Annotated in this window: 118 protein-coding genes and 2 pseudogenes (2 of these 120 cut by a window edge); 70 read left to right on the forward strand and 50 right to left on the reverse strand. The window is 70.4% G+C overall.

Annotated elements, in window-relative coordinates; all coding sequences use genetic code 11:
- The 6 genes from ASG96_RS19905 to ASG96_RS19930 form a co-directional block, all read right to left on the reverse strand.
- Positions 1-329 carry the 5' portion of a hypothetical protein gene (locus ASG96_RS19905; protein WP_057589078.1) on the reverse strand. The gene continues 265 nt to the left of window position 1, outside the view, so 329 of the gene's 594 nt are visible here — the first part of the coding sequence; its start codon is at positions 327-329; its stop codon lies off the left edge, out of view.
- 56 nt (positions 330-385) lie between these two features.
- Complete coding sequence (locus ASG96_RS19910) at positions 386-1,054, reverse strand: Type 1 glutamine amidotransferase-like domain-containing protein (RefSeq protein WP_057589079.1); 669 nt, start codon at positions 1,052-1,054, stop codon at positions 386-388.
- 19 nt (positions 1,055-1,073) lie between these two features.
- Complete coding sequence (locus tag ASG96_RS19915) at positions 1,074-1,466, reverse strand: YciI family protein (RefSeq protein ID WP_057589080.1); 393 nt, start codon at positions 1,464-1,466, stop codon at positions 1,074-1,076.
- Between the two features lie 91 nt (positions 1,467-1,557).
- Entirely contained in the window at positions 1,558-1,917 is a 360-nt protein-coding gene (locus ASG96_RS19920; RefSeq protein ID WP_057589081.1) for a YciI family protein, read from the reverse strand.
- A 131-nt stretch (positions 1,918-2,048) separates the two neighbouring features.
- On the reverse strand, positions 2,049-2,978 hold the full coding sequence (locus tag ASG96_RS19925; RefSeq protein ID WP_057589082.1) for a hypothetical protein: 930 nt from the start codon (positions 2,976-2,978) through the stop codon (positions 2,049-2,051).
- A gap of 112 nt (positions 2,979-3,090) precedes the next feature.
- Positions 3,091-3,858 (reverse strand): AAA family ATPase, encoded by a 768-nt coding sequence (locus ASG96_RS19930; RefSeq protein WP_235509238.1) that lies wholly within the window; start codon positions 3,856-3,858, stop codon positions 3,091-3,093.
- A 470-nt stretch (positions 3,859-4,328) separates the two neighbouring features.
- Between ASG96_RS19930 and ASG96_RS19935 the strand changes: the two genes are divergently transcribed.
- Positions 4,329-4,808 (forward strand): group II truncated hemoglobin, encoded by a 480-nt coding sequence (locus tag ASG96_RS19935; protein ID WP_057589241.1) that lies wholly within the window; start codon positions 4,329-4,331, stop codon positions 4,806-4,808.
- Positions 4,809-4,928: 120 nt separating this feature from the next.
- Here the strand turns inward: ASG96_RS19935 and ASG96_RS19940 are convergent, their stop codons facing one another.
- The 4 genes from ASG96_RS19940 to ASG96_RS19955 all read right to left on the reverse strand — a co-directional run bounded on the left by ASG96_RS19940 (position 4,929) and on the right by ASG96_RS19955 (position 8,763).
- Entirely contained in the window at positions 4,929-5,759 is an 831-nt protein-coding gene (locus ASG96_RS19940; RefSeq protein WP_057589083.1) for an anti-sigma factor domain-containing protein, read from the reverse strand.
- Complete coding sequence (sigK, locus tag ASG96_RS19945) at positions 5,756-6,367, reverse strand: ECF RNA polymerase sigma factor SigK (RefSeq protein WP_082591907.1); 612 nt, start codon at positions 6,365-6,367, stop codon at positions 5,756-5,758. The genes ASG96_RS19940 and sigK overlap by 4 nt, the downstream gene beginning before the upstream one ends.
- A 44-nt stretch (positions 6,368-6,411) precedes the next feature.
- A complete protein-coding gene (locus tag ASG96_RS19950; protein ID WP_057589084.1) occupies positions 6,412-7,074 on the reverse strand; it encodes a fasciclin domain-containing protein in 663 nt (220 codons plus the stop codon).
- 111 nt (positions 7,075-7,185) lie between these two features.
- Positions 7,186-8,763 (reverse strand): molybdopterin-dependent oxidoreductase, encoded by a 1,578-nt coding sequence (locus ASG96_RS19955; protein WP_057589085.1) that lies wholly within the window; start codon positions 8,761-8,763, stop codon positions 7,186-7,188.
- A gap of 261 nt (positions 8,764-9,024) precedes the next feature.
- Between ASG96_RS19955 and ASG96_RS19960 the strand changes: the two genes are divergently transcribed.
- Both ASG96_RS19960 and ASG96_RS19965 read left to right on the forward strand, forming a co-directional pair.
- Positions 9,025-9,717: a hypothetical protein gene (locus ASG96_RS19960; RefSeq protein ID WP_157611067.1), complete on the forward strand. Its 693-nt coding sequence runs from the start codon at positions 9,025-9,027 to the stop codon at positions 9,715-9,717.
- Positions 9,718-9,802: 85 nt separating this feature from the next.
- The gene (locus tag ASG96_RS19965) at positions 9,803-10,819 is read left to right on the forward strand and encodes an LLM class flavin-dependent oxidoreductase (protein WP_057589087.1); all 1,017 of its coding nucleotides are present in this window, start codon (positions 9,803-9,805) and stop codon (positions 10,817-10,819) included.
- Positions 10,820-10,844: 25 nt separating this feature from the next.
- On the opposite strand, the gene ASG96_RS19970 is transcribed toward ASG96_RS19965, so the two are convergent.
- The gene (locus tag ASG96_RS19970) at positions 10,845-11,288 is read right to left on the reverse strand and encodes an SRPBCC family protein (protein WP_057589088.1); all 444 of its coding nucleotides are present in this window, start codon (positions 11,286-11,288) and stop codon (positions 10,845-10,847) included.
- 227 nt (positions 11,289-11,515) lie between these two features.
- Between ASG96_RS19970 and ASG96_RS19975 the strand changes: the two genes are divergently transcribed.
- The 5 genes from ASG96_RS19975 (at position 11,516) to ASG96_RS19995 (ending at position 15,460) form a co-directional block, all read left to right on the forward strand.
- On the forward strand, positions 11,516-12,502 hold the full coding sequence (locus ASG96_RS19975; protein ID WP_057589089.1) for an ABC transporter ATP-binding protein: 987 nt from the start codon (positions 11,516-11,518) through the stop codon (positions 12,500-12,502).
- The gene (locus ASG96_RS19980; RefSeq protein WP_056754925.1) at positions 12,499-13,245 is read left to right on the forward strand and encodes an ABC transporter permease; all 747 of its coding nucleotides are present in this window, start codon (positions 12,499-12,501) and stop codon (positions 13,243-13,245) included. Before ASG96_RS19975 ends, ASG96_RS19980 begins: the two co-directional genes overlap by 4 nt.
- 32 nt (positions 13,246-13,277) lie before the next feature.
- Positions 13,278-14,378, forward strand: a complete 1,101-nt coding sequence (locus tag ASG96_RS19985; RefSeq protein WP_056754927.1) for a sensor histidine kinase — start codon at positions 13,278-13,280, stop codon at positions 14,376-14,378.
- A complete protein-coding gene (locus tag ASG96_RS19990; RefSeq protein ID WP_056754929.1) occupies positions 14,375-14,989 on the forward strand; it encodes a response regulator in 615 nt (204 codons plus the stop codon). The genes ASG96_RS19985 and ASG96_RS19990 overlap by 4 nt, the downstream gene beginning before the upstream one ends.
- Positions 14,990-15,091: 102 nt before the next feature.
- Positions 15,092-15,460 carry a YciI family protein gene (locus ASG96_RS19995; RefSeq protein WP_157611068.1) on the forward strand — a complete coding sequence of 123 codons (369 nt, stop codon included), beginning with the start codon at positions 15,092-15,094 and terminating at the stop codon, positions 15,458-15,460.
- An 83-nt stretch (positions 15,461-15,543) separates the two neighbouring features.
- Here the strand turns inward: ASG96_RS19995 and ASG96_RS20000 are convergent, their stop codons facing one another.
- Positions 15,544-16,224 carry an HdeD family acid-resistance protein gene (locus tag ASG96_RS20000; RefSeq protein ID WP_082591908.1) on the reverse strand — a complete coding sequence of 227 codons (681 nt, stop codon included), beginning with the start codon at positions 16,222-16,224 and terminating at the stop codon, positions 15,544-15,546.
- Positions 16,225-16,376: 152 nt separating this feature from the next.
- Between ASG96_RS20000 and ASG96_RS20005 the strand changes: the two genes are divergently transcribed.
- The 12 genes from ASG96_RS20005 to ASG96_RS20060 all read left to right on the forward strand — a co-directional run bounded on the left by ASG96_RS20005 (position 16,377) and on the right by ASG96_RS20060 (position 31,223).
- The gene (locus ASG96_RS20005) at positions 16,377-17,606 is read left to right on the forward strand and encodes an acetyl-CoA carboxylase biotin carboxylase subunit family protein (RefSeq protein WP_057589091.1); all 1,230 of its coding nucleotides are present in this window, start codon (positions 16,377-16,379) and stop codon (positions 17,604-17,606) included.
- On the forward strand, positions 17,607-18,554 hold the full coding sequence (locus ASG96_RS20010; protein WP_235509239.1) for a hypothetical protein: 948 nt from the start codon (positions 17,607-17,609) through the stop codon (positions 18,552-18,554).
- A gap of 5 nt (positions 18,555-18,559) precedes the next feature.
- The gene (locus tag ASG96_RS20015) at positions 18,560-19,702 is read left to right on the forward strand and encodes an alpha/beta hydrolase-fold protein (RefSeq protein WP_056754934.1); all 1,143 of its coding nucleotides are present in this window, start codon (positions 18,560-18,562) and stop codon (positions 19,700-19,702) included.
- A 25-nt stretch (positions 19,703-19,727) separates the two neighbouring features.
- The gene (locus ASG96_RS20020; RefSeq protein ID WP_056754936.1) at positions 19,728-20,453 is read left to right on the forward strand and encodes an esterase family protein; all 726 of its coding nucleotides are present in this window, start codon (positions 19,728-19,730) and stop codon (positions 20,451-20,453) included.
- A gap of 101 nt (positions 20,454-20,554) precedes the next feature.
- Positions 20,555-22,957 (forward strand): excinuclease ABC subunit UvrA, encoded by a 2,403-nt coding sequence (locus tag ASG96_RS20025; protein ID WP_057589092.1) that lies wholly within the window; start codon positions 20,555-20,557, stop codon positions 22,955-22,957.
- A 45-nt stretch (positions 22,958-23,002) separates the two neighbouring features.
- Complete coding sequence (locus ASG96_RS20030; RefSeq protein ID WP_057589246.1) at positions 23,003-24,007, forward strand: serine hydrolase; 1,005 nt, start codon at positions 23,003-23,005, stop codon at positions 24,005-24,007.
- A gap of 304 nt (positions 24,008-24,311) precedes the next feature.
- Positions 24,312-25,601, forward strand: a complete 1,290-nt coding sequence (locus ASG96_RS20035; protein WP_057589093.1) for a sugar ABC transporter substrate-binding protein — start codon at positions 24,312-24,314, stop codon at positions 25,599-25,601.
- Between the two features lie 11 nt (positions 25,602-25,612).
- Positions 25,613-26,635, forward strand: a complete 1,023-nt coding sequence (locus tag ASG96_RS20040; protein ID WP_235509240.1) for a carbohydrate ABC transporter permease — start codon at positions 25,613-25,615, stop codon at positions 26,633-26,635.
- Positions 26,628-27,500 carry a carbohydrate ABC transporter permease gene (locus ASG96_RS20045; protein ID WP_056754947.1) on the forward strand — a complete coding sequence of 291 codons (873 nt, stop codon included), beginning with the start codon at positions 26,628-26,630 and terminating at the stop codon, positions 27,498-27,500. The genes ASG96_RS20040 and ASG96_RS20045 overlap by 8 nt, the downstream gene beginning before the upstream one ends.
- Positions 27,501-27,541: 41 nt before the next feature.
- Positions 27,542-28,753: a Gfo/Idh/MocA family protein gene (locus tag ASG96_RS20050; RefSeq protein WP_057589094.1), complete on the forward strand. Its 1,212-nt coding sequence runs from the start codon at positions 27,542-27,544 to the stop codon at positions 28,751-28,753.
- Between the two features lie 114 nt (positions 28,754-28,867).
- Positions 28,868-29,281: a hypothetical protein gene (locus tag ASG96_RS20055; RefSeq protein ID WP_157611069.1), complete on the forward strand. Its 414-nt coding sequence runs from the start codon at positions 28,868-28,870 to the stop codon at positions 29,279-29,281.
- 118 nt (positions 29,282-29,399) lie between these two features.
- A complete protein-coding gene (locus ASG96_RS20060; protein ID WP_057589096.1) occupies positions 29,400-31,223 on the forward strand; it encodes an ABC transporter substrate-binding protein in 1,824 nt (607 codons plus the stop codon).
- Here ASG96_RS20060 and ASG96_RS20065 read toward each other — a convergent pair.
- Positions 31,216-32,403: an ROK family protein gene (locus ASG96_RS20065; protein ID WP_057589097.1), complete on the reverse strand. Its 1,188-nt coding sequence runs from the start codon at positions 32,401-32,403 to the stop codon at positions 31,216-31,218. The genes ASG96_RS20060 and ASG96_RS20065 overlap by 8 nt on opposite strands.
- A gap of 67 nt (positions 32,404-32,470) precedes the next feature.
- Here ASG96_RS20065 and xylA point away from each other — a divergent pair, with 67 nt between their 5' ends.
- Positions 32,471-33,649 carry a xylose isomerase gene (gene xylA, locus ASG96_RS20070; protein WP_057589098.1) on the forward strand — a complete coding sequence of 393 codons (1,179 nt, stop codon included), beginning with the start codon at positions 32,471-32,473 and terminating at the stop codon, positions 33,647-33,649.
- A gap of 4 nt (positions 33,650-33,653) precedes the next feature.
- Here the strand turns inward: xylA and ASG96_RS20075 are convergent, their stop codons facing one another.
- The gene (locus tag ASG96_RS20075) at positions 33,654-34,013 is read right to left on the reverse strand and encodes a VOC family protein (RefSeq protein WP_056754961.1); all 360 of its coding nucleotides are present in this window, start codon (positions 34,011-34,013) and stop codon (positions 33,654-33,656) included.
- A gap of 107 nt (positions 34,014-34,120) precedes the next feature.
- On the opposite strand from ASG96_RS20075, the gene ASG96_RS20080 reads away from it, so the two are divergent.
- Entirely contained in the window at positions 34,121-34,465 is a 345-nt protein-coding gene (locus ASG96_RS20080) for a DUF2200 domain-containing protein (protein WP_057589099.1), read from the forward strand.
- A gap of 136 nt (positions 34,466-34,601) precedes the next feature.
- Here ASG96_RS20080 and ASG96_RS20085 read toward each other — a convergent pair whose 3' ends face one another.
- The 3 genes from ASG96_RS20085 to ASG96_RS20095 all read right to left on the reverse strand — a co-directional run bounded on the left by ASG96_RS20085 (position 34,602) and on the right by ASG96_RS20095 (position 38,440).
- On the reverse strand, positions 34,602-35,351 hold the full coding sequence (locus ASG96_RS20085) for a DUF4386 domain-containing protein (protein ID WP_057589100.1): 750 nt from the start codon (positions 35,349-35,351) through the stop codon (positions 34,602-34,604).
- Between the two features lies 1 nt (position 35,352).
- Positions 35,353-35,631, reverse strand: a complete 279-nt coding sequence (locus ASG96_RS20090) for a hypothetical protein (protein WP_057589248.1) — start codon at positions 35,629-35,631, stop codon at positions 35,353-35,355.
- Positions 35,632-35,755: 124 nt separating this feature from the next.
- Positions 35,756-38,440, reverse strand: coding sequence for a LuxR C-terminal-related transcriptional regulator (locus tag ASG96_RS20095; protein ID WP_057589101.1), 2,685 nt, complete (start codon positions 38,438-38,440; stop codon positions 35,756-35,758).
- A 153-nt stretch (positions 38,441-38,593) separates the two neighbouring features.
- Between ASG96_RS20095 and ASG96_RS20100 the strand changes: the two genes are divergently transcribed.
- Complete coding sequence (locus ASG96_RS20100) at positions 38,594-39,178, forward strand: carboxymuconolactone decarboxylase family protein (protein ID WP_057589249.1); 585 nt, start codon at positions 38,594-38,596, stop codon at positions 39,176-39,178.
- Positions 39,175-40,053 (forward strand): RNA polymerase sigma-70 factor, encoded by an 879-nt coding sequence (locus ASG96_RS20105; RefSeq protein WP_057589102.1) that lies wholly within the window; start codon positions 39,175-39,177, stop codon positions 40,051-40,053. The genes ASG96_RS20100 and ASG96_RS20105 overlap by 4 nt, the downstream gene beginning before the upstream one ends.
- Before the next feature lie 22 nt (positions 40,054-40,075).
- Here the strand turns inward: ASG96_RS20105 and ASG96_RS20110 are convergent, their stop codons facing one another.
- Both ASG96_RS20110 and arr read right to left on the reverse strand, forming a co-directional pair.
- Positions 40,076-40,639: a hypothetical protein gene (locus tag ASG96_RS20110; protein WP_057589103.1), complete on the reverse strand. Its 564-nt coding sequence runs from the start codon at positions 40,637-40,639 to the stop codon at positions 40,076-40,078.
- A 20-nt stretch (positions 40,640-40,659) separates the two neighbouring features.
- Positions 40,660-41,613, reverse strand: coding sequence for an NAD(+)--rifampin ADP-ribosyltransferase (gene arr / locus ASG96_RS24735; RefSeq protein ID WP_057589104.1), 954 nt, complete (start codon positions 41,611-41,613; stop codon positions 40,660-40,662).
- A gap of 127 nt (positions 41,614-41,740) precedes the next feature.
- On the opposite strand from arr, the gene ASG96_RS20120 reads away from it, so the two are divergent.
- Positions 41,741-41,998: a DUF3303 domain-containing protein gene (locus ASG96_RS20120; protein WP_056754979.1), complete on the forward strand. Its 258-nt coding sequence runs from the start codon at positions 41,741-41,743 to the stop codon at positions 41,996-41,998.
- A 46-nt stretch (positions 41,999-42,044) separates the two neighbouring features.
- Here ASG96_RS20120 and ASG96_RS23425 read toward each other — a convergent pair whose 3' ends face one another.
- Positions 42,045-42,212 carry a hypothetical protein gene (locus ASG96_RS23425; protein WP_157611070.1) on the reverse strand — a complete coding sequence of 56 codons (168 nt, stop codon included), beginning with the start codon at positions 42,210-42,212 and terminating at the stop codon, positions 42,045-42,047.
- A 177-nt stretch (positions 42,213-42,389) separates the two neighbouring features.
- Positions 42,390-42,626, reverse strand: coding sequence for a hypothetical protein (locus tag ASG96_RS20125; protein ID WP_157611071.1), 237 nt, complete (start codon positions 42,624-42,626; stop codon positions 42,390-42,392).
- A 41-nt stretch (positions 42,627-42,667) separates the two neighbouring features.
- Here ASG96_RS20125 and ASG96_RS24500 point away from each other — a divergent pair, with 41 nt between their 5' ends.
- The gene (locus ASG96_RS24500) at positions 42,668-42,796 is read left to right on the forward strand and encodes a hypothetical protein (RefSeq protein ID WP_255359608.1); all 129 of its coding nucleotides are present in this window, start codon (positions 42,668-42,670) and stop codon (positions 42,794-42,796) included.
- A 144-nt stretch (positions 42,797-42,940) separates the two neighbouring features.
- Here ASG96_RS24500 and ASG96_RS20130 read toward each other — a convergent pair whose 3' ends face one another.
- Positions 42,941-43,501 carry a YdeI/OmpD-associated family protein gene (locus ASG96_RS20130; protein ID WP_057589105.1) on the reverse strand — a complete coding sequence of 187 codons (561 nt, stop codon included), beginning with the start codon at positions 43,499-43,501 and terminating at the stop codon, positions 42,941-42,943.
- A 215-nt stretch (positions 43,502-43,716) separates the two neighbouring features.
- On the opposite strand from ASG96_RS20130, the gene ASG96_RS20135 reads away from it, so the two are divergent.
- Positions 43,717-44,310, forward strand: a complete 594-nt coding sequence (locus ASG96_RS20135; protein WP_056754988.1) for a GNAT family N-acetyltransferase — start codon at positions 43,717-43,719, stop codon at positions 44,308-44,310.
- Positions 44,311-44,322: 12 nt separating this feature from the next.
- Here ASG96_RS20135 and ASG96_RS20140 read toward each other — a convergent pair whose 3' ends face one another.
- Both ASG96_RS20140 and ASG96_RS20145 read right to left on the reverse strand, forming a co-directional pair.
- Positions 44,323-45,000, reverse strand: coding sequence for a Type 1 glutamine amidotransferase-like domain-containing protein (locus ASG96_RS20140; protein ID WP_057589106.1), 678 nt, complete (start codon positions 44,998-45,000; stop codon positions 44,323-44,325).
- 139 nt (positions 45,001-45,139) lie between these two features.
- Entirely contained in the window at positions 45,140-45,475 is a 336-nt protein-coding gene (locus ASG96_RS20145; RefSeq protein WP_057589107.1) for a hypothetical protein, read from the reverse strand.
- A gap of 68 nt (positions 45,476-45,543) precedes the next feature.
- Here ASG96_RS20145 and ASG96_RS20150 point away from each other — a divergent pair, with 68 nt between their 5' ends.
- Positions 45,544-46,500 carry an NAD(P)-dependent alcohol dehydrogenase gene (locus ASG96_RS20150; RefSeq protein ID WP_057589250.1) on the forward strand — a complete coding sequence of 319 codons (957 nt, stop codon included), beginning with the start codon at positions 45,544-45,546 and terminating at the stop codon, positions 46,498-46,500.
- Positions 46,501-46,552: 52 nt separating this feature from the next.
- Complete coding sequence (locus ASG96_RS20155; RefSeq protein ID WP_057589108.1) at positions 46,553-46,981, forward strand: DUF1801 domain-containing protein; 429 nt, start codon at positions 46,553-46,555, stop codon at positions 46,979-46,981.
- Between the two features lie 78 nt (positions 46,982-47,059).
- Here the strand turns inward: ASG96_RS20155 and ASG96_RS20160 are convergent, their stop codons facing one another.
- From ASG96_RS20160 to ASG96_RS20175, 4 genes are all read right to left on the reverse strand, one after another.
- Complete coding sequence (locus ASG96_RS20160; RefSeq protein WP_057589109.1) at positions 47,060-47,842, reverse strand: ABC transporter permease; 783 nt, start codon at positions 47,840-47,842, stop codon at positions 47,060-47,062.
- Positions 47,839-48,858, reverse strand: a complete 1,020-nt coding sequence (locus ASG96_RS20165; RefSeq protein ID WP_057589110.1) for an ATP-binding cassette domain-containing protein — start codon at positions 48,856-48,858, stop codon at positions 47,839-47,841. Before ASG96_RS20165 ends, ASG96_RS20160 begins: the two co-directional genes overlap by 4 nt.
- A gap of 193 nt (positions 48,859-49,051) precedes the next feature.
- Positions 49,052-49,762, reverse strand: coding sequence for a PadR family transcriptional regulator (locus ASG96_RS20170; RefSeq protein ID WP_082588600.1), 711 nt, complete (start codon positions 49,760-49,762; stop codon positions 49,052-49,054).
- A gap of 134 nt (positions 49,763-49,896) precedes the next feature.
- The gene (locus ASG96_RS20175) at positions 49,897-50,754 is read right to left on the reverse strand and encodes a phosphotransferase family protein (protein WP_056755008.1); all 858 of its coding nucleotides are present in this window, start codon (positions 50,752-50,754) and stop codon (positions 49,897-49,899) included.
- A gap of 188 nt (positions 50,755-50,942) precedes the next feature.
- Between ASG96_RS20175 and ASG96_RS20180 the strand changes: the two genes are divergently transcribed.
- Positions 50,943-51,734: a CPBP family intramembrane glutamic endopeptidase gene (locus ASG96_RS20180; RefSeq protein ID WP_057589111.1), complete on the forward strand. Its 792-nt coding sequence runs from the start codon at positions 50,943-50,945 to the stop codon at positions 51,732-51,734.
- Between the two features lie 180 nt (positions 51,735-51,914).
- Here the strand turns inward: ASG96_RS20180 and ASG96_RS23430 are convergent, their stop codons facing one another.
- Positions 51,915-52,418, reverse strand: a complete 504-nt coding sequence (locus ASG96_RS23430; RefSeq protein WP_057589112.1) for a hypothetical protein — start codon at positions 52,416-52,418, stop codon at positions 51,915-51,917.
- A gap of 213 nt (positions 52,419-52,631) precedes the next feature.
- Here ASG96_RS23430 and ASG96_RS20190 point away from each other — a divergent pair, with 213 nt between their 5' ends.
- The 3 genes from ASG96_RS20190 (at position 52,632) to ASG96_RS20200 (ending at position 56,365) form a co-directional block, all read left to right on the forward strand.
- Positions 52,632-53,777: a sensor histidine kinase gene (locus ASG96_RS20190; protein WP_057589113.1), complete on the forward strand. Its 1,146-nt coding sequence runs from the start codon at positions 52,632-52,634 to the stop codon at positions 53,775-53,777.
- On the forward strand, positions 53,774-54,460 hold the full coding sequence (locus ASG96_RS20195; RefSeq protein WP_057589114.1) for a response regulator transcription factor: 687 nt from the start codon (positions 53,774-53,776) through the stop codon (positions 54,458-54,460). The genes ASG96_RS20190 and ASG96_RS20195 overlap by 4 nt, the downstream gene beginning before the upstream one ends.
- Before the next feature lie 918 nt (positions 54,461-55,378).
- Positions 55,379-56,365 carry an NAD(P)-dependent alcohol dehydrogenase gene (locus tag ASG96_RS20200; RefSeq protein ID WP_057589115.1) on the forward strand — a complete coding sequence of 329 codons (987 nt, stop codon included), beginning with the start codon at positions 55,379-55,381 and terminating at the stop codon, positions 56,363-56,365.
- 56 nt (positions 56,366-56,421) lie between these two features.
- On the opposite strand, the gene ASG96_RS20205 is transcribed toward ASG96_RS20200, so the two are convergent.
- Positions 56,422-57,228 (reverse strand): GTPase, encoded by an 807-nt coding sequence (locus tag ASG96_RS20205; protein ID WP_056755027.1) that lies wholly within the window; start codon positions 57,226-57,228, stop codon positions 56,422-56,424.
- A gap of 332 nt (positions 57,229-57,560) precedes the next feature.
- Between ASG96_RS20205 and ASG96_RS24350 the strand changes: the two genes are divergently transcribed.
- The 3 genes from ASG96_RS24350 to ASG96_RS20220 all read left to right on the forward strand — a co-directional run.
- On the forward strand, positions 57,561-59,270 hold a 1,710-nt coding region (locus ASG96_RS24350), incomplete at its 3' end, for a GAF domain-containing protein (RefSeq protein ID WP_235509241.1).
- An 8-nt stretch (positions 59,271-59,278) separates the two neighbouring features.
- Entirely contained in the window at positions 59,279-60,211 is a 933-nt protein-coding gene (locus tag ASG96_RS24355) for a response regulator (protein WP_235509249.1), read from the forward strand.
- Positions 60,208-60,597, forward strand: coding sequence for a response regulator (locus ASG96_RS20220; RefSeq protein ID WP_056755033.1), 390 nt, complete (start codon positions 60,208-60,210; stop codon positions 60,595-60,597). The genes ASG96_RS24355 and ASG96_RS20220 overlap by 4 nt, the downstream gene beginning before the upstream one ends.
- A 31-nt stretch (positions 60,598-60,628) precedes the next feature.
- Here the strand turns inward: ASG96_RS20220 and ASG96_RS24360 are convergent, their stop codons facing one another.
- The gene (locus ASG96_RS24360) at positions 60,629-61,066 is read right to left on the reverse strand and encodes a ribonuclease H (protein ID WP_056756306.1); all 438 of its coding nucleotides are present in this window, start codon (positions 61,064-61,066) and stop codon (positions 60,629-60,631) included.
- Positions 61,067-61,430: 364 nt separating this feature from the next.
- On the opposite strand from ASG96_RS24360, the gene ASG96_RS20230 reads away from it, so the two are divergent.
- Both ASG96_RS20230 and ASG96_RS20235 read left to right on the forward strand, forming a co-directional pair.
- Positions 61,431-61,676: a hypothetical protein gene (locus ASG96_RS20230; RefSeq protein WP_057589118.1), complete on the forward strand. Its 246-nt coding sequence runs from the start codon at positions 61,431-61,433 to the stop codon at positions 61,674-61,676.
- Between the two features lie 139 nt (positions 61,677-61,815).
- Positions 61,816-62,031, forward strand: a complete 216-nt coding sequence (locus ASG96_RS20235; RefSeq protein ID WP_056755038.1) for a hypothetical protein — start codon at positions 61,816-61,818, stop codon at positions 62,029-62,031.
- Positions 62,032-62,131: 100 nt separating this feature from the next.
- Here the strand turns inward: ASG96_RS20235 and ASG96_RS20240 are convergent, their stop codons facing one another.
- Entirely contained in the window at positions 62,132-62,980 is an 849-nt protein-coding gene (locus ASG96_RS20240) for an alpha/beta fold hydrolase (protein WP_082591911.1), read from the reverse strand.
- 68 nt (positions 62,981-63,048) lie between these two features.
- On the opposite strand from ASG96_RS20240, the gene ASG96_RS20245 reads away from it, so the two are divergent.
- The 7 genes and pseudogenes from ASG96_RS20245 (at position 63,049) to ASG96_RS20270 (ending at position 69,753) form a co-directional block, all read left to right on the forward strand.
- Positions 63,049-63,654: a TetR/AcrR family transcriptional regulator gene (locus ASG96_RS20245; RefSeq protein ID WP_082591912.1), complete on the forward strand. Its 606-nt coding sequence runs from the start codon at positions 63,049-63,051 to the stop codon at positions 63,652-63,654.
- A 101-nt stretch (positions 63,655-63,755) separates the two neighbouring features.
- Positions 63,756-64,655 carry an NAD(P)-dependent oxidoreductase gene (locus tag ASG96_RS20250; RefSeq protein WP_057589120.1) on the forward strand — a complete coding sequence of 300 codons (900 nt, stop codon included), beginning with the start codon at positions 63,756-63,758 and terminating at the stop codon, positions 64,653-64,655.
- Positions 64,652-65,710 carry a zinc-dependent alcohol dehydrogenase family protein gene (locus ASG96_RS20255; RefSeq protein ID WP_057589121.1) on the forward strand — a complete coding sequence of 353 codons (1,059 nt, stop codon included), beginning with the start codon at positions 64,652-64,654 and terminating at the stop codon, positions 65,708-65,710. Before ASG96_RS20250 ends, ASG96_RS20255 begins: the two co-directional genes overlap by 4 nt.
- A 55-nt stretch (positions 65,711-65,765) precedes the next feature.
- Positions 65,766-66,437 (forward strand): DUF72 domain-containing protein, encoded by a 672-nt coding sequence (locus ASG96_RS20260; RefSeq protein ID WP_235509250.1) that lies wholly within the window; start codon positions 65,766-65,768, stop codon positions 66,435-66,437.
- Positions 66,438-66,990: 553 nt separating this feature from the next.
- Positions 66,991-67,158, forward strand: a pseudogene (locus ASG96_RS24740) (AAA family ATPase); the annotation flags it as partial.
- Positions 67,159-67,302: 144 nt separating this feature from the next.
- Positions 67,303-68,631 carry a hypothetical protein gene (locus tag ASG96_RS22875; RefSeq protein WP_235509242.1) on the forward strand — a complete coding sequence of 443 codons (1,329 nt, stop codon included), beginning with the start codon at positions 67,303-67,305 and terminating at the stop codon, positions 68,629-68,631.
- A gap of 411 nt (positions 68,632-69,042) precedes the next feature.
- Positions 69,043-69,753, forward strand: coding sequence for a hypothetical protein (locus ASG96_RS20270; protein WP_200962727.1), 711 nt, complete (start codon positions 69,043-69,045; stop codon positions 69,751-69,753).
- 19 nt (positions 69,754-69,772) lie between these two features.
- On the opposite strand, the gene ASG96_RS23435 is transcribed toward ASG96_RS20270, so the two are convergent.
- Entirely contained in the window at positions 69,773-70,960 is a 1,188-nt protein-coding gene (locus ASG96_RS23435; protein WP_157611072.1) for a hypothetical protein, read from the reverse strand.
- A gap of 330 nt (positions 70,961-71,290) precedes the next feature.
- On the opposite strand from ASG96_RS23435, the gene ASG96_RS20275 reads away from it, so the two are divergent.
- Entirely contained in the window at positions 71,291-71,890 is a 600-nt protein-coding gene (locus tag ASG96_RS20275; protein ID WP_157611073.1) for a hypothetical protein, read from the forward strand.
- Between the two features lie 1,004 nt (positions 71,891-72,894).
- On the opposite strand, the gene ASG96_RS20280 is transcribed toward ASG96_RS20275, so the two are convergent.
- Together ASG96_RS20280 and ASG96_RS20285 are read right to left on the reverse strand one after the other, a co-directional pair.
- A complete protein-coding gene (locus tag ASG96_RS20280) occupies positions 72,895-73,293 on the reverse strand; it encodes a hypothetical protein (protein WP_157611074.1) in 399 nt (132 codons plus the stop codon).
- Between the two features lie 450 nt (positions 73,294-73,743).
- Positions 73,744-74,334 carry a hypothetical protein gene (locus tag ASG96_RS20285; protein ID WP_200962728.1) on the reverse strand — a complete coding sequence of 197 codons (591 nt, stop codon included), beginning with the start codon at positions 74,332-74,334 and terminating at the stop codon, positions 73,744-73,746.
- A gap of 367 nt (positions 74,335-74,701) precedes the next feature.
- Between ASG96_RS20285 and ASG96_RS20290 the strand changes: the two genes are divergently transcribed.
- Together ASG96_RS20290 and ASG96_RS20295 are read left to right on the forward strand one after the other, a co-directional pair.
- Positions 74,702-75,880 carry a hypothetical protein gene (locus ASG96_RS20290; protein ID WP_057589126.1) on the forward strand — a complete coding sequence of 393 codons (1,179 nt, stop codon included), beginning with the start codon at positions 74,702-74,704 and terminating at the stop codon, positions 75,878-75,880.
- The gene (locus ASG96_RS20295; protein WP_057589127.1) at positions 75,877-76,329 is read left to right on the forward strand and encodes a hypothetical protein; all 453 of its coding nucleotides are present in this window, start codon (positions 75,877-75,879) and stop codon (positions 76,327-76,329) included. Before ASG96_RS20290 ends, ASG96_RS20295 begins: the two co-directional genes overlap by 4 nt.
- Positions 76,330-76,471: 142 nt before the next feature.
- On the opposite strand, the gene ASG96_RS20300 is transcribed toward ASG96_RS20295, so the two are convergent.
- From ASG96_RS20300 to ASG96_RS20325, 6 genes are all read right to left on the reverse strand, one after another.
- A complete protein-coding gene (locus tag ASG96_RS20300) occupies positions 76,472-78,013 on the reverse strand; it encodes an alpha/beta hydrolase (protein WP_057589128.1) in 1,542 nt (513 codons plus the stop codon).
- Between the two features lie 26 nt (positions 78,014-78,039).
- A complete protein-coding gene (locus tag ASG96_RS20305; RefSeq protein ID WP_057589129.1) occupies positions 78,040-78,381 on the reverse strand; it encodes a hypothetical protein in 342 nt (113 codons plus the stop codon).
- A gap of 289 nt (positions 78,382-78,670) precedes the next feature.
- Complete coding sequence (locus ASG96_RS20310) at positions 78,671-79,246, reverse strand: hypothetical protein (protein ID WP_057589130.1); 576 nt, start codon at positions 79,244-79,246, stop codon at positions 78,671-78,673.
- Positions 79,236-79,730, reverse strand: a complete 495-nt coding sequence (locus ASG96_RS20315; RefSeq protein WP_057589131.1) for an RNA polymerase sigma factor — start codon at positions 79,728-79,730, stop codon at positions 79,236-79,238. The genes ASG96_RS20310 and ASG96_RS20315 overlap by 11 nt, the downstream gene beginning before the upstream one ends.
- Before the next feature lie 94 nt (positions 79,731-79,824).
- On the reverse strand, positions 79,825-80,493 hold the full coding sequence (locus tag ASG96_RS20320; RefSeq protein ID WP_157611076.1) for a hypothetical protein: 669 nt from the start codon (positions 80,491-80,493) through the stop codon (positions 79,825-79,827).
- A 475-nt stretch (positions 80,494-80,968) separates the two neighbouring features.
- A complete protein-coding gene (locus ASG96_RS20325) occupies positions 80,969-81,430 on the reverse strand; it encodes a hypothetical protein (protein WP_057589133.1) in 462 nt (153 codons plus the stop codon).
- A 382-nt stretch (positions 81,431-81,812) separates the two neighbouring features.
- Here ASG96_RS20325 and ASG96_RS23885 point away from each other — a divergent pair.
- From ASG96_RS23885 to ASG96_RS20365, 9 genes and pseudogenes are all read left to right on the forward strand, one after another.
- Positions 81,813-81,928: pseudogene (locus ASG96_RS23885) on the forward strand (IS21 family transposase); the annotation flags it as partial.
- A 349-nt stretch (positions 81,929-82,277) separates the two neighbouring features.
- Positions 82,278-83,498, forward strand: coding sequence for an IS110 family transposase (locus ASG96_RS20330; RefSeq protein WP_057589134.1), 1,221 nt, complete (start codon positions 82,278-82,280; stop codon positions 83,496-83,498).
- A 156-nt stretch (positions 83,499-83,654) separates the two neighbouring features.
- Entirely contained in the window at positions 83,655-84,155 is a 501-nt protein-coding gene (locus ASG96_RS20335; protein ID WP_157611078.1) for a pyridoxamine 5'-phosphate oxidase family protein, read from the forward strand.
- A 42-nt stretch (positions 84,156-84,197) separates the two neighbouring features.
- Positions 84,198-84,479 (forward strand): ASCH domain-containing protein, encoded by a 282-nt coding sequence (locus ASG96_RS20340; protein WP_056755061.1) that lies wholly within the window; start codon positions 84,198-84,200, stop codon positions 84,477-84,479.
- Positions 84,480-84,655: 176 nt separating this feature from the next.
- Positions 84,656-84,985, forward strand: coding sequence for a hypothetical protein (locus ASG96_RS23440; RefSeq protein WP_157611079.1), 330 nt, complete (start codon positions 84,656-84,658; stop codon positions 84,983-84,985).
- A gap of 85 nt (positions 84,986-85,070) precedes the next feature.
- Positions 85,071-85,778: an NTP transferase domain-containing protein gene (locus ASG96_RS20350; RefSeq protein WP_255359612.1), complete on the forward strand. Its 708-nt coding sequence runs from the start codon at positions 85,071-85,073 to the stop codon at positions 85,776-85,778.
- Between the two features lie 48 nt (positions 85,779-85,826).
- A complete protein-coding gene (locus tag ASG96_RS20355) occupies positions 85,827-86,714 on the forward strand; it encodes a MoxR family ATPase (RefSeq protein ID WP_057589137.1) in 888 nt (295 codons plus the stop codon).
- Positions 86,711-87,841 carry a VWA domain-containing protein gene (locus tag ASG96_RS20360; RefSeq protein WP_057589138.1) on the forward strand — a complete coding sequence of 377 codons (1,131 nt, stop codon included), beginning with the start codon at positions 86,711-86,713 and terminating at the stop codon, positions 87,839-87,841. The genes ASG96_RS20355 and ASG96_RS20360 overlap by 4 nt, the downstream gene beginning before the upstream one ends.
- On the forward strand, positions 87,834-89,000 hold the full coding sequence (locus tag ASG96_RS20365; RefSeq protein ID WP_057589139.1) for an XdhC/CoxI family protein: 1,167 nt from the start codon (positions 87,834-87,836) through the stop codon (positions 88,998-89,000). Before ASG96_RS20360 ends, ASG96_RS20365 begins: the two co-directional genes overlap by 8 nt.
- Here the strand turns inward: ASG96_RS20365 and ASG96_RS20370 are convergent.
- Positions 88,989-89,930: an NAD(P)-dependent oxidoreductase gene (locus tag ASG96_RS20370; RefSeq protein WP_057589140.1), complete on the reverse strand. Its 942-nt coding sequence runs from the start codon at positions 89,928-89,930 to the stop codon at positions 88,989-88,991. The genes ASG96_RS20365 and ASG96_RS20370 overlap by 12 nt on opposite strands.
- A 118-nt stretch (positions 89,931-90,048) precedes the next feature.
- Between ASG96_RS20370 and ASG96_RS20375 the strand changes: the two genes are divergently transcribed.
- On the forward strand, positions 90,049-90,969 hold the full coding sequence (locus ASG96_RS20375) for an RNA polymerase sigma-70 factor (protein ID WP_057589141.1): 921 nt from the start codon (positions 90,049-90,051) through the stop codon (positions 90,967-90,969).
- 32 nt (positions 90,970-91,001) lie between these two features.
- Here the strand turns inward: ASG96_RS20375 and ASG96_RS20380 are convergent, their stop codons facing one another.
- The gene (locus ASG96_RS20380; RefSeq protein ID WP_057589142.1) at positions 91,002-91,502 is read right to left on the reverse strand and encodes a PaaI family thioesterase; all 501 of its coding nucleotides are present in this window, start codon (positions 91,500-91,502) and stop codon (positions 91,002-91,004) included.
- 84 nt (positions 91,503-91,586) lie between these two features.
- Here ASG96_RS20380 and ASG96_RS20385 point away from each other — a divergent pair, with 84 nt between their 5' ends.
- The 4 genes from ASG96_RS20385 to ASG96_RS20400 all read left to right on the forward strand — a co-directional run bounded on the left by ASG96_RS20385 (position 91,587) and on the right by ASG96_RS20400 (position 94,819).
- The gene (locus tag ASG96_RS20385) at positions 91,587-92,324 is read left to right on the forward strand and encodes a FadR/GntR family transcriptional regulator (protein ID WP_082588607.1); all 738 of its coding nucleotides are present in this window, start codon (positions 91,587-91,589) and stop codon (positions 92,322-92,324) included.
- Positions 92,324-93,151: a sterol desaturase family protein gene (locus tag ASG96_RS20390; protein WP_057589143.1), complete on the forward strand. Its 828-nt coding sequence runs from the start codon at positions 92,324-92,326 to the stop codon at positions 93,149-93,151. The genes ASG96_RS20385 and ASG96_RS20390 overlap by 1 nt, the downstream gene beginning before the upstream one ends.
- A gap of 110 nt (positions 93,152-93,261) precedes the next feature.
- The gene (locus tag ASG96_RS20395) at positions 93,262-93,831 is read left to right on the forward strand and encodes an NADPH-dependent FMN reductase (protein ID WP_056755087.1); all 570 of its coding nucleotides are present in this window, start codon (positions 93,262-93,264) and stop codon (positions 93,829-93,831) included.
- A gap of 193 nt (positions 93,832-94,024) precedes the next feature.
- Positions 94,025-94,819: a trypsin-like serine protease gene (locus ASG96_RS20400; RefSeq protein ID WP_056755090.1), complete on the forward strand. Its 795-nt coding sequence runs from the start codon at positions 94,025-94,027 to the stop codon at positions 94,817-94,819.
- Between the two features lie 212 nt (positions 94,820-95,031).
- Here ASG96_RS20400 and mgrA read toward each other — a convergent pair whose 3' ends face one another.
- Positions 95,032-96,075, reverse strand: coding sequence for an L-glyceraldehyde 3-phosphate reductase (gene mgrA / locus ASG96_RS20405; RefSeq protein WP_057589144.1), 1,044 nt, complete (start codon positions 96,073-96,075; stop codon positions 95,032-95,034).
- A gap of 208 nt (positions 96,076-96,283) precedes the next feature.
- Here mgrA and ASG96_RS20410 point away from each other — a divergent pair, with 208 nt between their 5' ends.
- Genes ASG96_RS20410 through ASG96_RS20425 form a run of 4 tightly spaced genes read left to right on the forward strand, consistent with a single transcriptional unit; the run spans position 96,284 to position 100,911 of the window.
- Entirely contained in the window at positions 96,284-96,766 is a 483-nt protein-coding gene (locus tag ASG96_RS20410) for a (2Fe-2S)-binding protein (RefSeq protein WP_056755095.1), read from the forward strand.
- On the forward strand, positions 96,763-99,264 hold the full coding sequence (locus ASG96_RS20415; protein ID WP_057589145.1) for a xanthine dehydrogenase family protein molybdopterin-binding subunit: 2,502 nt from the start codon (positions 96,763-96,765) through the stop codon (positions 99,262-99,264). The genes ASG96_RS20410 and ASG96_RS20415 overlap by 4 nt, the downstream gene beginning before the upstream one ends.
- Positions 99,261-100,118, forward strand: a complete 858-nt coding sequence (locus ASG96_RS20420; RefSeq protein WP_056755100.1) for a xanthine dehydrogenase family protein subunit M — start codon at positions 99,261-99,263, stop codon at positions 100,116-100,118. The genes ASG96_RS20415 and ASG96_RS20420 overlap by 4 nt, the downstream gene beginning before the upstream one ends.
- A gap of 7 nt (positions 100,119-100,125) precedes the next feature.
- Positions 100,126-100,911, forward strand: a complete 786-nt coding sequence (locus tag ASG96_RS20425; RefSeq protein ID WP_057589146.1) for an SRPBCC family protein — start codon at positions 100,126-100,128, stop codon at positions 100,909-100,911.
- Between the two features lie 75 nt (positions 100,912-100,986).
- Here ASG96_RS20425 and ASG96_RS20430 read toward each other — a convergent pair whose 3' ends face one another.
- Together ASG96_RS20430 and ASG96_RS20435 are read right to left on the reverse strand one after the other, a co-directional pair.
- Complete coding sequence (locus ASG96_RS20430) at positions 100,987-101,613, reverse strand: class F sortase (protein ID WP_057589147.1); 627 nt, start codon at positions 101,611-101,613, stop codon at positions 100,987-100,989.
- Between the two features lie 80 nt (positions 101,614-101,693).
- Positions 101,694-102,431, reverse strand: coding sequence for a hypothetical protein (locus ASG96_RS20435; RefSeq protein ID WP_057589148.1), 738 nt, complete (start codon positions 102,429-102,431; stop codon positions 101,694-101,696).
- 246 nt (positions 102,432-102,677) lie between these two features.
- Here ASG96_RS20435 and ASG96_RS20440 point away from each other — a divergent pair, with 246 nt between their 5' ends.
- Complete coding sequence (locus tag ASG96_RS20440; protein ID WP_057589149.1) at positions 102,678-103,340, forward strand: SDR family oxidoreductase; 663 nt, start codon at positions 102,678-102,680, stop codon at positions 103,338-103,340.
- Positions 103,341-103,382: 42 nt separating this feature from the next.
- On the opposite strand, the gene ASG96_RS20445 is transcribed toward ASG96_RS20440, so the two are convergent.
- Both ASG96_RS20445 and ASG96_RS20450 read right to left on the reverse strand, forming a co-directional pair.
- Positions 103,383-104,330, reverse strand: coding sequence for an ornithine cyclodeaminase family protein (locus ASG96_RS20445; RefSeq protein WP_057589150.1), 948 nt, complete (start codon positions 104,328-104,330; stop codon positions 103,383-103,385).
- Entirely contained in the window at positions 104,330-104,659 is a 330-nt protein-coding gene (locus tag ASG96_RS20450) for a hypothetical protein (RefSeq protein WP_056755118.1), read from the reverse strand. Before ASG96_RS20450 ends, ASG96_RS20445 begins: the two co-directional genes overlap by 1 nt.
- Positions 104,660-104,820: 161 nt before the next feature.
- On the opposite strand from ASG96_RS20450, the gene ASG96_RS20455 reads away from it, so the two are divergent.
- Both ASG96_RS20455 and ASG96_RS20460 read left to right on the forward strand, forming a co-directional pair.
- Complete coding sequence (locus ASG96_RS20455; protein WP_056755123.1) at positions 104,821-106,194, forward strand: L-serine ammonia-lyase; 1,374 nt, start codon at positions 104,821-104,823, stop codon at positions 106,192-106,194.
- Positions 106,195-106,425: 231 nt separating this feature from the next.
- Positions 106,426-106,914: a hypothetical protein gene (locus ASG96_RS20460; RefSeq protein ID WP_157611080.1), complete on the forward strand. Its 489-nt coding sequence runs from the start codon at positions 106,426-106,428 to the stop codon at positions 106,912-106,914.
- An 81-nt stretch (positions 106,915-106,995) separates the two neighbouring features.
- On the opposite strand, the gene ASG96_RS20465 is transcribed toward ASG96_RS20460, so the two are convergent.
- Both ASG96_RS20465 and ASG96_RS20470 read right to left on the reverse strand, forming a co-directional pair.
- Positions 106,996-107,421, reverse strand: coding sequence for a DUF3237 family protein (locus ASG96_RS20465; RefSeq protein ID WP_056755127.1), 426 nt, complete (start codon positions 107,419-107,421; stop codon positions 106,996-106,998).
- A gap of 78 nt (positions 107,422-107,499) precedes the next feature.
- A complete protein-coding gene (locus ASG96_RS20470) occupies positions 107,500-108,819 on the reverse strand; it encodes a glycoside hydrolase family 1 protein (RefSeq protein WP_057589151.1) in 1,320 nt (439 codons plus the stop codon).
- 42 nt (positions 108,820-108,861) lie between these two features.
- Between ASG96_RS20470 and glp the strand changes: the two genes are divergently transcribed.
- Positions 108,862-109,911, forward strand: partial view of a gephyrin-like molybdotransferase Glp gene (gene glp, locus ASG96_RS20475; RefSeq protein ID WP_057589152.1) — the 5' portion only. 144 nt of this gene lie beyond the right edge of the window; 1,050 of the gene's 1,194 nt are visible here — the first part of the coding sequence; it begins with the start codon at positions 108,862-108,864; its stop codon lies beyond the right edge, outside the window.

The raw sequence follows: 109,911 nt of genomic DNA on the forward strand, positions 1-109,911 counted from the left end.
AGGGCGACGCCGATCTGGCCGAGCAGGGGGTCGACGGTGTCGTCAGTGGCCCTGGTCGGGGTCGCCGGCCAAACCGGCTGTCCCGCATACGGGTTCGGCGGCACGGGCGGGGCAGACGGTGGTGCGGCGGGCCACGAGGGGTCGGCAGTGGGCAGCTCCCGCGTCGGCTCGAAGACGGGGATGGCCTGGGTCGGGGCTGCGGCTGCCGGCGTCGCCGGTGCTTCCGCGCCGGCACCAGGTCCGCGCGGGATGTTGGGCACGGGGACCGTGAACTGCTCGTCCGGGCCGGTGGACCCGGTGGACCCGCCTGGCACGGGGGTGTCGCTCATGGCGACAACGTACCTCGCGCGTCGACGGACAGGCGCGCTTGGACACCACGCGCGCCTCAGCGGGGGAAGTGGCGCCACGTGCCCTCGGAGACGACCTCGACGCGTCCGTCCTGAACGACGATCGCGGTGTCGTCGTCGATGGCGTAGGCCGCGTTGTCGATGGTCCCGGCCCACCGCTCCGCCTCGGCCATCGAGTTGCCGGGCATCATCGGGTGGTCGACGTGGGGGCAGATCGAGAAGTCCACGACACCGAGCGTCGTGTCGTCGCGACCGGTCGCGGGGTGCCACCGGACGAAGTCGTCGCCGACGCGAGGTGTCATGACGAGGCTGCCGGCGCTCAGCCCGACCCACAGGGCGTCGAGCGACGGCAGGAGGTCGGCGAGGCCGGACTCGCGGATCCAGTGGTGCAGGTACATCGGGTCGCCGCCGTTGACGAGCAGCACGTCGGCCTTGCGGACCTCCGGCACCCAGTGGTCCTCGTCGAGGCTGGGCAGCGCGGTCAGCTCGAGGACGCCCATCGACCTCCAGCCGAGCTCGACCATGGGCGTGCGCGGTTCATGGCCGGCGACGAAGCTCCACGCCTGGCCCATCCCGCCCCGGTTGGCGTGCGAGGCGGTGGGGATGCACAAGGCGTCGCACTCGTCGATCGGCTTGCCGAGCAGGCGCACGAGCGCGTCGTGGATGCTCGGGTTGGTGATGCCTGCGGAGGTGAGCAGGAGGTCCACGTCGTCTCCTCGTCGTAGGTCAGGCGTCCACCGGAGGTGGGCCTGCAAGCGGGCGTACCTCGATCGGGACCCCTGTCGGCGCGCCACCGGGGCCGGGCGACGACGACGCCTTGGCAGCGATGGCGTACGCCCGCTCCTCGCTGTCGCAGTCGACGACCCAGAAGCCGATGAGGAACTCCCTGCCCTCGGGGAAGGGTCCGTCGGTGACGACCGCGGCGCCGTCGTCGGAGCGCACGATCCGGGCCTGGTCGGGCCAGCCGAGCCCGGCGTTGAACACCATCTCGCCGCTGTCCTCCAGCTCCTGGTCGAACGCGCGCTGGAACTCGACCATGTTCCTGATGTCCTCAGGGGCCCAGTGCAGGACCTCTGTGCCGTCATCGCGGCCCACGTGCATCATGAGCATGTACTTCATCGCGACGCTCCTTCGAGGGTGACGTGCCCAGCACTCGACACTAGGCCACGGCGCAGCCGCCGTGCGGGGCACGCCGCCCTCGAGGACGGGGTCAGTCGACCGTGGGACGCGGCTTGAAGCGGCGCACCTCGTGGGTCCAGCCGCACGCCTCGGCGATCTTGCCCGCCCACATCTTGGCGGCCTCGTCGTCGGGGACGTCCACGATGGCGAAGCCGCCGAGGAACTCCTTCGTCTCGACGTAGGGGCCGTCGGTGATCATCACGGTGCCGCTGGTGGGGTCGGCGTGGTAGACGGGGCCGTCCTCCTCCTCCAGACCGCCGGCGAAGACGTACACGCCGGCAGCCTGCATCTCGTCGACGGCTGCCCTGGCGAGCGGCCCGCGCCCACGGAACCACTCCTCGGAGTGGTCGCCCACCCACTGCTGGTTGAAGTAGAGGAGGTACTCGGCCACGACTGGCTCCTTCTGTTGTGACGGACCGAGGTGGTCCGCGTCTGCCTACTACACGAACGGCGGGCGGCGATTTCGACACGGTCGTGCCGGGGATCGGGCATCGAAGCGGCGAGGCACCTCGGAGGATGTCCCTAGAGGATGTAGCTGCTGGAGGCGCTCCAGATGGCGTGCGTGCGGCAGTTGGAGTCGGCGTACTCCTTCGACGTCGACTCGAAGACGGAGTAGAGGCGGTTGACCGACGACCCCGCGGAGCTGGGGGCCCAGACGATCCCCTCCATCATGGGCAAGGTGTTGTGGCTCGAGCGCGCGCCCGTCGACCGCACCTGCGTCGTCACCTTGCTCAGGTTGTCCCGGCCCCAGGAGCGGCTGAAGACGAAGTGGCCGCTCGTGACCTGCACGCCCTGGACGATGGTCGGCGTGCCGTAGGACGCGTTCGGCGTCAGGGTGACGGAGCCGGCGCTCGAGGTGGGGTAGCGGCGCATGACGTTGTTGTAGAAGTCGCCGACGAAGAGGTTGCCGCCGTCGTAGTCGACGTAGGACGCCCGGGTCAGGCTGTTCAGGGTGTAGCGGGCCGCATAGCTGACGGGCTTGCGGGTGCCCGCGGGGACGGACCGGATCCGGTCGATCGGGATGCGGTAGATCCGCGCACCGCCGACGCTGTCGGCGACGTAGAGGTTGCCCCGACCGATGGTGAGGCCACCGGTGTGACCGGTCTTGGGGACCCCGCTCAGCTCGATGGTCTTGACCCAGGCCGAGGTCGAGCGCTTGTAGACGACGACGCGCGGCACCTCGAGCGCGTCCCGGTGGTACATCGACACGTAGAGGTAGTCGCCGCTGGCGTCGTACGTCATGCCCTGGGGTACCCAGTTGGTGTCCTTGTAGGCGCCCAGCGTGTGGCCCGTCCAGTTGTCGAACGGGTCGAGCTGCGGGTCGGCGCAGCTCGTGACCGAGGCGAAGCCGACCGGGTCGGCGGCGGTGGCGGGCGTCGCGGCCACGACGCCGAGCGTCGATGCGAGGGTCAGTGCGATGCCTGCGGCCGTGGTGCGGATGCGTGTCTTCATGAGGTTCCCCTGTGCTCGTCGGAGGACCTCTTCCCCCGATGCTCGGAGACTACTCGCGGGCATCGCCCGATCGGCTCCGGTCGTGGGGGCAATCGGCGCGCCGCCGGCGACCTCAGACCACGGGGTCGGCGAGCTGCCAGCCGGCGGCGACGACCTCGTCGACCGCGGCCACGGCCGCGACCAGTCGCTCCTCGTCGCTGCCGCCCACCTCGACCCAGGGCACGCCGCGCGCGCCCAGCTCCTCGCGGAACCGGCCCTGCATCCACGAGCGGCCCTGCTCGCCGTCGCGTGGGCGGTCCGGGGCGGTGGGGGTCTCGTCGCCGGTGAGGACGTAGAGCGCGGGTGCCGGGCGCGCGTCGGCGAAGGCCCGCACCGTGGGGGACGGGCTGCCGACGTGGCGTTCGTGCCACAGGGTCGTCGCGAAGGCGTCGGTGTCGCAGACGAGCAGCGGGCGCGGCGCCGCAGCCGCTGCGACGTCCTCGAGGGCGGCCTGCTCGCGTGCCACGAGGTCGAGTTCGGTGGTGTGCCACGGCCCGGTCGGGCCGCCGGGTCGCCGCTCGGTCCACTCGCGGCCGAACTGGGGGACGACGGTCGTGCCGTAGTGGGCGCCGAGGGCGTCGGCCAGGGTCGTCGTGCGCGTGGGCTCGGCGCCCACGACGACGACGCGCTTGGTGAACCAGGCCCGCACCGGTGACGGCAACGCCCACCACGAGCCGGCGACATCGGCCCGCACCACGGTCCCGGAGATCGGCGTCGACGCACGCCCCGGGTCGACCTGCACCCACGTCGCGCCGAGCCGGCGGGCCATCTCCTCGCCGTACGCGTCGCTCGTGAACACCGCGTCGACGGGGCCGTCGAGGTGCGACTCGATGACCTCCATGTGCAGGTCCCAGACCTCCGGCGAGTCGAGTCGACGTCGTGGTCGTCGGGGGCCGCGACGACCTGCGCCGTCGGGTGCTCGGCCCGCACCCAGCCGACGCGGACGTCGACCGGGATCGACTCGACGGCGTGGGCCATGACCTCGACGGTGACGCGGTCGCACGTGCTCGTGGCCGCTCGCACGAGAGCCTGGTGCCCGGCGTGGAAGGGGTAGAACTTGCCGATGACGAGCCCGTGCCCGTGACGCCCGCTCACTGGTCGCCCCGAGCGCTCGCGAGCACGTCGTCCGCGCTGACTGCGCCCGCCGCCTCGGTCCGGTCCATGCCAAAAGAACGTACCGGGACGACCCGCCTGCCGTCGCCGACCAAACGGTTCGGTCGCGCCTGACGACGCCCTGTCACCGCAGCGAAGGGGCGGTTCACGACCATCAATCCCGGTGCGGTGGGCCGCCGCGTGAGGTGCACTGGCCTCATGGGTGGAGTCAACGAAGCGGAGCTGCCGACGTTGTACGAGTGGGCGGGAGGTCTGGCGGCGCTGCGCCGGATGATCGACTGCTTCTACGACCGGGTCGAGGTCGATGAAGCCTTGTCAGGCTTCTTCCCGGGCGGTGTTTCCGAGCATCATCGGGCGCACGTCGCGGACTGGTGGGCCGAGGTGCTCGGCGGCCCGGCGACGTACACGGAGCGGCACGGGGGGTACGAGTCCATGCTCCGCCACCACCTCGGCCTGGCCATCACGGCCGCGCAACGGCACCGGTTCGCCGCCACGATGAGCCTGGCCGCCGACGACGCAGAGCTGCCCGGCGATCCGGAGTTCCGGGCGGCGATCATCGGGTACCTCGAGTGGGGCTCCCGGCTTGCCATGGAGAACTCCCAGCCCGACGCGGACCCGGTCGCACACGCGCCCACCCCACGATGGGGCTGGGGCGTCGCGCCGCCGTACCAGGGGTGACCGGTCCGGCTGTTGTCGCAGCGCCTCTTGACGAGGCCGCGAGGTCGGGCGGTCACGAGCTCCAGCTGGGGAAGCCGGGAGCGAGCTCGTGACCGCCCGACGTGCGAGCGACCGGTTGTCTCAGGCGAAGGCGATGAACGCCACGGGGTCGGACGTCGGCTGGTCCGAGCCGCCGTCGGGCTCGACGGTGATGCCGGCGCCCTTCGAGTGGCTCGCGTCGCCGTTGAGCACGACCACCTGGTCCCCACCGCCGGGCATGAGACCCGCCGAGGTCATGTGACCCGTTGCGTCCTGCAGCCACAGCTGGAAGACCTTGCCCGTGGGCGGCTGCGACATGCCGGAGGTGACGATGACGGCCTTGTGGAGCGCGTTGGAGCGCACGATCGTGGCGGTCGCACCACCGGCGAGGCGCTGCCCGTAGCGCGTGGCGTCGGGAGCCGCGAGCACCTGGTCGGCGATGGCCCGGGACGGGTCCTTGTCGATCTGGCGCCAGACGGTGAACCCGCCGATGGCGAGCACGGCCACCGTGGCGGCCGCGACGACGACGCGCCAGCCGCGGGCGAGCCCGCGCGTCTGACGGGACCGACGTCGGCCGGCGAGGTCGTCGCCGTGATCGACGCGCGACCCGGAGGCTGTTGGGGTGGTCGTCTGCTCCTGGACCGGTGCCGGAGCGGTGGACGTGACGGTCTCGTCGGCCGGGTCGTCCTGCTGCACCGGGAGGGGCGGCAGCGGGCGGACGGTCGCGATCTCGGCGAGCACCTTGGCCTTGAGCGAGGCCGGCGGCGCGACCTCGGTCAGCACCGACAGCTCCGACGCGGCGGCGACCAGGCTCTCGACCTCGGCCTGGCAGGCGGTGCAGCCGGCGAGGTGGCGCTCGAAGCGCACCCGCTCGACGTCGTCGAGGGCGTCCACGGCGTAGGCACCGGACAGGGCGTGGATGTCCTCGCTCACAGTGTCACCCCCAACGTGTCTCGTAGTCTGATCAGTCCATCACGGATGCGTGTCTTGGCGGTCCCGAGTGGCAGGTCGAGCATGGTGGCCACCTCCGTATGGGTGTAACCCGAGAGGTAGGCCAGCTCGAGGGCCTGCCGCTGGACCGGTGTGAGCGTCTCCAGCGCCCGGTGAACCCGCTCCGCATCGAGCCGTTCGACGACGGCCTCCGCTGTGGAGTCGTGGGTGACGTCCTGGTTGCTGGCGCCGTACCCCTCGTCGCGGTGGCGGGCTGCCTCCGCCGACCGGACCCGGTCGACGGCCTTGCGGTGAGCGATGGTGAGCATCCACGAGAGAGCCGCACCCTTGCTCGGGTCGAAGCGTGCGCTGTGCCGCCAGATCTCGAGGAAGACCTCCTGGGTGACCTCCTCGGACTGGGCCGGGTCGCGCACGACCCGGCGGACGAGACCGAAGAGCCGGGAGGAGACGGCGTCGTAGAGCTCGCTGAACGCCGTCTCGTCTCCTGTCGCTGCGCGACGGAGCAGCTGCTCCAAGGTGGTTGGGCGGGCGGGTCCCCCCGGCGAGTGATCGCCGGAGGGAACCACCGAGAACCGTGACATGGGGTCCATTGTGTCGCCCGTCCGTGGTCTGCGTCAGCCTGGTCAGCGGACGATCAGGGCATCAGGACGCCGTCGATGATGTACACCGTGGCGTTGGCGGTCGGGACGTTGCCGCAGATGACCTTGGCGTCGGCCTGGCCGACGGTGAAGTTCTCGCCCGAGCCCTTGACCGTGATCGTGGTGCCGGCGAGCGTCTTGTGGTCGCCCGCGAGCTGGTCCGGCGACAGCTTGCCGGCCACGACGTGGTTCGTGAGGATCTTGGTGAGGGTCGGCTTGTCGGCGAGGACCTTCTTGAGGTCGGCGGCCGGGATCTTGGCGAACGCGTCGTTGACGGGCGCGAAGACGGTGATCTCGGGAGCCGAGTTCAGGGTGTCGACGAGGCCGGCGGTCTTGACGGCGGTGACGAGCGTCGAGAGCAGCGGGTTGTTGCTCGCTGCGGTCGCGACCGGGTCGGTGGCCATGCCGTTGAACGAGCCCGAGCCGTCCTTCGGCACGGCCGCGCAGCCCTCACCGAAGACAGCCGCGGCGGCGTCCATCGACTCGGACGAGGTCATCATGTCGGAGGGCGTGCTCGTCATGGCGTCCGAGGACGTCGCGGCGGGCGTGCTGCCACCGGCGGCTGCGGTGTTGTCGCTCGAGCTGCCGCAGGCCGCGAGGCTCAGGGGCAGGGCGATGGCGAGGGCGACGAGGCCGGTACGGGTCTTCATGCTCTTCATGTCAGTCACTCCTTGTGGCTGTGTGGTGCACGGTCATCTGGGATTCGGTGCCGCTGTGGCTCCGGATTGCTTGTCGGAGAGGTTTTTTCGCGGGTTCTTGGCCGTATGCGTTCACGCGACGGTCACCACCACCTCCTGGATGCCGCTCGACCCGCTGGGGAACGGCGTGGCGCGCTGGGTGATCTGCGGCTGCCCCTCGAGGTCGGTCGCGCGCACGGCGATGCGGTGCAGACCGGGCGTGGCGTCCCACTCGAGGTACCACTGGCGCCAGTAGTCGATGCCGACGTCGGGACCGAGCTTCGTCCGCTGCCACGCGCCGTCGTCGACCTTCACCTCGACGGTGCCGACACCGCGGTGCTGGGCCCAGGCGACGCCGCCGATCGCGGTCGTGCCGGCCTTGATCGTCGACAGCGGCGCGGGCGTGTCGATGCGGGCGCTCGTCTTGATCGGGGCGTCCGTCGCCCACTGCCGCTTCGTCCAGTAGGACTGGTCGGCGGCATACGTCGTCAGGGTGAGCCTGGTCAGCCACTTGGTCGCACCGACGAAGCCGTAGAGGCCGGGCGTGATGAGGCGCGCCGGGAAGCCGTGGGTGGCACGGAGCTGGGCGCCGTTCATCCCGATGGCGATCATCGCGTCGCGTCCGTCGCGGACGACGGCGAGCGGGGTGCTGATCATGAAGCCGTCGACGGCGGTGCTCAGCACCTGGTCGGGGCTGCCCGTGATGCCCGCGCGGTCGAGGACGTCGGTGAGCCTGACGCCGAGCCAGCGGGCGGCGCCGATGTAGCCTCCGCCGACTTCGTTGGAGACGCAGGTCATCGTGATGTCGCGCTCGATGAGGGGCATGGCGGCGAGCTCGGCGAAGGTCATCGTGAAGGGCTGGTCGACCATGCCGTCGACCTCGAGGGTCCACGTGTCGACGTCGACCTGGGGCACGACGAGGTTGGTGTCCACGCGGTAGAACGTGTCGGTCGGGGTGCGCAGCGGCGAGATGCCGGAGACGGTGGTCTCGAGCCCCTTCGGGAGCGCCTTGGCCTTGTCGGCGGCGGCGGGCAGCACGACCTTCTTGACCGACTGGGCGCCGGCCCGCAGCTGTCCGCCTACGGCGGCGAGCACCGCGAGGGCGGTGATGCCGAGCGCGCCGCCGATGAAGCCGCGACGGCCGGCGCGTGAGCGGGTCTCGGCGTCAGGGACGGTCGTCATGACCGACCCCCGGGGGCCGGCTGCCTCGTCGCGGCCGGGGGCCCTGCTCGGGGCGTCGCCCGCGGCGGCTCCGGCCAGGCGGGCGAGCCAGACGAGGGTCGCGACGCCGACGGCCATCGCGGCGACGGCGGGGAGGGCGTCGAGCGGGCGGGCGGCGGGACGCAGCAGGGCGGCTGCGCCGGCGAGGCCGGTGAGCAGCACGATGAAACCGACGGCGACGGGCAGGCGCCGGCGGGCGAGCAGGCCGGCCACGGCGGCGAGGACCAGCGTCCCGACGAGCACCGAGCCCTGGAGGATCAGCTTGTCGTTGGTGCCGAAGGTCGCGATCGCCCACTCCTTGACGGGCGTGGGGGTCAGGTCGATCACGGTCGACCCGATGGCGAGCACCGGCGACGATGCAGGAGCGAGGAAGCCCGCGACGAGGTGGCCGGCTGCGATCCCGGCGACCGCGGCGAGGATCCCGCTGAGGGCAAATCGTAGGCGCGTCATGACTGGTCGTTCGGCGCGAGAGGGCGATCCGGATGGTTTCTCGAAGATCCCTTGGAGGAGGGTCGCGTTCAGCGCGGGGCATCCTCGCCCGGGCTGTGATCGAGGTGGCGCCTCGGAGCTGCCAGGTCACGATTGGTGCACGGTGCTCCGTGGTCGGCAGCCCTCGACTCCTCACCCGCCTAGCATGCCCGGCAGGAAGAGGGGTGTCGGATGGGGGCGACTCAGACCGGTTGGGGGAAGGCGCTGAAGGTTGCCCTCGTCGTGATCGGCCTGTCGATTGCTGGTTATCTCGGGCTGATGGTCCTTGTCCTCCACGCGATGCAGGAGCCGTATCCGTTCCTGGACGTGCACAACGAGAGCGGCCGCCCGTTGCTCATCGAGCAGGCCGACGCCGTGTCCTACCGTGGCACGGCGGAGCTGGGCGTGCTCGCGTGGCGACCGCAGGAGGGCTGGCCGACGGGCAGCTATGAGTGCGAGCAGGAGCAGCTGGTGGCTCGCGACCTGAACGGCGCGGTCGTCGCGCGGCGGGCGGGCGCGTGCCCATCCGACTCGTGGACCATCACCGCGGAAGACTTGTCCGCCGCGCCCCGCTACCAGCGAGCGTCGGCGCCTGCTGACCACGTCGAGATCCGGCTCGTTCTGGATCCCTACTCGTCGGAGGCCGAGGTAGCCGCGTGGTGGCGGGCGCTGCCACGGACCCTCGAGCGAGCCGCGGCAGCAGGATCGGCGACGGGGGTGAGCGTGCACGGCCCGTTCGTCGAGGACCGGGACCTGACGTTGTACGTTCGCGGTCAGGATGCCGCCACGGTCCTGGAGTTCGCCCGCACCCAGGTGCTGCGGCCCTCACCCGGCAGGGTGTACGCGTTCGTCAGCGCACCGGGCGAGCCCGCACCTCAGACGGGAACGCCGGTGCTTCTCGACGCGACGACCACACCGAGCGCGCCCACGCGCTGAGGACGACGAGACCACGGAGTCTGCCGGGACGACCCTGCGCGGCGCTCACGGGGAAGAGGTCCCGAGCCGGAGTTGTTCACCCCACGTGAAGAACATCGGATTCCTCTCGTTCGGGCACTGGAACCCCTCGCCGCACTCGGGCACGCAGTCGGCCTCGGACGCCCTGCTCCAGTCCATCGACCTCGCGGTCGCGGTCGAGGAGCTCGGCGCCGACGGCGCGTACTTCCGGATCCACCACTTCGCCCGGCAGCTCGCGTCGCCGTTCCCGCTGCTCGCCGCGGTCGGGGCACGCACGAGCCGGATCGAGATCGGGACCGGCGTCATCGACATGCGCTACGAGAACCCGCTCTACATGGCCGAGGACGCGGGCGCGGCCGACCTCATCTCCGGAGGCCGGCTCCAGCTCGGCATCAGCCGTGGGTCACCCGAGCAGGTCGTCGACGGCTTCCGCTACTTCGGCTACGAGCCGACCGACGGCGACCACGCCGCGATGGCCCGGCAGCACACCGAGGTCTTCCTCGACGTCCTGTCCGGCCGGGGCTTCGCCGAGCCGAACCCACGGCCGATGTTCCCCAACCCGCCTGGCCTGCTGCGCATCGAGCCGCACGCGCCGGGGCTCCGCGACCGCATCTGGTGGGGTGCCGGCAGCCGGGCCACCGCCGAGTGGACGGCCGAGCAGGGGATGAACCTCATGAGCTCGACCCTCCTCACCGAGGACACCGGCGTGCCCTTCCACCAGCTCCAGGCCGAGCAGATCCAGCGCTTCCGCGACGCGTGGACGGCGGCCGGGCACGAGCGGGAGCCGCGGGTCTCGGTGAGCCGCAGCGTGTTCCCGATCGTCGACGAGCGGGACCGCGCGTACTTCGGTCGCGAGTCGGCCAGCCAGGACCAGGTCGGCCACATCGACGGCGGGACGGCGCGCTTCGGCAAGACGTATGCCGGTGAGCCCGACCAGCTCGTCCGTGACCTTGCGGAGGACGAGGCGATCGCGGCCGCGGACACGCTGCTCCTCACCGTGCCCAACCAGCTCGGCGTCGACTACAACGCCCACGTCGTCGAGAGCCTCCTGACGCACGTCGCGCCCGCGCTCGGCTGGCGCTGAGCCGCCCAGGCCCGGCGGCGGCCGGTCAGCCGCGGGCGAGCAGCCGGCGGATCGTCGAGCCGTAGGCCGCGCCGGCGACCTTCGCGACGACGGGGTCGAGGAGCGCGGGCACGCCGCGCACCCCGATGCGCTGCGACCACTCGACGGTCGAGCCCGATGCCGTGGGGGTCACGAGCAGGTCGATGTCTCCACGGACGACCTTGCCCTCCTTGCGGATCCGCGCGCGGCCCGCGGTGGTGGCGGCCGGGGCCTCGATGGACTCGACCACCATGACGTCGTCGAAGCCCACCGGGCCGAGCGCCGTGCGGGCGACGAAGCGCGACCCGTCGACGAGGTCGCGCGCGGCCAGCGCGTCGCCCGTCACGGTCGTCAGCGGGATGACCGCGGTGTGCGCGTCCAGGTCGAGCAGGCGCCTCCATGCCTCGGACGCCGGGAGGTCCGAGGGGACCGTGACGGAGAAGCGTGCCATGCCCGACAGTCTGGACCACGGACTCCCGGTTGAGCCGTGACGCCCGGTCCGTTTGGGTGGATGCGTGACCGACCACACCGACAGCCCGACGCCCACTCACGAGGTCTGCACGGCCGACCTCGTGCTGCCCGACGGCCGCCCGCTCCGGGGTGATCGTGACACCTGTCACGGGCAGGACGTGACGCCTGCTGCTGACGCGGTGCGCCCCGTAGCGGGAGAGTTGACTCATGACCACCACCTCTCGCCCGCTCGACGGCGCCTCGGGGGCGCCGGCGATCGAGCTGCGTTCGCTCGTCAAGAGCTTCCCTCCCCGACGCGGGTCCCAGGACACTGAGGTCCGAGCCGTCGACGGCATCGACCTGCACATCGAGCCCGGTGAGGTCGTCGCCTTCCTCGGCCCGAACGGCGCCGGCAAGACGACGACCCTCGACATGGTGCTCGGGCTGACCGAGCCGACGAGCGGCACGGCCGAGGTCTTCGGCCGCCGCCCGCGTGAGGCCGTCGTCGGCGGTCACGTGTCCGCCGTCCTCCAGACGGGGGGACTGCTGCGCGACCTCACCGTCCGCGAGACCGTCCGCATGATCGCGTCGACGTATGCCGCCCACGCCCCCGTCGACGAGGTCATCGACCGTGCCGGGCTGACGTTGCTCGCGGGCCGCCGTGTCTCCAAGTGCTCCGGCGGTGAGCAGCAGCGGCTGCGCTTCGCCCTGGCCCTGCTGCCCGACCCGCGCCTGCTCGTGCTCGACGAGCCGACGGCCGGCATGGACGTCACGGCCCGGCGCGACTTCTGGGACACGATGCACGAGGACGCGAGCGCCGGGCGCACCGTCGTCTTCGCGACGCACTACCTCGAGGAGGCCGACGCCTTCGCCGACCGGATCGTCCTCATCGCGGGCGGACGCATCGTCGCCGACGGCACGACCGCCGAGATCCGGTCGCAGGCGAGCGGGCGCACCGTCTCCGCGACGCTGCCGCCCGGCTCGGTGGCCGAGTCCGTCGCCAGGCTGCGGACGGTCGAGGGAGTGCACGACGTCGTCGAGCGCGGGAGCCGGGTGGTCGTCACGGCCGCCGACTCCGACGCGGTCGCGCGGCTGCTGCTGCTCGACCTCGGGGGCACCGACCTCGAGATCGTCACGGCCGGCCTCGAGCAGGCCTTCATGACCCTGACCGGTGACGGCCGGGACCTCGACGCCGAGAAGGAGCTCGTCCGATGAACGCCACCTTCACGCTGCTCGAGATGCGCCGGATCACCCGCGACTGGGCAGGCATGTTCTTCACCGCCGTCCTGCCCGCCTTCTTCTACCTGATCTTCGGCGCGACCGTCGACGCCAAGGACGCCACCATCGGCAACGGCAACGTCGCGATGTACGTCATGATCAGCATGGCCGCCTACGGCGCCGTCACCGCGACGACGAGCATCGGCGGCAACGCGGCCGTCGAGCGCCAGCAGGGCTGGGGCCGGCAGCTGGGACTCACGCCCCTCGCCGACTCGTCCTACATCGCCATGAAGGCGCTCATCGCGATGACCGTCGCGGCCGTGCCGATCCTGCTCACCTTCGCCCTCGGCGCCGCGACCGGCGCCCGCGGGTCCGCGCAGGCGTGGGCGCTGAGCGCGGTCCTCTGCCTCGTCGGCTCGGCCGTCTTCGCGGTCTACGGCCTGCTCGTCGGCACCGCCTTCCGCTCCGAGGCCGCCGTCGGCGCCGCGAGCGGCACCATGGTGATCTTCGCCTTCCTCGGCAACCTCTTCATCCCGCTGTCCGGCGCGCTGCTCACCTTCGCGAAGTTCACGCCGCTCTACGGGTATGCCGCCCTGGCCCGCTACCCGCTCACCGAGGGCTACCTGCCCGACGGGTCGCGCGACCCGCTGTGGCTGCCGATCGTCAACGTGCTCGCGTGGCTCGCGGTCTTCGGGGTGTCCGCCGTGCTCCTCGTGCGCCGCGGGCGGGAGCGCCAGTGACGGAGCGGACGGAAACGGAGCGGACGGAACCCGTGCCGTCCGGTCGGCCCGGCCCGCACGGGCGCAACCCGTGGGAGCGCTTCGGTTGGGTCGTCCAGTCGGTGTGGCTGGTCTTCCTCGTCTTCCCGGCCATCGCCATCGTGTCGAGCGGGCTACCGCTCTGGCAGGTCGTGCTCGGCCTGGCCCTCGTGGTGACCTTCGCCGTCGTCTACGGCCTGGGCGCCCAGCACCTCCAGCGCCTCCACCGGGACTGCGAGCCGGCCCGGCCCCGGGGCGTCGTCTACCTGCTCGTGCTCGTCGGATGCGCGGCCGCCCTGACCCCGCTGATCGGCGCCGGCAGCCTCAGCTTCCTGCCCTTCGTCGTGTCGTTCGGGATGTTCGCGCTGCCGCTCGCCTGGTCGATCGCCCTGGGCATCGCGTGCGTCGCGATCGCGACGGCCGTCGCGGTTTTCGTCGACCGCGACGAGGGCACCTGGGTCGTGGCCATCATCGTCTTCGCCGTGGGCGCGATGACGGGCGCGGTCCGGCTCATGACCGACCGCGGCGAGGACTACGAGCAGATGTCCCGCGACCTCGCCGTCGTCGAGGAGCGCGAGCGCGTGGCCCGCGACGTCCACGACGTGCTCGGTCACTCGCTCACCGTCGTCACGGTCAAGGCGGAGCTGGCCGAGCGCCTCGTCGACCTCGACCCCGAGCGGGCCAAGGGCGAGCTCGCCGAGATCCAGGCCCTGAGCCGCCAGGCCCTGGCCGAGATCCGGGCGACCGTCGGGGGGCTCCGGGTGGCGCGCCTCGGCGACGAGCTCGCGTCCGCGCGCACGGCGCTCGCGGGTGCCGGGATCGAGGGCCACGTGCCCGACGACCCGGGCGCCGTCGACCCGCGTCACCGCACCGTGCTCGCCTGGGTGCTGCGCGAGGCGACGACCAACGTCGTGCGCCACAGCGACGCCGACGCCTGCTGGGTCGAGCTCGCGACGAACGGCCTGACGGTTCGTGACGACGGACGCGGCCTCGACGCGCGGCCCGAGGGAAACGGCATACGCGGGCTGCGTGAGAGGGTCGCGGCCGCGGGGGGTCGGCTCTCGATCGAGACGGGCCCGCAGGGCCATGGGACCGTGCTGGAGGTGACGCTGTGAGCGCGACCATCAAGGTGCTGCTGGCCGACGACCAGGCCCTCGTGCGTGGGGCGCTCGCCGCGCTGCTCGCGCTCGAGCCCGACCTCGAGGTCGTGGCCGAGGTGGGCCGTGGCGACGAGGTCGTCGAGGCCGCGCGGGCCTCGGCCGCCGACGTGTGCCTGCTCGACATCGAGATGCCGGGCATCGACGGCATCGCCGCGGCAGCCGCGGTGCGCGATGCGCTCCCGGGCGTGCGCACCCTCGTCGTCACGACGTTCGGCCGCCCCGGCTACCTGCGCCGCGCGCTCGAGGCGGGCGCGTCGGGCTTCGTCGTCAAGGACACCCCGGCCCGCCAGCTCGCCGAGGCGGTGCGCCGGGTGCACGCCGGGCTGCGGGTCGTCGACCCGTCGCTCGCCACCGAGTCGCTCGTCGACGGCGCCAACCCGCTCACCGAGCGGGAGCGCGAGGTGCTCGCCGTGGCGCTGCGCGGTGGCACGGTCGCCGCCGTCGCCGGGGTCGTGCACCTCTCTCCCGGCACGGTGCGCAACCACCTCAGCTCGGCCATCGGCAAGACCGGGACGTCGACCCGCGCCGAGGCCGCCCGGGTCGCCCAGGAGCGCGGCTGGCTCTAGGCCGCCGACGTTTCGGGAATCGAAGTGTCGAGCGAGGCTGCCGCTGATCGACGTCGTGGTGGAGGCTGGGACCGACCCGGCACGCAGTCGAAGGAGAGAACCGTGCGCTACCTCATGATCCACAAGATCGACGAGTCCCGCCCCGAGGCGTGGAACCCCAGCCAGGAGTTCCAGGACGCGATGGGCGCGCTCATGGGCGAGTACGCCGAGTCGGGCGTCCTGCTCGCCGCCGAAGGCGTGACGCAGAGCAAGGACGGCGCGATCGTCCGCAAGACCGAGGGCGCGGGTGTCACCGTGACCGACGGCCCGTTCAGCGAGGCACGCGAGGTCATCGGTGGCTTCGCCCTCGTCAACGTCGAGAGCAAGGAGCAGGCGCTCGAGCTCGCGGGCAGGTTCGCCTCGCTCTTCGACGAGGTCTCGGTCGAGGTGCGCCGCGTCTACGAGTTCGAGGACCTGCCGCAGCCGTCCTGACGTCGCACGTCGTGGAGGTTCGCACCCCTCGGGCGGGGTGCGAACCTCCACGCTGTCGTATGCCGTCCGGTGACCTGACGCGGTCAGGCGGTGGCGGGCGCCGTCGTGCTGCCGCTGCCGCTGCTGCTGTTGCCGGCGGCTCGGCGGGCCATGACGGCCGTGACGAGCTCGACGATGCCGATGACGATGAGCGCGATGCCGGCGATGCGGGTCAGCACCACGAGCGAGGAGCCGGGGAAGATCGCGACGATGAGGCCGCCGAGGATCGAGACGACGCCGCTGACGATGAGGAAGACCCGCGTGCCGGTCGTCCGGTCGGAGCCGAAGCCCTGGACGAGCGCGGCGATGCCCTCGGCGACCCAGCCGATCGCGATGAAGAGCGCGATGACGAAGAGGGACGCGTTCGGGCGGAACAGGCAGATGATGCCGGCGACGATGGAGAGCGCCCCGAGCCCGATCGAGACGGGCTTGAGCCAGCCCGGGTCGCTCGGGAGGTCGCGGACCATCCCGAGGCGGACGGCCCCGGCGATGATGAGCTGGAGCCCGAACAGGATCGCGACGATGAGCAGCGTTGCCTTCGGCCAGACGAGCACGAGGATGCCGAGGACGATCGAGAGGATGCCCATGACGACGAGCGCCGTCGACCACCCGGACGGGCTCAACGGCGCCTCCCACGTGGCCGCAGCCTCGCGTCGCGTCCTCGGCGGCTCGGGAGTCGGGTCGGTCGGATCGGGTGACGCTGGGTTCGGGACGGTGCTCGACATGGCTTCCTCCTGAGGGGTGAGGTGCTGCCCGAGATGCGACCACCCCAGTCTCGTCCCGATTCCGCTCCGACGTCCGCTTTTGCCCCGCGACCCGCGCGGCGGCACACGGCGGTCCGTGGCGGTGCTCCCGGTGGACCGATAGCGTCGAGGCCGTGAACATCATCTTCGTGGAGCCGTCGTTCCCGGCGAACCAGCGTCGCTTCGTGCACGCGCTCGCCTCGGTGGGCGCGAACGTCTACGGCATCGGAGAGTCCGACGAGGCCCAGCTCGGCGAGGAACTGCTCGGCGCGCTCCGTGGCTACTACCGCGTCGGCTCGGTGACCAACGTCGACCAGATGGTCGAGGCGGTCCGCTACTTCCAGGACAAGGTCTGGATCGACGCGCTCGAGGCGACCGTCGAGGCGCACACGATGCCGGCCGCCCAGGTGCGCGAGGCCTGCGGCATCCCCGGCACGAGCGTCCGCACGACGTGGCTGTGCCGCGACAAGCCGTCGATGAAGGAGGCGCTGCGCCAAGCCGGCGTCCCCACGGCTGCCAGCGCCGCCGTCGACTCGGGCGCCGAGGCACGGGCCTTCGCCGAGCGCGAGGGCTACCCGCTCATCCTCAAGCCGCGCGCGGGCGCCGGCGCCCAGGGCACGGTGCGCGTCGACAGCGACCACGAGCTCGAGCAGGCCCTGCAGGGCTACGCCCGCGAGGGCGCGAGCTCGATCGCCATCGAGGAGTTCGTCGAGGGCCACGAGGGCTTCTACGACACGATCAGCCTCGACGGGCAGGTCGTGCACGACTGGGCGACGCACTACTACCCCAACGTCCTCGAGGCGATGCGCCACCGCTGGATCTCGCCGCAGTTCATCACGACCAACCGCATCGACGAGCCGGGCAACGCCTTCTACGCCGAGGTCCGCGAGCTGGGGCGTCGCGTCATCGAGGCGCTCGGCATCGAGACGTCGGCGACGCACATGGAGTGGTTCTACGGCCCGAAGGGCCTGAAGTTCAGCGAGATCGGCTGCCGCCCGCCGGGCGTCGGCGCGTGGGACGTCTACTCCGCGGCCAACGAGGTCGACGTCTACCGCGAGTGGGCGCACGTCATCACCCACCGCGCCCCGGAGCAGCGGATGCAGCGCACGTATGCCGCCGGCATCGTCGCGCTCCGCCCCGACCACGACGGGTCCATCGCGGGCTACACCGGCATCGACGACATCCAGTCCCGCTACGGCGAGTGGGTCATCGACGGCCACTTCCCGCCGGTCGGCCACGGCACGCAGGGAGTGGAGGCCGGCTACATGGCCAACGCGTGGGTGCGGCTGCGTCACCCCGACTTCGACACGGCGCGCGCCATGCTCGACGACGTCGGTCGCACGATCCACGTGCACGCAGGCTGAGTGCGGCTGAGCTCTCTCTCGATGTCGACGACGATCCTGCTCGGGCCCCAACGGTTCACGACGACCGTGGGCCCCACCGTGCGTTCCCTCGGGGTGACCGGGCGCATCGCCATGGTCAACTCCGGGTGGGAGGAGCGCGAGTCCGACGACGCCGAGCTCGCCGGCCACCTCGACGGGCGCGGCGTCAACCTCCGCCTGCACCACCGGATGATGGACGTGCTGGCCAAGGACGAGCACTTCGCAGCCGCCGCGCTCGCCTTCCGCGACCGGATGGACGAGCTGCGCGCCTTCTACGGCATCCGGCTCCAGGCCGCCATCGACGCCGTGCACGCCGTCGCGCACCGCACCTCGATCCACGCCGTGGGCCCGATCGCCGAGGAGTCCGCCATGGAGGCGGTCCGCGAGGTCGACCGGTGGTATGCCGCCGAGCTCGACGAGCTGTACGGCGCCGTCCGTGCCACGGCGCCCACCGACGAGAGCGGCACCATCGGCTGGCACAAGGGCGAGATCGGGGCGATCCTCGACGAGTGCGGGGCCGTCGTCATCGCGGGCGGCAACGTGCGCACGCTGCTGCGGACGATGCGCGTCTTCGACGTCGTGCTCCGGCCCGACCAGTCGGTCGTCGCGTGGTCGGCCGGTGCGATGGCGCTGACCGACGAGGTGGTCCTCTTCCACGACTTCACGCCCCACGGCGTGACGGCGGCCGAGCTGCACGACCGGGGGCTCGGGCGCCTGCCCGGGATCGTCGCGCTGCCGCACGCCAAGCGCCGACTGCTGCTCGACGACCACGAGCGCATGTCGGTCCTCGCCCGGCGCTTCGCCGAGCACCGGCTGCTCCTGCTCGACGACGGCGCCGTCGTGCGATTCCCTGACGGCGCCACCGACCTGCCCGCCGGCGCGCGCGTCATCGACCGCACCGGTCACGTCTCGGTGGTGGGGGTCGCGTGAGTGCCATGGAACGTCTTGCCGTCAACCGACTGCGTGAGCGCCTGCCGCTCGACGGGCCGACGATCGACGGCTTCGTCGAGCGCTTCGGCTGCCCGATCATCGAGGGCGAGCGCGCGACCTTCCTCTACCGGGGCGACGTCGACGAGGTCTGGGTGCGGCACCGTGTGGTCGGGCTCCCGGATCCGTTGCCGCTCAAGCGGATCGGTGAGTCCGACCTCTGGGCCGTGACGACCGTGCTGCCCGAGGGCTCGCGGGTCGAGTACCAGATCGAGATCCGCAAGGGCGATCACTACGAGCGCTTCAACGACCCGCTCAACCCGCGCCTGGCGCACAGCCCCATGGGGTCGTCGTCGGTGTGCGCGGCGATCGGCTACCGCGTGCCCGAGTGGGTGGCGTACGACCCCGAGGCCCGCCCGGGCACCCTCGTCGAGGAGCACATCCGGAGCAAGGCCCTCCGGCGCGAACAGCCCGTGCAGATCTACCTGCCGGCCCGCTTCAACAGCGCGCAGCGCTACCCGCTCCTCGTCGTCCACGACGGCACCGACTACCTCCAGTTCGCGGCGATGAAGACCGTGCTCGACAACCTCATCCACCGTCTCGACGTCGACCCGCTCGTCGCGGTCTTCGTCCCGCCGCGCGACCGGCTCAAGGAGTACCCCAACCACGCGCCGCACGCCCGCTTCATCGCGCGCGAGCTCGTGCCGCTGCTCACCGAACGCCTGCCCCTCATCGACACGCCCGAGGCCCGCTGTCTCATGGGCAGCTCCTTCGGCGGCATCGCCTCGGTGTCGACGGCGGTGCGCTACCCGGGCTTCTTCGGCTCGCTCATGCTCCAGTCGGCCTCGCTCGTCTTCACCGACATCGGCTTCGACCACGGCGGGGGGCCGGCGTTCGACCCCGTCGTGAAGTTCGTCAACCGCTTCCGCGAGAAGCCGTCCGCGGTCGTCGACCGGCTCTTCATGTCGTGCGGCGTCTACGAGCCGCTCATCACCCCGAACCGGTCGATGGTCCCGGTCTTCCGCCAGACGGGGATGACGGTGCGCTACACCGAGTCGCGCGACGGCCACAACTGGGAGAACTGGCGCGACCGTCTCGGCGACGGTCTCGCGTGGCTCTTCCCCGGACCCCAGAAGTTCGTCTACGAGTGACGAGCGCGAGAGAGGCAGGTAACCCATGAAGGTGACCGACCGGTGGTACTCCGACCGACTGGGCCAGGACATCACCGTCGCACGATGGGGCACCTACGGCGTGCCGGTGCTGCTCTTCCCGACCGCGGGCGGTGACGCGGAGGAGGTCGAGCGACACAAGATGGTCGCCCACCTCCAGCCGCTCATCGACGCCGGACGGGCCAAGATCTACTCGTGCGACAGCGTCGCCGGCAAGGCGATGGCCGAGGGGGTCGGGTCGACGGACTACCGCATGGCGCTCTTCAACGCCTTCCACGAGACCGTGGCGCAGGAGATCATCCCCGCGATCCACTCCGACGTGGGCGGCCCGATCCCCGTCGTCGTCGCCGGTGCCTCCATCGGGGCGTTCAACGCCCTCGCGATCACGTGCCGCTACCCGCACCTCGTCGACGCCGCCGTGTGCATGAGCGGGACGTATGCCGTCGACAAGTTCATCGGCGGCCGGTTCACCGACGACCTGTACTTCAGCTCGCCGCTGCACTTCCTGCCCGACCTCGAGGGAGAGACGCTCGACCTGCTGCGCCGTCGGATGATCGTGCTCGCCTCCGGCAGCGGTCGGTGGGAGGACCCGAGCGAGGCGTGGGCCGTGGCCGAGGTGCTCGGCCGCAAGGGGATCCCCAACCGGGTCGACGACTGGGGCCCGGCCTACGACCACGACTGGCCGACGTGGTGGCAGATGCTGCCGACCTACCTCGACGACCTCCTCCCCTGATCGCCGGCGCCGTCCACCCCGGCGAGTGGGCGGTTCGTCGCGGGTGAGGTCGTCGGGAATCGGGAGGCCGGGGGTGGGCGCGGGGCCGTAGCGTACGTCGCATGGAGTCGAAGAGCACCGCTGCGAAGACCGCGTCGCGCCCCTCCGGTGGACACCACCCGGCCGACGTCCACGACATGATCCGCGTCCAGGGCGCGCGCGAGAACAACCTCAAGGACGTCAGCCTCGACCTGCCGAAGCGGCGGCTGACCGCGTTCACCGGCGTGTCCGGCTCGGGCAAGAGCTCGCTCGTCTTCGCGACGATCGCGGCGGAGTCGCAGCGGATGATCAACGAGACCTACAGCGCCTTCGTCCAGGGCTTCATGCCGTCGCTGGCGCGCCCGGACGTCGACTACCTCGACGGGCTGACGACGGCGATCATCGTCGACCAGGAGCGGATGGGCGCCAACCCACGCTCGACGGTCGGCACCGCCACCGACGCCAACGCGATGCTGCGGATCCTCTTCTCCCGCATCGGCACCCCGCACATCGGGCCACCCACGGCGTTCGCCTTCAACGTCCCGACGCGGGTCGCGAGCGGCGTCATGAAGACCGACAAGGGCAACCGCCAGGAGACGTCGATCGTCCGCGAGGCGGTCTACCAGGGCGGCATGTGCGCGCGGTGCGAGGGGATGGGGTCGGTCAACGACTTCGACCTGACCGCGATCTACGACGAGTCCAAGTCGCTGTCCGAGGGTGCCCTGCTCGTGCCCGGCTACAGCATGGACGGGTGGTACGGCCGCATCTTCAGCGGCGCCGGACTGCCCATGGACAAGCCGGTCGGGACGTTCACCGACAAGCAGCTCCAGAAGCTGCTCTACGGCCAGCCCGAGAAGATCAAGGTCGAGGGCGTCAACCTCACCTACGAGGGCGTCCTGTCCAAGGTGCAGAAGTCGATGCTCTCCAAGGACCTCGACGCCATGCAGCCGCACGTGCGCCGCTTCGTCGAGCGCGCGGTCACCTTCACGACCTGCCCGGAGTGCAAGGGCACCCGCCTGTCGCAGGAGGCCCTGAGCTCGAAGATCAAGGGCAGGAACATCGCCGAGCTGTGTGCGATGCAGATCAGCGACCTCGCCGAGTGGCTGCGCGACCTCGACGACCCGTCGGTCGCACCGCTGCTGCGCGGACTGCAGCACCTGCTCGACTCCTTCGCCGAGATCGGTCTCGGCTACCTCTCGCTCGACCGTCCCGCCGGCACGCTCTCCGGTGGCGAGGCGCAGCGCACCAAGATGATCCGCCACCTCGGCTCGTCGCTCACCGACATCACGTACGTCTTCGACGAGCCGACGATCGGCCTGCACCCGCACGACATCGACCGGATGAACCTGCTGCTGCTCCAGCTGCGCGACAAGGGCAACACGGTTCTCGTCGTCGAGCACAAGCCCGAGACGATCGCCATCGCCGACCACGTCGTCGACCTCGGCCCGGGGGCCGGCACGGCGGGCGGCGAGGTGGTCTTCGAGGGCACCGTCGAGGCGCTGCGCAAGAGCGACACGATCACGGGCCACCACCTCGACGACCGGGTCAGCCTCAAGGACTCGCTGCGTGAGGCGGCGGGCGCGATGGAGGTCCGCGGGGCGTCGACGAACAACCTCCGCGACGTCGACGTCGACATCCCGCTGGGGGTGCTCTGCGTCGTCACCGGCGTCGCGGGGTCGGGCAAGAGCTCGCTGATCCACGGGTCGGTCGCCAAGCGCGACGGTGTCGTCGTCGTCGACCAGGGCGCGATCCGCGGGTCGCGGCGGAGCAACCCCGCGACCTACACGGGACTGCTCGAGCCGATCCGCAAGGCTTTCGCCAAGGTCAACGACGTCAAGCCCGCCCTCTTCAGCTCCAACTCCGAGGGCGCCTGCCCGGCCTGCAACGGCGCCGGCGTCATCTACACCGAGCTCGGCGTCATGGCGACCGTCGAGTCGACGTGCGAGGAGTGCGAGGGCCGGCGCTTCCAGGCGGCCGTGCTCGAGTACCGGCTCGGTGGGCGCAACATCGCCGAGGTGCTCGCCATGCCGGTGGCCGAGGCGCTCGGCTTCTTCGACGAGGGCGAGGCGCGCACGCCGGCCGCGCACAAGGTCCTCGAGCGGCTCGCCGACGTCGGCCTCGGCTACCTCACGCTCGGCCAGCCCCTCACGACGCTGTCCGGCGGGGAGCGCCAGCGCCTCAAGCTGGCCGCGCAGATGGCCGAGAAGGGCGATGTCTACGTGCTCGACGAGCCGACGACCGGCCTGCACCTCGCCGACGTCGAGAACCTCCTCGGGCTGCTCGACCGCCTCGTCGAGTCGGGCAAGTCGGTGCTCGTCATCGAGCACCACCAGGCAGTCATGGCGCACGCCGACTGGATCATCGACCTCGGACCGGGGGCCGGTCACGACGGCGGCAACGTCGTCTTCGAGGGGACGCCCGCCGAGCTCGTCGCCGGCCGGTCGACCCTGACCGGCGAGCACCTCGCGACCTACGTCGGCGCCTGACGGCGGCGGGCCGACAGGGCGACGGGGCGACGGGCAGTGGGCGCCGTGGCGGACCTCGACCAGGAGGTCGCGGCGGTGGTCCACGAGCACGGCTTCTCCGGCGTGGTCCGGGTCGACCTCGCAGGCAGCACCCTCCACGCGTCGGCGCACGGTCTCGCCGACCGTGCCCACGGCCTGCCCAACGCCCTCGACACGCAGTTCGGGACGGCCAGCATCTGCAAGGGCCTGACCGCGCTCGCCGTGGTCGGCCTCGTGGCCGAAGGTCGCCTCGGTCTCGATACCCCGGTGCGCTCCGTCGTCGGCGACGACCTGCCCGACATCGGCGACGACGTGACGATCGAGCACCTGCTCAGCCACCGGTCGGGCATCGGCGACTACCTCGACGAGGACGAGGGACTCGACGCCTCGTCCTACGTCATGACCGTGCCCGTCCACCGGCTCGCCACGACCGAGGGCTACCTCCCGGCACTGCGCGGGCGACCCACGAAGTTCCCTGCGGGAGAGCGTTTCTCCTACTGCAACAGCGGCTTCGTCGTGCTCGCCCTCGTCGTCGAGCGGGTGACCGGCACGGCGTTCCACGAGGTGGTGGAGCAGCGGGTGTGCGCTCGCGCCGGGATGGTCGACACGGCATACCTCCGCTCCGACGAGCTGCCGGCCCGAGCGGCACTCGGCTACCTCGAGGCCGACGGCCTGCGCACCAACGTGCTGCACCTGCCGGTCCGTGGCAGTGGGGACGGCGGGATCTACACGACGGCCGCCGACCTCCACGCGTTCTGGGACGCGTTCCTCGCCGGGCGCATCGTCGACGAGCGCTGGGTCGCCGAGATGCTGCGCCCGCGCACCGATGTCATGGACGACGGCCGGCGCTACGGCCTCGGCCTGTGGCTCGACGGGACGGGTGACGGGGTCGTGCTCAACGGCTACGACGCGGGCGTCTCGGCGGTCAGCCGGCACGAGCCGTCGCGGGCCCTGACGTGGTCGGTCCTGGCCAACCGGAGCGACGTTGCCTGGCCGGTCTCGCAGCGGCTGCGCGAGGTCCTCGCGACCTGACCGGCGGCCCGACGGCGGGCTGGTCTGCGGGCGCCTCCCGTCCGCATCGCGGGACGGTCGAACGGGTGCCCGCCCCCTGGACCGAGGGCTTCCGGGCAGCACACAGGGACCCGTGGCGGCCTGCTGCGCAGGCCCGTCCCGAGCCCCTCTCGACCCTGTTCGACGGATTGACACGTGATCGAATGTGCTCGATTGTAGTGCCGCCCAAGCACAAACGAGCGATCAGGCTTGGGTTGCCCGATGACGTGCACCGGACCGCAGCGGCGACCAGCCGTCCGCGGGCCCCCCACCCAAGGAGTCGCGAATGCGCAGAACGTCCACACTGGCCGCCACGGCCGTGCTCACCCCGTTGCTCGTGCTCGGCCTCGCCGCGTGCGGCCAGTCCACCGGTGGCGCGACCGCCGACGCCCAGCCGGACAACGGGCCGGTCACGATCTCCTACGGCATCTGGGACAAGAACCAGGTCCCGGCCATGCAGAAGATCGCCGACGAGTTCCACACCGCGAACCCCGATGTCACCGTCAAGATCCAGGTGACGCCGTTCAAGCAGTACTTCACGACCCTCCAGACGGCCGCGGCCGGCGGCGGCGCCCCCGACGTCTTCTGGATGAACGGCCCGAACGTCAAGCTGTATGCCGCCAACCAGCAGCTGCTGCCGCTCGACCAGACGATCAGCCGCGCCAAGCTCGACCTCGGCAACTACCCCGAGGCGCTCGTCGACCTCTACACCTACGAGGGCAAGACGTACGGCATCCCGAAGGACTTCGACACCGTCGGCGTCTGGTACAACAAAGCGCTCTTCGACGCCAAGAAGCTGGCCTACCCCAAGGACGACTGGACCTGGGCCGACTTCCAGTCCGCCGCCCGCGCGCTCACCGACAAGACCAAGGGCGTCTACGGCGCCGCGGCCCCGGTCGAGGACCAGGCCGGCTTCTACGACACGATCCCGTCGGCCGGCGGTCAGGTCATCGACGCCGCCGGGACCAAGAGCGGCTTCGACTCCCCCGAGGCGCTCAAGGGCATCGAGTTCTGGACCTCGCTCGTCAAGGACGGCGCGTCGCCGACGGTGCAGCAGATGACCGACACGAGCCCGGGCGACCTCTTCAAGGCCGGCAAGGTCGCGATGTACTGGAACGGCTCGTGGGCCGCGGTCGAGTACAACGGCGTCCCCGAGCTCAAGGACGCCGTCAACGTCGCGCCCGTCCCCGCCGGCCCGAAGGGGCAGGTCTCGGTCATCCACGGCCTCGGCAACGTCATCTACGCCAAGACGAAGCACCAGGACGCCGCGCAGAAGTTCGTCGGCTTCCTCGGTGGCGAGCGCGCCGCGCAGATCCAGGCCGAGGCCGGCGCCGTCATCCCCGCCTACGAGGGCACCCAGCAGGCGTGGGTGACGTCGATGCCGCAGTTCAACCTCAAGGCCTACGTCGACGAGGTCGCGACGGCCGTGCCCTACCCCGCCTCGAAGAACACCAAGGCGTGGACGACCCTCCAGACCGACATCCTCACGAAGGTGTGGAACGGCGAGGTCGACGCGGCGACGGGCCTGAAGGACCTCGCCACGCAGATGAACGCAGCGCTCGCCAAGGAGAAGTGACCGTGGGGGGCGTGCTCACCGAGACGCAGCAGGCGAAGGGAGCCGTCGGCGCGACCGCGCCGGGCGGCGTCCCGTCGGGGTCGGGGAGCCGGGGCGACACCCCGGCCCCCGGCCGCTGGCCCGGTCGGCCCGGTCGATCCGGTCGCGGCATGTCGCGGATGCGGCGCAACGACCTCTTCTGGGCGGCGGTCTTCATCCTCCCGACGCTGCTCGGTCTCGTCGTCTTCTACCTGTGGCCGGTGGTGCGCACGCTGCTCATCTCCTTCACCGAGACCGGCCCGTTCGGCGGCTCGGAGTTCGTCGGGCTCGCCAACTACCGCGAGCTGTTCGGCGACGCGCGGCTCTGGGAGACGATGCTGAACACCCTGAAGTTCACCGTCGTCGCGCTGCTCGGCATCCCGGTGGCGCTCGTCATCGCGGCGCTGCTCAGCACCGAGGGCCTGCGCGGGGTGCGGATCTACCGGGTGCTCTACTTCCTGCCCGTCGTGACGATGCCCGCGGCCGTCGGGCTCATCTGGCGCACGCTCTACAACGGCGACGTCGGCGTCATCAACGCGCTGCTCGGGCTCGTGGGCATCGAGGGCACGAACTGGCTCTCCAACCCGGCCACGGCGCTGTATGCCATTGCGGGAGTGGGCATCTGGCTCGGCCTCGGCACGCAGATCGTCATCTTCCTCGCCGCGATCCAGGGCGTGCCCAAGGACCTCTACGAGGCGGCCGCCCTCGACGGCGCCGGCCGGACCCGCCAGTTCTGGTCGATCACCCTCCCGCAGATCAGCCCGAGCGTCTTCTTCATCTCGGTGCTCGCCGTCATCGGCGCGCTGCAGACGTTCGACCTGATCTTCGTCATGACGGGCCCGACGAACCCGGCCTACCCGCAGACCGAGACGATCGTCGCGCAGTTCTACCAGCGGGGCTTCGTCGAGAACCAGCAGGGGTATGCCGCCGCGATCGCCCTCGTCATCCTCGTCGTCATCGTCGCGGTGACGGCCCTGCAGTTCCGGCTCCAGAAGAAGTGGGTGCACTATGTCTGAGCTCGCGACCCGCACGCCCGCCCGGATCCGCGTGCCGCGGCGCAACCGCCTGCGCCGCAACCACCTCGGCGTGCACGCCGTCCTCATCCTCGGCTCCGTCGTCATGGTCGGCCCGTTCTTCTGGGAGGTCATGACCTCCCTCAAGACGCTCGGCGAGACGCTCACCGTGCCGCCGACGGTGCTGCCCGCGTCGCCCCAGTGGTCCAACTACGGCGACGTCTTCGACACGCTCCCCTTCGGCCAGATGTTCTGGAACAGCACGATCCAGACGATCGGCCGGGTGCTCGGCCAGCTCGTGCTCTGCTCGATGGCGGGCTACGCCTTCGCGCGGTTCGAGTTCCGCGGTCGGGGCCTGCTCTTCGGCCTCTTCCTCTCGGTCCTCATGGTGCCGAGCCAGCTCTTCCTGCTGCCGCAGTACGAGATCGTGTCGGGCCTCGGCTGGCTCAACTCGCTCCAGGCGCTCATCGTCCCCGGCCTCTTCAGCGCGTTCGGCACCTTCCTGCTGCGGCAGTTCTTCCTCAGCCTGCCGCGCGAGCTCGAGGAGGCGGCCAAGCTCGACGGCGCCAACCACTGGCAGATCTTCACCCGGATCATGCTGCCGCTGGCCAAGCCCGGGCTCATCGCGCTCGCCGTCCTCGACGTCCTGTGGTCGTGGAACGACCTCATGTGGCCGCTCGTGGTCAACAACGACCCGTCGAAGATGCCGCTGTCGGTGGGGCTCGCCTCGCTCATCGGCCAGTTCTCGGTCGACACGACGACGCTGATGGCCGGCTCGGTGCTCGCGACGCTGCCCGTGCTCGTCCTGTTCATCGTGCTCCAGAAGCAGTTCATCCAGGGGATCGCGTTCAGCGGCTCCAAGGGCTGAGACCCTCGAACCACCACCACACGGAAGGTGCCCCCGCACTCATGACCGACCAGCCCGACCAGCCCGACCAGCCCGACCTCCGGATCGCCATCATCGGCTTCGGCCTGCGGGCCAGCCTCGCGGCATACGCCCACCGTCCCGGCGAGGGCAGCCGGGTCACCGTCGTCTGCGACCCGGCCGAGCGGGGCCGCGCCGACGCGGCGGACCGCATCGACGGCGTACGTCTCGTCGACTCCCTCGACGAGCTGCTCGCTCCCGACGTGCGCGCCGACATCGACGCGGTGCTCGTCCTGACCCCCGACCACGCGCACGCCGAGCACGCCGTGCGCACCCTGGAGGCCGGCATACCGACGTTCGTCGAGAAGCCGCTCGCCACGAGCGTCGCCGACGCCGACCGGGTGCTCGAGGCCGCCCACCGCACGGGAACGCGGCTCTACGTTGGGCACAACATGCGGCACATGCCGGTGGTCAGGGCGATGCGCGACGTCATCGAGGCGGGCACGATCGGCGAGGTCAAGGCGGTCTGGTGCCGGCACTTCGTCTCGGCGGGTGGGGACTACTACTTCAAGGACTGGCACGCCGACCGCCGCAACACGACGGGCCTGCTCCTGCAGAAGGGCGCCCACGACATCGACGTCATCCACTGGCTCGCGGGCGCCTACACGCGCAGGGTCAGCGCGGTCGGCGCCCTCGCGGTCTACGGCGACGTCACCGACCACCGCGACAACTCAGACCGTCGGATGGCCGACTGGTACTCCCTCGACAACTGGCCGCCCACCGAGCAGCGCGAGCTCAACCCGGTCGTCGACATCGAGGACATCTCGATGGCCAACCTCGTGCTCGAGGGCGGCGTGCTCGCGTCCTACCAGCAGTGCCACTTCACACCGGACTACTGGCGCAACTACACCGTCATCGGCACCAAGGGCCGGCTCGAGAACTTCGGCGACGGACCCGGCGCCCTCGTCAAGGTCTGGACCCGCCGCACCGACACCTACCGCGACGACGCCGACGAGGTCATCGAGATCCCGCCGGCCGACACGACCGGTCACGGCGGCGCCGACCCGCTGCTCGTCGCGGAGTTCGTCCGGTTCGCCCGGGACGGTGGCCCGACGATGACCTCGCCGGTCGCGGCTCGTGAGGCGGTGGCGGCCGGGGCGTCGGCGACGACCTCGCTGCGCACCGGCGGCGGCGCGGTCGACGTGCCGGCGCTCGACCCGGCCCTCGTCGCGTGGTTCGAGGGGGGCCAGGCCTGACACGCGTCGGCCGACACGCGTCGGCTGGGGGTATCACCGGCGGCTGCGGCGTGCTCTGAGGTGAAGGGCCCCGTGGTCGAGCGGGCCCGTTCCCCTTTCAAGGACGTGCCCACCATGAGCGTCACCGACGTCTTCCCGCTGATCAAGGCGCCCGAGGCCTGGCCGGTGCCGGTCGTCGCGACGATCGCGATGGTGTGCCTCGCCGGGCTCGACCTGCTCGGGGCGCTCTTCGCCAAGGAGTGGGCCGACAACGGCAGCGTCCGCGCGCTCGTGCTCGGCGCGGGCGCCTTCCTCGTCCTCTTCTGGGTGTATGCGTCGTCGCTGAGGTACGCCGAGCTGGCCCTCGTGACGATGGGCTGGGTCGTCATGCTCCAGGTCGGGCTGGTCCTCATCGACCGCTGGCGCTACGGGGTGGAGCTGCCCACCGGCAAGTGGGTCGCCATCGGGATCGTGCTCGTCGCGCAGGCGTACCTCGTGCTCGCGCCGAGCGCTGAGCGGGCCGCGTCGGTGGCGGGCGCCGGCGGCTAGACTTCGGACCACGGACAGAGGTGCTCCGGGTCGCCGTCGGTGCCACCTGCCGTCGTGCTCTCCGTGCCCGCCGCAGTCCCGTGTCCGCCTCTGGACCGGGCGCCCCCGAAGGAAGTCCATGCGCCGACGTCTCGTCCGCCCCACCGTGGTGGCGGCCCTCGGCGTGCTCGCGCTGGCCTCGGGTGCCGCGTGCACGGCCAGCACGGCGACGCCGGGCCCGACGCCGGCCACGACCCCGGGCGCGACGCCCACGGCGGCGCCGACCACGGCCGTCGAGCCGCTCGTCGTCGGCGCGGTCTTCGACCACACGACGCTCGACCCGACCCGGCAGTTCGACCGCAGCGGGGCGATGCTGACGCACGCGCTCTACCAGACGCTGACGACCCTCGACCCCGACGACCCGACGAAGGTCGTGCCCGGGATGGCCGAGTACACCCTCTCCCCCGAGGGCCGGTGGCTGACGTTGCGGCTGCGCAAGGGCCTCGTCTTCTCCGACGGCACTCCCGTCACGACCGACGACGTCCTCTTCACCCTCCAGCGCGCGCGGGGGCTGTCCGGCCCCGCCTCCTCGATCCTCGGCACGGTCTCGGCGGTCAAGGTCGACGACCGCACCTTCACGCTCAGCTCGCCCGGCTCGAACTTCGCCCTCCCCGCGATCCTCGCCAACCCCGCCTTCGGCATCCTCAACGCGACGGCGGTCAAGGCGCACGGCGGCACCATCGGCCCCGGCGACGAGGCGAGCGGCTACCTCTCGCAGCACTCGGCGGGCTCGGGCCCCTACGTCATCGAGAGCGTCCGCGGCACCTCGGAGGTCCGGCTCGCGGCCAACCCGATGTCGGGAGCGACTCCCGCCTTCCCCGAGATCGTCGTCCGCAACCTCGATGCGCGCCAGCAGCTCGCCGCCATCGGGTCCGGCAGCGCCGACCTCGTGCTCGACCTCTCGCCGAGCCAGGCCAACGCCGCGACCGGGCGGCCGCAGACCTCGGCCGTCACGGTGACGACGATGCGCTCGAGCTCACTCGTCTACCTCGCGCTCGCGCGCACCAAGGCCCTCAACGCGTGGACCGCCGACCCCGACTTCGCCGAGGCGGTGCGTCGCGGCCTCGACCGTGAGGCGCTCGGCAGGGCGGCCCCGGGGTCCATGCCCGCCGCGGGCCTCATCCCTGCCGGCATCGTCGGCGCGCTCGAGGACCTCGCGCCGGCGCCCGCGCCGACCCCGACCGACGGCACCGGGACCGACGGCACGGGGACCGACGGCACCGGGACGCCGGCACCCACCACGTCGTCACCGGCGGCGCCCCTCTCCACCCCGTCGGCCGGCGGCACCACGGCGACACCCGACGGCATCCTCACCACGGGAGCGGACGGCATACCCACTCCCGTGGTGACGCTGCCGGTCGTGCCCCAACGCGACCTCGTGGCCGCGCGGGCGGCGCTGCGCCGCTCGGGCTACAAGGGTCAGCCGATCCCCCTGTCGTATGCCGCCGACCTGCCGATCCAGGGCATCCCGGCGACGGCGCTCGCGGTGGCCGTGCGCAGCCAGCTCGCCCAGGTCGGGATCAAGGTGCAGCTCAACCCGGCGCCCGCGGCCGAGGCGCTCGCCGCCTACCGCGACGGGCGCAGCGCGTTCAGCCTGTGGAGCTGGAACCCCGACTACCCGGACCCCGAGAACTACCTCGCGTTCGCGCCCGGCGAGCTCGTCGGGTCCCGGGCCGGCTGGATGCGCGGCTCCGACACGCTCATGGACGACCTCACCGAGACCGCGCGCGCCTCCGTCGGTGACAACCGGGCGGGGGCGTATGCCGCGTGGCAGCTCGCGATGAACGAGCGGAGCCCGTTCGTGCCCCTCATCCAGCCGTCGACGCGCTTCGCGAGCGGCGACCGGGTCAAGGTCCTGCCGGGCAACCCGGTCTGGACCGTCGACCTCGCCCGCCTCAGCTGAGGTGCGCGACCGGGTCGCTGACGACCCGGTCGAGGGCGAGCAGCGCCGCTCCGGTGGCGCCGGGCGCGGGGTCGACGTCGGCGATGACGACCCGCGGCGTGACCCAGCGGGCCGACAGCACGCGGCGACCGAGGATCTCCTCGACCTCGGGGGCGAGGAGGTCGCCGACCATCGCCAGGTGTCCGCCGAGCACGACGGTGGGGATGTCGAGGACGTTGACGACGCCGGACAGGGCGACGCCGAGGGCTCGCCCGGCGGATCGCGTTGCGGCACGGGCCTGCTCGTCGCCATCGCGGGCTCGGCGCGCGAGCTCGGCGGGTGACGTGGAGGGGTCGAGTCCGGCAGCGTCGAGCAGGGCGAGCCGGCCGGCGTACTGCTCGAGGCAGCCGGTGGAGCCGCAGCGACAGGGGGGCCCGTCGGGGTCGACGCAGACGTGGCCGATCTCGCCCGCCCAGCCGTGGCGTCCGGCCATGACCTCCCCGTCCACGACGACCGCGCCGCCGATGCCGACCTCGCCGCTGAGATAGAGGAAGTCGCGCGGCTCGCGGTCGCGTCCGGGGGCCGGGTGAGCGTACGCGTGGGCTGCCAGGTCGGCCTCGTTGCCGACGCGGAGGGCCAGGTCACCGAGCGCTGCGGCGAGGCCGGGAGCCGGGGTGACGTCCTCCCAGCCGAGGTTGGGGGCGCTGAGCAGGCGGCCGGCGGCGACGTCGACGATGCCGGGGAGGGCGAGGCCGGCACCGACGACACGGCAGCCGTCCGGGGTCGCGTCGAGCACCTGGGTCGCGAGCGTGCGCAAGCGGCGGAGCACGGGGCCGGGGCGTGAGCCGGCGAGGTCGGCGGTGACGAGGCGCTCGGCCAGCACCGCGCCCGAGAGGTCGACGAGGCGGGCGGCGAGCTGGCCGACGCCGACCTGGAGGCCGAGCGCGGCGACGCGCGCCCGTGACGCCCGGAGCGGGGTGGCCGGGCGGCCCGGGCGGCCGGGCCCGCCGACGACCGACTCGACCTCGTCGAGGATGCCGCCGGCGACGAGCTCGTCCACGAGGCGCGACACGGTCGACCGGGTCAGCGAGGTGGCCGCGGCGACGTCGGCCCGCGACGGCGGGGTGTCGGCGGCGAGGACGGTGCGCGCGACGAGGGCGAGGTTCGCGTGGCGCAGGCTCGCCTGGCGCAGGTTGGCCATGCCTTGACCCTAGCCGGTCCGCGACGTAAGTTGTATGACAAAACTAATCCCCTCTAGAGGAGTCGCAATGACGCGCCAGCCCACCCCCGACGACAAGTTCTCCTTCGGCCTGTGGACCGTCGGCTGGACCGGCACCGACCCCTTCGGCGGCCCGACGCGCCCCGTCCTCGACCCGTGGGAGTACTCCGACAAGCTCGCCGAGATCGGCGCCTGGGGCATCACCTTCCACGACAACGACGTCTACCCCTTCGACGCGGACGACGCGACGCGCGCGCGCATCACCGCCCAGCTCAAGGACGCGACCGACCGCGCGGGCCTCACCATCGAGATGGTCACGACCAACACGTTCAGCCACCCCGTCTTCAAGGACGGCGGCCTCACCGCCAACGACCGCGGCGTGCGCCGCTTCGGCCTGCGCAAGGTGCTGCGCGCCGTCGACCTCGCCGCCGAGATGGGTGCCGCGACCTTCGTCATGTGGGGCGGCCGCGAGGGCAGCGAGTACGACGGGTCGAAGGACGTCCACGCCGCCTTCGATCGCTACAAGGAGGGCCTCGACACCGTCGCCGGCTACATCAAGTCACAGGGCTACGACCTGCGGATCGCCTTGGAGCCCAAGCCGAACGAGCCGCGCGGAGACATCTTCCTGCCGACCGTCGGGCACGCGCTCGCCCTCATCGCCGAGCTCGACCACGGCGACATCGTCGGCCTCAACCCCGAGACGGGGCACGAGCAGATGGCGGGGCTCAACTACACGCACGCGCTCGGGCAGGCGCTGTGGAGCGACAAGCTCTTCCACATCGACCTCAACGGCCAGCGCGGCATCAAGTTCGACCAGGACCTCGTCTTCGGCCACGGCGACCTCGTCTCGGCGTTCTTCACCGTCGACCTGCTCGAGAACGGCTTCCCGGGCCTGCCCGACGGGCCGCGCTACACGGGGCCGCGGCACTTCGACTACAAGCCGTCCCGGACCGAGTACATGGACGGCGTGTGGGAGTCGGCGAAGGCGTGCATGGAGATGTACCTCCTGCTCGCCGACAAGGCGGCCGCCTTCCGCGCCGACCCGCGCACCGCCGAGGCGTGGGCGTATGCCGGAGTGCTCGACCTCGCCGAGCCGACCCTGGGCGCCGACGAGTCGCTCGACGACTTCCTCGCGTCCGACGACGGCTTCGACCCGGAGAAGGCGGCCGTGCGCGACTACGGCTTCGTGCGCCTCAACCAGCTCGCGCTCGAGCACCTCGTCGGCTGAGGAGTCAGTCGACGCACAGGCAGAAGGGGTGGCCGGCCGGGTCGAGGAAGACGCGGAACGACGTGCCGGGCTGGTGCTCGTGCTTGGTCGCACCGAGTGCGAGCACCTCGGGCTCTGCCGCGTCGAGGTCCTCGACCATGACGTCGAGGTGCATCTGCTGCGGCACCTGCTGGGCCGGCCACCTCGGGGCGGTGAAGTCCTCGACCTGCTGGAAGCAGATGCACTGGCCCGTCTCGGCGTCGCGGATCTCGCCCCACCCGTCGGACGCCTTGGTGGTCCAGCCGAGCAGGGTGCCGTAGAAGGTCGTGAGTGCCTCCGCGTCGGGGCAGTCGATGACGAAGCTGGGGTAGCGAGCGATAGCCATGGCGAGAACGCTAGGCCGTCTCCCGGACGATCGGCGTCCGTATGCCGTGGGCTCCTGCTCGCGCCGCGGTCGATGCCCGCGTCCGCGGGCGTCGCTACCCTCGGAGGATGGCGCACCGCATCTTCACCACGTCCGTCGCGTCGGTCTATCCGCACTACGTCACCAAGGTGGAGCGGAAGGGTCGCACCAAGGCCGAGCTCGACGAGGTCATCGAGTGGCTGACCGGCTTCGACGAGAAGGCTCTCGACCGCCACCTCGCCGCCGAGACGACCTTCGAGGACTTCTTCGGCCAGGCCCACCTCAACCCGAACGTCTCGGCGATCACGGGCACGGTCTGCGGAGAGCGGGTCGAGGACGTCGAGGACCCGCTCATGCAGAAGATCCGCTACCTCGACAAGCTCGTCGACGAGCTCGCCAAGGGCAGGACGATGGACAAGGTCCTCCGCGCCTGACGCTGCCGCGGCTCCCCTGGGGCCACGGCTCCCCCGGGGGCCTGGGTGCCATGGGGCGTGCCCCGCGACCGACGAAGGTGGCCCCGCTGGTGCGGAGCCACCTCCCGGACGCCACTCGTGGCGTCGTCGCCCTCGGTCAGGCGGCATCCCGGGCCTCGAGCGCGGCGACGGCCTCGGGGCGGAAGCCCTTGAACGTCATCCAGAGGCCGACGCTGAGCTCCCAGGCCGCGATCGGCAGGGTGAGGAAGAACGAGCCCGTCGACACCTGGTCGAAGATGCCGAAGAGGTTGGCGACGAACGCCGCGAACAGCAGGGGCGCGCCGACGAGGCCGATGGTCGGGATGAGGCGGGGCACGAGCCGCGAGCGGTAGAGCAGGGTGCCGAAGAGCAGCGCGTTGAAGACGGGCATGAGGCCGGGGCCGAAGAGGAAGGTCCAGTCCCGGACGCTGACGAGCGCGTTGGCCGTGACCGTGAGGGAGGCGGGGTCGGCACCGGACCCGGCGTAGTCCTGGCGCATCGTGACGACGGCGAGCAGGCTGACGACGCCGATCATGACGACGGCCCCCTCGACGAGGCGGGAGGTCACGAAGCCGAGGGCCATCCCCCCGTTCTGGCGCTTGACCACCGAGTAGACGGCCACGGCGGAGGCGATCGCGGTGAGGGCGTTGACGGTGTCGAGCAGGCAGCCCCACAGGACGCGGGTGTCCTGGCCGGCGCCGGTGACGTAGGCCGCGTCGTTGAGGACCGGCGCGAGCAGGATGAGGGCCGGGATGGAGGACGCGAACGTCAGCAGGTAGAAGATGCCGGCGGCGCGGGAGTGGGCGCGGGTGGAACGGCGGCTGGGGACGCCGTCGGTCGTGGTGACGGTGGGTGCGGTGATGGTCATGTCAGGCTCCTGGGGTCGAGTCGGTGTGGAGGGGTGTGCGGGGCTCGTCGTCGGTCCCGACCTGTCGGACGGAGACCAGCGGGAGGCCGATGTCGCGCAGCCGGTGCAGCAGGCCGTGCAGTGCGGCCTGGTCGGTGACGGGACCCGCGAGCAGGGTGAAGCCGTCACCGGTGGTCAGGGTGAGGCCCTCGAAGCAGGCTGCCCATCGGGCGTCGAGCCGGCCCTGGAGGCGGATCTCGTAGAACCCGGATCCGTCCGGGTCGGTGGCTGCGGTGTTCATGTCCCGCACGCTAGGGACCGAGGTGGTGAGCGGGGATCACCTCATGTGGTGAGCGAGGTGGTGATCCTCAGCAGGGGTCCGGCGGGTCCGGCGGGCTGGCGGGGTCCGCGGGCCTCCCGGAGGGTCAGAGCAGGCCGAGCTCGCGCGCCCGCGTGACGGCCGCCCGGCGCCCGCCCACGCCGAGCTTGGCGTAGACCTTCTTCGTGTGCGTGCGCACGGTGTTGAGCGAGAGGTAGAGCTCGCCCGCGATCGCCGGCCCGCTGAGGTCGGTGGCGAGGAGGCGGAGCACGTCGAGCTCGCGTGCGCTCAGCGGGTCGACGAGGCCCTGGTGCCTCGGGCCGGTCGTGGCACCCTCGATCGCCCGGAGGAGGCGGCGCGGGTAGCGCCACGAGGGGTCCTGCCGGACGAGAGCCCCGAGCAGGTCGGCCATCAGCGCGCCCTCGCCGACGAAGGTCCGCACGTAGCCCTCCGGCTCCGCCAGACGGAGCGCGCGCTCCAGGGTGTCGAGGGCGCGCCGGAGGTCGAGCCGCCCCGGCGCGCTCCTGACCGCGAGCGCCTGCAGGGCGAGGACCTCGATGAGGGTCCCGGTCCTCCCGCCCTTCTCGGCCGCGACCCGCAACCGGTCGAGGAGGCCGTATGCCGCAGCCCGCGCCGTCCCGTCGGCGTCCTTCTGGTGCAGCAGGATCCGCGCGAGCGTGAGGTGCTCGAACTCGCGGACGTAGCTCAGGTCGTCGTCGGCCGTGAGCTCGCGCCCCCGCGCCCAGTCGAGAGACTCGTCTGTGCGGCCCAGTGCCACGAGCACCCTCGCCCGGCGGGCTGCGACGGGGCACACGTCCGGCGAGAAGTCGCCGACGTAGACGCGCTCGGCCTCGTCGAGCAGGTCCACGGCACCGGTCAGGTCCCCCTGGGCCTCGCGCAGCCGCGCACGGGCGACCCGCCACCGATAGGGGTTCTGCGGCAGACCGAGCCCCTCGCCCAGCGCGGCGACACGCTCGAGGTCGTCCGTCGCCGCAGCGATCTCGTTGCGCTCCAGTGCGATCTGGCTCAGACCGACGAGCATGTCGGCCTCCCCGCGCAGCGGTCCGTCGGTCTCGTGGGCCTCGGCGAGCCGGAGCGCGTCCTCGTAGGTCCGCTTGGCGTCCCCGAGGCGGCCCTGGGTGACCCGGAGGTCGCCGAGCGTGATGGAGCAGCCGAGCACGTCCGCGATGTTGCCGGCCCGCTCGAGCCCTTTCACGGCAAGGGAGTACGCGCGGTGGGCCGACTCGAGGTCACCGCCGGCCCACGAGGCGAGCCCCGAGAGCGCGGAGGCCGCCGCGACGGTCAGGTCGTCGCCGGGCGCGGCCCGGGCGATCGCCAGGTCGGCATGGGCGACGGTGCCGGCCGGGTCACCGGCGACGAGCGAGAGGGCTGCCCGGTAGGTCTCCATCGCCCCGGGCACGCGGGCCAGCTCGTGCTCCTCCAGCACCACCCGGTCCGCCGGCGGGTCGGCGAGCACCTGCTCGAGCTCGTCGAGCCGGGTCGGGACCGTCTGGAACTCGCCCCTCGACATCAGGGCCCCGATGAAGCCGACCGCGAGCACCGGCCGGCGGTGCACCACCTCGTCGGGGATCGCGTCGACCCACCCGCGGACCGTCGCCTCGTCCCGCCGGCGCAGCATCCCGATGACCGAGCGCTCCATGACGTCGGCGGCCAGCTCGACGTCCCCGGCAGCGAGGGCGTGCCGGACGGCGGGCACCGGCTCGGCCGACACGGCATACGACTCGGCGGCCCGCCGGTGCAGTCCGGCGACCTCGCCCGGCCGCTCCTCGAGGAGGTGGGCGCGGAGGACGTCGGCGAAGAGGTGGTGGTAGCGGTACCACTGGCGGCTGTCGTCGAGGGGGATGACGAAGAGGTTCGAGCGCTCGAGCGACTCGAGCATCGCCTTGCCGTTGCCCGCACCGGTCACGGCGTCGCAGAGGGAGGCGCTGAGCCGGTCGAGGATCGAGGTGTCGAGGAGGAAGCGGCGGACGGCGTCGGGCTGGCGGCCGAGCACCTCCTCGACGAGGTAGTCGACGACGTAGCGGTCGTCCCCGGCGAAGCCGGCGATGAAGTGGGCGGCGTCGTCACGGCCCTGGAGCGAGAGCGCGGCCAGCTGCAGCGCGGCAATCCACCCCTCGGTGCGGCCCTCGAGCATGGCGATCTCGGGGTCGTCCAGGTCGAGCCCGACGACGTCGTTGAGGTATGCCGTCGCCTCCTCGACCGTGAAGCGCAGGTCCGCGGCACGGACCTCGACGAGCTCTCCCCGCGCTCGCAGCCGGGCCAGGGGCAGGGCGGGGTCGGCGCGGGTGATCATGACGAGGTGCACCTGAGGGGGCAGGTGCTCGAGGAGGAAGGCGACGTCGCCGGCGATCGCGGGCCCGTCGGCGAGGTGGTAGTCGTCGAGGACGAGGTCGACGCCGTCGGGCAGGGCCTCGAGCTCGTTGAGCAAGGTCGCGAGGACCGACTCCATGGGCGGGTGCGGGGCCTGCAGCAGGGGCAGCACGCCGGCGCCCACGCCCGGCACGGCGGTGTCGAGGGCGGTGACGACGTAGGTCCAGAACGACGCGGGCTGCTGCTCGCTCTCCTCGAGCGAGACCCACGCCACGGGGCGGCCCGACGCCCCGGCCCACGCCGCCACGAGGGTCGTCTTGCCGAACCCGGCGGGTCCGGCGACGAGCGTGAGCCGGGGCGGCCACTCGCGCGTGAGGTGGTCGGTCAGGCGCGAGCGCGGCACCACGACATGGCGCCCGCGGGGGACGTAGAGCTTGGTGCGGACCAGGGGACTCGGCACGTCTGCTCCCCTCGGTGGCCTCCGCTGCGGGTCGCTCCGACCCTAGGGCACGAGCCGGAGGTCGTTCAGGTCTCTCGACGCCCGGATGTCACATCCGGGGCGCGGCCGGTGTCTTCATGTCGACGCAACCCGACGATCCCACGAGGAGAGATGATGACCACCAGGATCCCCCCGAAGGAGATCACCGGCCTGTACGGCGCGGTGGTGAAGAAGTTCAGCGCCCGGATGTTCGGCCAGGTGCCCGAGTCGCTGGGCGTCATGTGGCACCACGTCCCGGTGCTCAAGGCCAGCATGCGCTTCGGACAGCAGCTGCAGAAGTGGGACGAGTGCGACGAGGGCCTCAAGTCGTTCGCACACATGGCCGTGGCCTCGCTCGTCGGCTGCTCGTGGTGCCTCGACTTCAACTACTTCATGGCCAACAACCACGGGCTCGACGTGGAGCGGGCGCGGGAGATCCCGCGGTGGCGCGAGTCCGAGGTGTTCACGCCGCTCGAGCGCGAGGTGCTGGAGTACGCCGAGGCGATGAGCCAGACGCCGCCGACCGTGACCGACGAGCTCGTCGAGAGCCTGTCGGAGCAGCTCGGCTCCGCCGGGCTCGTCGAGCTGACGAGCGTCATCGGCTACGCCAACCTGACCACGCGCTCGAACGTCGCCCTGGGGATCGAGTCGGAGGGCTTCGCCGCCGCCTGCGGCCTCAAGCCGATGGCGGAGCGTGCCGCCGTACGCTCGTCGGCATGAGCCGGGACCCGTTCCTCGTCCACCGCAGCCTGCTCTTCACCGTCGCCTACGAGATGCTCGGCTCGGCCGCCGACGCCGAGGACGTCGTGCAGGAGACCTGGCTGCGGTGGGCGGACCTCGACGACGACAAGCGCGCCGAGGTGCGGGACCCGCGCGCCTATCTCGTGCGGGTCGTCACCCGGCAGGCGCTCAACCGGCTGCGGACCCTCGCCCGCCGGCGGGAGGACTACGTCGGTGAGTGGCTGCCGGAGCCGCTGCTCACGAGCCCGGACGTCGCCGAGGACGTCGAGCTCGCCGAGAGCGTCTCGATCGCGATGCTGACGGTGCTCGAGACGCTGACCCCGACCGAGCGGGCGGTCTTCGTGCTGCGCGAGGTGTTCGACGTGCCGTACGACGAGATCGCGGAGGCCCTCGGCAAGGGGACGGCGGCCGTGCGCCAGGTGGCGCATCGGGCGCGGGAGCACGTGGCGGCCCGCCGCCCCCGGGTGCTGGTCGACCGGTCGGAGCAGGAGCAGGTGCTCGAGCGCTTCATGGCCGCGGTGACGACCGGCGACGTGCAGGCGCTGATGGACGTGCTCGCCCCGGACGTCGTCCTCGTGGCCGACGGCGGCGGGATCGCGCGCGCCGCGCGGCATCCGGTCCACGGGGCCGACCGGGTGGCGGCGTTCCTCTCGGCCTTCCCCAAGGTCGCCAGCGGGGCGCAGATCGCCACCCTCTCGCTCAACGGCGGGCGGGCGGTCCGGATCGACCTGCCGGCCTTCGGCACGACCGTGGTGAGCGTGGACGTCGAGGACGGCCGGATCACCCACGTCTACGCGATGCGCAACCCCACCAAGCTGGAGCGACTCGTCGAGGAGGCGGAGCTCACCCGCTGACCACGGACGCGGTGGCCGCGGCTCAGGGCACGGTGCGGCGCATGACGCAGTTGGTCATGCCCTTGGGGCGGACGTAGTCGAAGCCGGTGCGTTCGAAGAGGGTGCGGGTGCCGCTGTAGAGCACGGCCTCCCGCTTGCCGCCCTTGTCGTGCGGGTAGCCCTCGACGGTGCCGCCGCCGGACGCCGCGATGAGGTCGACCACCCCCTGCAGGGCGAGGTCCGACACATGCTTCCGGCGGTGGCGCTTGTCGACGAAGATGCACGTCACGCGGTAGTCGGGCAGGACGTCGGTCTCCGCCTCGTACTGCTTGCGGTGGCGGATGTTGGGCAGCTCGGCCGGTGACCCGAACTGGGCCCACGCCACGGCCTCGTCGCCGTCGAAGACGAGCGCGGCGTGGGCCCGGCCCTCCTCGACGAGGCGCTTCTTGAGGTCCCGGTTGGCCTCGTACTCGCGCTCCTTCTCCCAGCTCATCGTGTGGAACCACGTGCACCAGCACCCACCGAAGACGCCGCCGTGCCGCTCGATCATCGCGGCGTAGGCGTCCCAGGTGTCCGGCCCCAGCGCCCTGACCTCGTAGTCCGTCAACGTCCCTCCTCGATCGGTCCCTAGTCGTCCATGGCCTCGATGCCGAGCTCGGCCAGCTCGCCCATGCGCGAGCGGATGTGCTCGACCATCGCCGCCGGTGGAGGCTCCCAGCCGACCATCTCCTCGACGACGCGCAACGCCTCGGTGGTGCGGTAGGAGCGGGTGGGGTTGCCGGGGAAGCGCTTGTCGGTGACGTTGGGGTCGTCCTCGATCGTGCCGACCGGCTCGACCCGGTAGACCCGCGGGGGTCCGTCGCCGCGTGCGAGCTCGGCTGCGAGCGGCGCGCCCTCGCGGGTGGCCGTGAGGTAGATGTGCCTCGACTGACGTCCTGAGCCGTAGTTGGAGCGCCAGCCCGGCGTGAGGAGCTCGCCGACAGCCACGTCGGCCCTCGTCCCGTGGAAGAAGGGGCCCGGGTCGTCGACGACGCGCGGCGTGGGTGGCGGGTCGCGGAGCAGGCTGTCGAGCCGGGTCATGAGGGACGCGACCCGGGTGCGGCCCTGCGGCGCTCGCGGGTAGCGGGAGAGCACGTCGAGGACGACGGGCGTGGCCCGCTTGGCGGCGGCGGTGACGACGTACTCGGCGACCACGGGGTCATCACCACGGGCGAGCTCGGCCGCCCGAGCGGCATGGGCCGCCGAACCGAGGATGTGACGCACCTGCGTCGCCTTGGCCAGCGGATGGAGGTATGCCGCCGCGGCCGCGTCGCCAGCAGCGATCGCCGCGTGCCGGGCGGGCTCGGTGGACGCGTCCTTCGCGGCGCGGTGGGCGTCGGTGGCGGCAGTGCGTTGGAGGCGGGAGCGGGGCGCGCCATCGGCGAAGGCGCGCGCCGCCTCGAGCGCGGCGGCCGGGCGCGGGTCGTCGGGCTGGGTCCTCTCGAAGAGGACGAAGGAGGGCTCGGCGCACGACACGGCATACGCAACGACGGAGCGCAGCTCGTCGATCGTCAGCTCGAAGTCCCCCGAGCGGGTCGGCATCCCCCCACGGTACGACCCGCGCATCGCGCGGCGGCAACTTCGCCGATCATGAATGCCTCGGCAGGCCGTCGTGAGACTCTGGGACCTCGGGAGCGTTCGCACGGACGCACAGTGACCGAGGAGCACCATGCTGTTCCACATCAAGCAATCGCATGCACCGGCGGACTGTCCGTTCGGCGCCGGGGGCTCACGCTCGCTGTTCGACGGCGACCATCCTGATGTCACGGTCCACGGCTTCTGGCTCGCCTTCCCGCAGCACACCACCTACCTCGTGGTGGAGACCGACGACATCGCTCACCTGCAGGCGTTCCTCAAACCGGGCGCTGGTGTCACGGTCTGCGAGATCACCCCGGTCAGCGACAGGCCGGTCTCCCCCAACAAGTAGCTGCCGGCCCACGCGTTGCGCACCGGGTCGTGGACCGGGCTGCCGGTCAGGCGTGATGCTGTCCTTGGCGACGGCGACGGCTTTCGATGGCGACCAAGGCGATGCCGACGGTGATCACGGCTATCCACAGACCCGATGCGCCGACGTCCGCGACCAGCAGGACCGCGCCGACGAGCAACAGGGCCACGGCGACCCAGATCAAGGGCTGTCGCATGGCGATACCTCCTTCACTCCTCCCCCTTCCATCGTGTCGCTCTGGGGTGTGGAGACCAGAGACCTACGTCCCCTGGAAGGTCCAGTCCATCCAGCACGCCGGAACGGGCAGACCGGATCGGTCATGAGTCCGCCAGGCGGTGGTGCGGCACACATGCTCGGCCTACGACGGCCGGCGTCAGGCGTGGATGAGGGAGAGGGCCCGGTCCACGGTCTCCCGCACCGAGGTGGGTTCGCCGGCCGCGGTGACCACGACGCCGTACGCCATTCGCTGGGCCAGCAGGACGTCTGCGGGGGTGAGGCGTGGGCTGGCGAGTCCCGCTTCCTGAGCGGGTGGGAGGGTTGCTTCCACGAGGCGCAGGAGCCGCTCGCCGCCGTCGTAGTCGGGCAGGTTGCGTCGGGCATCGACCACCATCTCCACGAACGCCGACGCATCGACGGTCAGGTCCAGCAGCCGTGACCAGAGCCATGATCCGCGGCATCGAGAAGGACAAGCTGCACATCTACGTCGGCCCGGACTCCAGGCTGATGAGTCTGGCGATCAAGGTTGCACCACGACCCGCGATCCGCTTCGTGCAGAAGTAGATGAGCAAGCGGCTCCCGGCCCCGTCCACCCCGCCCACGCCGTCGAAGCGCTGACCGCAGGCAGATCCCACGGTGCCAGGGTCGTGTCTCGCGGAAGGTCGCGATGCGAGGCGGGCCACCGGCCCAGTCGACGTCGGCAGGGTCCTAGGAGGGGTCGCGCAGCTTGCCGCTCCTGGCGAGGTCCGGGTCGGTGCACGAGGCCAGGTCGAAGCAGCACGGCCGCCGCTTCCCGCCGTCCATCTTCGAGATGCTGACCTCGACCCTCCGTTGCCGGGTCTCGGGGCTGCTCGTCGCCTGCACCCAGCGGACCCACTCCCATCGGGCCATCGGCGTGATGTCCTGCCACACCTCGCGGATCCTCGGGGGTGCCTCGGCGAGCGCGGCGGCGAGGTCCTCAGGGACGTCGGGCTCCGGCCACTCCGGAACCACCTCAAGGGTCAGCTCGGCCGTGTCGCCGGGTCCGACTCGGGCGGCCCGTCGGAGGGTCTCGTCGACGCGGATCCAGTGACCACGTCGGCCGTCAGGCTCGACGACGGTCTCGAAGTCGTGGCCGCCGATGGATGCGTGCACGGCGACCTGCCCACGCGACGGGAGCTGCTCGCTGGCATCCTCCGGCAGGCGGACGAGGGTCGTGTCCTCGATGGCCAGCAGCTCGCCGGCGAAGGTGATCGGCGCCTGCTCGGACGAGCGGGATTCGGTTGGCATGACAAACCTCCAGCGTCTCCGGGCTCGCCGCCCCGTGCTCTGATGCCTGCTCGGACCATCGTCCGTGCCGACGAGCTCACGGGTCAACCGCTCCTCGGCGGCACCGCTGAACGCACGGAGGGAGCCCGTTGGGCGCCGTGTGACGTATCGACGAGGTCACGGGTTGATCGTCACGACGTCCTCACTGGCTGGCGGCCCGCCACTAGTCTCGTGGTGTGCCCGAGTTCAGCTGGCGACCGGCCAACGACGCGACGACCGCGGACGTCGAGGCCGTGTTCGACACCGGCGGTGCCGGCAAGTGCCGCTGCCAGGCGCTCAAGGTCCCGGGCTGGATCTGGCGCGACACGACCCAGGAGGAGCGCGACGCCGCGCTCCTGGAGCAGGCCGGCTGCGGCACGAGCGGCCCCACCTCCGGCCTGGTCGGGTACGTCGACGGTGAGCCGGCCGGCTGGGTCGCGGTCGAGCCGCGGGAGAACTACCCGAGGATCTGGGCCCGGCAGAAGGCCTGGATGCGGATGGACCCCGACCTCGAGGGCGTCTGGTCGGTCACCTGCTTCGTCGTGCGCAAGGGCTTCCGTCGACAGGGGTTGATGTACGAGCTCGCCGCCGCCACCGTCGAGTACGGCCAGCAGGTCGGCGCTCGCGTCCTCGAGGGCTACCCCACGGAGCCGCCGCCGGGGAAGACCGTGATCTGGGACGAGGCGTCGGTCGGGCTGCTCCAGGTCTTCCTCGACGCCGGCTACGAGGTCGAGGCGTCGCCCACTCTGCGCCGGAGGGTGGTGCGCCACCGACTCGGTGCGTCGTCCTGACAGTCGGTCGCGTCAACGGTTGCGAGACAAGAGCGTCCAGTGCCCTTCTGACACGACCTCAACGGTGCCGTCGACGACCGTGATGGCGGTCTGGTCGTCCATCGCGTACGCCGGACCCGAGATACCCGCCGCCCACTGCACCGCCTCGGCCATGGAGTTGCCCGGCATGCCGTCGGGAGCCAGATGGGGGCAGATCGAGAAGTCGACGATGCCCAGGGTGCTGTCGTCCCCGGTCGGCGGTCTCCACTGGATGAAGTCGTCCCCGACCTCGGGGGTCATCACCATGCTTCCGGCACTCAGTCCGACCCAGACCGTCTCGCTGAGCGACGGAAGCAGGTCCGCCAGCCCCGACTGCCGCATCCAATGGCACAGGTAGAGAACATCGCCCCCGGCCACCACGAGCGCGTCGGTCTCCCGGACCAGGGGCACCCAGCGTTCTTCGTCGATGCTGGGGAGCGCAGTCAGCTCCAGCACGCCGACGGACTTCCAGCCCAGGTCGACCATGGGGTTCCCGGAGTTCCCACTGATGAACTGCCACGCCTTGACCCCAGGGCCGACCCAGGGGTGTCCGTACTGGGCGGTCGGGATGCACAGGGCGCTCGAGTCGGCGATCGGCTTGCCGAGCAGATCGACCAACGCGTCGCGGATGCTCGGGTTCGTGACGCCGCCAGACGTGAGGAGAAGCCTCATCGCTTGCCTCCAGTGTGAGCGGTCCACGGAGCCGGGTTGGTCGATCCGAGGCGGGGACCGCCCGGAATGTGTTCACACCGTACACTTTCGTCGATCGCGACGGGGCGGCGCTGATGCGGATGACGGAAGGGCTCCTCGCTCATCGTTCACCGACGATGTCCGGCTGCGGTAGCACCGTGCGAGCCGCACGAGCCGTCCAGCCCCGCGACGGCCCCCACGGCTCCGCATCGTTCGTGTCCCACGCATAGGTGGGCACACCGTCCTGGACCAGACCGGACAGCTCAGGGATCGACAGCTCTGACGCGGACCACTGGTAGAGCACGCGCAGCCGTGGCTGGATCATGCCGAGGTCGAGGATGCGCCCGAACCCGCGCTCGTTCTCGAGGTCCCACGGGAGCTCTTCGGCCAGCGGGTACCGGTCGGGCATCACCCGCGAGAGCGACACGAAGATGCCGGTGATACGACCATCTCGCACAGCATCCTGCTGAGCGGTCGCAGGCATTGCTACGTTGCCGTCATGACCAGGTGTGCCGGGAGACGGACGTGAAGGCGGTCGTCTACGACCGGTACGGATCCCCTGACGTCCTGGGCGTCGAGGACGTCCCGGTCCCGGTGCCCGGTGACGGGCAGGTGCGGGTGAAAGTCGTTGCGGTGTCGGTGAACCTCAGCGACTGGGAGTGCCTGCGCGGGTCGCCTTCATATGCGCGGATCGGCGGGCTTCGCTCTCCGGCACGTCGGACGCTGGGATCGGACATCGCGGGGGTGGTCGACGCGGTCGGGGCGGGGGTCGCCCGGTTCCAGGCGGGAGACCGCGTGTACGGCGACAACCTCGCGTTGAAGGGCGGGTTCGCGGAGTACGCGGTCGCGCCGGAGTCGGCACTGGCCCACGTGCCGGCGCAGCTCACGTTCGCCGAGGCATCGACCATCCCGCAGGCGGGCGCGATCGCGCTGCAGGGCACCGATGGCGCCATGGCGGGACGACGAGTGCTCGTCAACGGTGCCGGCGGCGGGTCCGGATCCTTCGCGATCCAGCTGGCCAAGCGGCTCGGCGCTCACGTCACCGGTGTCGACAACGCCGGCAAGCTGGACTTCATGTCGGCTGTCGGCGCGGACGAGGTCATCGACTACGAGCGCGACGACTTCACCCGGCAGACCAGCGCCTACGACCTCATCCTGGATCTGGTCGCACATCGCTCGGTGTTCGCGTATCGGCGGGCGCTGGCACCTGGGGGCAGGTATCGGTGCGTCGGCGGGTCGGTGCCCACGCTGCTGCGAGTGCTGACCCTCGGCACCGTCATGGGGCGGCTCACCCATCGCCGGATCGGGGTGCTCGCCGTCAAGGAGGGGCCGGTCCACTTCGAGCCGCTGGCCGCGCTGTGCGTGGCGGGCGAGGTGAGCATCCACATCGACCGCACCTTCACGCTCGACGAGGTCCCTGCCGCGCTGGCCCATGTCGGGGAAGGGCGCGCCCTGGGAAAGGTCGTGGTCAGGGTCTCCTGAGACCTGGGTCGCGGCACCACCGGCGGCCCCGATCCTTTGCGACACTGAGCGCATGGGTGAGCAGAAGACGGTGCCGACGGATGCGAGTGTTGACGACTTCCTCGACGCCGCCACACCCGCTTGCCGACGCGAGGACGGTCTGCGTCTCGCCGGGATCTTCCACGAAGTCACCGGTGCTGACCCGGTCCTCTGGGGTCCGTCGATCGTCGGCTACGGCAGCTATCACTATGTGTCGCAAGCCAACCCGCGCACGCAGGGCGAATGGATGAAGACCGGCTTCTCCCCGCGCAAGGCACAGCTGTCGCTGTACGGGCTGAAGGACCTGCCCGAGGGAGCGGCGCTGCTGCCCTCTTTGGGGAGGTACACCGAAGGCGCAGGCTGTGTCTACGTCAAGAAGCTCGACGACATCGATCTCGACGTGCTGCGCCGACTGATCGCGATCGCCTGGTCGCGGGCAGCCGACCCGCGACCGGAGCCGTGAGGACGACCCCCCGTTGGACTCGCACGTATGCCACTGGGACGGGTCGCGCGACCCGTCCCAGTGGCACACGGCGTCCTCTCAGACGGACCGCTGGTAGGCGGCGAAGGCCTTCGTCGCGAGCCAGCTCATGACGATCGCGAGGGCGGTGAGCGCGCCGAGGCGCGGCCAGATAGCGGCCCAGTCCGGTGCGGCGGCCAGCCCCTCGCGGCTGACGACGACGGCCCAGTCGAGGGGGTTGTACGTCGCCACGGTCTGGATCCAGTCGGGCGCGAGCTGCGGATCCATGATCGCCGACGACAGGAAGGCGAGCGGCAGCGAGAGCAGCTGGCTGATCCCGATGAGGGCGTTCTGGTCCCGGGACAGCAGGGCCACCGCGTTGGACAGCGCCGCGAAGACGACGGTGAGCAGGACTGCGGCGGCGAAGGTGAGCACGATGCCTGGGAAGGGGCGGTCGAAGCGGGCCCCGGCGGCATACGCGATGCCGATGATGACCGCCGTCTGGACGATCGCCGTGATGCTCTGGTAGGCGATCGTGCCGCTCATCATCGCCCCGCGCCGGACCGGCGAGGCGAGCATCCGGTCCATCACGCCGAGCGTCATGTCCTCGATGTAGACGGTGCCCGCCCAGGCCGCGGAGAACAGCGCCGTCATGGCGACGACGCCGGGAGTGAGGTACTCGAGATAGGAGCGGCCGTCGGCGCCGAAGCCGGGGATCTGGACCGCCGTCTCGAAGAGTGCACCGAAGAGGAGCAGCCAGATGGCGGGCTGGACGAGGGTGATGGCGACGAACGCCGGCTGGCGGACGAGTGCCGTCACGGACCGCCGGGTCAGCAGGGCCGAGTGCAGGGCGAGCGTGGTCACGACGCCACCGCCTCGAACGCGCGGCCGGCATGGCGCAGGTAGACGTCGTCGAGGGAGGGCCGGGCCACCGTCGCCGACGCGACCTCCACCCCGCCCTGCTCGAGCGCGGCGAGCGCGGCTGGGATCACGGTGGCCCCGCGGTCGGTCCGGCCCCGGACCGTCCGGCCCTCGTGGACGACGTCGACGAGGGCCGGGACCCGCGAGAGGCGCTGTGCGGCATCGGCGCCCGCGGCCGCGTCGGTGAGCTCGATGACGATGCTGTCGCCATGGAGCTCGCTCTTGAGCGAGTCAGGTGTCCCTTCGGCGACCACGCGCCCGTGGTCGACGATGGCGAGGCGGTCGGAGAGGTGGTCGGCCTCGTCGAGGTAGTGGGTGGTGAGGAGCACGGTCGTGCGCTCCACCGTTGCCATCCGGGCGATCTCGGCCCACATCTCGGCCCGCGCCTCGGGGTCGAGCCCGGTCGTCGGCTCGTCGAGGAAGAGGACGGCGGGCCGGTTGACGAGGCCGATCGCGACGTCGAGCTTGCGGTTCATGCCTCCGCTCCACGTGCGCGTCAGCCGGTCGGCGGCGTCGGCGAGGCCGAAACGGTGGAGCAGCTCGCCCGTCCTGCGCCGAGCCGCATCGCGGCCGAGGCCCTGGATGCGGGCAGCCATCTCGAGGCTCTCGCGTCCGGTCATCAACGGGGCCGCGCTCGGCTTCTGGGAGACGAGCCCGATGCTGTGCCGGACGGCTGCGGGCTCCCGGAGGACGTCGTGGCCGGCGACCCGGACCGCGCCCGAGTCGGGACGGGACAAGGTCGACAGGATGCGCACGGTGGTCGACTTCCCGGCCCCGTTGGGTCCGAGGAGGCCGAAGATCTCGCCCGGACGCACCTGGAGCGTCAGCCCGTCGAGGGCCCGGACGGGCGGCTTAGAGCGCCCCACGGGGTAGGTCTTGACGAGGTCGCGGGCCTCGACGGCCCACGGGGAGTGGTCTGTTCGTGCATCTGCGACGAGGGTCGCAGGGCGGTGCGTCATGGTGACTCCTTCGATGACGACCCGGACCGGGTGGTCCGGGATGGCGGGCTCTCGCCCGGATCGTTGGGGAGTCGGTCGGTGCGGCTGCCGTAGGCTCGTGGTGTGCCTTGAGTGCCGTCAGGCAGGTCGTTCGCGACCGACTCGAGGAATGGCCCCCGTGCCCGGCGTTGCCGCGCCGGGCCGGGGGTTCTCGTCAGGCCCCGTCGGGGGCCGGACCGCTCTGGGTGGCTTGGTTCGCCAGGATGCGTCCCTCCTCCCCGAGGTGGTGGACCGGGTCGGCGAGGACCTGCTCCATCGGTATGCCGGCCGCGCGCAGCTCGTGCAGCCGGCGCCAGGTCGTGGTGCCCCCGAGGGCCCCGGAGCGGATGTCGGCCGCCAGCCCGGCGGCATACGTCCGCTCGGCGCTCAGCATCGCCTCGCGGTAGGTGCTCTCCACGAGGAAGACCTCGGGGAGGCCCTGTTCCCGAGCCCATTCGTTGCCCGCGGCGATGGAGCGCAGCTCGACATCGAGCCTGGCCACGCGCTCGTCGAGCAGGCGGGCCGCCTCGTCCGGGTGGAGGCCCGCGATGAGGGAGAGCGCGGACTCGAGGGACGACGGGTCGGTCGACGGGGTGCTGAGCAGCTCGGAGAGCCAGTCCTCGAACTCGTCCATCCCGGCCGCGGTGATCTCGTAGACGGTCCGTTCGGGGCGGTTGCCCTCGCGGAGCTTCTCGCGCTCCGCGATGAGGCCGTGCTTCTCGAGGGAGGCCACGACCGAGTAGAGCGACCCGTAGTTGAGCCGGATGCTCTTCTCCTTGCCGCGGTGCCGCAGCGTCTGGCTGACCTCGTAGGGGTGCATCGGCCGCTCCCCGAGGCAGCCGAGCACGGCCAGGGCGAGGGGGTTGCTGACGCGTCGACGTGTCATGGCGAATCCTCCGGTTGGAATACTTCACTCATAGTATTCGAGGACGGGGATGCTGCGTCAAGCGTGTATCGAGACGGGAGGAGGCGCGTCGTTAATCCGGTGTCGGCCAGGCGATCGCCGGCTGGCAGGAGTGCCTACGGAGCGGTGAGGGGCCCCAGGGCGGGCCACGGTGGGCCGTCGCGGAGGATGGCCAGGATGTCTCGCCCGTGTCGGGGCCCGTGCGGGAACTCGTCGCGGACGTCCCAGCGCCAGGCGGCGACCATCGCCAGGACCAGCCGTCGACACTCTGCGAGCAGGACGCGGTCGAGATCCGGATAGTGCGCGCTGACGTCGTCCGGCACGTGCGCGACGTCGAACTCGACGGGTCCACGGCAGCACGTCTCGAAGTCGATGAAGAGCGGGCCGTCCGTGGTGTGAAGGACGTTGCCCGGGTGCGGTTCGCCGTGCAGCAGCTGCTCGTCGGCGCCGCGGCTACGGATCCGTTCCCGGGCGTCCTGCAACGTGCTCAGGAGCAGGCGCCGGTCGGCCGCAGCGAGTGTGGGGGTCTGCTGCTGGTCGGCGACCAGCCGTTCAGCCTCGGCCACGCGGTCCAGGAAGTGCGGCGTCTCGATGTCGACGCCTCGAAGGCCGGCGTGCAGGCGGTGGAGCGCGTCAGCGTAGGTGGCTGCTGCATCCAGGCCAGGCACCACCGACTCGTAGAAGGTCCAGAACGTCACGGTGAAGCCGTCGCGTTCGTGGAGGCGCGGCTCGACCCCGGGTGCGAGTGCCGCGACGGGGCTGGCTGCGGCAGCGAGCTGTCGGGCGAGCTCGACCTCGAGCGCGGCGACCGCGTGCCCACCGACGGCGACCCGCGCGACGACGTCACACGGCAACAGACGGAGGGCGAGCTTGTTCGAGCTGTGGAGCACGACGACGTCGTCGACCGGCAGCCCCAGCGCTTGGGCCAGGCCTGTGGCCGCGGTCATCGCGCGGGAAACGAGCCCCACCTCCATACCGACGATTGTCACACTCGCTCGCGTACGGCAGCCGACCTCGGCCCACCCGCCCTGCACGTGGCGTCATGACGCGCGTCGGCCGTCGGACCCGCCGCTCAGGGTCGGCTCAGCGTGGACTTCAGGGTGATCCCGGATGTGGGACCTGGTCGCGGAAAGACATCCTGTGGCAAGCCAAGGAGGTCAGCATGTCCCAGTCGTACGCGCCGGCGGTCGCCCCGAGCCGGACACCCGCCACGGGGGCGGAGCCGCGCCAGTACAGCCCGCGGGGAATCCTGGGGGTGTGGGCTGCCGCAGCCCTGCCGATGGCAGGGCTGTCCTGGCTGGTGGCCCCGGCACTGGCGGGGCGGCTGGACGGCGCGAACGCCTGGCCGCGGGCTCTGCTGGCGTGCCTGACCGTTGGCCTCATCTGGCAGGGCGTGCTGGTGCTGGTGCTGGTGCGACGCGAGACCGGGACGCTCCGGTGGCACGCGCTTGCCGACGCGCTCTGGCTGCACCGACCCCGAAGCCCGCGCACCGCTCGCGTCGGTGGTCGGGTGTGGTGGGTCCTGCTCCCGGCGGTGCTCGTCGTCGGTCTCGGGCAGCTCCTTCCTTCGGTGCCTGCCCCTGCTGACCGGGATCTGGGCGCGTTCATGCGGTCGACGAACGGACACGACTTCCTGTCCGGGAACTGGCCCTGGTTCGCGGTGATCGTGGTCATGGCCGTGTTCAACACGGTGCTCGGCGAGGAGCTGCTGTTCCGCGGGTTGCTGCTGCCCCGGATGCGTGGCGTCTTCGGGCGGGCCGACTGGCTGGCGAACGGGGTCCTCTTCGCGCTGTACCACCTGCACATGCCATGGGCGATCCCGAAGGCCCTGCTGGACACGCTGGCGCTGGCCTACCCCACCCGCCGCTATCGCAGCGTCTGGCTCGGAATCATCGTGCACAGCCTCCAGTCGGTCCTGATCGTCGGCGGATCCCTGGCCCTCGTGCTGAAGTGACCAGCCGGGGCCGACGAGACCTCTGGAGGATGCCGTCCGACCGGCGAAGCGTGAAAGCCCATCGTTCAAGGGAGTTGCCGTGTCGAACCTCGTCGTGCACTTCGAGATCCATGCGACTGAGCCCCAGGCGCTCATCGACTTCTACCGGCAGTTGCTCGGGTGGACGTTCACGCCGCCGTGTCAGGGGAGCGTGACACCGCCCGTGAAATGCAAGATCTCGCGGACCTGGCGCGGCTCGCGACCGGAGTCCGGCCCTTGGCACTGGCCGGCGACTCGGTCGCCGGAGATGTGGCGCAGCGCCCCGAACTCCCCTGAGCCCTCGGCGCCGACGTAGGCGCCGGTGCCCGATATGACGGTCCAGCGGCCGGCGACGTCGACACTCGCCTTGCAGGTGGTGAAGTCGATCCCGAGCAGGACCTCGCTGGTGATCGTGGCCCTCATCGTGACCTTCCCGGAGCGGAAGTCCAGCGTCACGACGGCGGCGTCCTGCACGATCGGCTCCGCTGTCATCCAGCCCACTCCGGTGATCGGCCCGTGGGCGACGGCGAGTGACCGGCCCTCCACGTTCGAGTTGTAGTGCACGGTCACCCTCTCTGTCCCGTCCGCCGCCTGCGCGGGAGCGGCCGTGCCCGTGAGGGCGACGGAGAGTGCCGTGATGCCGAGTCCTGCCAGCGTCTTGTTCATGATGTCCCTAACCCTTCGTCAGACGTGTCTTGGTGGCTCCCTCACGGAGACCCTCCCCAACGATCGGGCCGCGGGCGGTCGCGCCGAATCGGCCTACGGGTGTTGGGTGCCGCACCGGGGTTGAACCTCGCGGCACGAGCCGCAGCCCCAGGGTTGATCGGCCTCCACCCTGAAGTTGATGCGCGACGCGCGAACTGGCGGGACGATGGGCAGGTGGAGCTCCGAACGAGGCCGAACGGGCTGGACATCGCGATCGCCGCGGCGCTCTTGATCTTCGCCGCAGCCGAGGTCGCCATGATCCCGGAGATCCGCACTCGCGGGCTGGCCATCGCCGCAGAGCTCCTCATGGCCGCAGTCCTCGTCTGGCGCCGTGTCCATCCGATGGCCGTATGCGTCGCGCTCGGGATCCTCGGCATCATCGAGGCCGCCGCAGGGGTGCCCCTTCAGGCCCCCATGGTCCCGCTCATGTCCATGGTGGCGGCCCTCTACGCAGCGGTGTCCTACGGCAGTCTCAGAGTTGCCATCGCTGCGACTGCGACGATCTTCGCCTCGCTTGCGGTCCAGACCTGGATGGTCGGCGCCTCCCCCGGCAACCTCCTCTTCGGTGCCGTCTTCTGCAGCGTGGCCCTCGCGTTCGGCTGGACGGTCCGGCACCGCACGGAGGAGGCAGCCCGCCTGCGAGGTGCGGCCGTGCGGCTCGACGCCGAGCGTGCCCAGGCCCAGCGCGATGCGGCCGCGCAGGAACGGACGCGCATCGCCCACGAGCTGCACGACGTCATCTCCCACTCGGTGAGCGTCATGGTCGTCCAGGCCGCCGCTGCCGAACGCGTTCTGCAGGCGAGTCCCGATCGGGCGCGTGAGTCGATCGCGGCCATCCAGACCGTCGGACGCCAGGCACTGACCGAACTGGCCGGACTCCTCGGAGTGCTTCGGGACGGAGACACCACGGTTGGCCTGGTCCCCCAGCCCGGGGTGGCCGACCTGGGATCGCTGGCCGCGAACGTCGATCGGGCTGGCGTGCAGGTCGACCTCGACGTCGACGCCGCCGGACGCGAGCTGCCGCCCGGTGTCCAGCTCACTCTCTATCGCATCGCGCAGGAGGCACTGACCAACGTTCGCAAACACTCCTGCGCGACGCGGGCATCCGTCACAGTCAAGGTCGACCACGGCGCCGTCGTGGCCGCCGTGGAGGACCCGGGCCCTCGCCGCACCGACGGACTTTCGCATCACGGAGGAGGCAACGGCCTGACCGGAATTCGTGAGCGGGTCCAGGTCTACGGCGGGGAGACGACCGCTTCCAGGACCGCGGCCGGCGGCTACCGTGTCGAAGCCCGTATCCCCGTCAGCTCCGTGCGATGACCCCTGCGCCGGGCCCAGCCAGCCCCATTCGGGTCGTCGTCGCCGACGACCAGTCCCTCGTGCGCGCCGGCCTCCGGCTCATCCTCGAAAGCGAGCCGGGAATAGCCGTCGTCGGTGAGGCCGAAGATGGGGACGAGGCGGTCTCCTCCTGCCTGGAGACGGACCCGGACGTGGTCCTCATGGACATCAGGATGCCTGGGCTCGACGGGATCGGGGCGACCCGCCGGCTCTACGACACCGGGGCCCGAGCCCGGGTCCTCGTGCTGACGACCTTCGATGCGGACGCCTACGTCTACGCGGCTCTCCGGGCCGGGGCATCCGGGTTCCTGCTCAAGACGGCTCCCCCCGACCGGCTGGTGGACGCCATCCGGCAGGTTCACGCCGGCGACTCGCTTCTGGCCCCGAGCATCACTCGCCGTCTCATCGAGGACTTCGTACACCGTCCCGCACCAGGTGAGGCGTCTCGGGCGATGCTCGCCGCCCTGACCGAGCGCGAGGTCGACGTGCTTCGACGAATCGCGTGCGGTCTGACCAACCAGCAGATCGCCGCCGACCTCTTCGTCAGCGAGGCGACCGTCAAAACCCACGTCAACCGGATTCGTTCCAAGCTCCGGGTCCGGGATCGCGCCCAGGCGGTCATCGCGGCCTACGAGTCCGGCCTCGTCCGACCCGGTACCCACTGAAACGATCTGCTGAGCCTCGCAGCAAAGCTGCAGTGCGCAGACATGTCCCGGTTTCGTCGATGTTGATGCAAATGCCCATGGGACAACGACTCCGGTGGGACCATTGAGGCACGTACGACGCCACCCGGACTGGGTGAAGCCGTCTCGCGATCCACACCACATCCGTTACCGATCGGGGGGACATGGATGGGTTGCATTTCGCCATGACGCACGACGGGCGCGGAGCCTCGTGAGCGTCCCGCGCGAGAGTCCCCTCTGACCGCCCGGCTTCCGGACGGCACCGTCACCCACGCCTGCAGTCGCTGCGGCGCTGACACCCAACGGCCCGGCCGGCCAACGACCGGGCGTTCGGCATCGCGTCTCCCTGCACACCGGTCGAGGCGCATGCGCTGACACGGGGGCAGTGATCGGATCGCGTCGACGAGCGCCGGGTCTGGCAGCTGGGACACATCGGCGATGCCTCGTGGTGGCGCGTCCCGCTCCGCCGCGCGGCGCTCGAGCCTGCGCCGTCGTGGGGTCCGGCCGAGCTCACGTCGTGCCTTGCGCAGTACAACGCGACGCACCCACAGGTCGGGGTGGTCGAACTGCGACACCCTCGGCCATTGCTGGTACAGCTCCGCGAACGCCTCCTGAGCGATCTCCTGCGCGACCTCGTGGTCGGAGACCAGGAACCACAGGCTGCGCACGAGCCTGCCGTACGACGCCTCGAACACCGCGCGGAACTCCTCATGGGTTCCGCGACGAGATGACGGAACGCCGAAGGCAGGCAGGCGCGCCACGTTGCTCATGATCGTCGGTTCCGAGCAGCTATACACCGAAATAGCACCTCCCGCTATTCAACTGCCGCGGGATCGGCGGAACCTTTACCTGACCCCACGCGGGGCGTTTGGGGGTCCGTGCCCGGCGTAGTCTGCGGGCATGAAGGCCGCGGTCAGCGTGCGCTACGGGCCACCCGAGGTCGTGCGCGTCGTGGACGACGAGCCCGATCCCACGGTCGAGGACGACGACGTCCTCGTGCGGGTGCACGCGACGACCGTCAACCGGACGGACTGCGGATATCGGGGCGCGTCACCGTTCTTCATCCGTGGCATCTCCGGGCTGCGTCGACCCCGGTTCCGCGTGTGGGGGACGGAGTACGCCGGAGTCGTCGAGCGGGTTGGCCGCGAGGTCACCCGGTTCGTGCCGGGTGACCGCGTCTTCGGGTATGCGGAGGGGCGCTTCGGCGCGCACGCCGAGCTCGTGGCCGTGTCGGTGACCTCGATGATTTCGCCAGTTCCTGACGGGGTCGACCTGCCGAGCGCCGCCGCGGCGACCGAGGGCAGCCACTACGCGCTGTCGGCGATCCGACGTGCCGGCATCGAGCCCGGGCAGCGGGTGCTGGTGCACGGCGCGACCGGCGCGATCGGGTCGGCGGCGGTCCAGCTGCTCGTCGACCTCGGGGTGCACGTGGTCGCGACGGCGCCGACCGCGTACGTCGACCTGGTCACAGGGCTCGGAGCCGAAGAGGTCCTCGACCACCAGAAGGAGGACTTCACCCGTACGGGGCTGGAGATGGATGCCGTCCTCGACCTCGTCGGGAAGAGCACGTTCGGGGCCTGCCGGCGGATCCTGCGACCGGGTGGCGTCTACGTGTCCTCCGACCTCGGGCCGTACGCGCAGAACGTCGCGCTCCCCCTCGTGACCAGGCTCGCACGCGGTCGCCGGGTCGTCTTCCCGTTCCCGATGGAGACGCCCGAGGTGATCGACTACCTCCGGGTGCGGCTCGAGAGCGGGGCGTTCCGGCCCGTCCTGGACCGCACGTATCCGCTGGCGCGGATCGTCGAGGCCTACCGCTACGTCGAGAGCGGCCAGAAGGTCGGCAACGTCGTCATCCAGCTCGCGGAGGCTGACGGCCACGAGGCGTGATCCGCGCCCGGTAGGGACCGCGTGCCCGGTAGGACGTGAGCCGGTCACGTATGCCTTCAGGCGTGGCCGCTCAGCTGGCCCAGGCGGTCGGCGAGGGCGTCGACCATGGCGCCGGCGCGCTTCTCGGGGAGGGCTGACTTGCGGTCGCCGCCCTGGCTGGAGACCGGGAGCACGTCGATCGACAGCTTCGCGCCGCCGGCGAGGGCGCGCAGGGCGTCGACCTTGTCGCCGAAGGGCGTGCCGCTACCGGGCGAGTAGTAGCGGACGGCCTCGTCGACGTCGTCGGGGTAGAGGTCGGTCTTCGTCACGGCGATGATGAGCCAGATCGGCTTGTGGCGGCGTACGGCCAGCGAGGCGATGCGGTGCGAGGTGATGGTCCAGTCCTCGAGCTCGGCGGCCAGCTGCTCCTCGCGGGTCGCGGTGGCGACTCCGCTCGTGCCTCCGGCGCGCCGCGGGGTCGCGTGGCCGTTGGCGACGACGTGGATGAGCCCGTCGACGGGCTCATCGTGGAAGACCTCGTCGAGAGCCGCGAGGCGGGTGGCCGCGTTGTCGCCCGGCACGACGAGGAAGCGGAAGCCGTGCAGCTTGGCGCCCTTGCGGGTCCGGCGCTCCATGACCGCGGAGCCGACCGCGGCGACGGCCTCGTCGGTGGAGCGGCGGGTCAGCCGGTCGACGAGCTGGCTCTTGCCGACGCCGGTCATGCCGGTCACGGCGACCATCGGGTAGCGGTCGCGCAGGAGCCGGCTCAGCCGCTCGGGAGCCGAGGCGAGGGCGGTCAGCACACCGGTGGCGACGGTCGCACCCAACGCGGTGCGGCTCGACGTCGGCAGGATCGTCCTGATCCGGGATGAAGTCTGAGACACGGTGCCTCCTCGGCGTGCTGGTCTGGGGCCAGTTGACCCTAGAGCCTACGTTCCGTACCCATGCCGGTGGTGTGCCCACCGGTGGGCAACGAACAACACCCCGTCCTGGCGAGAGGACAGGGTGTTGCGTCTCCGACTCTAGCGGGGTGTCCGCTGAGCGAGGACGGCGAGGGCAACCTCCTCTGTGTCGACTCCGCTTCCCGGAGCGCTGAGCCGCCACGCCTGAGCCGACGCCGACTCCGCGAGGTTGCGACTTTCTCGACCGCGCGCCGTCCGACGGGAGGAAACTGCAGGTTGGAGCGCATCGAGGCACCAAGGATGGGAAGCCGCGCATGGTCAGGTCCGAAGAGGCCCCGGAGGACAGCATCGCCGTGATGTCGCGGCAGGCGCTCGTGGGGCGTCTTGCGCAGGTCAAGGAGCAGTTCCGGGCCACGAGCGACATCCTCAAGGTGTTGACGAGCTCGTCGGGAGACCCCGACAAGGTCTTCGACGCCGTCGTCGAGAACGCCCGGACGCTGCTCAACGCGGCCGTCGCGCAGATCTACCTCGTCAAGGGCGCGACCTACGTCATCGCGCGCCAGAGCGGCATGTCGGAGGAGCACCGCCGACTCCTCGAGCAACACCCCATCAAGCGCGACCGCGGCACCCTCGTCGGCCGTGTGACCATCGACCGCCAGATCCACCACATCACCGACGCCGTCGCCGACCCGGACTACAACCGTTCCGACCTCCAACGGATGGCCGGCTTCCGGTCGATGATCGGCGCGCCGCTCATCGTGGGAGACGAGGTGGTGGGCGCCCTCAACGTGATGCGCAACCGGGTGGCCCCCTTCGACGACGTCGACGAACGCGTGCTCGCGACGTTCGCCGAACAGGCGGCGCTCGCGCTACGCCACGTCGACCTGTTCGCTGCGCTCGAGAGCAGGTCCGCCGCGCTCGAGAGCAGGTCGGCCGAGCTGGCACGAAAGGTCGAGCAGCTGGAGGGTCTCGCCGACGTCGGTGCCGCGATCAGCTCGACGCTCGTGCCGGACGAGATGCTCGCCACGATCGTGTCGCACGCCGTCGAGCTGTCCGGCACCGACGGCGGCTCGCTGATGGAGTACGACGAGGCGACCGGGCTCTTCCGGGTGCGCACCGTGTACGGCACGAGCGACGACACGGTCTCCGCCCTTCGGGCCGCCGAGATCCACATCGACCGGACGTGGGTCGGCAAGGCGGCTCGGACGCGCCGGGTCCTGCAGATTCCCGACCTGGACGAGGCCCGGCTCGACGAGCACCTGGCCGTCCTGCACGCGGCCGGCTGGAAGTCGCTCGTCGCCGTCCCGCTCGCCAGCCCTGACCGGGTCGTCGGCGTCCTGGTCGTCCGGCGAAAGAGGACCGGTTCCTTCAGTGGTGAGACGTGCGACCTTCTGGACACGTTCGCCAGCCAGTCCGCGGTGGCACTGACGAACGCCCGCCTCTACCAGCAGCTCGAGCTGCAGAGCGCCGACCTGGCCGAGGCGAGCAGGCACAAGTCCGAGTTCCTCGCGAGCATGTCACACGAGCTGCGGACGCCTCTCAACGCCGTCATCGGCTTCTCCGAGGTGCTCCTCGAGCGGATGTTCGGTGACCTCAACGAGCGGCAGGAGGACTACCTCAAGGACATCCATGCGGCCGGCCGCCACCTGCTCGCGCTGCTCGGCGACATCCTCGACCTGTCGAAGATCGAGGCGGGGCGGATGGAGCTCGACCTCACCACGTTCCTGGTAGACGACGTCATCGGCCAGGCCCTCTCGCTGGTGCGCGAGCGGGCGGCACTGCACGGCATCGAGCTCACGCTCGAAGCCCAGGAGAGCCTCGGGCTCGTCACCGCCGACGAGCTGCGCCTCAAGCAGGTGCTGCTCAACCTGCTCAGCAACGCCGTGAAGTTCACGCCGGACGGGGGCACCGTCGAGGTGCACGCGCGGCGCGACGCCGGCGACCTCGTCGTGACGGTCACCGACACGGGCATCGGCATCGCGCCCGCGGACCAGGAGCGCATCTTCGACTCGTTCCAGCAGGGTNGGGCGCGATGTGGGTGACGAGCGTTCTGGGGGAAGGCAGCACGTTCGGCCTCAGGATCCCGCAGGCGGCGGTGACCGCGAAGGCGCGAGACGAGCAGTGGCCGGCCGACGACCTGTCGAGCGCCGGACCGACCGTCGTGGTCATCGAGGACGACCCGAGGTCGGCCGAGCTCGTCGCGCTGCACCTTCGGGCCGCCGGACTGAACCCGGTGACCGTCGGCACCGGTGAGGCGGGCCTCGAGGCCGTCGGCAGCCTGTCGCCGGCTGCGGTCGTGCTCGACATCCACCTGCCCGGAATGACGGGATGGGACGTGCTGGAGACCCTGAAGGCGGACCCCTCCACGGCGTCCGTACCCGTCGTGGTCGTCAGTGTCGAACCCGAGCGTGGCCGCGGATTCGCCCTGGGCGCAACGGAGTACCTCGTCAAGCCGGTCGCCGGGGAGCACCTGCTCGCGGCCGTGAGCCGGGCACTGCAACACGCGCGGACGCCCGTCCCCGGGGGGACCCTTCCCGAGGGTCGTAGCGTCGTCGTCGTCGACGACGACCCGCTCGCACTCAAGCTCGTGCGAAGCACGTTGGAGCCGCTCGGCTGGACGGTGCACACGTGCTCCCGCGGCCTCGACGCCGCGGACCTGGTCCGCGCGGTGAACCCGTCCGTCGTCATCATGGACCTGCTCATGCCGGAGGTGGACGGGTTCGCGGTCATCGACGAGCTGCGGGCCGGCGACACAGACAGCGGCCCACCGATCGTCGTCCTCACGGCGAAGTCGCTGACGTCAGAGGACCTGGGCCGCCTCGAGGGCCGGATCGCCTTCGTCGCGGAGAAGGCAGGGCTCGACCTGGCGAGCCTGGCACGGCGGCTGGCCCAGGTCGCCGCTGCCGGCGAGGCCGAGACCGCGAGCGGGACCAGCCACGAGACCGGCGACGGAGGGGCGCCATGAGCGACCAGCCACTGGTCCTCCTCGTGGAGGACAATCCTCACAACCTCAAGCTCGCCCGAGACGTCCTCGAGTTCGCCGGCTTCACGGTGGCCATCGCCGACTGCGGTGAGGAGGGCGTGGCCCTCGCCGCCTCCACGCTCCCTGACCTCATCCTCATGGACATCCAGCTGCCCGGGATCGACGGGTATGCCGCGCTGGAGCAGATCCGGGGTAACCGCGCCACGACCCACATCCCCGTCATCGCCCTGACGGCCTTCGCGATGGACGGCGACCGCGATCGGGTGCTGTCGTTCGGATTCGACGGGTACATGGAGAAGCCGATCAGCGTGCGCGACTTCCCGACCGAGGTGCGCCGTCATCTCCACGAGGCTGAGCGGCGGCCCTGATCCCGGCCGCAGGCTCCTGGGCCCGACCGCCTCAGGAGCCCGCGAGGCTGGCGGCGACGGCGAGCTCGTCGACGAGGTCGTTCATCTCGTGACCGGAGTGTCCCTTCACCCACTGGAAGGCGACGTCCTCGCGCTGCCTGACCGCGTGGACGAGTGGCTCCCACAGGTCACGGTTGGCGACCGGCTTCTTCTGCGAGTTGGTCCAGCCGCGCTCCAGCCACCCGGCCCACCACTGGTCGCGGAAGCAGTTGACGACATACGTCGAGTCACTCACCACGACCAGCGGGCCCGTGAGGGCAGTGACGGCTTCGAGGGCGGCACGGACCTCCATGCGCTGGTTCGTGCTCGGTCTCTCGGACCCTGACGCGAAACGCTCCCGGTCGATCGCCCACGCCCAGCCACCGGGTCCGGGGTTCCCTGAGCAGGCGCCGTCCGTGTAGACGAAGGTCGCCCCGTCCGGGATTGTCATGGGCGCCTTGGGAGTTCGAGGCTTGCCGGCCTTGCCGCGGGTGGGTGCCGCCGACGTCCGCGTCGGCGTCAAGCCAGGGAGGGCCAGCTCCGTGCCGCAGTCCGCGTGCGCCCACGCGGTGGCGTCACGGCCGGCGCTGACGATCTCATCCCCTGGTCCGATGGGCGCCTGGCAGAGGGCACAGCGCCCCGGGTACTTGGCCAGCACGGCTCTCCTCGTGGCTCGGTCGACGTGAGGCGCGGACGGCATGCACCGGCGCCACCGATCTTCAGTTGCGAGCCTACTGACGCTGGCAGACGGCGACGCACCGCCGTCGTCCCGAGGTCCTCGCGGGGGCGGCAGGACGAATGGGCGCCGTGCGACGATGAGCCATGGCGAGTGCGTCCAGCCCGTCCGGGCGATCCCCGAGATGACGTACGTCTGGGGCGGGGTCGGCGTGATGCTCGTGCTCGGTCTCGGGCTGATCGTGTGGGGTTCGATGTCGGGGCCGGGACGGTCGGGCGACGACGTGTCCGCGCGGCGGTCCCGGCAGATGCAGGTCGGCGCGGTGCTGGTCGCGGTCTCGCTGGGCGCGTTGGTGATCGCCTACCTCACGGCGGACTGGCCCTAGGTCGCGAGCCCCGCCGGAGTCGGTGCCCTCAGGGATGACCCGCCCGGAAGAAAGTCGTCCGTGCTGCATCCGGACGCATCCCTCGCGCGGAAGTGGTGTTGATGGGTGACTCGCACCCACCAACAGAAAGGGATGTCTCATGAAGCGCATTCTCGCCACGGGGTCCATCGCCGTTCTCGCCATGGTCGGCTTCGCCGGCAGCGCCAACGCAGCACCCTCCGACTCGGCGTGCTTCGGCCAGGTGCACAAGGTCGTGAACAGCGGCGGGGTCCCCGGCGTGGACAACGTGGGGCAGCTCGTTCGGGCCGTCGGCGGGGGCCAGGCCAAGAACGCAGTCGCGGAGTCTCTCTGCTGAGAGGCCGGCTCCTCACCACGTGAAGCGAAGCGGCGGCTCGGCTCCTGACCCCCTCGGATCCGAGCCGCCGCTTCGCATGCCCTGATCGGGCGGCCTGCGATCACGCGAGCCGGTCCCAGAATCGGCGGATGTGGGAGGCCAGCGCCTCAGGCTGCTCGAGCGGGACCAAGGTGCGGGCCCGCTCAACCGTCACCGCCGTGGCGTAAGGTGCCACGGCTGCAGAATCCTTCGCATCCTGCGGGCTCCAGTCGCCGCGGTCGTCGGACGCCACGAAGAGGCTCGGGACCGTGAGGTCTGCGAGCTCAGCAGTGACATCGACCCGGTTGAGGATGAAGGACCGGACGGCGAGGGCCATGCTGCGGCGGGTGGGCCGCGCCAAGGACTCCTCCACCATCCGACGCAGGGGTGCGCGGTCTCGGGAGGCGTCGGTGAGCATGGCCGTGAGGATCGCTGTGCGCACCGGCCCCACGGGACCTGCTGTCCGAAGGATGGGGAGCAGGAGCGTGATCTGTCGGCGAAGCGGTGCGTCGACCGGTTGGGCCGGTGAGCTGACGGCCACGAGACTGCGGAGCAACGCGGGTCGCGCGGCGAGCTTGAACCCGACGTGCCCGCCGAAGGCGTTGCCGACCCAGTCGACCGGGCCGTCGACGCCGAGCCCGGCGAGCAGGTCGGTGGCCGCGTCTGCGGCACCGCCGATGTCGCTGGCTTCACGCAGGGGCTCGCTGAGGCCCAGTCCGGGCGGGTCGACGAGCGCGTACCGGCGGCCCTGAGGCAGCAGCGGCAGCACCGGGTCCCAAGTGTGGCTGTCGACGAACATCGACGACCACAGCACGGTCGTCGGGCCGTCCCCGACGAGGCGCACGTGAAGCCGGCCGAGCCGGGTGGGCACGAGGGCGGTGCTCTCGGCGAGTGTGCGGCCGCTGCCGGAGGCGGGGGTGTGGTGGTCCATCGACTGCTCCTGAGGTGAGTTGATCTTAGTGAGACTGACATGAATATATTGAGGTTAGCATTGCTCGCATGAAAGATGGGACGGCACGGGCATACCGGATGACGGCCCGTGCAGAAGCGGCCGAGCGGACCGGTCAGCGGATCATCGACGCGATGCTCGGCCTCTACGCCGACGTGCCCTACGACCGCATCCGGCTCGAAGACGTCGCCGCGAAGGCCGACGTCACGGTGCAGACAGTGATCCGGCGCTTCGGCACGAAGCACGGGCTCCTGGCCGCCACGGTCGAGCGCGAGCTCTCCCGGCTCGCCGCCGACCGCGAGGCCGCCGTGGGGGAGAGTCCCGAGGGCACGCTGCACTCGCTGGTCCGCTACTACGAGGACCACGGCGCGCTGATCCTCAAGCTCTACGCCGAGGCGGGCCAGGCGCCCGGTGTGCCGGAGCTCGCCGCCCGCAGCCGCAGCTACCACGTGAGCTGGTGTCGAGAGGCCTTCGCCGAGCGCCTCGACGGCATCCCCGACCAGGCGACTCGCACCCGACGTCTGGCCCAGGTCGTCGCCGTCTGTGACGCCACCACGTGGCGGATCCTCCGGTTCGACGGCGGGCTCTCTGCCCAGCAGACCGAGGAGGCGCTCCTCGAGATGCTGCTCTCGCTGCTGCCACCACTCGATGGGTGACAGGCGCCCGGACTGACAGCGGCGTCCGTCCACGGTGACGGCCCGCATGCCCCAGGAGCCGCGCCCGAGGCTCCGGCCCGCATCGGTGGTTGGATCGAGGCATGCGCATCTTCTTCACGGGCGGCAGCGGCAAGGCCGGCAAGCACGTCGCGACGTTCCTCGCCGAGCTCGGCCACCAGGTCACGAACGCCGACCTCGTCCCGCTGCGGCATCCGGGCGTCGCGGATCTCAAGGTCGACCTCACCGACGCCGGTGAGACGTACTCGGCGCTCGCGGGTCTGGCGCGCTTCGACGAGCTGGACCTGCCGGCCAAGCCGGCCTACGACGCCGTCGTGCACTTCGCCGCCGTTCCGGCGATCCTGCTCACGTCGGAGGCGAAGACGTACGCAACGAACGTGCTCAGCACGTACAACGTGCTCGAGGCCGCGACGCGGCTCGGCGTGCGCAAGGTGATCTTCGCGTCGTCGGAGACGACGTACGGCGTCTGCTTCGCCCAGGGCGAGCGGCGGCCGCTCTACGTGCCGGTCGACGAGGAGCACCCGACGGTGCCGGAGGACTCCTACGCGATGTCCAAGGTCGCCAACGAGGTGACGGCGCGCTCGTTCCAGGCCCGCACCGGCTTCGACATCTACGGGCTGCGCATCAACAACGTCATCGAGCCGCACGAGTACGCCGAGATGTTCCGGCCGTTCCTGCAGGATCCGGCGCTCCGGCGGCGCAACATCTTCGCCTACATCGACACCCGCGACCTCGGCCAGATGGTGGAGCGCTGCCTCGAGACCGACGGGCTGGGCTACGAGGTCTTCAACGTCGCCAACGCCGACATGTCCGTCGCCGCCACGACCGACGAGGTGCGTGAGCGCTTCTACGACGGGGTGGAGCTGCGGCGGCCGATGGGGCGCAACGAGACCTTCTACTCCATCGACAAGGCCCGCGACCTGCTCGGCTACTCGCCGCAGCACTCGTGGCGCGACGTCCTGGACGACCCGCACGCGTCGTGAAGGCCGTCGTCTACGACGACTACGGGCGTATGCCGGTGGTGCGGGACGTGCCGCCGCCGGAGTGCCCGGATGGCGGGGTCGTCGTCGCCGTGAAGGCGGCGGGCGTATGCCGTTCGGACTGGCATGCGTGGAAGGGGCACGACCCCGTGTCCTTGCCTCACACGCCTGGTCACGAGCTGTCCGGTGTCGTGGCTTCGGTGGGAACCGGGGTGCGTGACTGGTCGGTCGGTGACCGCGTGACAGTGCCGTTCGTGTGCGGGTGTGGCCGGTGCTCGTGGTGCGAGGCCGGGGAGGCGCAGGTGTGCCCTAACCAGACGCAGCCTGGGTTCACCGGGCCGGGGTCGTTTGCCGAGCTGGTGGCGATCCACGGCGCTGACACGAACCTCGTGCGACTGCCGGAGTCGGTCGACTTCGTGACGGCGGCGTCGCTGGGGTGCCGGTTCGCGACGGCGTTCCGTGCTCTGACAACGCACGGGCGGCTCGGGGCCGGCGAGTGGCTGGCCGTACATGGGTGCGGCGGGGTCGGGCTGTCTGCGGTGATGATCGGGGTGGCGCTCGGCGCGCGGGTGGTCGCCATCGACGTGAATCCGACTGCGCTGGAACGGGCTTCGGCGCTGGGGGCTGCGGTGGTGATCGACGCTGGGGACGTTGCCGACGTGGCGGTGGCGATCCGGGAGGTCACGGGCGGCGGCTCGCACGTCTCCATCGACGCGTTCGGCTCGCCCGAGCTGGCCGTCGCTTCGGTGCGGAGCCTCCGTCGCCGTGGCCGGCACGTCCAAGCTGGGCTCCTGCTCGGAGCCAATTCGACGCCGCCGCTCCCGATGGACCTCGTCATCTCCCAGGAGCTCGAGATCTACGGCTCCCACGGCATGCCCGCCCGCGACTACCCCGCAATGCTGAGCCTGATCGAGGACGGCACCCTGCGCCCGGCTGACCTCGTCGGCCTCGTCATCGGCCTCGAAGAAGCCGGCGCCGCCCTTGCCGCCATGGATCACCCGTCAGCCGCCGGGATGACCGTGGTGACTCTTGACGTCGGACATCTCGGGGAGGGATAGGGCCGTGGACGTTCGGGTCGGGCTGTGCGGGTGGACCGTCTCGCAGGCCTCGTATGTGCGGCGATTCCCAGTCCTCGAGGTCCAGAACACGTTCTACGACCCGCCCGCGGACGCTGTCCTGACGCGGTGGCGGACCCAGGTGCCGCCCGACTTCGAGTTCACGATGAAGGCGTGGCAGATCGTCACGCATGAGTCCAACAGCCCTACCTACCGTCGCCTGAAACAGCCTCTGCCCGACAGTGCCCATGGCCAGGTTGGAGGGTTCCGGACAACGCCTGAGGTCCTTGCGGGGTGGGAGCGGACTCTCGAGTGCGCCCGCGTCCTGCGGGCCAGCGCCGTGCTTCTCCAGTGCCCGAAGAGCTTCCGCCCGACGACCGAGAACGTCCAGCGGCTGCGAAGCTTCGTGTCGCAGGTGGAGCGGCCGGACGGTCGGCTGCTGTGGGAGCCCCGCGGTGAGTGGCCCGCGCAGCTGCTCGAGGAGCTCTGTGCCGAGCTGGAACTCGTGCACGTCGTGGACCCCATGCAGACCGAGACGGTGACACCGGAGCAGACCTACTACCGCCTGCACGGCACCACCGGCTCGCGCCACGTCCACACCGATGACGAACTGCGCCGGCTGCGAGACCTGGTCGACGGCCGCCCGACGCCGTACGTGATGTTCAACAACCTGCCCCGCACAGGCGACGCAGAGCGTTTCCTCTCCCTGCTCTCCGGCGAAGGACGGTGAGCAGGCGGTGAAGGCGGATTCGCCGATTCGCGGCGAAGTGACGCAACTTGGCATCCGATGGGATCGAGTCGACCAGAAGTCGTCAGGGACCGGCGATGTGACGATACGGGGCCAGGTTTCAGACCGGTTCCAGATGTCTTTGGCTCTAAGCACCCACGACCTCGTCCTCCAACTCTCGTGTGTGCGCCCGGCATTGAGTGGCGCAGCCGGTCTCGGCGCCAGGCGCGAGCGCCACAGCGGCCTACGCGTTTCCCGCGCTGAGGGCTGTGGGGGTGGCCGCTCCAGCCGCTGCTCCACCCACCTAGGGTCGGCGAACACACGGTCAAGCGCGGCCGCACCAGATCCGCGCCGGAGTTCACCGCTGTGCAACTCGTAGCGGGAATGTCGGGCGGTAGAGCCTCATGTCGGCATAGTCACTGCTTCGTCCCTCACCTGCGATCGCTCGCATCTCGAGGGGGACTGCCGTGAAGCCGTCTCGAAACTCCGGCGGCCGTCAGCGGCGTCAGCACCCCCTGCCGGATAGTATAAGGGAGGCATACGTTTGGGAGGGACATTGGTCATCTCGCGGATCGAACTCGCGAACTTTCGTGGTATCGGTGGACATCTGTCGCTTGATCTAACCGGTAAGCGAGGGGCGGGACCGTGCATGATCTTGGGCGACAATGGATCCGGAAAATCGTCAATTGTCGATGCTTTGGAGTTCGGCCTCCGAGGTCGACTAAGTCGGAGAGGGCTCCACGGCGAGAAGCAGAAGCGGGAAGTCAGGAATTTGGTGACCCCGGGAGCGCCCGGAGTGCTTCTCACCCTGCCGGGCGGCGGGAGGGTGCGGAGAGGTGGGGGTATCAAATGCTCTGACGTTCCTGATTTGCAGGTCCAGATCGTCTCTGGTTTCGAATTCTGTCCGGTGGTCATCCGTCGGCACGACGTCGAATCATTTTGGACCATCCCAAGCAGCCAGCGTCAACAGTTCTTCTTCGATTATCTACGCGATCAAGGTGGAGCGCCCCTATCGACTGTGGTCGCAGCACGAGATGTGCGACGAGCGGAAGCACGAGACAAGCTCCTCCGGGCAAAGGAAAAGTTGCAGCGCGCAGTACACGACGACATGCGACTTCCTGAGACGTACACGCAGACCAAACCTTTTCTCAACCTGTTGTTCAAGCGATATGGCGAGCGCCCGCGTGCAGATGGCAAGAAGCTGCCGAACCGGATATATGCGCCTTTCGTGGAGTATCAACAAGCACTAGAGAAGACCGAGAAGGACCCTTCGCTCTCTTTTGACGAGGATGAGCAACTCCCGCAGCAGCAGTTGAGAGAAATTCTCGATCGAGTCAGTCTCCGTGTGAGCGATGACTTTTCTCGAGTGGTTCGCAAAGAGTGGATCCGCGAGGTGGCGATCACTTTGGGCGATGACGAGTCGCTCGATATCCGAGTGGCGCTCCTTAGCGGGAGACTTGCGGACCCCGTCCAGGTTTTGAACGAGGCGGCCCTTGACGTCTTGGCACTCTTGATCCTGCTTGAGGTTCACATCGAATGCGCCGAATTAGGCCAAGAGAAACTACTTGTCATGGACGACGTTTTTCAAAGCGTGGATGCAGTTCATCGAGTCCGTTCATTGGAGCACGCACTATCACGGCTACGAGGATGGCAACTCGTTCTCACAATGCATGACCGGTTGTGGGTCGAGTTGGCCCGCTCCGCCATGCAACGAGCAGGCGTCGGATCCCCGCAGCTGATCGAGGTGCGTGCCGCGCGGGAAGGAGGAGTTCCTGAGCTCCGCGTGGGCGATAGCAGTCCCCTTGAAGTCCTGAAGCGTCTCATCGAAGACCGGGCTTCACCCGAGATCCAAACGTCTATCGCCGGGCGGACGCTCGAGCAACTTTGTGATCGGTTAAGCGTTTCCCTCGGCACAAGCGTCACGAGGCGGCGTGACGACAAGTACACCCTTGGTGACCTCTGGCCGGGCGTGCAGAAGGTGCTACTCAAGGCCGACATCTCAGGGCTCGGCGATCGCGTTCAGCCGGTAGGAGCATTTCTGGCGCTCAGAAATATCGCTGGAGCGCACTACAACGCATGGGCAGAATCAGTGACCCATCAAGAAGCCGAAGACTTTGCGCAAGCAGTGGTCGGATTGTGGTCGCACACAATCTGCTATTCCTGCTCGGCCCCGCTATCCACTTTTCGAGCGCAGTAGGGAAGTAGAACAATAATCGATTTTCCGTGCAAGTGCGAGCCAACTGCTTCCGACCCGGGCAAGCTCGACGAGGCGGAAGGGCCGGCCGAGCTGCCGACGACCTCGTCGGCAGGGCCCCCGCTATGGGCGGAGAGATAGAACCTCTTGTGCACGACCTTGGGCACCACGCGGGTCCATCGCTGTCGCGCGTCAGATCCAGCCAACGCGAGAAAAGGGACTAAACCCAGTTTGGGCGCCGGCCGCTTTGCTCACCAGGGAGATACGCGGCGGTAGGACGCAGTGCTATCACCGCCTCCCGAGCCCGCCCGAGCGTCCACGACCGCGACGATCCGAGAAGGCAGACATCTGTACGCCTCCTCGCATCATGAGGCCGGTGAGCGCAGACCCCGAATAGGTGCCAGTATCGGGCGTGTGGACATGATTGCGGGCACGGTATCCCTCGAACAAGTCATGGAGGCTCTTTCCCGCAAGCGACCCATATTTCACAGCGAGGCGGACTTCCAGTTCTCGTTCGCCCAAGCCGTTACCGCCTTGGCGCCGAAGGTGGAGTGCCGGCTGGAGCGGCCAATGCTCAACACCGCCACGGGCAGGACTGAGTACCTCGACCTGTTGTGCAGCGGGGCCCCTGGCGAGACCGCCATTGAGTTCAAGTACTTCACCCGCCGCTGGAGTGGCGAAGTAGGAGGCGAGGCATTCGAACTTCGCGCACACGCAGCCACTGACCTTCTACGCCTGCACTTCGTGCACGACATTGTTCGGCTCGAGCGGTTCGGGTTCCCGCGCCCAGCGCTCGCCGTCCTGCTCACCAACGAGCCAGGGCTTTGGAGAAGATCCACCAGGAAACCCCGCGACCGCGACTTCCATCTCCACGAGGGTCGCCAGCTGAGTGGAACCCTCCTTTGGGCTGATGGAACCTATGCGCCCAACACCCGCGACATCCAAGGCACATATGCGCTGACCTGGCACAACTACTGGCAGCTGGATGATCAACCGGGAGGTCACTTCCGCTATCTCGCCGTGGAAGTGACACCCGCCGAGTCACCTGAGCCGCTGAGCAGCGTTGATCCGGGGCCAGACATGCCCGATCTAGGTGACCCGCTGATCGAGCAGGCACCGCAGTAGCCTTGGCTCGGCTCGCGGGCTATGACGCACCTCCGTTCAGTGGCCTTGCTCCGTCTTCGGCTCCCGGGGAAACGCCCGTGCAATCAACCAGGGATGTGCCGTACTCGTCCCAGAGTCCCGGGCATCGGCGCCGAAGCAGGGCCAGCCCGTGACGCACATCGTCCACGTCGCTGCCCCAGGCGCGGGCATGCCCGGATAGCGAACGCACCATCCAAGGCAGGTGTTGGATGATCCTCATCTCCAGATGTTCGTCACCCACCGCGACCTCCCCGGCAGCGCGAATGATCCACGCCGCGGCCGCCCCTTGCGAGTCAGTCAGTCCCTCTCTCGGCCACTGACCCCAGTTGCTCAATTCGTTCGACAGTAGGGATGCAATGGCTGCCTTCAGATTCGAGTCGAATACAGCTTGGTCCTGGCTTCCATCCGGCCAACCGCTCCGAGATCTTAGCGCATAACCTCGATGAAATAGACCAATCCCATCCTCGACTTCCTCCTCCGAGTCGATGGCGCGCCCTGTGTGAATATCTTTGGCGGCCAGCAGCACCCCAGTAATGACGTTAGCTGCATGACCACCAGGCTCGAGATCCCGCGTGGAGTAGAGGAGGTCATCCGCCAGTCGCCATGAAACGTCATTCACGAGTTCCCTGTAGAATTGGACTCCGGGCGTACGACCCGGTGGAAAGCAGGTGACCAACGCTACGGCTAAACCGAGGCGTTCGAAGTCGGCCGTATCGAAGGATTCCGCGCATCCGCTGGCGAAACGCTTCGCATGCTCTGGAAACATGTGATTTGCTGGGGTAACTCGGTTAGGAAGCGATTTGACGTAGTCGAGAGCCTCTCGCAGCGTGTCCACACGTGAGGGAAGGTGCTGAATGGGGTTTGCCCGTGCAGCGCCCTCCAGCAGGTCTCGTTCTTCGCCATGGTAGTTTTCGAGTTCATTTCGCAATGCGTAGAACACGGCGGGAGTGCCAGTTGTTGGGAGAATGTCCAAGAGGCGCTCCCATCGACTTCGTCGGACCGCTTCCAACTGCAACCTTTGCACTTCGATCAGCTGCCTCTGGGTGTCCTGAGCAATCCGTTCGCCCTGTTGTGAGGCGTTGTGGATCTGGCGTGGAACGACGATCGCAAGCACCGCTGCGCCGACGCCAGCCATAGCCCCCAGAAGAGCGAGCGTGAACGAAGGATCTGACCAGTCCCACCAAGCCATCACAGGCGTGCCTCCAACCGTCGTAGTCCATCTGGTCGCACATCGCGCTGGGAGACAGCGCGGCACAGCAGATACTGCACCAGAGGTGTGACAACACCGGGGGCGCTAGGCTTCGATGGGTGACAGACGCCCAGAAGTGGACGATAAGCGGCGGACTGGGGCAGGGAGCCGATGAGGAACTGGGACGTCCGGTAGGGCGGTTGAGCGTCGCTCACCTCAGCCCACCCAGGCTCGGAAAACTGGGCGCGCGAGCAACTCGTCGAGCCAGACCGACGGTCGAGTTTGGGATCCCGCGCGGGCACGCCGGAATGTTCAGTGCATCATGTCCCCATGGAACCTGAGGTAGTTGCGGCGATTTTCGGCTCTGGAGGAGCAGTTCTAGGCGCGGGGCTAACGGTTCTGGGCGTGCATCTCTCTGCGCGGGCTAACCTCAAGACGGTTGAGAAGCAGCTCTCGCACGAGTCTCGTCTCGAGCGTGAGCGGGCCGATCGCGGCAACGAGGAAGCGTGGAGAGAAGCCCGTCTCGGCGCTCACTCCAATGCCATCGGGGCGATACGCACCCACTGGTCCTATCTGTTGAATGTCGCTCAGCAACTGGCGCACCCCTCGCCACTCTGGGCGCAATCCGGCGTGGAGCTTGACACAGAGAGAGCGAACGCGGCGTCGGCGGCAGTGGCCCAAGTGTCCATGGTGTCGTCGGAAGAGGTCGCGGAGAAGTGTCGCGCGGCACACCAGGTCGTTTCCGTGTTCGAGATGGCCGTCGTTGCTGCATTCTGGGAGGGGCTGGAAGAATACAGTCCGGATCGCCGGACAGTGCTGGTTCAGGAGCAGAGTGTGGCTAGGGAGCGATACGTACCGGCCATGAACGCGTACCTCGAGGCGGCCAGGAAGGAACTGGGAACCTACGGGCCGCGACCGGTCGGCGGCTGACCCGCTGCGGGGTGAGGGGTGATGCCTCGGATGAGCTGTTGAGGGCGGCCCTTCCCAGAACTCCTTCCTTGCCCTGAGTGAAACGACTATTAAAACAATTGTCAGCAGCACCGCTGATCGTGCCCAATAGGTGGCGTGTAGTCGAAGATGGACCAGACACGGCCTATCTGGGCGCTGTGACGCGGGCTACGGTGCGCGAAAGGCGGCGATGTGACGCGGGTGGTGCAGGTCTGCGTCGAGTGCGCTCGGTGCTCGGTCGCGAACAATGCCTCGCAAGGTCCTGTGTGCCGAGGTCGCAGCTGTTGTCGGTGGCGATTCAGAAGATGCCTCCCCCTCCTCCGGCGCCCCAGGGAATGAAGTGGAATGAAGTGTTATCGCTCGAGCTTCGGTCTGGATGTACCGAGGCGTCGAAGTGGTTGCGACCGCAGAGGACGCAGATCCGTTCGCGCATCCCGGCTACGGTGGTGGGCTGCCAGCGGTGGCGGCCGATGGTGCATCTCAAGCTCTTCTTCGTGTTCATGAGTTGAGAGTGCGCCGGGGGCTCGGGGATGTCTGTGCGCTGCGCGACAAACAGAGCTAATCCCGGACTCGTGCCATGGGAGATGTGCCTGACAGGCGGTGAAAGGGCGCGGCCACGTGGACGCTGACGGCAAGGTCGACTACCGCGGCCTGGAGGACGCGCTCGGCGGGATGAGCAAGGATCTGGACTACTTCCTTAGGGAGCTCCACATGGCACGAGGAGCCATCCTCAGGGCTAGCCATCCGCTAGCCCTGCGCGCCTCGCCCGCCTGCAGCTCGCCGCTGTGAGGTTCTGCCACTCGCAGGCCTCCCTACTCGATCGGAGCCAGTCCGCGAATCGGCGGGGGCGCCGGAGGGCGGGGTGCCAGTTCGTCCGGACGGGGGCGAACCGCCCGAGGGCCGACGGGTGACGGTTACCCAGACACCGATGACGACGGCGGCAACGCCCAGACCGCCTGAGAACGCGAACACGGCGGCGAGGGGGTCTACCATTTGAGCGTCTCGATGAGCGAACTGCGAGCGAAGTCGGCCGACTGGCGCGAAAGTTCAGCGGCAATTAGCAGCATGCCGATGGAGCCAGCGACACAACCTAGTGCGGCCCAGACGGGGACCGAACCGAGCTCGGACTTCAGTGCCGCGGTCACCACTGCAATTAAGAAGCCGGCCGCTACCGACGCCATGCCCTTTCCAGCGCCAAGCACGCGGTCCTTCTCCCACTCGACCAGGGTTCGGTGGTCTTGCACCTGCGCCCCCGCAACGGGCCTTGGCAGGCAGGATAGGTACGCTGGGATCAGGACAGCCAAGCCAACGGCGAACCCGGCAAAGAACAGAAACAACTCCCATGGCTGCCACGCCACGGCCGACGGCAAAGGTTGAGGCGTCACCGCTGGAGCTTGGCTGGGGACCCACATGTTCAGGCCTTTCCTAGTGTGCAACGGAATCACAGAGCTACCGCGGTCTGAGCTTTTGTAGTCACTGATCCTGCGTATAGTCTCGCAGCACCGGCGCCCAGACTGGCCCCTTACGGGCAGATCACCGCCGTGGCGGACCTAAGGGCGGCTGCCTGCGCGGGCGGCGCTCTCTCGACTTAGCTCGGAGTGCAGCGCTGGTGAACCGCTTCGCCCGGGCCCTCCCGATAGAGAACCGGACCCGTAACTACGGTCGACCGTCACTGACGGTTTGTGCCGTGCAAGGCCCGCAACGACAAGTGAACCGCCTGAAGGGCATGACCCAAGCCGACCTTTCCGAATAGGGGCCTTCGAGCAGCGACTCTGCCTCTTCGTCCGACTCTGGATACGACGGCGTGAGGGGAGGCCAACTCGCGGCGGTAAGACTCAGGGGGGCGCTTGGGCAGTTCGAGCGTCGACCAGGGCCAAAAGGTCCTCTATCTGGCAGCGGGCGCTGCCCGTAAGCACGTTCCCGAGCGACTGTCCAGAAACCTCGTCATAGACAGATAGCCGAGCGACCTTCGTGCCTGCGCCGTGGGCCGCGACCGCGTCCTTTATGGCGTCGTAGAGTGCTCGCTGCTTCCAGCGAGGAGAACCAGCCGCCGACAGGAGGTCTCCTGGCGGCGCCGCATCGCCAAACATGTTGGCACTCGACTCACTCGTCCACCGCTTGCCCCATGTGGCGGCTCGGAGGCATTCGGACTCGCGAGACTGACAGAACTCCAGGTAGGGCCTATTCCAGGGCAGCGATTGCGCCCAGGTCTGTCGGAGGGTCGTTTCGCGGTAGCGGTTGAAGTGCAGTTCCTCATCCAATTCGATGAGGACGCCGTTCGCACTCAAGTCCCAACTTCCCGGCCGCAGATCTGGATCCTCGCGCCGCCCGCCGAGGTGCCGGTAGAGGTCAAGCAGCATTGCGGTGACGTCTGCGTCGAGGTCCCGAAGCCTTGGGGCACCGGGCGGGGCCTCGTATGCGATCATTCCGCCGGCCGTTAAGAGCGCAGCCAGGGCCGCTGCGCGCCTCCCCGTCCGGACCATCCAGCCATCATCGCAGGACCTCAGCCGCTCTGTCCGACCTCGCGGCCGCCCCGCAGGCGGCGAAGTGGGGCACCCACCCTCGCTCAGGCCTGGGTCCTCCTCCGAGCCGTGCTGATGGCCACGGACCTGGAACGTCGGTGGCTTCGGTGTTCGGGCGTAGGCGCCGGGCGAGTGACCTTCGGGCCGTCAAGTTGCCGACCCAGGGAAGCTCCCTCTCGGTGCGTGGACGACTGCCCGGCGTGTCTGATGCGAGGGATTATCCGTTCGGGCAGAGTCATCCCACTAAAGCTCCGCAGGGGATGGAGGGGCCATGTCGACTATTGAGGTTCGGCTGGGTGAGGCGAGCGTCTTCATCGAGTCTGGCGTATTCACGGCGCTTTTCGACGCTTCTGTAGCGTCCTCGCGTGCCCCATACCTCCACGCCCTCGAGACGTCGCGGATCAAGTTCGCGGACCTGGTCCAGCTCGCCCGCGTAGCGGACATCCCCTACACCCTGTTCTTCGCCTCGCGCGAGACCGTCGACCATCAGCTCAAGAAGAAGGCGGACACACTTCTGGCTGGTGTCAGCAAGGACGCATTCTCCTTGAACTCGCGCAGCCAAGTGCGCCTCGCGGATGTCGAGCTCATCGTGAAGGACCTCCTTCGAAAACAGGAGACGCTGAAGCGTCTGGACCGCTCACTGACCACCAACAAGGTGGTGGGCTGTCTGCGCCGTTCGCAGGGCCGCGTCGAGGACGATGCCCGCCTACTCAGTGCTGCTCTCGGTTTCACCAGTAACGACCTCAAGACTGCGCGCACGAAGAGCGCGGCACTGGAGCTGCTGATCTCGCGTCTCGAGGCAAGGCAGATCCTCGTCGCGCAGAGCCAGCAGAACTTCATGCCGCAGCGCCTGCCCCAGCACGCCAAGTTCAGTGGGCTGTGCGTTCGCGACAAGAAGATCCCGTTCATCTTCCTGACCAGCGGCGACGCCGGCGAGAACTTCGAGCCCGAGGGACGGCGCGTCTTCACCCTCGTTCTCCTAGCTGTGTTCGTGGCGCACGCCAAGTTCGCGCCGGTCACCTACAGCGACCGGACCGCGGAACCGATCACAGCCCGGGAGTACGAACTCACGGAGGAGATGCTGATGCCGCGAGCCGAGATCCAGGACCTGAGCGTCTCCGGACTCGACGACGTCCGTGCCCACGCTGTCACGTATCGCGTTACGCCGAGCGCCTTCGTGATGCGGGCCCGGCGGCTGGGACTGGTAGATCGGCTCCAGGCCGAGGACCATCTGTCAGAACTCGCACGCGAGTTTGCTGAGCGACCGAAGCGCCAAGCTCGAAGCCCGCTCGCGGTGAACGCTCTCCGGAAATACAACGGCGTCGAGTTCTCGCACCGCATGCTGAATCAGCTCGACCGCGGCTCCATCAGCAAGCGTGAGTTCTGCCGAGTCGTCCTACAGAACAGAATCAAACCGGAGCAGATCCATCAGTTCCGCGAGGCACTGTGAACCTCGTCCGCTTCCTCGTCGACACGAACGTGTTGAGCCGGCTCACCCGCGCGCAACGGGCGAGCAAGTTCTTTCGTGACAACTGCTCGTTGTGCTCGGAGGTGCTGCACGAGGCATCAGGCTTCCCGGACCTCGCGGAGCTGCGTCGGTTGGAGCACCCAGTGAGCGCAGGCGTCCTTGCGCGGGTCCGGGAGGTGATGTTGACAGTGCCGCCCGGAGACTTCAGGTTGGTCGACCTTTACCACAATCTCGGGAACGCGGATCCTATCCTCATCGCGTCGGCGCTGGACGCGATGGAAGCGGAGGCAGAGCGCCTGTTCGGGGTGGACTGGCACATCGTCACCGACGATGCCGCCGTCATTGTGAAGGCCAAGGAGTTCTATGTGACGACCCTCGGGTATGACGATTTCCTGCGCCTGCTCTCATCGAGCGCCAACCACCTCTCCTGAGCGCGGCGACGTTCGGCAGCTGCTCCGGTGGCGGAGGGAGTTGGCCCGGCACGCGGCGATGTGACGCAGCGGAGACGATGGCTTGCACGGTCGGGTCGGGTCAGGCGCAGGTGATGGTCTGAAGGTCGGGTGCGGGTGTCGACTACCGGAAGGCGATTTTGGGGGCTTTGGCGCAGGCGTCTGTTGGTACTGGTTGGGTCGGGTTTCGGGTCCAGGTGTTGCGGGCGGTGATGGCGCATTCGTAGAAGCCGAGAACGTTGTGGATGCCGCCGGGGACCTCGAGGACGGATGTCTGCGGCCCGAGGGCGTGTGCCGCTGCCAGGGTGGTGGCTGGTGGGCTGAAGGAGTCGAGGCTGCCTGACATCAGCAGAAGTGGGATGCCGGTGCTGGGCGGGGTGGGTGTCGTGCTCCCGGGTGGGGTGTCCCAGACCTTGCAGGCTGCGGTGTATGGCGAGTCCTTGAAGACGGATGGGTAGGCCGGGTGGCTGCTGGCTCCGCGGATCGCGTCGGTGGCCTCCTGGCCACTCATGGGGGGTGCCTGGCAGTAGTTGGTGAGGAAGAGGCCCAGGCTGAATCGACGATCGCGGCAGAGAGGTCGGTACCCGCTGCAATAGATGGCGTCGCTGGCAACGGTCTGTGCGAGTTCGGGGGCGAGCCGGCCGTGGGCGGCGTCTTTGATGATCCTGGGCAGCGCGGTCAGCGGGCCGCCCTCCGCTCCCAGGGCGAGCCTGGTGGCGCGAAGGAGTTTGGGGGCGTCGACGAGCACGTTGATCTGCTGGTCCCCGACGTGGGCCGTGCCGCGCAGGGGGTGGGTGGCGGCGCCGTCCAGGGCTTGGCTCCACAGCCCTTGCAGGTCGGGGTAGTCGGCGCGGCAGGCGGGTGTCTGCTGGCAGGTCCGGAACAGGGCGTCGAGCGTTTGCTGCAGCGCAGAGGCGCCGCCGTGGAAGCCGGCGGGGCTGGTGAACGTCGGTGAGTCGAGGTAGGCGGCTTTGACGTGTCCGGGGTAGCGGCGGAGGTACTCGAACAGCACGGCCGACTGGGTGCCGTATGCGCCGGCCATGTGCCAGCGGTCGATCCCGGCGGCGACCCGCAGGTCCTCGATGTCCTGGGCCATCGCCGCGGTGGTGTAGTCGGCCGGGTCGATGCCGTGGGCTCGCAGTCGTTTGGCGCAGGCGGCGACCGCGGCGACGAAGGCGTCGCGCAGGCCGACGTCATCATGGGGTATCCCGGCCGCGCGCGTTCCGAGTCGGTCCACCTCTGGGCAGCGCAGTGAGGGCGTGCTATGGAGGCCGGAACCGCGCGATTCCAGCTGTAGGCCGGTGATCCCTGTCCGCGAGGTTCCGGTGGCGATGGAGCCAGAGATCGCCTCGGCTTCTCCGAAGTTGCCGCCGAAGCTCGTTCCCAGTCCGGGGCTTCGGGCTCCGGCGGGCGGTGGCACCTTGCCGACGAGCAGCCTGATGGTGGCGCCATCGGGCTTGGCCCGGTTGGCCAACACGGTGAGGGTGCCGCACTGGTGTGGTGACAAGAACGTGGTCTCCACGTCTTCCGGGCACGCCCCCCAGACCAGCGAGGGTCGGAACGTGACGGGCGGCGTGGAGGTGCACGTCGAGAGCAGCCCGATGGCGAGGCAGCCTGCGATGACAGCCCCGGCAGTTCGGCGTTGGTTCTTCGGATACGTGCCCATTGCCTCTTCCTCTCGAAGAGCGTGACTCAGCTCTGGCGCTTCCAGCTGCCCTCGAGGAAGACGTGTTCGCCGTCACCCAGGGGTGGCTGCCCCGCAGGGGGTTTGACCCCTGACGTGACGAGGGTGTCCCCGTTGACCTTCCAAGCCAGCAGCAGTGTGCCGCCGGTGCTGTCGCTGCCCTGGACCCAGCGGCCGGCGCTGTCGTAGCTCGTGGTGCCGAGGTCACCGACCTCGTATGCGCCCGAGTCGTCCTGGACGAGGATCGACCATCGTGACCCTTGGATCTTGAGCACGAGGCGGGCCGTGCCGTCGTCGAGGTAGTTGGCAGTCATCTCCTCCGGCGACAGGTGGAGCCCGCGTCGGGTCATCTCCGCCGTAGTGATCTCTCTGGCCCAGACCCCGTCAGGGATGGCCCTGACCCCTCTGGTGGTCGGCGAACTGGCCGCCGCCTGGGACGTCGGAGGCGTGGCTGGGACGCTCCGCGCCGCGGCGACCGGCTCCGCGGGCCCTTGACCGGTTGGTGCCACGGCGCCACCCGTGCATCCGGCGAGCAAGGCCCCGCTGAGCAGGAGCGCGGTGGTTGCGTGTGTTGTCCTCATCGTTCTTGTCCTTTCGATCCCGTACCTGCTGGCCGAACTCCTTGGTGGGGATGGGCTTTCACGGGAGTGCCGTCCAGCTCGTTGTGGTGAGGACCGCCACCCGCTGCGGGCAGGGGTCAACAGCCAGGGTGAGCGTCAGCCGGGCACTACGTCTCGTCATGAGGTACCGGCCCAGCGGCTGGCCGGAGCAGAGGTCCTGGCTGAACAGGTCCGTCCGCAGCTCCTCGCCGACCACGGCGTACAGCACCCCGGACACCACGCCCGGATAAGCCGGGGGCGAGGTCACGGCCAGCACGCCTTGAGGTTGGAACTCGAGTACCCAGCGTCCCGCGACGCCCGGGGCCGACTGCTGCGCGGGGACGTCAGCCGCATACCGACCCTGAAGTGCGGCCGTCGAGGTCGCGCCGTCCGCTGGGACGAGGGGGGCGCCGCGGTCGCTGCGCCACCCCAGGGAAAGCGCCAGGACAAGCGCGGTGCACGCGGCGGCCACGACGCCCGCCGTGACCCAGGCCCAGCGAAGCCGACGGTCGCGCCGCCCCCGCGCCAACGCGGCCTCCAGCAGCAGCTCGACCTCGGGGTTGCACACTTGGGCGTTACGGGCGAGGCCGATGCGCAGCCGCTCGTCAACGGACATCGTCGGTCACCTCCTCCTGAAGGACGTCGGCCAGTCGCGCACGGGCCCGGTGGAGGTGCTGTTTGACGGTCGACTCGGACACCTGCAGCATCCGGGCGATCTCCAGGATCGGGCGGTCCTCCCAGTAGTAGAGCGCGACCGCTGCACGCTGCATCGGGGCGAGCGCGGCCACCGCCCGGGCCACCTCCGGGTCCGGCAGCGGCGGCTCGCTGGGCACCGGCTGGGCACGCAGCTCACGACCCGGACGGGACCGCTCACGGCCGACGTGGCGCACCGCCATCCGTACCGCCACCTTGCGGGCCCACGCCTCGGGCCGCTCGTAGTCCGACACCGACGACCACTTCTGCAGCAACTTGACGAACGCGTCCTGCGTGATCTCCTCGGCGACCGCGCGGCTACCCACGATGAGGAAGACCGTGCGAGCCACCGACGCGAACCGGGCGCGGTAGACCCACTCGTAGTCCCGCCGCTCCTCGTGGCCCACCGGGCGCCTCCGATCTGGAACCGAGTATGTCCACTGCCGCGAGCCGCCGACCGCGATACCGCGGAACCAGACGGCGCCGCCGGTCCGGCTTCGGTCATGCACCGCCCGTGACCGCCGCGCACACGGCCGACACGAACGTGTCGTCGCTCAGGACCTCCGTGATGGGGGCGTCGACAAAGCTGGTGGTCTTCCCCGCCGCGGTGACGTGACCGCTGAAGGTGCCGACGGCGTCCGGAGGCTCGACCAGGGTCCCGACCGCGCGCCACACCGCGGCACCCTGGGAGGAACGGATGTCCCACAGCGCACCGTCGGTGATGACGGTGAGGGTCCGGGCATCGCCCGGCACAGCTAACGGCTCGCTGAATCGCACGTTCGTGCTGATCGTCGCCATCGCCGGGCCTGTCGGCGACGTGCTGAGGTAGTCGATGTCGTTAGTGCGGAACTCGCTGTAGGCGATGCGGTAGTCCTCGTTGTAGTACCGCGTCTGGTAACGGTCCGACCTGGTGTTGGCCCAGAGCGGGGTGTCGCCGCAGCCGAAGTCGAACGGCACCCACCCTGTCGAGGTGTGGCGCTCGCCCTTGCAGACCGGCCCCTCCTGCTTGGTCTGGCACGACCACGGCGTGAAGGTCGGGCTCAGCGCTGGCATGAGGCGGGACTCGTCGACAGCCGGTGGCGCGTCCGCCATCGCCGACGATGGGGTGCCCAGCTGGGTGAGCACGAGGACGACTGCGGCCACAACGCTGCAGCGGTGAAGTTGACGCATGACCGTTACCTCCTTGAATGAAGCGGCACCGCCCGGGCGGACGGGCACTCGCTCACCCATGAACAGTCCGCAACCTCCGCCAGGGTTGACGCGGCGAGGGCGCCACTTTCCGTGACCGGACCTCAGGAAGGTCCGGTCGGCAGGCGATCTCAGGCAGCGCTGGCGCGCGCCGAGAAGCATGATCGGCCAGCGGCAACGCTAGCCCGGAAGCAGGCCAGTCTCCGAAGACTCAACGGTCTTGGCGCTGATCCCAAGAGGCCAGTGGAGAGGTAGCCGTCGCCTCCGGCTGGGCGGCGAACAACTGGCGGCGCGTACTCGAGCTCCACTTGGTGGGCCACCCGGATCGCCGCTGTCAAAGGATAGGACCGGCGGATTGCCGCCCCAACGATTCAGCCCGCAGGTCGCAACCGCCAGTGCCCTGCGAGTCCTCCTCGAGCGCCACAAGGCGCCCGGCCGCGACGCGGCTCCGTCCTGCCTACGGGCAGCCGCTGACGCTCTCCACGGTGCGGTCCACGACGATGGTGTCGCCGACCTGCACACCCGTGAACCGGACGAAGATGCGGACATCGCCGAAGAAGTCGTGGTAGGTCGTGCTCCCGGTGAAGGTTCCCGCCGGCGTCAAGACGTAATGGTTGACCTCAGTCAGGCGGCCCGTCACATCGGGGATGGACGGATCAACGAAGTCAACCGAGTAGGTAACGGCGGCAACGTCCCGGTAGCTGAAGCTACCGTCACTGCCCGGGATGAACTGAGACTGCTCCACTTTCCGAGTGAACGTCGTGAGGTTGGCGCGAGGTCCGCAGATGTCGTCGGGGAACGGCACCGTGAGAACGACGTTGTGCTCAACCACTGTCCGAGGACTCGCTGAGGCCACGGGGACAGGAAGGATGATGATGATGGCGGCTGCCCCGATGGCCGTGGCTACGACATTGCGCATTGCATTCCCTTTCGGTGTGGGTGGCACCTACCTGTGGAGCACGTCTCCCAACCATGAACAGTCCCCGCCCACGGTCGAGGTTGACGCCGCGAAGACTGACCTTCATGGAGGACTCGATCCCGTCCGTCCAGCCGGACTGGGTCCACCGAACCGGTGTGCTCCCAACCTCCCCATCGGCATCACGATTCGCGCACAGCGCCCATGGGAACAGCGCCGTCGCCCTCTTCGTGGTGCAGCCGGCTAGACACGGCCGCCACGGTCGGCACCGCGGTCGATGACGCCTGAAAACTGACCCCGGATTGACGGTCGACCCCTTGCAGCGACCCTGCCTTTCAGTTTCGAGGCAGAGGCAGGGCTGTAGTCAGTTGAGGATTGGGCAGAGATCCGTCGGTTGCACTGGGCTGAGGGGTGATCGCCAAGTCGACGGGCATCGCCCGGAACACGATGCGCGCGGCGTTGGGCGCGGACAGGCCGCCGAAGTACGAGCGAACCGCTGCACGAGCCATCGGCACGACGCCGGCGTCCGAGACGGGTCCGATGCTCCAATGCGCTCAAGCGCAGGAGCATTACTCCCGGCGGGGGACCCAAGCAGGCTCTTTTCCGGGCGCCCATTCTGGGCTACTAGAGGATTGTCGGCAGGACCGGTGTCTGGCCAGACTCGGTTCAGGTACCCGGCGGGACGCTCTCTTCTGGGCTGCCCACTCGCTTGCGGGTGTGGCTCACTTCCGGTCTGCTGCCCGCCGGGTGCCGTGACGAGGCGTGGCTCAAGAAGGGACTGCCCTGCTCGTAGTAGCACTGCCCACCTCGCCGACCCTCTATCGGTACACATGCCAGGTGGGAGTGGAGCATGCACCAGTCAGAGCACGTCATCATCGGGGTCGATCCCCACAAGCTGTCGGCCACCATCGAGGTGGTCGACCGTCACGAGAAGCGGCTGGGCGCGGGACGGTTCACTACCGACAAAGCCGGCTACGCGGCGATGCGCATCTACGCGAAGGCCTGGCCGGATCGGGTCTGGGCGGTTGAAGGCGCCAACGGCGTGGGTCGCCCGCTGGCGCAGCGGCTGCTGGAGGCCGGCGAGCGAGTCGTCGACGTGCCGGCCAAGCTCGCTGCCCGGGTGCGGTTGTTCGACACCGGCCACAACCGCAAGACCGATGCCCTGGACGCGCACTCGATCGCGATCGTGGCGGTGCGCACCACAACGCTGCGGGTGCTGCAGGTCGATGGTGAGCTCGAGGCGCTGCGGATGCTCACCGACCGCCGTGAGGCATTGACCCGTCGCCGGGTCCAGACCGTCGACCGCCTCCAGGCGCTACTGGCGGAACTCCTTCCAGGACAGTCGAAGAAGGACATCACCACCGGTCAGGCCAAGGCCATGCTCGCCACCGTCCGACCCCGTGACATCGCCGGGAAGACCCGACGCCGGATCGCCGCCGAGGAGCTGTCCGAGCTGGTCGCGGTCGAGGCGAAGATGAAGAAGGCCACCGCCGAGCTCAAGGCCATCGTCACCGCCCGCGGCTCGCACCTGATGGACATCCACGGCGTCGGCCCCGTCGTCGCCGCGCGCGTCCTGGCCGACGTCGGCGACGTCGCCCGGTTCGCCGACCGCAACCGCTTCGCGTCCTGGACCGGCACGGCACCCCTGGACGCCTCATCCGGTGAGCAGAACCGGCACCGGCTCTCCCGCGCCGGCAACCGGCGGATGAACCACATGATCCACATCGCCGCGATCACCCAGCTCCGCAGCGACACCGACGGGCGGGCCTATTACCGGCGCAAGCGAGCCGAGGGCAAGAAGCCGCTCGAGGCGCTGCGGTGCCTCAAGCGCAGGATCTCGGACGCCCTGTACCGCCAGCTCGTGGCCGACGCCGCAGCCGCGACGGCACGGGGCGTGGAGGCGGGTCCGGGAGGGCACTGCGGGGCGTCTCAAGAATCCAGCGCGGTCGACCTGCCCCCGCACATCGACACTTCGGATCAGCCACTTCCCGGACCCGCGAATCCGACGCTACGCCCGGCACCGACACCACGGAAGACCAACCCTGGAACCCCCATCGCCGCGACGGGTTGACAACAGAAGGGAGCCGGAATGGGCTTCGCACCCTCAACGTCGAAGTTGGAGTCAGCACGGCCCTTGGGGTGCGCATCTGCCTCGGTGTCTTGAGCTGACGACGGAGCGAAATTGGCTGACTGCTGCACGAGAGGCACGGATACTCGTGACATGTCTATGCCGCCACTGGAGCTGCCTGAGGCCGTCGTCGACCGTCTTCGGATTGCCACTGCGGTGCTCCGAGACATTCGCTATCTAACTCTGGCGACCGCCGACCCCAACGGTCGGCCGTGGGCATCGACCGTCTGGTTCGGCGCCTCCCTGCGCTCACCGTCGACGCAGCGGCTCGACGTAGAGCTCCTCTGGCTCTCGAGACCCGAGGCGCAGCATTCGACCAATCTCCTCGAGCGGCCCGAGGTGGGCATCAGCGTCTTCGACAGCAGGCAGCCCGCCGACACCGGGGTCGGACTCCAGCTTGCGGCCCGCGCCGAGCCGGTGCCAGCCGACGAGCTCGAAGCGGCACTGGCTGCCTTCTCGACGGCGTCGGTGGCAGCCGGCGGCAACGCTTGGACACTGCGCCAGGTGCAGGGGCCGGTCCCTCTGCGCGTCTACCGGGCTCACCTCGACCGCGCCTTGCTCCTCGTTGATGGCTCGAGAGCCGAACTGCCCCTGCGCTGAACGGAGCGAAGCGCCGACGGTGCGACGTAGCGTGTCGATGTGATGTTCAGTCGTGAACTGCGAGACGCGGTCGCCCGCGGAGAGATCACCGTGACGATCCGCCGGTGGGACCGTCCGCAGGTCAAGGTCGGGGGCCGATACCGGACCGCGGGGGTCGTCATAGAGCTCGACTCCATGGAGGTCGTGCCCTTCTCCGCCGTGACGGACGAGGACGTGCGGGCCTCAGGCGAGTCCGACCTCGAGGCACTTCGTGACCGAGCCGCCCACTCGGGGCCGATCCATGACGACACCCTGGTCTATCGGATCGAGTTCCACGTCGTGTGACCGCGGCGGGTCGCCACCGCTCCGTGACGACGGGTATGGCTCTGCCGCAGTCGGCCACCCCTCCTCGCGTGCTCCGCCACGTTCTGGTCAGTGTGTTTCCGTGCGCACAGACATGGCGCCGTGGACGGCCCACATTGGGGGATCGGAAGTTCTCGTAGGACTGGAGGTGGACTCCGATGACCACCACGTTGCGAAGCCAAAGCGCCTGTGGCACAGAGTCCTTCACCGCAGGCACCATGCCCGCAGTGGTGAGGCAGCATGGTCCGAGGCGATTCCGACGCCGTGCATCGATCGCACTGTTCGTCGCCGTGGCGGCTCTGGCAGTGCCGCACCAGGCCGCTGCGCTCGTGCCCATCCCACCCGCGCCGGTCAGGTTCCCGATCGCGGACATCGGGCACACCATCCTGACGCTCGCCGAGCAGTACGCGCAGGTGCCGCTCACCGACAAGCGCCGACTCCACAACGAGATGGTGCTGCTGATCAACACGGGCCACGTGGCGATCTGAGCCACTGCGCAGCAGCGATGAGGGGCACCTCGACGGGTAGGTTCCGGGTGTGACCGAGAGCGACACCGCACCTCACCCAGCTGCCGTGCATGGAAGGGCGGCCCACGTCCGCGGGCTGGTCCTCGCAGCCGGCGCCGGGAGACGCATGGGTGGGCCGAAGGCCCTCGTTCGCCGGCACCCGGACGAGCCGACGCTCGTCGAGCGCGCTGTCTCGCTGCTTCACGCAGGCGGCTGCTCCGGCATCACCGTCGTCGTCGGTGCCGCAGCCGAAGAAGTCACCGCCATCGTCACGGCGCTCGGACGTGACGTCGATGTCGTCACCTGCCCCGACTGGGACGAGGGGATGGGTGCCTCCCTCCGCGCCGGACTCACGGCCCTCACCCGATCCACCCATGAGGGGGAGGGGTGCGTCGACGCCGTGCTCGTCACCCTCGTCGATCTCCCCGACCTGACGCCCGAGGTCGTCGCCCGCGTCCTCGACGCCCCCGGACACGTCGACAACGCGCACTCGCCGCACCCCGACCCGGACGAGCACGCCGTCGAGCTCCACCGGACGAGCGGCCCCACGATCCCCGAGCTCCGCGCCACACTGCGGCGGGCGGCATACCAAAGCGTGCCGGGGCACCCGGCGCTCATCGGCCGCGACCACTGGGAGCAGGTCATCGCTTCGGCGACCGGAGACCACGGCGCCCGCCACTACTTCCGCACCACCCCGCACGAGCTCATCGAGTGCGGCGACCTCGCGACCGGCCGCGACACCGACACCCGCGAGGAGCTCGACGCATCCCGCTGAACGGGCCCACCGCTTCCCCAAGCCCCGCCGATGGGTGATGCTCAGGGGATGGATCACCTGTTCACCAGTGCCGACGACGTCACGACCGCCCTGGGCGGCACGGGCTACCTCACCGACGAGGCGCTCGCGACGGTGACCTTCCTCGCGACCCGGCTGAACCGGCCGATCCTGCTCGAGGGCGAGCCTGGCACCGGCAAGACCGCCCTCGCCGAGGCGCTCGCCGAGTCCCTCGACCTCAAGCTCATCCGCCTCCAGTGCTACGAGGGCATCGACGCGACGCAGGCCCTCTACGACTGGGACTTCCCGCGCCAGATCCTGCACCTGCGCACCGTCGAGGCCCTGAGCCGCGAGGAGCACCACGATGCCAAGGCGCTCGAGGCCGAGCTCTTCGACGAGCGCTTCCTCCTCGCCCGCCCCGTGCTCCAGGCCCTCCGCGAAGCCCCGTGCGTCCTGCTCATCGACGAGATCGACCGCGCCGACGACGAGTTCGAGGCCTTCCTCCTCGAGGTCCTGAGCACGTGGCAGGTGACGATCCCCGAGCTCGGCACCGTCAGCGCCGCCACCCCACCGATCGTCGTCCTCACCTCCAACCGCACCCGCGAGCTGCACGACGCCCTCAAGCGCCGCTGCCTCTACCACTGGATCGACCACCCCGGCCTGGCCCGCGAGCTCGAGATCGTGCGCACCCGGCTTCCCGAGGTCAGCGCCGCGCTCGCCGAGCAGGTTGTCACCCTCGTCCAGCGCCTCCGCTCCTCGGGCGAGCTCATCAAGCCCCCGGGCGTCGCCGAGACGCTCGACTGGGCGCGCGCCCTCGAGACCGTCGGCGCCACCCGCCTCGACGCCGAGGTCGCCGCCGCCACTCTCGGCGCCGCCCTGAAGTACCGCGAGGACTCCGAGAGGATCCGCGCCTCGCTCGACAAGCTGCTCACCGCATGACCCTGCCCACCGCGACCACCCAGACCACCAGCGAGCCCGACGTCGACGAGCTGCTCCTCGGCTTCGCCCGCGCCCTGCGCGCCGCCGGCGTCAACGTCACCGCCGACCGCGAGCGCACCTTCCTCGTCGCTGCGGCCACCGTCGGCATGGGTCAGCGCACCGGCGTCTACTGGGCCGGCCGCGCGACCCTCACGTCCACGCCCGCGGACTTCCCGGCATACGACGAGATCTTCGAGCGCTGGTTCGGCGGCGAGTCCATCCCCCGGGGACGCCGCGTCGACATCCAGCGCCCGCCCGTGCGCCAGGCGCCGCTCGACAGCGGCGAGGGCGAGGCCGGCGACGGCGACACCGACAGCGTCCAGGCCCGCGCGAGCGCGCAGGAGGTGCTGCGCCACCGCGACATCGCGACCCTCAGCGCCGCCGATCGCGCTGCCGCCGCACGCCTCTTCGCCTCCCTCGACCCGCGCTCGCCCCTGCGCCGCGCCCGCCGCCACGTCCGCGCGAGGAGCGGCACCGTCGACGGCCCGGCCACCCTCCGGGAGCAGCTGCGGCGGATGGGCGAGCCCGGTCGCATCCGCCACCGCCGCCGCGGCACCCGCCCGCGCCGGCTCGTCCTGCTCATCGACGTCTCCGGCTCCATGAGCCCGTATGCCGACAGCCTCCTCCGCCTCGCCCACGCCTTCGTGCGCACGGTGCCCCACGTCGAGGTCTTCACCATGGGCACCCGCCTGACCCACGTGACCCGGGCGCTCGCCGAGCGCGACCCCGACCGCGCGCTCGCCGCCGCCGGACGCGTCGTCCCCGACTGGTCGGGCGGCACCCGCCTCGGCGAGGCGATCGGCGCCTTCCTCGACCGCTGGGGCCGGCGGGGTATGGCCCGGGGCTCCGTCGTCGTTGTCTTCTCCGACGGCTGGGAACGTGAGGGTCCGGAGGTGCTCGGCGAGCAGATGCGCCGGCTCGCCGCCCTCTCGCACCGGGTCGTGTGGGCCAACCCGCACCGCGGGAAGGCCGGCTACGAGCCGGTGCAGCAGGGGATCGTCGCGGCCCTGCCGCACATCGACGACTTCGTCGCGGGGCACTCGCTCGCGGCGTTCGAGGAGCTGATCGAGGTGGTGGCCCGTGCGTGAGGTGATGGACGAGCTGATGCAGTGGTGGTCGGCCGGCGAGACCGTCGGCGTCGGCACCGTCGTCGGCACGTGGCGCTCGGCGCCACGCCAGGCCGGCGCCTCGATGCTCGTCGGCCCCGGCGGCGAGGCCGTCGGCTCCGTCTCGGGCGGCTGCGTCGAGGGCGCCGTCTACGAGCTGAGCCAGGAGGTCGTCGAGACCGGCAGGCCCGTGCTCCAGCGCTACGGCGTCAGCGACGACGACGCGTATGCCGTCGGGCTGACCTGCGGGGGCATCCTCGACGTGTTCGTCGAGAAGGTCTCCCGCGAGACGTTCCCCGAGCTCGGCGACGTCGCCGCCGACATCGCGGCCGGCCGCCCTGTCGCCGTCGTCACCGTCATCGAGCACCCTGAGCCCTCGTGGGTCGGCCGCCGCGTCGTCGTGCACCCCGAGGCCGACGGCGACGACGAGGACACCTCCGTGCTCGGCTCGCTCGGCAGCGGGCGCGCGGACGATGCCGTACGCGACGACGCCCGAGGCCTTCTGGCACAGGGCCGCTCGGCGATCCTCACCTACGGCCCCGACGGGGAGCGTCGCGGTGAGGGGATGCGGGTCTTCGTCGCCGCGCACGCCCCGAAGCCGCGGATGCTCGTCTTCGGCGCCATCGACTTCGCCGCCGCCGTCGCCCGGGTGGGGAGCTTCCTCGGCTACTACGTCACCGTGTGCGACGCCCGGCCGGTCTTCGCGACGAAGACGCGCTTCCCCGGTGCCGACGAGGTCGTCGTCAAGTGGCCGCACGACTACCTCCAGAACGAGGTCGACGAGGGCCGCATCGACAGCCGCACCGTCATCGCCGTGCTCACCCACGACCCGAAGTTCGACGTGCCGCTGCTCGAGGTCGCGCTCCGGCTGCCCGAGGTCGCCTACATCGGCGCCATGGGCTCGCGCCGCACCCACGAGGACCGGCTCGAGCGGCTGCGCGAGGCCGGCCTCACCGACGACGAGCTGGCCCGGATGAGCTCACCGATCGGGCTCGACCTCGGTGCGCGCACGCCCGAGGAGACCGCCGTCTCGATCGCCGCCGAGATCATCGCGCTGCGGTGGGGCGGCGCCGGCGAGCGGCTCGCCGCCACCGAGGGCCCGATCCACCACCACCATCCCGCGCACGACTCAGAGCCCTGACGCGAAGCCCTCGCGCCAGGTGGGGTACCGCAGCTCCCAGCCGAGCTCGGCCTTCGCCTTGGCGTTCGACGACCCGCGTGCGGCGGTCATGAGGTTGACGCCGTGCCGTCCGATGAGCGGCCGCGCCAGCCAGACGGGGATCCGCCGCGGCGGCTTGGCTCCGAGCGCCTCGGCCAGTGCGGGGAGCCACTCCGCGACGGGAGCCGGCTCGTCGTCGACGATGTTGTAGAGGCCGGGACGGCCCCGCTCGACCGCGGCCACGGTGGCCGAGGCAGCGTCCACGACGTGCACGAAGCACCACAGCCCCTGGCCACGACCGACGACCGGGAGCTTGCGCTTCAGGACGATGTCGATGAGCCCCTCCTCCCCGCGGGCGACGCCGGTGCCCGGCCCGTAGAGCCCGCCGTAGCGCAGCACGAGCCCGTCGAGGTCGGTCGCCCCGCCCACCGCCTCCTCCACGTGGCGGATCGCCGCGAGTGTCTCGACGGCCTCGGGCGCCGGGTCCGGGTCGAGGCCGGCCTGCTCGTCGGCGAGCGGCCCGTCCACCCGGGCATTGGTCCAGCCGGTGAAGCTCTGGGCGACCACCCGTCCGACGCCGTGCTCGCGCGCGGCCTCGAGGAGGTGGTCGGTCCCCTCGGTGCGCAGCCGGTTCGTCACGGCGAAGTCGCGGTCGAAGTGCTTGGGGTCGATGCCTCCGTCGAGCGAGGTCAGCTGGTGCACGATGACGTCGGGCTTGGCCTGCTCGACCGCGGCCAGCACCGAGTCACGGTCGAGGCCGTCCATCCGCAGCGGGGCGACGCCCCGTGCCTCGAGGGTGGCGAACTGTGCTTCGTGGCGGGTCGTGCCGACGACCGTGTGGCCGGCCTCGACGAGCTGCGGCCCGAGCGTCGTGCCGATCGCTCCGGTGGCGCCGCACAGAAGTACGCGCATGGTCCTGCTCCTGTCCTGGGAAGGTGTTTCCTGCTGTTGCCCCCTCCGACGAGGCAGCCGGTCCCGTTGTGACAGCCCCGCACCGCCACGGGCCCTCCGGCGGTGGAATCCTTGGCAGGTGACCGACCTGGCCCAAGCGCACGACGACCTGCGGCCGCTGATGTTCTCCATCGCGTACCGGATGCTCGGGAGCGTCGCGGAGGCGGAGGACGTCGTTCAGGACGCCTTCCTCAAGATGCACCGCGCCCTCGCGGAGGGCACCGAGCTCGACTCGCCCGACGCGTACGCGACGACGGTGACGACGCGCCTCGCCATCGACACGCTCCGCTCCGCCCGGGTGCGCCGCGAGGAGTACGTCGGGCCCTGGCTGCCGGAGCCGCTCGTCCCCGAGCGCGCGCCCGACCCCGCGTCCCGGTTCGAGCTCGAGGACTCCGTGTCCGTGGCGATGCTCGTGCTCATGGAGTCGCTGTCGCCCGTGGAGCGGGCTGTCTTCATCCTCCGCGAGACCCTCGGCTACGACTACGCCGAGATCGCGGCCGTCGTCGGCCAGTCGGAGGCCACCTGCCGCCAGCACTTCTCGCGCGCCCACAAACGTCTCGGCGCCGGCCCGCGGTTCGAGGCGTCGCAGGAGCGACGTGACGAGCTCGCGGCCGCCTTCCTCGCTGCGGTCCGGGGTGGCGGGCTCGAGGACCTCGAGCAGCTGCTCGCGGACGACGTCGTCTTCTACGGCGACGGTGGGGGCAAGGCCCCGGCCATCCGCACGCCGATGCACGGCTCGGTCGCCGTCGCCCGGTTCCTGCTCGGCCTGGTCCGCCGCGGCGGCCCGGCGGGCGTGTCCCTCCAGCCCGCCCATGCGAACGGTGGCCCGGCAGCGCTGACCATCGGCCCCGACGGCGCGCTGCTCGGGGTCCTCACCATCGAGGTCGCCGACGGACGGATCATCGCGCTGCACAACCAGATCAACCCCGACAAGCTCCAGCACCTCGGTCGCGTCGGCGACCTGAACGCCCTGATGCGCGAGGGGACGACGCCCGCCTGACGACGCCCGCCTGACGGCGCCGGCCTCCGCCGTCAGGGACGCGGGCGCCAGCGCTTCCAGACAGCGGTGGCCTGCGCGCGCACCTTGCCGTCGAAGCGGAGCTCCACCTCGACCCTCATCTGCGGCTCGTCCGACTCGATGACCGTGCCGAAGATCTCGACCTGGTCGTGCAAGGGCGCCGGACGCAGGTAGCGCACGTCGAGCCCGGCCGTGACGTAGGAGAGGTCGGCCCCCGGCAGCGGCGGCCAGCCCCGGCGCTGGGCCTCGAGCATGACGGCGGCCGCGCTGTGGCAGTCGAGGACCGTGCCGATGATGCCGCCGTTGAGGTAGCCGAGCCCGTTGTCGTGCTCGGGCCACGGCATGAACGCCGCGACGACGCCCTCACCCGCGCCGTCGCCGACCGGGTAGCTCTTGAGCTGCAGGCCCTTCGGGTTGCCCTGGCCGCAGCCGAAACACGGCAGGTTCGGGTAGAGCCGCTCCTGGATGCTGAGCGCGGCGGTGTCTGCATCGGCGGCGACGTCGGTGTCCGGCATGCGCCCAACCTACAAGCGAGCCCATGGCCTCAAATTGGTCCAACCTCTTGATGAGTTGATGTGTCCGGTGTCATCCTCGTCCCCATGAGTCAGAGTGGGTTCACCCCGGTCGCGCGTCGGTCGGTGTCCGACGAGGTCTTCGCCGAGCTGCGCGACGCCGTGCTCACGGGCCGCTTCCAGCCCGGCGACGCGCTGCCGCCCGAGCGTGAGCTCGCCGCCTCCTTCGCCGTCAACCGGCACGCGGTGCGCGAGGCCCTCCAGCGGCTCCAGGTCGCCGGCTTCGTCCGCGTCGTCCACGGCGGCGGCACCACGGTGCTCGACGTGCGCAGCAGCGCCGGCCTCGACCTGCTCGCCCACCTCGCCCGCTCGGGCGAGGGGCTCGACCCGATGATCCTGCGCGACGGTCTCGAGATGCGCCGCTGCATCGGCATCGAGGCGGCCCGCATCGCGGCCTCCCGCGCGACGGACGAGGCGCGGGCGCGCGTGGTGGCGGCAGCGGCGGCATACGGCTGCCCCGACATCGACGACGCCGACCGCGACTTCTGGCTCGCCGTCGTCGAGGCGAGCGGCAACCTCACCTTCCGCCTCGCGCTCAACTCGCTGGTCCACGCCATCGACGGCAGCCCCGAGGTCATGGACGCGCTGCTCGCCGCCGACCGCGCCGACCTGCTCCCGCACGCGCCGCTCGCCGCCGCCATCGCCGCCGGTGACGCCGCCGGTGCCGCGCGGCTCGCCGACACGATCCTCACCCAGGCCGTCGACGTGTGGGCCTCGCTCACCGACGACGGACGCACGCTCGGCCCGATGACCAAGGGGGCGTGATGGTCGACATCATCCTCACGGCGATTCCCTTCTTCATCGCCTTCATCGTCATCGAGGTGCTCTCGCTGTGGCTGGCGCCCGACGACGACGAGGTCGGCTACGAGGTCCGCGACACCGTCACCAGCCTGACCATGGGCATCGGGAGCGTCGGCGTCGGCATCGTCTACAAGGCAGCCCAGCTCGTCGTCTACGCCGCGTTGTATGCCGTGACGCCGCTCCGCCTCGACACCTCGCTGTGGTGGGTGTGGGTCGTCATCTTCTTCGCCGAGGACCTCGCGTACTACTGGTACCACCGCGCCCACCACGAGGTGCGCATCCTCTGGGCGAGCCACGTCGTGCACCACTCGAGCCAGCGCTACAACTTCTCGACGGCGCTGCGCCAGACGTGGACGCCGTTCGGGGGCATCCCGTTCTGGGCGCCGCTCGCGCTCCTCGGCGTACCGGTCTGGGCGATCTTCCTCCAGCAGTCGATCTCGCTGCTCTACCAGTTCTTCCTCCACACCGAGCGCGTCGGGAAGCTCTGGCGCCCAGTGGAATACGTCATGAACACGCCCTCGCACCACCGCGTGCACCACGGCATGAACAACGCCTACCTCGACCGCAACTACGGCGGCATCCTCGTCATCTGGGACCGCCTCTTCCGCTCCTTCGAGCCCGAGGGCGAGCGGGTCGTCTACGGCCTGACGAAGCAGCTGCGCACCTACAACCCGCTCGTCGTCGCCACCCACGAGTACGCGTCGATCTGGGCCGACGTGCGCGCCGCCCGCCGGTGGCGCGACCGCTGGGGCTTCGTCGTCCGCGGCCCCGGCTGGCAGCCCCGCACCTGACCGAGCCGACGGCGGCGGAAGGCGCGGGGCCGCCACGGGCGGACGGGCTGCGCTGGCCGTCGCGGGTCGAGGGAGGCGACACTGGAGGTCCCCGAGCGAGGAGGACCATCGTGAGCACGTACCAGGTCGGCTACTTCGTGGGCAGCCTGTCATCGACCTCGATCAACCGGACGCTGAGCCAGGCGCTGATCCGGCTCGCGCCGTCGGACCTCGAGTTCACGGAGATCCCGATCGGCAACCTGCCGCTCTACAGCCCGGACTTCGACAGCGACTACCCCGCCGAGGCCACGGCCCTCAAGGAGGCCATCGCCGCCTCGAGCGCCGTCCTCTTCGTGACGCCCGAGTACAACCGCTCGATCCCCGGCGCCCTGAAGAACGCCATCGACTGGGCGTCACGCCCCTGGGGCCAGAACTCCTTCAACCACGTGCCGGCCGCCGTCATCGGGGCCTCTCCCGGCCAGATCGGCACGGCGCTCGCCCAGCAGAGCCTGCGTGGCGTGCTGAGCTTCTGCAACGCCCGCCAGATGACCGCGCCCGAGGCCTACCTCCGGCTCGCGCCGGGGGCGATCACCGACGACGGCGACGTCACCGACGAGTCGATGAGGACGTTCCTCACCGACTTCATGCGGGAGTTCCGCGACCACGTCGAACGCGTCCTCGCGGTGCTGCCCCGCTCCTGAGCCCCGTTCCCGGCCGCGGCCCGTTCCCGCCGCGGCCCGTGCGGACCGCACGCGCGCCCGGTGGCGCCCGGCGGCATACGGCCTCGGGTCCGTCGGGCGAAGCGGCCCACGCGGCCGGTGCGGCGGGTTACCGTGGCCAGACCTCGGGGAAAGTGCCGCGCCATGAGCGCGCCCGCCCTCGAAAGGTCACTCCATGAAGAAGATCTGGTTCGCGCTCGTCGCGGCCCTCGCCCTCGTGCTCGGCGCCTCGGCCCCGGCCGGCGCCGTCACCGACGGGACGCTCGACGGCAACGGCCACCCGTACGTCGGGCTCATGGTCGCCCAGGACGCCGCCGGCAACCCGCTGTGGCGCTGCTCCGGCACCCTCCTCAGCTCGACGGTCTTCCTCACGGCGGGCCACTGCACCGAGGCGCCCGCCGCCCACGTCGAGATCTGGTTCCAGGCCGACGTCGAGAACGGCCGTCCCGGCAACGGCTACCCGAACACGGGCCAGGTCGGCGGCACGCCGCACACCATCCCGTCCTACGACCCCGACGCGTTCTTCCTCCACGACGCCGGAGTCGTCGTCCTCGACACGCCGATGGCCATGCCGGCCTACGGCGCCCTCCCCACGGCGAACCAGCTCGACGCCCTCAAGCCGCGCCGGTCGACGACGTTCACGTCGGTCGGCTACGGCCTGCAGAAGGCCTTCCCCGACGCCGCCGCGTCGAAGGAGCTGGCGCTGCGCATCCGGATGGTCGCGCACCCGCACCTGCTCCAGATCAACACCGGCTTCACCGGACCCCAGTCGCTGCTGCTGTCGAACAACGCCAACACCGGAGGCACCTGCTTCGGTGACTCCGGCGGTCCGAACTTCCTCGGCGACAGCAACGTCGTCGCGGGCGTGACCTCGTTCGGCATCAACTCGACGTGCGGCGGCACCGGCGGCGTCTTCCGCGTCGACCGTCCCGACGTCCTCGAGTTCGTCCAGGGCTACCTCGGCGACTGAGGTCCCCAGGTGGGCGACCGCTGCTGCGGAACCACCTGCGTATGCCGTGACGCCGGCCCCCGCTCGGAAGCTGCTCCGTTCTCGGGAGCAGCTTCCGAGCGCGCATGGCGCGTCGGCCTACGACAGTGCTGCACGTGGTGCAGCAGTGACGTAGCGGTCGGTGGCGGGACCGCGGCGACCCGCGGTCCCGGCCACACGGCATACGCCGTCGGTCAGTGCGTGCTCGACGTCTTCCAGAGGTTGATGCCGCCCTCGACCGCGTGCTGGTCGATCCGATCGAGCTCCTCGGTGCTGAAGTCGAGGTTGTCGAGCGAGCCGAGGCTGTCCTCGAGCTGGGCGACCGACGAGGCGCCGATGAGCACCGACGTGACGCGCTGGTCCCGCAGGATCCACGCGAGCGCCATCTGGGCGAGCGACTGACCGCGCGCCTGCGCCATCTCGTTGAGTGCACGGATGTGCGTGAGGTTCTGCTCGGTCAGCAGGTCGGTCGAGAGCGACTTGTCCTGCGAGGCGCGCGAGCCCGCGGGGACCCCCTTGAGGTACTTGTCGGTGAGCATCCCCTGCGCGAGCGGGCTGAAGGCGATGCAGCCGACGCCCTCCTCGCCGAGCACGTCGAGCAGGTCCTCCTCGACCCAGCGGTTGAGCATCGAGTAGCTCGGCTGGTGGATGAGCAGCGGCGTGCCCATGGCGCGCAGGATCTCGACCGCCTCCTTGGTGCGGGGACCCGAGTAGGAGGAGATGCCGGCATACAGCGCCTTGCCCTGGCGGACGGCCGTGTCGAGGGCGCCCATCGTCTCCTCGAGCGGCGTCGTCTCGTCGAACCGGTGGGAGTAGAAGATGTCGACGTAGTCGACGCCCATCCGCGCCAGCGACTGGTCGAGCGAGGACAAGACGTACTTGCGGCTGCCGCCGCCCTGGCCGTACGGGCCCGGCCACATGTCGTATCCGGCCTTCGTCGACAGGATCAGCTCGTCGCGGTAGCGCTTGAAGTCCTGCGCGTAGATCGCGCCGAAGTTGCGTTCGGCACTGCCGTAGGGCGGCCCGTAGTTGTTGGCGAGGTCGAAGTGCGTGACGCCGAGGTCGAAGGCGCGACGGAGCGTCGCGCGCTGGCGGTCGAGGGGGACGTCGTCGCCGAAGTTGTGCCACATCCCGAGCGAGACGGCCGGCAGGTCGAGCCCCGAACGGCCCGTGCGGCGGTAGGTCATCGAGTCGTAGCGGCTGCGGAGGGCCTGGTAGTCGTCGGCGTGAAGAGTCATGCCGACAGTCTCGTCCGTCGCCCGCGCGACGCCAAAGTGGCGCCCGTCATGGCGCCCGTCGTCGAGCCCTTCGTGGGACCCCGCTGGGGATCCGCTGCGGGATGTTGAGGGTTCTCCCGGTTGCCCTTGTGAAGTAGTTGAACCCGAGTAAGACTCAGCCTGGGGAAGTCAACGATGTCAACTGCAGCGTGGCAGGAGGACCGACAGCATGACCCGTATCAATGTGACCGTCGACGGGGTGAGCTACTCCGACGAGGTCGAGCCCAGGACACTTCTGGTCCAGTACCTTCGCGAAAGCCTCGGTAAGACCGGAACCGTCATCGGATGCGACACGAGCAACTGCGGTGCCTGCACCGTGCACCTCGACGGGACGAGCGTGAAGTCCTGCAACGTCCTTGCCGTCCAGGCGGACGGCCACGAGGTGACGACGATCGAGGGGCTCGCCGTGGACGGCGAGCTCCACCCGGTTCAGCAGGCCTTCCACGAGTGCCACGCCCTCCAGTGCGGCTACTGCACCCCCGGCATGATCATGCAGGCGTGTGACGTCCTCAAGAACAACCCCGACCCCAGTGAGCAGGAGATCCGCGAAGGCCTCGAGGGCAACCTCTGCCGCTGCACCGGCTACCACAACATCGTCAAGGCCGTGCAGCAGGCGGCGACCTCGATGAGCTCGCAGGCGGTGTCGTCATGACGATCACCGAGGACCGCGCGGCCGATGCCCCGACACCCGAGATCGGCAGGGCACGCACCCGCAAGGAGGACCAGCGCCTCATCACCGGCCGCACCCGCTGGACCGACAACATCCAGCTGCCCGGCATGCTGCACCTCGCGATGGTGCGCAGCCCCTTCGCCCACGCCACCATCAGCGCGATCAACACCGACGAGGCGAAGGCCGCGTCTGGTGTCCTCGCGGTGTTCACGGGGGAGGACCTCAAGGACATCCAGGGCGTCAACATCACGGCGTGGCCGATCAGTGCCGACCAGAAGACGCCCGACCACCTGCCGGTGGCCGTGTCCCACGTCGCGCACGCCGGCGAGATCGTCGCCGTCGTCGCGGCCCGCAGCTCCGCCGAGGCGCGTGATGCCGCCGAGCTCGTAGACGTCGACTACGACGAGCTGCCGGCGGTCCTCGACCTCAAGCAGGCGGCCACCGACTCGGTCCTGGCCCATCCCGGCCTCGGCACGAACACGAGTGCCACGTGGCAGCTCGACTCGGCCTCCGGCGGCACCGGCGGCGATATCGAGGCGGCCATCGCCACGGCCCGCGAGGGCGGAATCGTCATCGAGCGCGAGTACCGCCAGCAGCGCCTCATCCCGGCCTTCATGGAGCCCCGTTCCACGGTGGTCGACCCCACGGGCGAGCAGGTGACGATGTGGTCGGCGACCCAGGTGCCGCACGTCCTCCGCTTCTGCATCGCAGCCACCACCGGACTGCAGGAGTCGAAGATCCGCGTCATCGCCCCCGACGTCGGTGGTGGGTTCGGCGGCAAGCTGCAGACCACCCCGGAGGAGTTCGCCACGCTCGCCGTGGCGCGCAAGCTCGGCAAGCCCTGCAAGTACACCGAGACCCGCTCCGAGACGATGGTCTCCGGCCACCACGGCCGGGACCAGTGGCAGAAGCTCACCCTCGCCGCGGAGAAGGACGGCACGGTCACCGGGCTCAAGGTGGAGCTCATGGCCGACCTCGGGGCCTACGCGGCCCTCGTCGGCGGCGGCGTGCCGGTGCTCGGCGCGTGGATGTTCAACTCGATCTACAAGTTCGCCGCCTACCAGTTCAACGTCACCACGTACTACACGAACAAGACGTGGGTCGATGCCTATCGCGGTGCCGGTAGGCCCGAGGCGACGTACGGCATCGAGCGCCTCATGGACGAGCTCGCCGTCGAGGTGGGGGTCGACCCGCTCGAGATCCGCGAGAAGAACTGGATCAAGCACGAGGAGTTCCCCTTCACCACGGTGGCGGGCATGACCTACGACTCGGGCAACTACGAGGCCGCGACCGCCAAGGCGAAGGAGCTCTTCGGCTACGACGAGCTGCGCGCCGAGCAGCGGCGTCGCCGCGAGAGCAACGACCCGGTCCAGCTCGGCATCGGCATCTCGACGTTCACCGAGATGTGCGGTCTCGCCCCGTCCCGCATCCTCGGCGTCCTCAGCTACGGGGCCGGCGGCTGGGAGAGCGCGAGCATCCGCATGCTCGCCACCGGCACGGTCGAGGTCGTCACGGGCTCGTCCGCTCACGGGCAGGGCCACGAGACGGCGTGGAGCCAGATCGTCGCCGACCGGCTCGGCGTCCCGTTCGAGGACATCGAGGTGCTCCACGGCGACACGCAGATCGCGCCCAGGGGCATGGACACCTACGGCTCACGCTCGCTCGTCGTCGGGGCGGAGGCGGTCATCCGCGCGGCCGACAAGGTCATCGAGAAGGCCAAGCCGATCGCGGCCCACATGCTCGAGGCCAGCGTCGACGACATCGAGTTCTCGGCAGGGCGCTTCGGTGTCAAGGGCACCGACAAGAGCGTCAGCATGCCCGAGGTGGCCCTCGAGACGTGGACGTGCCACAACCTCCCCGACGGCATCGAGCCCACGATCGACGCCGACGCGACGTTCGACCCCAACACGTTCTCCTTCCCGCACGGCACCCACCTGTGCGCGATGGAGGTCGACACCGAGACCGGGGCGACGACGATGCGCAAGTACGTCTGCGTCGACGACATCGGCAACATCGTCAACCCGCTCATCGTCGAGGGTCAGGTCCACGGCGGCCTCGTCCAGGGCATCGCGCAGGCCCTCTGGGAGGGTGCCGAGTACGACGACCAGGGCACGCTCGTCACGGGCTCGTTCGTCGACTACACCCTGCCGACGTCCGCCGACACGATCAGCTTCATCACCGACCACACGACGTCACCGTCGACGACGAACACGTTGGGCACCAAGGGAGTCGGCGAGGCGGGCACGATCGCCTCGACACCAGCCGTCGTCAACGCGATCGTCGACGCGGTGCGCAGCTTCGGCGTCAACGACATCCTCATGCCGTGCACCCCCGAGCGGGTGTGGAAGGCCATCCAGAAGGGGCGGGCCGTCCCGGTCGAAGGTGAGCGCGACGCGCAGCCGCACTTCGACGAGGGTGCGCCCAACCAGGACCCCGGGGCCGCGAGTCCCGAGTCCGCGAGCGAGGGGAGCCAGTCATGATCCCGGCCCAGTTCGACTACCTGGCCCCCTCGACCGTCCAGGAGGCCATCGCGGCGCTCGCCGAGCACGGCGACGACGCCAAGGTCCTCGCGGGTGGGCAGTCGCTGCTGCCCATCCTGCGCATGCGGCTCAACGCCCCAGGGGTCGTCATCGACCTCGGGCGCATCGCCGAGCTCCAGGGCGTCTCCGAGGACGGTGACCACCTCGTCATCGGAGCCATGACGACGTATGCCGCCGTGCTCGCCTCCGGGGCCGTGTCCACCCACGCGGCCCTGCTGTCCAAGGCGATCGCGACCGTGGCCGACCCGCAGATCCGCCACCGCGGCACCATCGGCGGCGCGCTCGTGCACGCCGACCCGGCGGGCGACGTCGGGGCGCCGGCGCTCGCGCTCGAGGCCGAGCTCGTCATCGCGGGCGCGGACGGCTCGACCCGCACCGTCGCGGCGGAGGACTTCTTCGAGGACCTCTTCACGACGGCCGTCGGCGAGGGCGAGCTGCTGACACAGATCCGCGTGCCGAAGCACACCGGCTGGGGCGCGCACTACGAGAAGTTCGTCCGGGTCAGCCACCAGTGGTCGATCGTCGGCGTCGCGGCCACGGTGCGCAGCGAGGGCGGCTCGATCGCCGAGGCCCGCGTCGGCCTGACCAACATGGGCTCGACGCCCCTGCGGGCCCGCTCGGTCGAGGAGGCCCTCGTCGGGCAGCCCGCGACCGACGAGGCGGTCCGTGCGGCCGTCGCGTCTGTAGCCGACGGCACCAACCCGCCCTCCGACCTCAACGGTGACTCCGACTACCGCAAGCACCTCGCCACCGTGCTGACGCGGCGCGCGGTCCTCGCCGCGGCAGGAGCGTGATCGCCGGATGGACCTGACGCACTCCTTCACCGTCCCGACCTCGGTCGACGACGCGTGGGCCCTCTTCATGGACCTCGAGCGCGTCGGCGGCTGCTTCCCCGGGGCGACCGTGACGGAGGTGACCGACGACGGCTTCTCCGGCACGGTCAAGGTCAAGCTCGGGCCGATCGCGCTCGTCTACTCCGGGTCGGGCTCGTTCGTCGAGCGCGACGACGCGACGCACCACGCCGTCATCGAGGCCAAGGGCAAGGACAAGCGGGGCAACGGCACGGCCGGCGCCACCGTGACGATCACCCTGAGCCCCGACGGTGACGGCACCCGCGCCGACGTCGTCACCGACCTCGCCGTCACCGGCAAGCCGGCCCAGTTCGGCCGGGGCGTCATGCAGGACGTGTCCGACAAGCTCCTGGGCGCCTTCGTGGCCTGCATCGAGAAGCAGCTGACCGGTCCGGCGGACGAGCCGGAGGCCGCCCCGGCGGCGGCCGGCGTTTCGGCCGGCTCTTCGGCTGGCGCTTCGGCTGGCGCTTCGGCGGGCTACGTCGAGACGGGGTCCGACGCGCTCGCCGCAGACACCGGTCCGCAGGTGGGTGTCACGACGGCGGCGCCCGCACCCGCTGCGGCGGCACACACGCCGCCGCCCCCGCGCCGGGTCCCGGCCTCTGTCGAGGAGGACGCCCCCCTCGATCTCGGGTCGGCCGTCATGCCCGTGCTGATCCAGCGGTATGCCGGTTACGCAGCGGCTGCCGCCATCGGGGTCGTCATCGGTTGGCTCATCGGTCACCGCGGCGACTGACGCAGCACGTGCAGCAGGCCCGGTCGCGCTCCCGACCGGGCCTGCGGCGCGTTCCCGGCGGCCCCTCACCCACCGTCAGTCGTGGAGCGGCGAAGCGACCAGGACGGTGATGTCGTCGTAGTCCTCGCGGCTCGCGTCCCACCGGCCGCCGCACGTGGCGAGGAAGAGACGCTCCGGTCCGCTGCGGTCGTAGAGGTGCTCGGACGCGACGATGTGGGGGTAGTCGCGCTGGGCGTCGACGGCGGGCCACACCCGGTCGACCCGGTACGAGCAGACCGAGCCGTCCTGCTGCACGGTCTGCACGAGCTGCCCGGCCTGCGCTCGCGACGGGAAGTCCTCGCTGAAGACGGCCGACCCGTCCCGGTAGGTGTGTCCGTCGAGCAGGACGGTGCCGGCGCCGCTGCCCGGTTGGGGCCCGTCCGCGTACCAGCCGATCCGGCTGATGTCGGTGGGGTTGCCGAGTCGCAGCATCCCTGCGGCTCCGGCCCCGCCTCCGGCCCCGGCCGCGGCGTCGGTCTCGAGCCCGATCCGCTCGACCGCCGCGTCCACGCCGAGATCGGGATAGACGACGCGGTGGGGTGGCCCGGGTCGGCACGTCGGCCCCGTGGCCCGGGCGATGGGCGTACGCGGCGGTGGCGGCGCGGAGCGCGTGGCCAGGTCGGCGGCAGCGAGCGGTCTGGCGAGCAGGAACCACACCGCCACGCAGGCCAGTGCCGCCGCGACAAGCGGGACGACCGCGCGGCCACCGGGCGCGCGGTCGTGCGCCCGGTGACGCCCGGTGATCAGTCGGCCTCGACGACGCGGCGTCGGCGGCGGTGGCTCCGGGCAGCGAGCAGGCCGCCGGCCACGGCCAGCAGACCGACACCGACGAGCACGTCGGCCGAGCCGGAGCGCTGCGCGACCTGACCCATCCCGCCGGTGTCGGGTGCGGCGTCGCCCATCGCGGGGACGGGTGCGAGCGCGAGGGTCGTGGCGGGCGAGGCCGCTCCGAGCCCGGTCGCGGCCGTCCCCGTCGGGGTGGGGGTGCCCGTGCCGACCGCCGTCGACGTGGCACGCGGGTCGCCGGGGACGGTGGTCGCGGGTGCGGTCGGGGTGGCCGGAGTGGTCGGGGCGGTCGAGGTCGCCGGGGTCGTCGGCGTCACGGCGCCCGGTCGGCTCACGCCACCGAACCCGTCGACCTCGTCGGCTGCAGGGCAGTCCGTCGCGGGTGCCTGTGCGTCGAGCGAGACCACGACAGAACGGAACTGGCCGTCCGAGAAGGCGTCGCCCAGCTGGGGTGCGACGCCCCGGTCGTTCGTGAGTGACGCAGCATCCACGTGGATGGGGTTCTTGCCGCGCTTGAGGACCTCGTCCACACCGGGCTTCTGGACGTACTTGCAGACCCACACCTGGTGCGGGTCCCCGGGCGTCGCCGACGCGGCCTGGACGCCGAGGGTGGCGGCGCCGGCCGTGGCGATGGCTGCGACGAGGAGGAGGGTGACGGCGCGTGACGGCGCGACGACATGGGTGGATCGGGTCATCAGTGAGAGCGCTCCCGTGGAGGGCGGCGTGACCAGGTCGGGTCACGAGCCGCGAGTGGTGGAGGGTGTTGTGACACAGAGGAACTCGGTGACCGTGAGCGCGGTCGGTGAACCAGGGCGAGGGCGTGTGGCGCCTCAGCCGTGGGAGAACATACACGACCTCGCCGCCGTGGCGGGGGCGGAGGATTGTCACCTTTTGCACCGGCGCCCGACGCACCATCGCCGCCACTCTGCGATGGTGGATGCATGTCCCACGTCATCATCGTCGGCGGCCACGGCAAGGTCGCCCTGCTCGCCGCCCCGCTCCTCGTCTCCGACGGCCACGACGTCACCTCCCTGGTCCGCAACCCGGAGCACGTCGCCGCCGTCGAGGCGACCGGTGCCACGGCGGCCGTGCTCGACGTCGAGCACGCCACGACCGAGCAGATCGCGGACCTCGTGCGCGGGAGCGACGTCGTCGTGTGGTCGGCCGGCGCCGGCGGCGGCAGCCCCGAGCGGACGTATGCCGTCGACCGCGACGCCGCGATCCGCTCGATGGACGCCGCCGCACAGGCCGGGGTCGAGCGCTACGTCATGGTGTCCTACTTCGGCGCCGGGCCCGACCACGGCGTGCCCGAGGACAGCTCCTTCTACCCGTACGCCGAGGCCAAGACCGCGGCCGACGAGCACCTCCAGGGCACCGCCCTCGCGTGGACCATCCTGCGCCCGAGCGGGCTGACCACCGACGCGGCCACCGGCCACATCGCCGCCGGTCAGGACATCGTCGCCGGCACGGTGTCGCGCGACAACGTCGCCCACGTGATCCGTGCGGTCGTCGAGCACCCCGAGTCGACCGCCCGCCGCATCCTGCCCTTCAACGACGGCTTCCAGCCCATCGGCGACGTCGTCGCCGCCACCCCCTCCGCCTGACCCCCACTCCCACTCGAGTGCGGTGGCGGGCCCACTCGAGTGTCAGGGGCGGGCGAGGTGTTCGGCGATGACGAGGTCCTGCCACGCCATGCCGACGCTCTTGAAGACGTTGGGCCGGTCGCTCGCCCGCTCGACCCGGCCGAGCACGAGGTCCGCGAGCGTGTGGACGTCGGCCCAGTCGAGGGCGCCCTGCGCGGCTGCGAGGATGACGTCGCCGGCCTCACGGTGCGCCGTCCCGATGTCCTCGACGACGACGAGCGAGCGGCCGAGCAGCCCCGACCCGAGCTCACGACGGTGCGGCTCGTGCGAGCCGATGGCCACGACGCACGCCCCGTCGGCCACCCAGTCGTCGTCGAGCACCGGCGTCGCCGCCGACGTGGCTGTCACGACGACCTGCGCCTCGCGCACGGCCGCCTCGACCTGCGGGTCGTCGACCGTGATGCCGCGCGTGCTGAGCCGGTGCGTCGTCGCGAGTCCGGAGATCCGTTGCGCGGTCGCGCGGGCGGCGTCGCCTCGCCGGCCGACGACCGTCACCGACGACGTGTGCCGGATGGCGAGCAGCGCCTCCGCGTGACCGAGCGCCTGTGGCCCGCTCCCGAAGATGACCGCGGACCCCACCTCGTCCGGGGCCAGCACGTCCATGGCGACGGCGGACACGGCAGGGGTGCGCAGTGACGTGACCGCCGTGCCGTCGATGAGGACCGACGGCGTCAGGGTGTCGGCGTCCAGGAGGACGTAGAGCGCCTGGATGCGCTCGAGGCCGCGGTCCGGGTTGCCCGGCGCGACCGAGACGACCTTGACGCCGGCTGAGCGGCCTTTTGTAGCGGGCATGACGAGGAGCTGGCCGTCACCGACGCCCGCGACCCTCCGGGCCGGGTCCGACGCGGGGTCGAGACCGTCGGCGAGCTCGCACCGGATGAGACGCCGGGCACGGTCGGGCGAGACGATCCGTCGCACCGCGGCGGCGTCGACCCAGCGCGGCTGCTGCATCAGCCCTCGCCCGCGCCGGCCCGGGCGCGCGCGACCCGCTCGGGGTCGCCGGCTGCCTCGACGACGGTCGCGAGGTGGGCGCGCAGCTGCTTGGCGAGAGACCACTGGGTGACCTCGTGGGTGATCGAACGCACCCAGCCCGGGTCGACGGCATACGCCAGAGTCAGCACGACGAGGGTGCCGTCGTCCTCGGCGTCGAAGCGCCACGTGAAGGGTTCCGGGGTCAGGTGCGGGGCCAGCCGGAGCGTCGGCTCGCCCACCGACCCGGCCAGCGCGCGGGCGACGGGCGGCGGGAGCGGGACGTGGACGTCGGCACTGACCTGGGGCACTCCTCGACTGTAGGGGCCGACCCTGCGAGCCGCTCGCGCGGGCTGCGCGCCGGGGCGCCATTCCACGCATGTGCGTGCGGGCACTCCCGGGACGTAGGCTCGAGCGGATCGCCCACCACCCCGGGCGGCAGCCGTCAACGACGACACGAAGTCAGGACTCCATGGCGCTCAGCGTTTTCGACCTCTTCTCGATCGGTATCGGGCCGTCGAGCTCGCACACCGTCGGTCCGATGCGCGCCGCGGTGCTCTTCGCGGAGCGGCTGCGCGACGAGGGCCGCCTCCCTCAGGTCGCGCGGGTGCGTTCGGAGCTCTTCGGCTCGCTCGGCGCGACCGGTCACGGGCACGGCAGCGACAAGGCCGTCCTGCTCGGTCTCACGGGTGAGCGTCCCGAGCTGTGCGACCCGCGCGCCGTCGAGGGCCGCCTCGCCGAGATCCGGTCCACCCGGCGACTGCCCGTCCTGGGTGAGCACGAGATCGACTTCAACGAGGACGAGGACCTCGTGCTGCACCGGCGCAAGACGCTGCCGGTGCACCCGAACGGCATGACCTTCACGGCCCTCGACGCGACGGGGACGACGGTCGCGGCCCACACGTACTACTCCGTCGGCGGCGGTTTCGTCGTCGGCGAGGACGCCGACGGCTCGACGATGGTCGTCCAGGACACCACGCCGGTCGCGCACCCCTACCAGACCGGCGACCAGCTGCTCGCCCACTGCCGCGAGACCGGCAAGTCGATCGCGCAGATCATGCTCGAGAACGAGCTGTCATGGCGCACCGAGGCGGAGGTCCGTGACGGGCTGCTCAAGATCTGGGACGTCATGAAGGAGTGCGTCCAGAACGGCATCCGCAACGAAGGCGTCCTGCCGGGTGGCCTGCGCGTGCGCCGCCGGGCGCCTGAGCTGGCGCGCCGCCTGCGCGTCGAGGGCACGAGTGACGACCCGCTGCGCGGCATGGACTGGATCACGCTCTACGCCCTGGCCGTCAACGAGGAGAACGCGTCGGGCGGCCGCGTCGTCACCGCCCCGACCAACGGCGCGGCCGGCATCATCCCCGCCGTGCTGCACTACTACGCGAACTTCGTGCCCGGGGCGAACCGCGACGGGATCGTCCGCTTCCTGCTGACCGCGGGAGCCATCGGCGTCATCTACCTGGAGACCGCTTCGGTCTCCGGCGCCGAGGTCGGCTGCCAGGGCGAGGTCGGGTCGGCCTGCTCGATGGCGGCCGGCGCCATGGCCGCCGTCATGGGTGGCACCCCCGAGCAGGTGGAGAACGCCGCCGAGATCGGCATGGAGCACAACCTCGGCCTGACCTGCGACCCCGTGGGTGGCCTCGTCCAGATCCCGTGCATCGAGCGCAACGCGATCGCCTCGGTCAAGGCCATCACCGCCGCCCGTACGGCGCTGCGCGGCGACGGCTCGCACGTCGTCAGCCTCGACAAGGTCATCAAGACGATGCGTGAGACCGGCCGCGACATGAAGGTGAAGTACAAGGAGACCGCGCGCGGCGGGCTCGCCGTCAACGTCATCGAGTGCTGAGCCCCCTCCCGGCCCCTTCCCCCGGCGGCTCCCCCGCAGCGCCAGTAACGTCTGGTTTGCGTGCAGCAATCTCCCAGACGAGGCGCACTTCCTGCGAATATGCTGACAGTTGTGCCTTTTTCGTCTCTGGCCACCTCGGTCGGAGCACCTTGGAGGGTGGCGCCGATCGGCGCCGCCCGACGACCTCGGGGGTCTGGCGCCGGTTGGTCAACAAGGGGAAAGGGGAGACACATGCGTTCACTGCGCAGTCGTGCCGTCATGGCCGGCATCACCGCACTGGGCACGATCGGACTCGCGGCCGGAGCCGCGGGCGCTGCACCGTCGAACGGAGGGACCGAGCACTCGTCGTTCCCTGCGGCCGGTGCCGTCTTCGAGTGCAGTGCGCCGACGGGGGACATCACGGCGGTCAGCGGCACGGTCTACATGGTCGACCACTGGACGGTCGACGGCCAGGGTGTGTTTCACGAGACGGGGACCGTGAACACGCACGGCGTCACGCTCGTCGGTGAGAACGGCGATCTCTACACGGTGTCGGGGGCTTCGTGGTTCGGCGGGAAGGTCGACGCCACGGGCACACCGCTCGTCTTCACCGACACGGAGCACTGGGTGCTGCACGACACCACCACGGGCGGCAACGTCAAGGTGCAGATCGTCAGCCACTGGTCGTCCGGTTCGGGCTTCACGTGGGACAAGGGCAGCTGCTCCGCTCCGGAGGGGTGAGCGGAGAGCCGGCCCGGTCGCCGCCCCGTCCCGCGAGGAGCGGGGCGGCGTTTCCTGTCAGGGCCCTGGTCCGGATGCGCGTCAGGGCAGCTCCACGTCAGGCAGGGGCAGCTCGACCTCGCACTCGTAGTAGCGCATCGCCAGCCGGGCGTGCTCGACGTCGATGCTGCCCTCGCCCACGGCGATGACGTCGTTGAGCCACCGGTGGGCCGGCGCCTCGGTCTGGAAGGTGAGGACGTGGACGCCTCGCCCGTCCGCCAGCGACGACAGGCCGGTCAGGGTGAACAGGACGATGCCGTCGTCGACGTGGATGACGCCGCGGGCGTCCGGTGAGGCGTAGCCCTCGCGGAGTCGCGGGAAGTTCGACCACGACGCCGTGCCGGACAGCCGACCCGTCAGGGTGCCGGTGCCCTGACCGTAGACGCGGCCGTCGCGTCTGCCTGAAGGCTCGACCTCGTGGATGAGGTCATAGGTCCAGGTCGCGTCGCAGAGCGGGTTGAGACGCATGGCAGCCTCCTCGGAAGGTCCGACACCGTCGACGGTACTCCTGCCCCTGCCTCGACGCAGCCGTCCGGGAGACCGCCGTCAGCGGTGGTGGGCCTCGGCCGAGCTCATCGGATAGGTCTGTCCCGCAACGTATCTCGCGTGCATCTCCGCCGTCGCTCCGCCCTCGCGCGTGACCTCTGCGAAGAACCGACCCGAGTCGCGGACCGTGCGTTCCTGCGTCTCGTAGTCGAGGGCGACGAGGCCGAAGCGCGGACCCTCACCCTCGTTCCACTCCCAGTTGTCGACGAAGCACCAGTGGTAGTAGCGCTCGACCGGAACCCCTTGTGTCCGAACGCTGCTCAGGACCGAGAGGTGCTCCCACAGGTAGCGCGACCGGAAGGCGTCGGCGGCGTCGCACGTCCCGTTCTCGGTGACCCAGACGGGAAGCCCGTAGGTCTCCCAGGCCCACCGCGCCGTCTCACCCAGCCCCGCGGCATACACCTCCCAGCCGAGGTCGTTGACGGGGACGCCCGGCGGGGTGCCGTCGTCGAAGCGCGTCACCGTCGTGCGCGAGTAGTAGTTGAGCCCGAAGAAGTCGGCGTAGCGCCCGGGTGCGATCCCTTCGGGCCGGCGCAGGGGCAGCGTGAACTCGCCGGTCGTCATGGCTCGCACGATCGCGCCCTGGAAGAGGTGGCGCATGGCCGGCGTCAGCACGCGGTGCCACGGGTTGCGCGGGTTGCCCGGCCGGAAGGGCCGCAGGTGGTGGGCGACGCCGACCATCGTGTCGGGTGCCGGTCGCAGGGCGTGGATGAGGGCATACGCCCGGATGTGCGCGGCGGCGAGCACGCCGTAGACGCGCATCCCCTCTCGGAGGCTGCGGTGGCCGGGCGGGAAGTCGCCGAAGACGTGCGCGCCGGTGACGTAGACGTTGGGCTCGTTGATCGTCACCCACTCCGCCACGAGGTCGCCGAGTCGTGTCACGACCTCGCTGACGAAGCGCTCCCACACCCAGAGGGCGCCGGGCGCGAGCCAGCCGCCGTCGCGCTCGAACCACAGCGGGTGGCTGAAGTGGTGCAGCGTCACGAGGGCCCGGATCCCCTTGTCGCGCAGCAGCTCCAGCTCCTCCCGGTAGCGGGCGAAGGCGGCGTCGTCCCAGACCCCCGGGCGCGGCTCGAGGCGCGCCCACTCGACACTCATCCGGTACACCTGCACCCCGAGCGAGGCCATCAGCTCGGTGTCCTCACGCCACCGGCGCCAGTGGTCGGTCGCACGTCGCGGCGTGGAGCCGTCGGCGATGGTCCCCGGGCGATCGGCCCAGTCGCTCCAGCTGGTCTGGACGTCGCCGCCCTCGACCTGCGTGGCCGCGGTCGCGACGCCGAGCAGCATCCCGTCGAGCCGGAACCCGTCAGTGGTCGCCATGCGCCTCAACGTACCGGGGCCCGATGCGCCAGACTGGCGCCCGTGGGTCACGTGTCCGTCACCGATCACCGGGCCGCCGTCGAGCGGCTCCTCGGCGACGGGTCCACCGAACGGGTGCCGCTCGACCGGCACGCGGCCGGACGCCGCCTCGCCGCCGACCTCGTCGCGGCCGACGACCTCCCGCGCTTCGACGCCTCCGCGATGGACGGGTATGCCGTGTGCCCCGGTTCGCCGGACCAGCGCGCCTACCCCGTGGTCGGGGACGTGCCCGCCGGGTCCGCTCCGGACTTCGTGCTGGCCCCGGGTGAGGCTGCCCGGGTCATGACAGGAGCCCGGGTGCCGGAGGGCACGGTCGCCGTCGTCCCCGTCGAGCGCACCGACGCGAGCCCGACCGGTCCGGCGCCGCAGCGGGTCACGGTCGAGGTCGACCCGATCCCCGGGCAGCACGTGCGCCCCCGTGGCGAGGACGTGACGGCCGGCACGGTCCTGGCGACCGCCGGCTCGGCCGTGACGGCCGCGCTCATCGCCCTCGGCCGCTCGGCCGGGTGCACCACGGTCGAGGTCCACGTGCCGACGCGGGTCGCGGTCATCGCGACGGGGGCCGAGCTCGCGCCACCCGAGGCAGACCCCGGCGCGGGCGGCATCCACGAGTCCAACTCCGACATGGTGGCCGCGCTCGCCGCGGCCGCCGGTTGCGTCGTGCACCGGGTCGAGGTCTGCTCCGACGAGCCCGACGACCTGCGGGCCCTGCTCGACGCCCTCGACACCGACTCCGAGGTCGACCTCGTCGTCACGACCGGAGGCGTGAGCGCGGGCGCCTACGAGGTCGTGCGGCAGGTGTGCGAGCCCTTGCCGAGCTTCGACTTCGTCCACCTCGCGATGCAGCCGGGTGGCCCTCAGGGGCTCGGGCGCTACGGCTCCACACCGGTCGTCTGCCTGCCGGGGACGCCGGTCGGCGCGTTCGTCGCCTTCCACGTGCTCGTGCGCCCCGCCCTCGACCGACGCCACGGGGTGCCGGCGACGCGACCGGGCCGGGCGGCATACGTCGGCAGGGCCCGGCGCACGCGCACCGGACGCGTCCAGTTCGTCACG

The organism is Terrabacter sp. Soil810 (assembly GCF_001429645.1).
In the GTDB taxonomy this organism is placed as follows: Bacteria; Actinomycetota; Actinomycetes; order Actinomycetales; family Dermatophilaceae; genus Terrabacter.

What these genes read in the sequence shown, in the direction of transcription:
- ASG96_RS19915 (WP_057589080.1), bottom strand. Translation starts at nt 1,466, where the DNA reads ATGAAGTACATGCTCATGATGCACGTGGGCCGCGATGACGGCACAGAG.
- ASG96_RS19925 (WP_057589082.1), bottom strand. Translation starts at nt 2,978, where the DNA reads ATGAAGACACGCATCCGCACCACGGCCGCAGGCATCGCACTGACCCTC.
- ASG96_RS19930 (WP_235509238.1), bottom strand. Translation starts at nt 3,858, where the DNA reads ATGGAGGTCATCGAGTCGCACCTCGACGGCCCCGTCGACGCGGTGTTC.
- ASG96_RS19935 (WP_057589241.1), top strand. Translation starts at nt 4,329, where the DNA reads ATGGGTGGAGTCAACGAAGCGGAGCTGCCGACGTTGTACGAGTGGGCG.
- sigK (WP_082591907.1), bottom strand. Translation starts at nt 6,367, where the DNA reads ATGGACCCCATGTCACGGTTCTCGGTGGTTCCCTCCGGCGATCACTCG.
- ASG96_RS19950 (WP_057589084.1), bottom strand. Translation starts at nt 7,074, where the DNA reads ATGAAGAGCATGAAGACCCGTACCGGCCTCGTCGCCCTCGCCATCGCC.
- ASG96_RS19955 (WP_057589085.1), bottom strand. Translation starts at nt 8,763, where the DNA reads ATGACGCGCCTACGATTTGCCCTCAGCGGGATCCTCGCCGCGGTCGCC.
- ASG96_RS19970 (WP_057589088.1), bottom strand. Translation starts at nt 11,288, where the DNA reads ATGGCACGCTTCTCCGTCACGGTCCCCTCGGACCTCCCGGCGTCCGAG.
- ASG96_RS19975 (WP_057589089.1), top strand. Translation starts at nt 11,516, where the DNA reads ATGACCACCACCTCTCGCCCGCTCGACGGCGCCTCGGGGGCGCCGGCG.
- ASG96_RS19980 (WP_056754925.1), top strand. Translation starts at nt 12,499, where the DNA reads ATGAACGCCACCTTCACGCTGCTCGAGATGCGCCGGATCACCCGCGAC.
- ASG96_RS20000 (WP_082591908.1), bottom strand. Translation starts at nt 16,224, where the DNA reads ATGTCGAGCACCGTCCCGAACCCAGCGTCACCCGATCCGACCGACCCG.
- ASG96_RS20015 (WP_056754934.1), top strand. Translation starts at nt 18,560, where the DNA reads ATGGAACGTCTTGCCGTCAACCGACTGCGTGAGCGCCTGCCGCTCGAC.
- ASG96_RS20020 (WP_056754936.1), top strand. Translation starts at nt 19,728, where the DNA reads ATGAAGGTGACCGACCGGTGGTACTCCGACCGACTGGGCCAGGACATC.
- ASG96_RS20025 (WP_057589092.1), top strand. Translation starts at nt 20,555, where the DNA reads ATGGAGTCGAAGAGCACCGCTGCGAAGACCGCGTCGCGCCCCTCCGGT.
- ASG96_RS20035 (WP_057589093.1), top strand. Translation starts at nt 24,312, where the DNA reads ATGCGCAGAACGTCCACACTGGCCGCCACGGCCGTGCTCACCCCGTTG.
- ASG96_RS20045 (WP_056754947.1), top strand. Translation starts at nt 26,628, where the DNA reads ATGTCTGAGCTCGCGACCCGCACGCCCGCCCGGATCCGCGTGCCGCGG.
- ASG96_RS20050 (WP_057589094.1), top strand. Translation starts at nt 27,542, where the DNA reads ATGACCGACCAGCCCGACCAGCCCGACCAGCCCGACCTCCGGATCGCC.
- ASG96_RS20055 (WP_157611069.1), top strand. Translation starts at nt 28,868, where the DNA reads ATGAGCGTCACCGACGTCTTCCCGCTGATCAAGGCGCCCGAGGCCTGG.
- ASG96_RS20060 (WP_057589096.1), top strand. Translation starts at nt 29,400, where the DNA reads ATGCGCCGACGTCTCGTCCGCCCCACCGTGGTGGCGGCCCTCGGCGTG.
- ASG96_RS20065 (WP_057589097.1), bottom strand. Translation starts at nt 32,403, where the DNA reads ATGGCCAACCTGCGCCAGGCGAGCCTGCGCCACGCGAACCTCGCCCTC.
- xylA (WP_057589098.1), top strand. Translation starts at nt 32,471, where the DNA reads ATGACGCGCCAGCCCACCCCCGACGACAAGTTCTCCTTCGGCCTGTGG.
- ASG96_RS20075 (WP_056754961.1), bottom strand. Translation starts at nt 34,013, where the DNA reads ATGGCTATCGCTCGCTACCCCAGCTTCGTCATCGACTGCCCCGACGCG.
- ASG96_RS20080 (WP_057589099.1), top strand. Translation starts at nt 34,121, where the DNA reads ATGGCGCACCGCATCTTCACCACGTCCGTCGCGTCGGTCTATCCGCAC.
- ASG96_RS20085 (WP_057589100.1), bottom strand. Translation starts at nt 35,351, where the DNA reads ATGACCATCACCGCACCCACCGTCACCACGACCGACGGCGTCCCCAGC.
- ASG96_RS20090 (WP_057589248.1), bottom strand. Translation starts at nt 35,631, where the DNA reads ATGAACACCGCAGCCACCGACCCGGACGGATCCGGGTTCTACGAGATC.
- ASG96_RS20100 (WP_057589249.1), top strand. Translation starts at nt 38,594, where the DNA reads ATGACCACCAGGATCCCCCCGAAGGAGATCACCGGCCTGTACGGCGCG.
- ASG96_RS20105 (WP_057589102.1), top strand. Translation starts at nt 39,175, where the DNA reads ATGAGCCGGGACCCGTTCCTCGTCCACCGCAGCCTGCTCTTCACCGTC.
- arr (WP_057589104.1), bottom strand. Translation starts at nt 41,613, where the DNA reads ATGCCGACCCGCTCGGGGGACTTCGAGCTGACGATCGACGAGCTGCGC.
- ASG96_RS20120 (WP_056754979.1), top strand. Translation starts at nt 41,741, where the DNA reads ATGCTGTTCCACATCAAGCAATCGCATGCACCGGCGGACTGTCCGTTC.
- ASG96_RS23425 (WP_157611070.1), bottom strand. Translation starts at nt 42,212, where the DNA reads ATGCGACAGCCCTTGATCTGGGTCGCCGTGGCCCTGTTGCTCGTCGGC.
- ASG96_RS20125 (WP_157611071.1), bottom strand. Translation starts at nt 42,626, where the DNA reads ATGGTGGTCGATGCCCGACGCAACCTGCCCGACTACGACGGCGGCGAG.
- ASG96_RS20130 (WP_057589105.1), bottom strand. Translation starts at nt 43,501, where the DNA reads ATGCCAACCGAATCCCGCTCGTCCGAGCAGGCGCCGATCACCTTCGCC.
- ASG96_RS20140 (WP_057589106.1), bottom strand. Translation starts at nt 45,000, where the DNA reads ATGAGGCTTCTCCTCACGTCTGGCGGCGTCACGAACCCGAGCATCCGC.
- ASG96_RS20155 (WP_057589108.1), top strand. Translation starts at nt 46,553, where the DNA reads ATGGGTGAGCAGAAGACGGTGCCGACGGATGCGAGTGTTGACGACTTC.
- ASG96_RS20165 (WP_057589110.1), bottom strand. Translation starts at nt 48,858, where the DNA reads ATGACGCACCGCCCTGCGACCCTCGTCGCAGATGCACGAACAGACCAC.
- ASG96_RS20170 (WP_082588600.1), bottom strand. Translation starts at nt 49,762, where the DNA reads ATGACACGTCGACGCGTCAGCAACCCCCTCGCCCTGGCCGTGCTCGGC.
- ASG96_RS20175 (WP_056755008.1), bottom strand. Translation starts at nt 50,754, where the DNA reads ATGGAGGTGGGGCTCGTTTCCCGCGCGATGACCGCGGCCACAGGCCTG.
- ASG96_RS20180 (WP_057589111.1), top strand. Translation starts at nt 50,943, where the DNA reads ATGTCCCAGTCGTACGCGCCGGCGGTCGCCCCGAGCCGGACACCCGCC.
- ASG96_RS23430 (WP_057589112.1), bottom strand. Translation starts at nt 52,418, where the DNA reads ATGAACAAGACGCTGGCAGGACTCGGCATCACGGCACTCTCCGTCGCC.
- ASG96_RS20195 (WP_057589114.1), top strand. Translation starts at nt 53,774, where the DNA reads ATGACCCCTGCGCCGGGCCCAGCCAGCCCCATTCGGGTCGTCGTCGCC.
- ASG96_RS20200 (WP_057589115.1), top strand. Translation starts at nt 55,379, where the DNA reads ATGAAGGCCGCGGTCAGCGTGCGCTACGGGCCACCCGAGGTCGTGCGC.
- ASG96_RS24355 (WP_235509249.1), top strand. Translation starts at nt 59,279, where the DNA reads ATGTGGGTGACGAGCGTTCTGGGGGAAGGCAGCACGTTCGGCCTCAGG.
- ASG96_RS20220 (WP_056755033.1), top strand. Translation starts at nt 60,208, where the DNA reads ATGAGCGACCAGCCACTGGTCCTCCTCGTGGAGGACAATCCTCACAAC.
- ASG96_RS24360 (WP_056756306.1), bottom strand. Translation starts at nt 61,066, where the DNA reads ATGACAATCCCGGACGGGGCGACCTTCGTCTACACGGACGGCGCCTGC.
- ASG96_RS20230 (WP_057589118.1), top strand. Translation starts at nt 61,431, where the DNA reads ATGAGCCATGGCGAGTGCGTCCAGCCCGTCCGGGCGATCCCCGAGATG.
- ASG96_RS20235 (WP_056755038.1), top strand. Translation starts at nt 61,816, where the DNA reads ATGAAGCGCATTCTCGCCACGGGGTCCATCGCCGTTCTCGCCATGGTC.
- ASG96_RS20240 (WP_082591911.1), bottom strand. Translation starts at nt 62,980, where the DNA reads ATGGACCACCACACCCCCGCCTCCGGCAGCGGCCGCACACTCGCCGAG.
- ASG96_RS20245 (WP_082591912.1), top strand. Translation starts at nt 63,049, where the DNA reads ATGAAAGATGGGACGGCACGGGCATACCGGATGACGGCCCGTGCAGAA.
- ASG96_RS20250 (WP_057589120.1), top strand. Translation starts at nt 63,756, where the DNA reads ATGCGCATCTTCTTCACGGGCGGCAGCGGCAAGGCCGGCAAGCACGTC.
- ASG96_RS23435 (WP_157611072.1), bottom strand. Translation starts at nt 70,960, where the DNA reads ATGGCTTGGTGGGACTGGTCAGATCCTTCGTTCACGCTCGCTCTTCTG.
- ASG96_RS20275 (WP_157611073.1), top strand. Translation starts at nt 71,291, where the DNA reads ATGGAACCTGAGGTAGTTGCGGCGATTTTCGGCTCTGGAGGAGCAGTT.
- ASG96_RS20285 (WP_200962728.1), bottom strand. Translation starts at nt 74,334, where the DNA reads ATGATCGCATACGAGGCCCCGCCCGGTGCCCCAAGGCTTCGGGACCTC.
- ASG96_RS20290 (WP_057589126.1), top strand. Translation starts at nt 74,702, where the DNA reads ATGTCGACTATTGAGGTTCGGCTGGGTGAGGCGAGCGTCTTCATCGAG.
- ASG96_RS20300 (WP_057589128.1), bottom strand. Translation starts at nt 78,013, where the DNA reads ATGGGCACGTATCCGAAGAACCAACGCCGAACTGCCGGGGCTGTCATC.
- ASG96_RS20305 (WP_057589129.1), bottom strand. Translation starts at nt 78,381, where the DNA reads ATGACCCGACGCGGGCTCCACCTGTCGCCGGAGGAGATGACTGCCAAC.
- ASG96_RS20310 (WP_057589130.1), bottom strand. Translation starts at nt 79,246, where the DNA reads ATGTCCGTTGACGAGCGGCTGCGCATCGGCCTCGCCCGTAACGCCCAA.
- ASG96_RS20320 (WP_157611076.1), bottom strand. Translation starts at nt 80,493, where the DNA reads ATGCGTCAACTTCACCGCTGCAGCGTTGTGGCCGCAGTCGTCCTCGTG.
- ASG96_RS20325 (WP_057589133.1), bottom strand. Translation starts at nt 81,430, where the DNA reads ATGCGCAATGTCGTAGCCACGGCCATCGGGGCAGCCGCCATCATCATC.
- ASG96_RS20330 (WP_057589134.1), top strand. Translation starts at nt 82,278, where the DNA reads ATGCACCAGTCAGAGCACGTCATCATCGGGGTCGATCCCCACAAGCTG.
- ASG96_RS20335 (WP_157611078.1), top strand. Translation starts at nt 83,655, where the DNA reads ATGCCGCCACTGGAGCTGCCTGAGGCCGTCGTCGACCGTCTTCGGATT.
- ASG96_RS20340 (WP_056755061.1), top strand. Translation starts at nt 84,198, where the DNA reads ATGTTCAGTCGTGAACTGCGAGACGCGGTCGCCCGCGGAGAGATCACC.
- ASG96_RS23440 (WP_157611079.1), top strand. Translation starts at nt 84,656, where the DNA reads ATGACCACCACGTTGCGAAGCCAAAGCGCCTGTGGCACAGAGTCCTTC.
- ASG96_RS20355 (WP_057589137.1), top strand. Translation starts at nt 85,827, where the DNA reads ATGGATCACCTGTTCACCAGTGCCGACGACGTCACGACCGCCCTGGGC.
- ASG96_RS20360 (WP_057589138.1), top strand. Translation starts at nt 86,711, where the DNA reads ATGACCCTGCCCACCGCGACCACCCAGACCACCAGCGAGCCCGACGTC.
- ASG96_RS20370 (WP_057589140.1), bottom strand. Translation starts at nt 89,930, where the DNA reads ATGCGCGTACTTCTGTGCGGCGCCACCGGAGCGATCGGCACGACGCTC.
- ASG96_RS20380 (WP_057589142.1), bottom strand. Translation starts at nt 91,502, where the DNA reads ATGCCGGACACCGACGTCGCCGCCGATGCAGACACCGCCGCGCTCAGC.
- ASG96_RS20385 (WP_082588607.1), top strand. Translation starts at nt 91,587, where the DNA reads ATGAGTCAGAGTGGGTTCACCCCGGTCGCGCGTCGGTCGGTGTCCGAC.
- ASG96_RS20390 (WP_057589143.1), top strand. Translation starts at nt 92,324, where the DNA reads ATGGTCGACATCATCCTCACGGCGATTCCCTTCTTCATCGCCTTCATC.
- ASG96_RS20400 (WP_056755090.1), top strand. Translation starts at nt 94,025, where the DNA reads ATGAAGAAGATCTGGTTCGCGCTCGTCGCGGCCCTCGCCCTCGTGCTC.
- mgrA (WP_057589144.1), bottom strand. Translation starts at nt 96,075, where the DNA reads ATGACTCTTCACGCCGACGACTACCAGGCCCTCCGCAGCCGCTACGAC.
- ASG96_RS20410 (WP_056755095.1), top strand. Translation starts at nt 96,284, where the DNA reads ATGACCCGTATCAATGTGACCGTCGACGGGGTGAGCTACTCCGACGAG.
- ASG96_RS20415 (WP_057589145.1), top strand. Translation starts at nt 96,763, where the DNA reads ATGACGATCACCGAGGACCGCGCGGCCGATGCCCCGACACCCGAGATC.
- ASG96_RS20420 (WP_056755100.1), top strand. Translation starts at nt 99,261, where the DNA reads ATGATCCCGGCCCAGTTCGACTACCTGGCCCCCTCGACCGTCCAGGAG.
- ASG96_RS20425 (WP_057589146.1), top strand. Translation starts at nt 100,126, where the DNA reads ATGGACCTGACGCACTCCTTCACCGTCCCGACCTCGGTCGACGACGCG.
- ASG96_RS20435 (WP_057589148.1), bottom strand. Translation starts at nt 102,431, where the DNA reads ATGACCCGATCCACCCATGTCGTCGCGCCGTCACGCGCCGTCACCCTC.
- ASG96_RS20440 (WP_057589149.1), top strand. Translation starts at nt 102,678, where the DNA reads ATGTCCCACGTCATCATCGTCGGCGGCCACGGCAAGGTCGCCCTGCTC.
- ASG96_RS20445 (WP_057589150.1), bottom strand. Translation starts at nt 104,330, where the DNA reads ATGCAGCAGCCGCGCTGGGTCGACGCCGCCGCGGTGCGACGGATCGTC.
- ASG96_RS20455 (WP_056755123.1), top strand. Translation starts at nt 104,821, where the DNA reads ATGGCGCTCAGCGTTTTCGACCTCTTCTCGATCGGTATCGGGCCGTCG.
- ASG96_RS20460 (WP_157611080.1), top strand. Translation starts at nt 106,426, where the DNA reads ATGCGTTCACTGCGCAGTCGTGCCGTCATGGCCGGCATCACCGCACTG.
- ASG96_RS20465 (WP_056755127.1), bottom strand. Translation starts at nt 107,421, where the DNA reads ATGCGTCTCAACCCGCTCTGCGACGCGACCTGGACCTATGACCTCATC.
- ASG96_RS20470 (WP_057589151.1), bottom strand. Translation starts at nt 108,819, where the DNA reads ATGGCGACCACTGACGGGTTCCGGCTCGACGGGATGCTGCTCGGCGTC.